General features: G+C 59.7%; 87 protein-coding genes and 2 riboswitches (2 of these 89 cut by a window edge). Of the genes, 64 read left to right on the top strand and 23 right to left on the bottom strand.

Going from position 1 to position 115,343, the window contains the following annotated elements; translation table 11 throughout:
- From ACSEXW_RS09945 to rbsD, 8 genes are all read left to right on the top strand, one after another.
- Positions 1-455, top strand: partial view of a carbohydrate ABC transporter permease gene (locus ACSEXW_RS09945; protein ID WP_438445978.1) — the end only. The gene continues 457 nt to the left of window position 1, outside the view; 455 of the gene's 912 nt are visible here — the last part of the coding sequence; its start codon lies off the left edge, out of view; the stop codon is at positions 453-455.
- A gap of 116 nt (positions 456-571) precedes the next feature.
- A complete protein-coding gene (locus tag ACSEXW_RS09950) occupies positions 572-2,092 on the top strand; it encodes a response regulator (RefSeq protein WP_438445979.1) in 1,521 nt (506 codons plus the stop codon).
- A gap of 20 nt (positions 2,093-2,112) precedes the next feature.
- Entirely contained in the window at positions 2,113-3,930 is a 1,818-nt protein-coding gene (locus ACSEXW_RS09955; RefSeq protein WP_438445980.1) for a sensor histidine kinase, read from the top strand.
- Entirely contained in the window at positions 3,923-5,440 is a 1,518-nt protein-coding gene (locus ACSEXW_RS09960; RefSeq protein WP_438445981.1) for a response regulator, read from the top strand. The genes ACSEXW_RS09955 and ACSEXW_RS09960 overlap by 8 nt, the downstream gene beginning before the upstream one ends.
- A gap of 29 nt (positions 5,441-5,469) precedes the next feature.
- Entirely contained in the window at positions 5,470-7,002 is a 1,533-nt protein-coding gene (locus tag ACSEXW_RS09965; RefSeq protein ID WP_438445982.1) for a carboxylesterase/lipase family protein, read from the top strand.
- On the top strand, positions 6,999-8,414 hold the full coding sequence (locus ACSEXW_RS09970; protein ID WP_438445983.1) for a family 43 glycosylhydrolase: 1,416 nt from the start codon (positions 6,999-7,001) through the stop codon (positions 8,412-8,414). Before ACSEXW_RS09965 ends, ACSEXW_RS09970 begins: the two co-directional genes overlap by 4 nt.
- 134 nt (positions 8,415-8,548) lie before the next feature.
- Positions 8,549-8,758, top strand: a complete 210-nt coding sequence (locus ACSEXW_RS09975; protein WP_438445984.1) for a hypothetical protein — start codon at positions 8,549-8,551, stop codon at positions 8,756-8,758.
- Positions 8,755-9,141 carry a D-ribose pyranase gene (gene rbsD, locus ACSEXW_RS09980; RefSeq protein WP_438445985.1) on the top strand — a complete coding sequence of 129 codons (387 nt, stop codon included), beginning with the start codon at positions 8,755-8,757 and terminating at the stop codon, positions 9,139-9,141. The genes ACSEXW_RS09975 and rbsD overlap by 4 nt, the downstream gene beginning before the upstream one ends.
- A gap of 57 nt (positions 9,142-9,198) precedes the next feature.
- On the opposite strand, the gene ACSEXW_RS09985 is transcribed toward rbsD, so the two are convergent.
- Positions 9,199-10,074 carry a pentapeptide repeat-containing protein gene (locus ACSEXW_RS09985; protein ID WP_438445986.1) on the bottom strand — a complete coding sequence of 292 codons (876 nt, stop codon included), beginning with the start codon at positions 10,072-10,074 and terminating at the stop codon, positions 9,199-9,201.
- Positions 10,075-10,245: 171 nt separating this feature from the next.
- Entirely contained in the window at positions 10,246-12,225 is a 1,980-nt protein-coding gene (locus ACSEXW_RS09990; protein WP_438445987.1) for a beta-galactosidase trimerization domain-containing protein, read from the bottom strand.
- Positions 12,226-12,390: 165 nt separating this feature from the next.
- Here ACSEXW_RS09990 and ACSEXW_RS09995 point away from each other — a divergent pair, with 165 nt between their 5' ends.
- The 4 genes from ACSEXW_RS09995 to ACSEXW_RS10010 all read left to right on the top strand — a co-directional run bounded on the left by ACSEXW_RS09995 (position 12,391) and on the right by ACSEXW_RS10010 (position 15,904).
- On the top strand, positions 12,391-13,266 hold the full coding sequence (locus tag ACSEXW_RS09995) for a helix-turn-helix transcriptional regulator (RefSeq protein WP_438445988.1): 876 nt from the start codon (positions 12,391-12,393) through the stop codon (positions 13,264-13,266).
- Between the two features lie 115 nt (positions 13,267-13,381).
- The gene (locus ACSEXW_RS10000; RefSeq protein ID WP_438446128.1) at positions 13,382-14,425 is read left to right on the top strand and encodes an LLM class flavin-dependent oxidoreductase; all 1,044 of its coding nucleotides are present in this window, start codon (positions 13,382-13,384) and stop codon (positions 14,423-14,425) included.
- 264 nt (positions 14,426-14,689) lie between these two features.
- Positions 14,690-15,640 carry an acetylxylan esterase gene (locus tag ACSEXW_RS10005; RefSeq protein WP_438445989.1) on the top strand — a complete coding sequence of 317 codons (951 nt, stop codon included), beginning with the start codon at positions 14,690-14,692 and terminating at the stop codon, positions 15,638-15,640.
- Positions 15,641-15,763: 123 nt separating this feature from the next.
- On the top strand, positions 15,764-15,904 hold the full coding sequence (locus tag ACSEXW_RS10010) for a hypothetical protein (protein ID WP_438445990.1): 141 nt from the start codon (positions 15,764-15,766) through the stop codon (positions 15,902-15,904).
- Positions 15,905-16,014: 110 nt separating this feature from the next.
- Here the strand turns inward: ACSEXW_RS10010 and ACSEXW_RS10015 are convergent, their stop codons facing one another.
- Positions 16,015-17,373, bottom strand: a complete 1,359-nt coding sequence (locus ACSEXW_RS10015) for a glycoside hydrolase family 30 protein (RefSeq protein ID WP_438445991.1) — start codon at positions 17,371-17,373, stop codon at positions 16,015-16,017.
- Positions 17,374-17,453: 80 nt separating this feature from the next.
- On the opposite strand from ACSEXW_RS10015, the gene ACSEXW_RS10020 reads away from it, so the two are divergent.
- The gene (locus tag ACSEXW_RS10020) at positions 17,454-18,398 is read left to right on the top strand and encodes a helix-turn-helix domain-containing protein (protein WP_438445992.1); all 945 of its coding nucleotides are present in this window, start codon (positions 17,454-17,456) and stop codon (positions 18,396-18,398) included.
- On the opposite strand, the gene ACSEXW_RS10025 is transcribed toward ACSEXW_RS10020, so the two are convergent.
- Positions 18,368-19,096 carry a hypothetical protein gene (locus ACSEXW_RS10025; protein WP_438445993.1) on the bottom strand — a complete coding sequence of 243 codons (729 nt, stop codon included), beginning with the start codon at positions 19,094-19,096 and terminating at the stop codon, positions 18,368-18,370. The genes ACSEXW_RS10020 and ACSEXW_RS10025 overlap by 31 nt on opposite strands.
- Before the next feature lie 135 nt (positions 19,097-19,231).
- On the opposite strand from ACSEXW_RS10025, the gene ACSEXW_RS10030 reads away from it, so the two are divergent.
- The 3 genes from ACSEXW_RS10030 to ACSEXW_RS10040 all read left to right on the top strand — a co-directional run bounded on the left by ACSEXW_RS10030 (position 19,232) and on the right by ACSEXW_RS10040 (position 26,767).
- Entirely contained in the window at positions 19,232-20,266 is a 1,035-nt protein-coding gene (locus tag ACSEXW_RS10030; protein WP_438445994.1) for a LacI family DNA-binding transcriptional regulator, read from the top strand.
- A 145-nt stretch (positions 20,267-20,411) separates the two neighbouring features.
- Complete coding sequence (locus ACSEXW_RS10035) at positions 20,412-23,636, top strand: alpha-mannosidase (protein WP_438445995.1); 3,225 nt, start codon at positions 20,412-20,414, stop codon at positions 23,634-23,636.
- A 98-nt stretch (positions 23,637-23,734) separates the two neighbouring features.
- Positions 23,735-26,767 carry a glycoside hydrolase family 2 TIM barrel-domain containing protein gene (locus tag ACSEXW_RS10040; protein WP_438445996.1) on the top strand — a complete coding sequence of 1,011 codons (3,033 nt, stop codon included), beginning with the start codon at positions 23,735-23,737 and terminating at the stop codon, positions 26,765-26,767.
- 138 nt (positions 26,768-26,905) lie between these two features.
- Here ACSEXW_RS10040 and ACSEXW_RS10045 read toward each other — a convergent pair whose 3' ends face one another.
- The gene (locus ACSEXW_RS10045; protein ID WP_438445997.1) at positions 26,906-27,988 is read right to left on the bottom strand and encodes a DUF1835 domain-containing protein; all 1,083 of its coding nucleotides are present in this window, start codon (positions 27,986-27,988) and stop codon (positions 26,906-26,908) included.
- A gap of 132 nt (positions 27,989-28,120) precedes the next feature.
- On the bottom strand, positions 28,121-29,095 hold the full coding sequence (locus tag ACSEXW_RS10050; protein ID WP_438445998.1) for a YpdA family putative bacillithiol disulfide reductase: 975 nt from the start codon (positions 29,093-29,095) through the stop codon (positions 28,121-28,123).
- 311 nt (positions 29,096-29,406) lie between these two features.
- On the opposite strand from ACSEXW_RS10050, the gene ACSEXW_RS10055 reads away from it, so the two are divergent.
- The 7 genes from ACSEXW_RS10055 to ACSEXW_RS10085 all read left to right on the top strand — a co-directional run bounded on the left by ACSEXW_RS10055 (position 29,407) and on the right by ACSEXW_RS10085 (position 37,352).
- Positions 29,407-30,108: an ABC transporter ATP-binding protein gene (locus ACSEXW_RS10055; RefSeq protein WP_438445999.1), complete on the top strand. Its 702-nt coding sequence runs from the start codon at positions 29,407-29,409 to the stop codon at positions 30,106-30,108.
- Positions 30,098-31,141: an efflux RND transporter periplasmic adaptor subunit gene (locus tag ACSEXW_RS10060; RefSeq protein WP_438446000.1), complete on the top strand. Its 1,044-nt coding sequence runs from the start codon at positions 30,098-30,100 to the stop codon at positions 31,139-31,141. The genes ACSEXW_RS10055 and ACSEXW_RS10060 overlap by 11 nt, the downstream gene beginning before the upstream one ends.
- A gap of 76 nt (positions 31,142-31,217) precedes the next feature.
- A complete protein-coding gene (locus ACSEXW_RS10065) occupies positions 31,218-34,091 on the top strand; it encodes an ABC transporter permease (protein WP_438446001.1) in 2,874 nt (957 codons plus the stop codon).
- Between the two features lies 1 nt (position 34,092).
- Entirely contained in the window at positions 34,093-34,989 is an 897-nt protein-coding gene (locus ACSEXW_RS10070) for an ABC transporter ATP-binding protein (protein WP_438446002.1), read from the top strand.
- A 2-nt stretch (positions 34,990-34,991) separates the two neighbouring features.
- Positions 34,992-35,606: a hypothetical protein gene (locus ACSEXW_RS10075; protein ID WP_438446003.1), complete on the top strand. Its 615-nt coding sequence runs from the start codon at positions 34,992-34,994 to the stop codon at positions 35,604-35,606.
- 191 nt (positions 35,607-35,797) lie between these two features.
- Complete coding sequence (locus ACSEXW_RS10080; RefSeq protein ID WP_438446004.1) at positions 35,798-36,847, top strand: NAD(P)-dependent alcohol dehydrogenase; 1,050 nt, start codon at positions 35,798-35,800, stop codon at positions 36,845-36,847.
- A gap of 109 nt (positions 36,848-36,956) precedes the next feature.
- A complete protein-coding gene (locus ACSEXW_RS10085; RefSeq protein ID WP_438446005.1) occupies positions 36,957-37,352 on the top strand; it encodes a hypothetical protein in 396 nt (131 codons plus the stop codon).
- On the opposite strand, the gene ACSEXW_RS10090 is transcribed toward ACSEXW_RS10085, so the two are convergent.
- On the bottom strand, positions 37,339-38,082 hold the full coding sequence (locus ACSEXW_RS10090; RefSeq protein ID WP_438446129.1) for a spermidine synthase: 744 nt from the start codon (positions 38,080-38,082) through the stop codon (positions 37,339-37,341). The two genes, ACSEXW_RS10085 and ACSEXW_RS10090, sit on opposite strands and share 14 nt — an antisense overlap.
- Before the next feature lie 264 nt (positions 38,083-38,346).
- Here ACSEXW_RS10090 and ACSEXW_RS10095 point away from each other — a divergent pair, with 264 nt between their 5' ends.
- Positions 38,347-38,589: an HPr family phosphocarrier protein gene (locus ACSEXW_RS10095; RefSeq protein ID WP_438446006.1), complete on the top strand. Its 243-nt coding sequence runs from the start codon at positions 38,347-38,349 to the stop codon at positions 38,587-38,589.
- 270 nt (positions 38,590-38,859) lie between these two features.
- On the opposite strand, the gene ACSEXW_RS10100 is transcribed toward ACSEXW_RS10095, so the two are convergent.
- Positions 38,860-39,936, bottom strand: a complete 1,077-nt coding sequence (locus tag ACSEXW_RS10100; protein WP_438446007.1) for a bifunctional 3-deoxy-7-phosphoheptulonate synthase/chorismate mutase — start codon at positions 39,934-39,936, stop codon at positions 38,860-38,862.
- Between the two features lie 504 nt (positions 39,937-40,440).
- Positions 40,441-40,646: riboswitch (cobalamin riboswitch) on the top strand.
- A gap of 166 nt (positions 40,647-40,812) precedes the next feature.
- On the opposite strand from ACSEXW_RS10100, the gene nrdI reads away from it, so the two are divergent.
- The 3 genes from nrdI to nrdF are packed head-to-tail and all read left to right on the top strand — an operon-like array spanning position 40,813 to position 44,248.
- Positions 40,813-41,172 (top strand): class Ib ribonucleoside-diphosphate reductase assembly flavoprotein NrdI, encoded by a 360-nt coding sequence (nrdI, locus tag ACSEXW_RS10105; protein WP_438446008.1) that lies wholly within the window; start codon positions 40,813-40,815, stop codon positions 41,170-41,172.
- Positions 41,159-43,243 (top strand): class 1b ribonucleoside-diphosphate reductase subunit alpha, encoded by a 2,085-nt coding sequence (gene nrdE, locus ACSEXW_RS10110; protein WP_438446009.1) that lies wholly within the window; start codon positions 41,159-41,161, stop codon positions 43,241-43,243. The genes nrdI and nrdE overlap by 14 nt, the downstream gene beginning before the upstream one ends.
- Before the next feature lie 39 nt (positions 43,244-43,282).
- Positions 43,283-44,248, top strand: a complete 966-nt coding sequence (nrdF, locus tag ACSEXW_RS10115) for a class 1b ribonucleoside-diphosphate reductase subunit beta (protein WP_438446010.1) — start codon at positions 43,283-43,285, stop codon at positions 44,246-44,248.
- On the opposite strand, the gene ACSEXW_RS10120 is transcribed toward nrdF, so the two are convergent.
- Positions 44,245-44,655 (bottom strand): winged helix-turn-helix domain-containing protein, encoded by a 411-nt coding sequence (locus tag ACSEXW_RS10120; RefSeq protein WP_438446011.1) that lies wholly within the window; start codon positions 44,653-44,655, stop codon positions 44,245-44,247. The genes nrdF and ACSEXW_RS10120 overlap by 4 nt on opposite strands.
- A gap of 115 nt (positions 44,656-44,770) precedes the next feature.
- A complete protein-coding gene (locus tag ACSEXW_RS10125) occupies positions 44,771-48,127 on the bottom strand; it encodes an Ig-like domain-containing protein (RefSeq protein WP_438446012.1) in 3,357 nt (1,118 codons plus the stop codon).
- Between the two features lie 348 nt (positions 48,128-48,475).
- Between ACSEXW_RS10125 and ACSEXW_RS10130 the strand changes: the two genes are divergently transcribed.
- Positions 48,476-49,024 carry a glutathione peroxidase gene (locus tag ACSEXW_RS10130; RefSeq protein ID WP_438446013.1) on the top strand — a complete coding sequence of 183 codons (549 nt, stop codon included), beginning with the start codon at positions 48,476-48,478 and terminating at the stop codon, positions 49,022-49,024.
- Positions 49,025-49,035: 11 nt separating this feature from the next.
- Here ACSEXW_RS10130 and ACSEXW_RS10135 read toward each other — a convergent pair whose 3' ends face one another.
- Positions 49,036-49,635: an SOS response-associated peptidase gene (locus tag ACSEXW_RS10135; RefSeq protein WP_438446014.1), complete on the bottom strand. Its 600-nt coding sequence runs from the start codon at positions 49,633-49,635 to the stop codon at positions 49,036-49,038.
- 246 nt (positions 49,636-49,881) lie between these two features.
- Here ACSEXW_RS10135 and ACSEXW_RS10140 point away from each other — a divergent pair, with 246 nt between their 5' ends.
- Positions 49,882-50,616, top strand: coding sequence for a TerC family protein (locus tag ACSEXW_RS10140; protein WP_438446015.1), 735 nt, complete (start codon positions 49,882-49,884; stop codon positions 50,614-50,616).
- 230 nt (positions 50,617-50,846) lie between these two features.
- On the opposite strand, the gene ACSEXW_RS10145 is transcribed toward ACSEXW_RS10140, so the two are convergent.
- Positions 50,847-51,092 carry a hypothetical protein gene (locus tag ACSEXW_RS10145; RefSeq protein WP_438446016.1) on the bottom strand — a complete coding sequence of 82 codons (246 nt, stop codon included), beginning with the start codon at positions 51,090-51,092 and terminating at the stop codon, positions 50,847-50,849.
- A gap of 154 nt (positions 51,093-51,246) precedes the next feature.
- Between ACSEXW_RS10145 and recQ the strand changes: the two genes are divergently transcribed.
- The gene (gene recQ, locus ACSEXW_RS10150; protein ID WP_438446017.1) at positions 51,247-53,037 is read left to right on the top strand and encodes a DNA helicase RecQ; all 1,791 of its coding nucleotides are present in this window, start codon (positions 51,247-51,249) and stop codon (positions 53,035-53,037) included.
- Positions 53,038-53,153: 116 nt separating this feature from the next.
- Positions 53,154-54,842, top strand: coding sequence for a methyl-accepting chemotaxis protein (locus ACSEXW_RS10155; protein WP_438446018.1), 1,689 nt, complete (start codon positions 53,154-53,156; stop codon positions 54,840-54,842).
- Positions 54,843-54,912: 70 nt separating this feature from the next.
- On the opposite strand, the gene ACSEXW_RS10160 is transcribed toward ACSEXW_RS10155, so the two are convergent.
- The 7 genes from ACSEXW_RS10160 to ACSEXW_RS10190 all read right to left on the bottom strand — a co-directional run bounded on the left by ACSEXW_RS10160 (position 54,913) and on the right by ACSEXW_RS10190 (position 64,354).
- Positions 54,913-55,080, bottom strand: coding sequence for a hypothetical protein (locus ACSEXW_RS10160; protein WP_438446019.1), 168 nt, complete (start codon positions 55,078-55,080; stop codon positions 54,913-54,915).
- An 88-nt stretch (positions 55,081-55,168) separates the two neighbouring features.
- Positions 55,169-56,200 carry an aromatic acid exporter family protein gene (locus ACSEXW_RS10165; RefSeq protein ID WP_438446020.1) on the bottom strand — a complete coding sequence of 344 codons (1,032 nt, stop codon included), beginning with the start codon at positions 56,198-56,200 and terminating at the stop codon, positions 55,169-55,171.
- 99 nt (positions 56,201-56,299) lie between these two features.
- Positions 56,300-58,144 carry a hypothetical protein gene (locus ACSEXW_RS10170; protein ID WP_438446021.1) on the bottom strand — a complete coding sequence of 615 codons (1,845 nt, stop codon included), beginning with the start codon at positions 58,142-58,144 and terminating at the stop codon, positions 56,300-56,302.
- A gap of 96 nt (positions 58,145-58,240) precedes the next feature.
- Entirely contained in the window at positions 58,241-59,935 is a 1,695-nt protein-coding gene (locus ACSEXW_RS10175) for an extracellular solute-binding protein (protein ID WP_438446022.1), read from the bottom strand.
- 119 nt (positions 59,936-60,054) lie between these two features.
- Positions 60,055-60,936 carry a carbohydrate ABC transporter permease gene (locus ACSEXW_RS10180; RefSeq protein ID WP_438446023.1) on the bottom strand — a complete coding sequence of 294 codons (882 nt, stop codon included), beginning with the start codon at positions 60,934-60,936 and terminating at the stop codon, positions 60,055-60,057.
- Between the two features lie 13 nt (positions 60,937-60,949).
- Positions 60,950-61,912 carry an ABC transporter permease gene (locus ACSEXW_RS10185; protein WP_438446024.1) on the bottom strand — a complete coding sequence of 321 codons (963 nt, stop codon included), beginning with the start codon at positions 61,910-61,912 and terminating at the stop codon, positions 60,950-60,952.
- Between the two features lie 240 nt (positions 61,913-62,152).
- Positions 62,153-64,354, bottom strand: coding sequence for an AraC family transcriptional regulator (locus ACSEXW_RS10190; RefSeq protein ID WP_438446025.1), 2,202 nt, complete (start codon positions 64,352-64,354; stop codon positions 62,153-62,155).
- Positions 64,355-65,312: 958 nt separating this feature from the next.
- Between ACSEXW_RS10190 and ACSEXW_RS10195 the strand changes: the two genes are divergently transcribed.
- Genes ACSEXW_RS10195 through ACSEXW_RS10205 form a run of 3 tightly spaced genes read left to right on the top strand, consistent with a single transcriptional unit; the run spans position 65,313 to position 66,192 of the window.
- Entirely contained in the window at positions 65,313-65,645 is a 333-nt protein-coding gene (locus tag ACSEXW_RS10195) for an iron-sulfur cluster biosynthesis family protein (protein ID WP_438446026.1), read from the top strand.
- A gap of 41 nt (positions 65,646-65,686) precedes the next feature.
- Positions 65,687-65,869, top strand: coding sequence for a hypothetical protein (locus tag ACSEXW_RS10200; protein ID WP_438446027.1), 183 nt, complete (start codon positions 65,687-65,689; stop codon positions 65,867-65,869).
- Entirely contained in the window at positions 65,866-66,192 is a 327-nt protein-coding gene (locus ACSEXW_RS10205) for a hypothetical protein (RefSeq protein WP_438446028.1), read from the top strand. Before ACSEXW_RS10200 ends, ACSEXW_RS10205 begins: the two co-directional genes overlap by 4 nt.
- Positions 66,193-66,299: 107 nt before the next feature.
- Here ACSEXW_RS10205 and ACSEXW_RS10210 read toward each other — a convergent pair whose 3' ends face one another.
- Positions 66,300-68,303: a beta-galactosidase gene (locus ACSEXW_RS10210; protein WP_438446029.1), complete on the bottom strand. Its 2,004-nt coding sequence runs from the start codon at positions 68,301-68,303 to the stop codon at positions 66,300-66,302.
- A gap of 246 nt (positions 68,304-68,549) precedes the next feature.
- Here ACSEXW_RS10210 and ACSEXW_RS10215 point away from each other — a divergent pair, with 246 nt between their 5' ends.
- The 3 genes from ACSEXW_RS10215 to ACSEXW_RS10225 are packed head-to-tail and all read left to right on the top strand — an operon-like array spanning position 68,550 to position 72,067.
- On the top strand, positions 68,550-69,515 hold the full coding sequence (locus ACSEXW_RS10215) for an ABC transporter permease (RefSeq protein ID WP_438446030.1): 966 nt from the start codon (positions 68,550-68,552) through the stop codon (positions 69,513-69,515).
- A gap of 21 nt (positions 69,516-69,536) precedes the next feature.
- A complete protein-coding gene (locus tag ACSEXW_RS10220; RefSeq protein WP_438446031.1) occupies positions 69,537-70,421 on the top strand; it encodes a carbohydrate ABC transporter permease in 885 nt (294 codons plus the stop codon).
- 56 nt (positions 70,422-70,477) lie between these two features.
- Positions 70,478-72,067: an extracellular solute-binding protein gene (locus ACSEXW_RS10225; protein ID WP_438446032.1), complete on the top strand. Its 1,590-nt coding sequence runs from the start codon at positions 70,478-70,480 to the stop codon at positions 72,065-72,067.
- Positions 72,068-72,134: 67 nt separating this feature from the next.
- Here the strand turns inward: ACSEXW_RS10225 and ACSEXW_RS10230 are convergent, their stop codons facing one another.
- Positions 72,135-73,775: a hypothetical protein gene (locus ACSEXW_RS10230; RefSeq protein WP_438446033.1), complete on the bottom strand. Its 1,641-nt coding sequence runs from the start codon at positions 73,773-73,775 to the stop codon at positions 72,135-72,137.
- A 252-nt stretch (positions 73,776-74,027) separates the two neighbouring features.
- On the opposite strand from ACSEXW_RS10230, the gene ACSEXW_RS10235 reads away from it, so the two are divergent.
- From ACSEXW_RS10235 to ACSEXW_RS10305, 15 genes are all read left to right on the top strand, one after another.
- Positions 74,028-75,578, top strand: a complete 1,551-nt coding sequence (locus tag ACSEXW_RS10235) for an extracellular solute-binding protein (RefSeq protein ID WP_438446034.1) — start codon at positions 74,028-74,030, stop codon at positions 75,576-75,578.
- Positions 75,579-75,583: 5 nt separating this feature from the next.
- A complete protein-coding gene (locus tag ACSEXW_RS10240) occupies positions 75,584-77,935 on the top strand; it encodes a helix-turn-helix domain-containing protein (protein ID WP_438446035.1) in 2,352 nt (783 codons plus the stop codon).
- A 152-nt stretch (positions 77,936-78,087) separates the two neighbouring features.
- Complete coding sequence (locus ACSEXW_RS10245; protein WP_438446036.1) at positions 78,088-80,766, top strand: exo-rhamnogalacturonan lyase family protein; 2,679 nt, start codon at positions 78,088-78,090, stop codon at positions 80,764-80,766.
- A gap of 7 nt (positions 80,767-80,773) precedes the next feature.
- Positions 80,774-81,493, top strand: coding sequence for a DUF1961 family protein (locus ACSEXW_RS10250; RefSeq protein ID WP_438446037.1), 720 nt, complete (start codon positions 80,774-80,776; stop codon positions 81,491-81,493).
- A 156-nt stretch (positions 81,494-81,649) separates the two neighbouring features.
- Positions 81,650-82,450: a polysaccharide deacetylase family protein gene (locus ACSEXW_RS10255; RefSeq protein ID WP_438446038.1), complete on the top strand. Its 801-nt coding sequence runs from the start codon at positions 81,650-81,652 to the stop codon at positions 82,448-82,450.
- Positions 82,451-82,634: 184 nt separating this feature from the next.
- Positions 82,635-83,339 carry a response regulator transcription factor gene (locus ACSEXW_RS10260; protein WP_438446039.1) on the top strand — a complete coding sequence of 235 codons (705 nt, stop codon included), beginning with the start codon at positions 82,635-82,637 and terminating at the stop codon, positions 83,337-83,339.
- Between the two features lies 1 nt (position 83,340).
- Entirely contained in the window at positions 83,341-84,300 is a 960-nt protein-coding gene (locus tag ACSEXW_RS10265) for a sensor histidine kinase (protein WP_438446040.1), read from the top strand.
- Positions 84,301-84,380: 80 nt separating this feature from the next.
- Positions 84,381-85,316: an ABC transporter ATP-binding protein gene (locus tag ACSEXW_RS10270; RefSeq protein ID WP_438446041.1), complete on the top strand. Its 936-nt coding sequence runs from the start codon at positions 84,381-84,383 to the stop codon at positions 85,314-85,316.
- On the top strand, positions 85,300-85,989 hold the full coding sequence (locus ACSEXW_RS10275; RefSeq protein ID WP_438446042.1) for an ABC transporter permease: 690 nt from the start codon (positions 85,300-85,302) through the stop codon (positions 85,987-85,989). Before ACSEXW_RS10270 ends, ACSEXW_RS10275 begins: the two co-directional genes overlap by 17 nt.
- Positions 85,990-86,111: 122 nt before the next feature.
- A complete protein-coding gene (locus ACSEXW_RS10280; RefSeq protein ID WP_438446043.1) occupies positions 86,112-87,899 on the top strand; it encodes a sensor histidine kinase in 1,788 nt (595 codons plus the stop codon).
- A gap of 1 nt (position 87,900) precedes the next feature.
- Positions 87,901-89,172, top strand: coding sequence for a response regulator (locus ACSEXW_RS10285; RefSeq protein WP_438446044.1), 1,272 nt, complete (start codon positions 87,901-87,903; stop codon positions 89,170-89,172).
- 141 nt (positions 89,173-89,313) lie between these two features.
- Positions 89,314-90,261, top strand: a complete 948-nt coding sequence (locus tag ACSEXW_RS10290; protein WP_438446045.1) for a carbohydrate ABC transporter permease — start codon at positions 89,314-89,316, stop codon at positions 90,259-90,261.
- Positions 90,254-91,096, top strand: a complete 843-nt coding sequence (locus ACSEXW_RS10295; protein WP_438446046.1) for a carbohydrate ABC transporter permease — start codon at positions 90,254-90,256, stop codon at positions 91,094-91,096. The genes ACSEXW_RS10290 and ACSEXW_RS10295 overlap by 8 nt, the downstream gene beginning before the upstream one ends.
- A gap of 117 nt (positions 91,097-91,213) precedes the next feature.
- On the top strand, positions 91,214-92,566 hold the full coding sequence (locus ACSEXW_RS10300) for an ABC transporter substrate-binding protein (RefSeq protein ID WP_438446047.1): 1,353 nt from the start codon (positions 91,214-91,216) through the stop codon (positions 92,564-92,566).
- Between the two features lie 161 nt (positions 92,567-92,727).
- The gene (locus tag ACSEXW_RS10305; protein WP_438446048.1) at positions 92,728-94,308 is read left to right on the top strand and encodes a glycoside hydrolase family 43 protein; all 1,581 of its coding nucleotides are present in this window, start codon (positions 92,728-92,730) and stop codon (positions 94,306-94,308) included.
- 62 nt (positions 94,309-94,370) lie between these two features.
- On the opposite strand, the gene ACSEXW_RS10310 is transcribed toward ACSEXW_RS10305, so the two are convergent.
- The gene (locus tag ACSEXW_RS10310; protein ID WP_438446049.1) at positions 94,371-95,957 is read right to left on the bottom strand and encodes a methyl-accepting chemotaxis protein; all 1,587 of its coding nucleotides are present in this window, start codon (positions 95,955-95,957) and stop codon (positions 94,371-94,373) included.
- A gap of 126 nt (positions 95,958-96,083) precedes the next feature.
- A riboswitch (cyclic di-GMP riboswitch) is annotated at positions 96,084-96,168 on the bottom strand.
- A 255-nt stretch (positions 96,169-96,423) separates the two neighbouring features.
- Between ACSEXW_RS10310 and ACSEXW_RS10315 the strand changes: the two genes are divergently transcribed.
- From ACSEXW_RS10315 to ACSEXW_RS10330, 4 genes are all read left to right on the top strand, one after another.
- Entirely contained in the window at positions 96,424-97,701 is a 1,278-nt protein-coding gene (locus ACSEXW_RS10315) for a hypothetical protein (RefSeq protein WP_438446050.1), read from the top strand.
- Positions 97,702-97,914: 213 nt separating this feature from the next.
- A complete protein-coding gene (locus ACSEXW_RS10320; RefSeq protein ID WP_438446051.1) occupies positions 97,915-99,726 on the top strand; it encodes a sensor histidine kinase in 1,812 nt (603 codons plus the stop codon).
- Complete coding sequence (locus tag ACSEXW_RS10325) at positions 99,692-100,483, top strand: response regulator transcription factor (RefSeq protein WP_438446052.1); 792 nt, start codon at positions 99,692-99,694, stop codon at positions 100,481-100,483. The genes ACSEXW_RS10320 and ACSEXW_RS10325 overlap by 35 nt, the downstream gene beginning before the upstream one ends.
- A 139-nt stretch (positions 100,484-100,622) precedes the next feature.
- A complete protein-coding gene (locus ACSEXW_RS10330; RefSeq protein ID WP_438446130.1) occupies positions 100,623-101,930 on the top strand; it encodes an extracellular solute-binding protein in 1,308 nt (435 codons plus the stop codon).
- 265 nt (positions 101,931-102,195) lie between these two features.
- Here the strand turns inward: ACSEXW_RS10330 and ACSEXW_RS10335 are convergent, their stop codons facing one another.
- Positions 102,196-103,338: a family 8 glycosyl hydrolase gene (locus tag ACSEXW_RS10335; protein ID WP_438446053.1), complete on the bottom strand. Its 1,143-nt coding sequence runs from the start codon at positions 103,336-103,338 to the stop codon at positions 102,196-102,198.
- Positions 103,339-103,745: 407 nt separating this feature from the next.
- On the opposite strand from ACSEXW_RS10335, the gene ACSEXW_RS10340 reads away from it, so the two are divergent.
- The 8 genes from ACSEXW_RS10340 to ACSEXW_RS10375 form a co-directional block, all read left to right on the top strand.
- Positions 103,746-104,720 carry an ABC transporter permease gene (locus ACSEXW_RS10340; RefSeq protein WP_438446054.1) on the top strand — a complete coding sequence of 325 codons (975 nt, stop codon included), beginning with the start codon at positions 103,746-103,748 and terminating at the stop codon, positions 104,718-104,720.
- Between the two features lie 66 nt (positions 104,721-104,786).
- Positions 104,787-105,605, top strand: coding sequence for a carbohydrate ABC transporter permease (locus ACSEXW_RS10345; protein WP_438446131.1), 819 nt, complete (start codon positions 104,787-104,789; stop codon positions 105,603-105,605).
- An 80-nt stretch (positions 105,606-105,685) separates the two neighbouring features.
- Positions 105,686-107,353 carry an ABC transporter substrate-binding protein gene (locus ACSEXW_RS10350; RefSeq protein WP_438446055.1) on the top strand — a complete coding sequence of 556 codons (1,668 nt, stop codon included), beginning with the start codon at positions 105,686-105,688 and terminating at the stop codon, positions 107,351-107,353.
- 149 nt (positions 107,354-107,502) lie between these two features.
- Positions 107,503-109,074: a response regulator transcription factor gene (locus ACSEXW_RS10355; protein ID WP_438446056.1), complete on the top strand. Its 1,572-nt coding sequence runs from the start codon at positions 107,503-107,505 to the stop codon at positions 109,072-109,074.
- A 40-nt stretch (positions 109,075-109,114) separates the two neighbouring features.
- Entirely contained in the window at positions 109,115-110,857 is a 1,743-nt protein-coding gene (locus ACSEXW_RS10360; protein WP_438446057.1) for a sensor histidine kinase, read from the top strand.
- 178 nt (positions 110,858-111,035) lie between these two features.
- Positions 111,036-112,709 carry an ABC transporter substrate-binding protein gene (locus ACSEXW_RS10365; RefSeq protein WP_438446058.1) on the top strand — a complete coding sequence of 558 codons (1,674 nt, stop codon included), beginning with the start codon at positions 111,036-111,038 and terminating at the stop codon, positions 112,707-112,709.
- Between the two features lie 95 nt (positions 112,710-112,804).
- Positions 112,805-114,880, top strand: coding sequence for an alpha-glucuronidase family glycosyl hydrolase (locus tag ACSEXW_RS10370; protein WP_438446059.1), 2,076 nt, complete (start codon positions 112,805-112,807; stop codon positions 114,878-114,880).
- A gap of 25 nt (positions 114,881-114,905) precedes the next feature.
- Positions 114,906-115,343, top strand: partial view of an aldo/keto reductase gene (locus ACSEXW_RS10375; protein ID WP_438446060.1) — the 5' portion only. The gene runs 546 nt beyond the window's last position; 438 of the gene's 984 nt are visible here — the first part of the coding sequence; it begins with the start codon at positions 114,906-114,908; the stop codon falls past the right edge of the window.

A 115,343-nucleotide genomic window follows, 5' to 3' on the forward strand; every position in this document is an offset into this window, starting at 1 on the left:
TGGTCAGTGCCTTCAACCTGATCGTGATCCGGACCTATATCAAGTCCCTTCCCGGCGGACTGGTTGAATCGGCGAAGATGGACGGAGCGGGAGATTTCAGGATTTTCATGCAGATCATTCTTCCGCTGTGCAAGCCGGTATTGGCCACCATCGCCTTGTTCATCGCCGTCGGCTCTTGGAACGCTTGGTTCGATACGTTCCTGTATGCATCCTCGGATCTGAAGCTCAGCACCCTGCAATATGAGATGATGAAGCTGCTGGGCTCGACCCAGAGCACGAATAGCGATCCGTCGCTAATGGCCGGCGTCAATACCAATCAATCCAAGGCGATGGTCACGCCCGCTTCGGTTCGTGCGGCGATTACCATTGTGACGGCCGTCCCGATTCTGTTCGTCTATCCGTTCCTTCAGAAGTATTTTGTGGTCGGATTGAACCTGGGCAGCGTCAAGGAATAAGCCGGCAGGATGAATGGAAAACCGTTTCAGCTGGGGCTGGGGCGGTTTTTCGATTCGTGTTTTGCTCATGTAAGCGCTATAATTGACATATCAAGCAAAATGGAGGGGTGGCACATTTGCTGAAGGCGCTGATTGCAGACGATGAACCGATCGTGCTCGAGGGTCTCCGATGGATGATCGATTGGAAGAGACTGGGGTTTGAGCTGGTTGGAGAGGCCTGTGACGGGGAAGAGGCCCTGAAGCTGATGGAGGAATGCCGCCCGGATCTGATCATGACGGACATTCGCATGCCGGTCATTGACGGTCTTGCTCTTATTCGGCAGGCTTCGGAACGGTACCCGCGGACCAAGTGCATTATCTTGAGCGGTTATGCCGACTTCGAATATGCCCGGCAAGCCGCCCGATACGGGGCATCGAATTATATCACGAAGCCGCTGGATGAAGAGGAGCTGGAGAAGGCGGTGGAAGCCGCAGCCGAGGCGATCCGCTGCGAATCGGCGGAGCTTCGGAGCCGGAAAGTGGCCGAAGCGCATATCCGGGAGGAGACGGTGACCCGGCTCTTGCTGGGGGATACACGGGAAGAGTGGGTCCGCTCCGCCCGTCTTCACTTGAACCTGGGTGAGCATACGCGGGTCCGGTGTCTGCAGCTGCTCCCCGGGAAGGACGGAGTGCTTCAGACGGCCGGCTGGTGTCCGGACGGAGCCGGAAGTCTGGAGCCGGGTCTTATGGTCCTTCCCTTCCGGATCACCCGGGAGCACCAAGGGGTGATACTGGCTTCAGGCTCTGCAGGTCCGTCTCTGTCCGCGGAGCTGGTGAGCCGGGTGGCCGCAGCGCTTCGGCCCCCTGGTCAAGAGCCGCCGTACTACTCGGTCAGCACCGAGCACCGGGGACCCTACGGCTTGCACCGGTCGTACCAAGAAGCCGTTACGGCGGGGATCTGCAAGCTCCCCACGAAGGAGGAGGGGGTATATCTCTACCAGGATAAGCTCTTGAAGAATGCGGCCCTTCCTCCGGAGGAGCTCAAAGCTTCGATCCTGCAGGCGATTGCGGGCGGCAATCCGGAAGGCGTCCGGCATTTCTCCAAAGCCTGCTTTGCCGCCATATCGGGCAACCAAGGCGCAGAGGGGTGGTCTGGAGCTTACCTGTCAACGGTCAAGCTGGAGGCTCTGAAGGTGCTGTTGGAGCATGGCGCTGATGTAGAGGAGTGGACGAAGCGCTGGTTCGCTGCGGCTCCTTATCAAGATCCCGGAGTAAACCAGTGCCGTTGGATCAAGGAGCTGGTGGCGGCAGCCGAATGGGTGGCGGCGGGCAAAGGGGCTCGAACGGATACGACCGTTCAAGCGGCCTTGGACTATATCAAGCTCCACTATCAGGAAAAGATGCAGCTGCAGCACATAGCGGACCGCCTGCATTTGAACCCGGCCTATCTGGGCCAGCGGTTCAAGAAGCAGCTCGGGGTTCCGTTTCATGAGTACCTGCATTCCGTTCGGATCGAGGAGGCGAAGAAGCTGCTGCGGCGGACGGACCTGAAGATTGCGGATATTGCAGCCCGAGTCGGCTATCCCGATACGGACTCCTTCACAAGCAAATTCAAAGCGATTACCGGGATGCTGCCTTCGGTCTACAAGAAGGATTGATGCCGGCAGGAGTGAAGCCTATGAAGATCAGATGGAAGCCAACCGGTATCGTGAACGACATTCCCTTAAAATATAAGTTCATCCTGATCAACCTGCTGTGCGTCCTACCCCTCATGTTCATCAACGCCCTGTTCTACGTTCAGAACAGCAGGAGCACCGAATCGAGGGAGCGGGAGAATCTGCAAATTTCCCTGGAGCGGGCGGCCTACGAGCTGAGCCAGATGGTGGACGTCTGCGTGACGATCGGCAGCACGGTGTCGGCTGACCGAACGTTCAACGAGCGCATCGAAACGGTCTATCCGGATTACTCCACGTACTATGATATGTATGACGGCTACTTGCGCGACAAACTCCGCCAGTATCCCAATATGTACCCCTACATCTCCTGGATCGGGGTGTATACGACGAATTCCTCCATCGAGAACGGGGGCGATTACTTTATCCTGAAGGATAGCGACAAGGACAGCGAGTGGTACAAGAAGATCCAGAGCAACAAGGAAAAGGTGCTTGTGACCTCCTATCTGGATATCAATCCGATGAATCCGGAGCAGAAGATGGTCTATGTCAGCATCATACGGAAGCTGGATACGTTTCCCGACCTGATGGCCCATACCAAGTACTTGCGGGTGGACCTGAAGCTGAACAAGCTGCAGGAGCTGTTCCATCAGGAGCGGAACTATCTGCGGTTCATCCTCTTGGATGAACAGAAGCGCATTGTCCTGGATTCGAGACAATCCTACTTCAACGAGGATAATCTACTGTCCACCCCCCCTTCGGGTACGGAGGCGGATCACTACGGAATGGGCTCCGCATTCGTCAGCCATCTGAAGGGAGCCAGCTATATGTCGGATTGGCAGCTGATCGGTATCCCCGCAACCAACCGGATCGAGCAGGAGCGCCGTTCCGTCCTTCGCTTCACCATCGCGCTGACGCTCATGAGCACGGTGGTTCCTTCGGTGCTGATCTATATCATTCTGCACTCCTACAACCTACGGGTCCGGCGGCTCTCCAAGCATATGCAGCTGGTCAAGAACGAGCGGTTCGAGCGGGTGGAGATGTATGAGGGAAAGGATGAAATCGGAGGCTTGATCCGAACCTTCAACCTGATGACGGAGAAGATCCGTAACCTGATCCACGATGTATATAAGCTGGACCTGCAGAAGAAGGATCTGGAGCTGGAGCAGGTACGGGCGGAGCTCAATTATCTGCAGAGCCAGGTGGATCCCCATTTCCTGTTCAATACGCTGAACGCCATTCTGATCGTGTGCAAGAAGCATAAGTACGAGCATGTGATGGATATTATCCGGAATCTGTCTCTTATCCTTCGGCGGCTGTTGGGCAGGAAGGATGACTTCATCTCGATCGAGGAGGAGCTGTCCTTCGTGGAGATGTATCTGCAGATAGAGAAGTTCCGGTTCCAGGACCGGTTTCACTACGAGATGGATATCGATCCTCGGGTGCTGTCCTGCCGGATTCCTAAGATGTGCATCCAGTCCCTGGTGGAGAATTCCTGCAAGCACGGCCTGCAGATGGTCAAGGGAGAGCGCAAAATCCGCATTGCCATCGGAATGGACGACCGGAGTCTGGTCATGCAGGTGGAGGATAACGGCATCGGGATGGACAGCGACAAGCTGAAGTGGATTCAGGAGCATCTCCATGCCGATGAAGAGACGGGAAAGAACATCGGCTTACGGAACGTTTACAAGCGGCTCAATTTGTACTACAAGGACCGCTCGTATTTCACGATCGACAGCAAAGAGAAGGAGTGCACCCGGGTCACCATCCGCATACCGTTAACCCTATTGTTCCCCCAAGAGGAGCTGGAAGCAAATGTATAAGGTGCTGTTCGCCGATGACGAGCCGATTGCCCTGGAAGGAATCGCCCTGCTGACGGACTGGGAGAAGCTGGGCTTCGAGATTTGCGGACTTTGCAGCAACGGTGAGGAGGCTTTGGCTGCGGCCGGATCCTCCCAGCCCGACCTGATCATAACGGATATCCGGATGCCGGGTCTCGACGGACTCCAGCTGATCAGCCGGATCAAGCAGGAGCTGGACCCTGCATACGACCCGATGTTCGTCATCATGAGCGGGTACGGTGACTTCGAATATGCCCGGTCCGCCCTGCGCTACGGGGTGAATCACTATCTGCTGAAGCCCGTGCTGGATACGGATTGGGAGCCCGTCATGGAGGAGATCCAAGAGAGGCTCCAGTCCAAGTGGAAGAAGCGGGAATGCCGGCTCTGGATGCAGAGCCGGGTGCTGGAGACGGCTCTGACCCGAACGATCCGCGGGGATGCGGCGGAGCTGGATGAGGAGGTGGCCGGCCGGCTGGAACGGTTGGATCAAGAATCCGAGGGATGGAGATACATCCACATCGAACGGGGAATGAGTGAGGTGGCGGAAGCCGTCAAACGGATGAAGCTTCCTTATCCTCGGGTGATGGTGCTGGACTGGGCTCCCGGCCATACTGGCCTGGTGGCGGAGATCTCCCTGGATGTGATGGGGATCGCCCGGAGCCTCTACCAGGAGCTGGCCGAACCGGAGGCCAGTGTGACGGTCGGACCGCCGGTCCGGTCGCTCCGGGAGCTGTCCGTTTCCTATTCGGGGGCGGTGGAGGCGGCCATTCATCATTTTTTCCATGCCGGGCATGGACCTGTGGAGTATGGCAGCGGCGTCACGACCGGACTGAGCTATGACTTGAAGGCGATGAAGACGGTGGAGCAGCTGCTGAGCGCGGCGGAGAAGCTGGAGGAGGAAGAGACAGGAGCCCTAATCGGGCGCTTAATACGGCTGTTTCGGGAGGAGAACACCGCACCGGAGGTCATTCAGACGCTGGGCGTCCATATGGTGCTGAGCACGATCGAGACCCTGCGGGAGCTGGGTGCCGAGTCAGAGCTGTGGACGAAATACCGGGACCTCCTCCGCACAGTGCCCAAATCCATATCGGAGCTGGAGCAATCGCTCCGGTCTTATATGGCCGAGTACATGAACCGGCTCCGCCGTCACAAGGAATCGGCATGCGGGCAGCCGCTGCAGGCCGTGGAACGGTATATCCGCGACAACTATCGGAAGCCCATGACCATCAAGGAAATCGGGGCGCGCTTTTTTCTGAATCCGGTCTACCTGGGGAGCGCCTTCTCGAATAAGTACGGCATCGGGATCATCGAGTATATCCATGATTTGCGCATTCAGGAGGCGAAGAGGCTGCTTCGGGAAACGGACCAAACCGTAAGCTCCATTGCCGAGGCGGTGGGGTATGTCCAATACAATCACTTCCTGATGGAGTTCGGGAAGCGGGTGGCCGAGAAGCCAAGCGCCTACAGAAAAAAAACAAGAGAACAGGCTTAAAGGGCCTGTTGATGAAGGGAGAGCTACATATGCTTCGAGTCGTAACCGTAGAAAACGGAATCGTGCAGGGACTGCCGGCAGCCGACCCCCGGATTACCAGCTTCAAGGGGGTCCCGTTCGCCGCACCGCCGGTAGGCGAGAACCGCTGGCGTGCGCCGCAGCCTGCGAAGGATTGGGAGGGCGTCTACAAAGCGTACGAATTCGCGCCGGTCTCGATGCAGGTGAGGCAGGAGATCGATGAGAAGAACATCTACACCCGGGAATGGGCGGTCGAGCCGGATATCGCCATGAGCGAGGACTGTCTATATCTGAACGTATGGACGCCGGCCAACCGGTCCGATGAGAAATTGCCGGTCTACGTCTGGTATTTCGGCGGGGGGCTGCAGGTCGGCCATACGGCTGAAATGGAATTTGACGGCGAACGGATCGCCCGTAGAGGCATTGTGGTGGTGACGGTGAATTATCGTCTGAATGTCTTCGGCTTTATGTGCCACCCCGAAATCACGGCGGAGGCACCGGAAGCGCCCGCCAACTTCGGCCACCTCGATCAGCAGGCTGCCACCCGATGGGTCAAGCGCAATATCGCGGCCTTCGGCGGCGACCCGGACCGCATCACCATCGGTGGGCAGTCCGCCGGCGGCTTAAGCGTCATGAGCCAGCTTACCTCCCCACAGAACAAGGGACTGTTCCAGGGGGCGATCATCCAGAGCGGAATGTTTACCGGGCTTTATCCGCGAACGCCGACACTTCGGCATATAGACCTGGAGGAAGCCGAGCAAGCCGGTGTCCGGTTCTTGGAATACCTGGGTGTAACGACGCTTGCGGAAGCCCGTCAGCTGGATGCGGTCTATCTTCGCGACAAGGCGGTGGAATACAGGGCCTTCTGGGGATCCGTCACCGATCGGTGCTTTAACGTAGGCAATCCGTTCGACTTGTTTCTTCAGGGCAAACGGTGGATGGTGCCGGTGATGGCGGGTCATACCTCCTCCGAGTTTATGACTGTCCCGGACGTGGATACGCTTGACGGCTTCAAGCGTATGGCGGCGGATCTATTCGGTGACGATGCCGAGACGTTCCTGACGCTATGCGGTGCAGCGTCGGCCGGCATGGAGGAGATCAGGAGGAACGCTTCGGTCAACGGCATCGAATATTCGATTCGTCTTGCGGCACAAGCCCAAGACCTTGCCGGTACGGACACTCCCATCTACTACTATCAGTTTGACGCGGAGATACCCGGCTGGGACAATCCCGGCACATTCCACTCGGTCGACCTCTGGTTTTTCTTCGAGACCCTTGCCAAATGCTGGAGACCGTTCGTCGGCAAGCACTACGATTTGGCCAGGCAAATGTGCCAGTACTGGGCCAACTTCATCCGCACCGGGGACCCGAACGGATTGGATGTAACCGGAATGGAGCTCCCGCAGTGGGAGCCCTATACCCCTGAAGCCCCGTATGGCATGCGGTTCGCCGACCAGGCCGATTTTTGCAGAGAACAGCCGAGTGAGCTGATGAGCTTCCTGGTCAAGCATAAACACATGAAGATCCGGGAGGGACTCGAATGAACAAACAAGGCTATAATCCGTATCTCCCTTCCTGGGAATACATACCCGATGGGGAACCCCATGTTTACGGGGACCGCGTGTATGTGTACGGCTCCCATGACCGCTTCAACGGGCATGTGTTCTGCCTGAACGATTACGTATGCTGGTCGGCTCCCGTCGATAACTTGGCGGATTGGCGCTATGAAGGCGTGATCTACCGGAAAACGGACGATCCTCTGAATCCGGACGGCCGGATGTGTCTCTATGCGCCGGACGTAACCCAGGGTCCCGATGGCCGGTATTATCTGTATTATGTATTGGATAAGGTCTCCGTCGTGTCCGTTGCGGTCTGTGATACGCCGGCCGGTACCTATGCATTCTACGGTTACGTGCAATACCCGGACGGCGTGCGGCTGGGCGAACGGGAAGGCGACCAGCCCCAGTTCGACCCGGGGGTCCTGACGGAAGGGGAGAGGACCTACCTGTATACCGGCTTCTGTCCCGCGGGTGACAAGACCCGTAAAGGTCCCATGGCGACGGTGCTCGGTCCGGATATGCTTACCATCATGGAAGAACCCGTCTTCATCGCACCGAGCGAGCCGTACAGCCGGGGGAGCGGGTACGAGGGGCATGAATTTTTCGAGGCGTCCTCCATCCGGAAGAAGGGCGATACCTACTACTTTGTCTACTCCTCGATCGTCTATCACGAGCTGTGCTATGCCACCAGCCGGCATCCCACGCAGGGCTTCGTGTACCAGGGCGTCATCGTCAGCAACAACGATCTCCATATCGACACCTACAAACCATCGAACAAGCCGATGTACTACGGCGGGAACAATCATGGCGGCATGGCGGAGATCGGGGGGAGATGGTACATCTTCTATCACCGGCATACAAACGGCACAAGCTACAGCCGGCAGGGCTGCATCGAACCGATTGAGTTCCTGGCGGACGGAACGATTCCGCAGGTGGAGATCACGTCCTGCGGACCTCATGGCGGGCCGCTGGCCGGACAGGGGGAATACCCCGCGTATATCGCCTGCAATCTGATCGGTCCGGAGGAGGCATTGTATACCGGCACATATGGGGCCTGGATGGACGGCCGGTTCCCGAAGATTACCCAGGACGGCAAGGATGGCGACGAGGAGATCGGGTATATCGCCAATATGAGGGACTCTGCAACGGCCGGGTTCAAATATTTCGACTGCCGGGGGATCCGCCGGGTCGGAATCAAGGTTCGAGGCTACTGTCGTGGACATTTCGCTGTGAAGACGGCTTGGGACGGACCGGTTCTTGGCACCATACCGGTAGACTTCACCAACGTGTGGACGGAATATGGGGCAGACATGGTCATCCCCGACGGCAAGCAAGCCTTATACTTCACCTACGAAGGAACGGGGAATGCCAGTCTGGCTTCCTTTAGTCTGGAGTAAGGAATATCGATGCTGAATGGGAGGAAGGCAGCCCACCCCGGTTCTTGACGGACCGGGGTATTCATGTTAGGTTGGGGTTATCGGTAACCCTACCATACTGATACCAGGACGAGGATAGAAGGAGGAGCTGCAACATGTTCAAACGGACCCATTGGGAATACCACGTTTCCGCGGACCGGAATGCTATGGGAGAGCTGGGGCTGCAGGGCTGGGAGCTGGTATCCGTGACGAAGTCGGACGATGGGCGGGAGACGTTCTATTATAAGAGGCCGGTGCCCAGCGTCAGCGAGAGGATTACTCTGGAGCAGCGGGAACGGGTTCTGCGGAAGGGGGAGCAAGCATGAAGAAGGGCGGAATTCTGCATCCGCAGCTGAGCCGTGTTCTGGCGGAGACCGGTCATACGGACCTGATCGCCGTCAGTGATAGAGGCTTCCCGGTGCCCGAGGGAATCGAACGGGTCGATCTGGGGCTTGTATCGGGGATTCCGACGGTGGCGGACGTCCTGCAAGCAATCGATGCGGAATTTATCATCGATACGGTGATTCTGACCCATGAGATGGAGGAAGCAAGTCCGGAACGGTACAGGGAGCTGACCGAGGGCTATCCGCATATACACTTCAAGCGGGTCCCCCATCAGGAGTTCAAACAGATGTGTCTGGAAGCCCGCGCCGTCGTGAAGACGGGGGATGCGGTGCCTTATGCGAACATCATCATCGTATCCGGGTAGGGGAAAAGGAAAGTGCGGCATCGGATGCCGCACTTTTTTGCTGTATGCGTCTTGCTTTTACTTGCTCCAATGCTCCGGGCGGGTGAGAGAGGAGGGGAGCTTGGTAGAGGCGTCGCCCCGGGCGGCGTTCAGCTGGGCCTGGGTCAGGAACAGGCTGTCCGTCAGCCGGGCCCCGCGCAGGTCGGTGTCCCGCAGGTCCGCTCCGATCAGATCGGCCATCCGGAGATCGGCGTCCCGCAGGTCCGCCGCGATCAGATAGGCGCCCCTCAGGTTGGCGAACCGAAGATCCGCCCCCCGCAGCTTGGCTCCGATCAGATCGGCTCCCCGGCCCACATTCTTCCGGGGCTTGGGGGGATTGGCGGCCCGGCGGCGGGCGTCCTGACGGACCAGCTCGCTGGCCTCCAGGAGCAGCTCGCTGACCCGGGCCCGGTGGGCGGGCACGTCCAGCGCCAGCAGCTCGTCGGGGCCGAGGCTCGCGTAACGGTCCGTCTCCTCCAGCGCAGAGCGAAGGCTGCCGTGGAGGGACTGGGCGGGAGTGAAGGTCAGCGCCTCGGCTAAGTAGCGGAGCAGCTCGTGAAGCTGGCGCATGACCGGGAAGACCTCGAACATCTTCTTCGCAGTCTCCGGGGCTTGACGCCAATCCCGGCCGCCGAAGGTAAGCTGCGAGACCCGCTGTCCGGCACCGAAGCAGTCATAAACCGTGCAGCCCCGGAACCCGATATCCCGGAGCTTGGTGTGCACGCCGCAGCGGAAGTCCGGCTGCAGGTTATGGCAGGGGTCCCCGCCACGCTTATCCTTGGCGAAGTCCGACGAGGCTGCGAAGGGCAAAGCCACGCAGCATAAGCCGAAGCAGCGCGTGCAATCCGTGATCAGATCTGCGGGACGAAATCCCTCTTCCGCTTCCCGGTTGTTGGGGTGTTGTTCGTGTGACATGGAATTCTCCTTCATCGTGGACATGAGCCTCGTAAGAAACCCGTTCTATCGCTTCATGGTTCTTAGTATAGCAGAATTCCACTTGTTTGGAGAGATCGTCCAGACTCCTCCGGAGCCATTCCCGCTCCTGTGTTGTTGGTATGATGTTGGCTTACCTGCGCATGTGCCCGGTTAGTCCGTATCGATGATGACCATCTGATGGTTCAGCAGGACCGGCAGGGTATAGGTGATGGCGCCTCCCGCCTGCTTGTAGGGGAGCTCGGTGCCCTGGGGGGCCAGATAGACCCGCTTGGCCTGCGCGGGCAGCCGCAGCGTCACTTCCACATCATGGACCGGCAGCAGATCCTCGATGACCTCCACGCGGCCCTTCTTCACCGGGGATGCGAAGAGAAGATGGTGCACATACCGGTTCTCCGCCTGCTGGAGCTGCAGGGTGGTGATGCCCTGGGCCGGGAGATTCGTCGACACCGTCGGTTCGGGCAGCAGCCGCCGGAGCGCGAACAGTACGGCCTCCTTCAGGATCAAGTGCCCGTGGTCGGCGTACTCCGCGAACAGATTCCAGGCGAGATAGAAGCCGTTGGCGCTTTCGACCATCCCCGGCCCGCCGTCCTTCAGGCTGCTGGGGGTATGCTGGTGGGAGCAGAAGTGGAACACGTCGCGGTTGAAGTAAGGGTCCTCCCGGCGGCCCCATGCCGTTCCTCCGGCTAGAGCGATGCGCTGCCCCTGGGAGTAGATGACCATGGAGGCGGCCTTCAAGGCTCCGGGCTCGAAGCCGGGGTGGAAGTAGTCCGGCTTGAAGGGATTTACCCCTTCATAGCTCACGCCCAGGTCGAGGGCAAAAGCGTCCGCCGCCTCGTTCAAGCCCGAGCGTCCCGTGGCCAATACCTTCCCGCCATGGCGGAGGAAGGCCTCAATCTTACCCTTCAGCTCCGGGTACAGCAGGACGTTGTCCGGCAGCACCAGCACCTTGTACGGGCTGAAGTCCGCCTGCGTATCCAGCACGTCGAACAACACATGGCCCTCCGTCAGGATCCGCACGGCTCCGGCATCCGAGTCCGCGCTGCGGCTGTCGTCTGCGGATACCCGGCCTCCCAGCTGCTCCTGGACGGATTCCATCGACAGAAGCCCCACATCGGCCACGCTCTTGACGTTCCGGCACCAGGCCTCCTTGGCCTCCACCTCGCTGTAGGCTGCGCCGATCAGGCTGTAGGTGGCCGGGTCCATGAGTCCGTTCGGATGGAGCTGGTCGCCTATGGAGCAGCGGGCTCCGTGGGCCAGGGACAGGGCCGCCTCGAACCGGAGAGCGTTCGGATGCTTGAAGCCCCCGAATTCGCCCCAGGAGGTATGGAACTTGCCGGTCATGCCGAGGAATTCCATGCCTAGGGTCTGGGCATAGCGGGCCGAGAGCGGGAAGTGGTCGTAGCCCCATCCGCCGGTCGGGAGAGACTCCAGCTCCAGGTGGCTGTTCATGCGGGCCAGGTCCCGGCGCCCTTTACGGATATGGCCGCTGTTGTGGAAGACGGGCAGGCCCGGCTTCACGCTGTCGATGGTCTCCCGGACGCGGCGGGTATAATTGGCGTAGGTGCGCTCCGCCTGCTCGATGACGGCGGCGGTGTCGCGGGGATCCATGCCGGCCTGGCGCAGCGAGGCCACACAGTACTGGCAATAGCATTTGCGCACGCCGACGATATCGAGGAAGATGCCGTCGGCGTCATACCGCTCGCATACCTCCCGGATTTGGTCCAGCAGGATGTCCAGGTAGGGGGTATTGAAGCAGAATTCGTGGTAGCCCGCGGTCATGAAATCTTTCACCCACCGGGTCGCATCCTGGGGGTCGCGGATAAGCCACTCCGGGTGGCGGCGCGCCAGCTTCTCGTCAAGTCCGGCGGACAGGTAGACCGGCGTCTTGACGCCGATCTCGTGGGCGGCTTCGATCATGGCGCCCAGGAGGTCAAAGGTGAGATTCGGGTGCTGCTCGTTGGCCGTGCTGGGGTGGTACGCCCACCCGTGATGGCACTTGGAGAACACGGTGATGGAGTCGACATGGCCCTCCCGGAGCATGCTCTGGAACTGCTCCTTCGAGTAACGGGCTCCGATATCCGGGATGGCCTCGGAGGTATGAAAGTCCAAATGGACTTGACGGAAACGCATGGCGGAACGCTCCTTTTTTAAGGGGATAATGTTAAAGGGTGGATCCGGTTTCCCTGTTAGGATAATGCTTTATCGCCGGCGGGCATAGTGCTAATATAGACTTGTCATAGCACAAAATCGACTATATGAAGGGTGGCTAATGCCATCAACGAGGAGATGTCCGCCATGATCTGCATCCAGCTACGGATTCCGCCCCTGCCCCAGCTTCTGACGGTGGGGCATAGCGTATGGCAGCCGGGCAACCAGCATTTCAAGCGGACCTTCGGGGTCTACGATCTGATCCTGGTGAAACGGGGTGCCCTGTACATGACGGAGGAGGGGGAGCCTCATGCCGTCGGCCCGGGCGAGCTGCTGCTGCTGGAGCCGGGTCTGGCTCATTGGGGCCATGAGCCCTGCCGGGAGGATACGGAGCTGTATTGGCTGCATTTTGTCCATGGGGAGGCGGGGGAACGGATCGAGGACGACCGGATCCCTTGGTCCGCGCTCATCGAGAAGGGCCGGGACCAGGACCAGACGCCCTCCGCGCTGCAGCATCTGTATCTGCCGAAGCGGGGCAAGGCGGATCTGCAGGCGCTGGGGCCGGTTCTGCACGAGATGAACGAGCTCCATAACCGGTTGAACGCAGGCAGCGCCATCCGGCTCCACCGGCTGTTCGCGGAGCTGCTCACCCTCCTGCAGGAGGGGATCGCGGGCTTGGCGCCGGCATCCCAGTCGGAGCGCATCAGCGCCTTGGCGGCGGACTATCTGGGCAGCCGCTGGAGGGAGCCCTTCGACTCCAAGGGCATGCAGGAAGAGCTGCATTTCCACATCGATTATGTGGCGCGGTGCATGAAGAAGCACCTGGGGATGACGCCTCTGCAATATGTGCTGCATCTGCGGCTGGAGGAGGCGCGGAAGCTGCTGACCCACACGGTGCTCACGATCCCCGAGATCGCGGAGCAGGTGGGCATCCCGGAGACCAACTACTTCGTCCGCCTCTTCAGCAAAAAGCTGGGGATGCCCCCTGGCGCCTACCGGAAGATGCGCCGTCCGGAAGGGTAAGCGGCCGGGCGCGGTGAAAATGTGCACTTACTTAATTTGAGTTGCAGCTAAAATATTAGTACAATAAAGGGACAAAACGAAGGGAGAGATTAGAATGGCCGAAACGGCACCCCAGATGGAAATCGGAATCAGCACGTTTTTGGAGGCGACACCGGACCCGAATACCGGGGCGGCGGTGGACCACGCCGAGCGGCTGCGCCATGCGGTGGAGGAGATGGTTCTGGCGGACCAGGTCGGCTTGGACGTCTACGGGATCGGGGAGCATCACCGGGCCGACTATGCGGGCTCCGCTCCGGCCGTCGTTTTGGCCGCTGCGGCTGCCATGACCAAGCGGATCCGCCTGACCAGCGCCGTCACCGTCTTGTCCTCCGACGATCCGGTGCGCGTATTCCAGGACTTCGCCACCCTTGACGGACTATCAGGCGGGCGTGCCGAGATCATGGCAGGACGAGGCTCGTTCATCGAGTCCTTCCCGTTGTTCGGATACAGTCTGGACGATTATGACGAGCTGTTCGAGGAAAAGCTGGAGCTGCTCTTGGCTCTTCGCGCCGACGAGAAAGTGACCTGGCCCGGCGGTCACCGGCCGGCCATCCGCAATCTGGGCGTCTACCCCCGCCCGGTGCAGAACCCGCTGCCCGTCTGGATCGCCAGCGGCGGCAATCCCGAATCCGTGATCCGGGCGGGAACCATGGGGCTGCCGATCGCTCTGGCCATCATCGGGGGCATGCCGGAGAACTTCGCGCCGCTGGTCAAGCTCTACCGGACGGCAGCCGAGAAAGCCGGACACGACCCGGCCAAGATGCAGATCGCGACTCACTCCCACGGCTTCGTGGGGGAGACGACCGACGCGGCTGCCGATCTGTTCTTCCCGCCGACCCAAGCCCAGATGAACGTCATCGGCAGAGAGCGGGGGTGGGGCCCCTACACAAGGGCCACATATGACACAGCCCGCAGCCTGAGGGGCGCTCTATATGTGGGGGACCCGGAATACGTGGCGGAGAAGATCCTGCTTCTCCGCAAAAACCTGGGTATCACCCGGTTTTTCCTGCATGTCAACGTGGGCACCATGCCCCATCGGGATGTCCTGCGGGCCATCGAACTTCTGGGCACCCGTGTAGCTCCCATCGTTCGCAAGGAGCTGGAGCGGACCGGAGGGTGATGGATGATTGGGGCAGTCTTGTGCGCCTTAGGGGGCATAGGACACTGCCCCACTCCGAGTGCGGATATCGAAAAGTTGTGCAACAGCGCCCCACGCCCGCCATAGCCCTGGAAGCCGGACGTTCGCAATTTGGCTATCGTCATGCAGATGCAGTTGCTATATAATGGTGAGGTTGCCCGGTTGCTTCCAATGGGAACCGGCTGGTTTTCAGACTGTGCTTACTCGTGTAAGTCCGATAACGTTACAGAGCGGAGTGGATGACCCATGAATTTCATCGAACGCAAGTTTGTGGAGCTGCATAACCATGAGCCGGAGCTGACCACGCCTTCCGACATGGACGCCTTCTGGGAGGAGGTGCTGCACGAGACCCGTACGAAGCCCTTGAACGCCGTTCGTACCCCGGAAGAAACCCCCATGCTGGGTACGGAGACGTACCGGGTGGTGTACGAAGGTATCGACGGCACTCCGGTACATGGCTACTATTCGGTACCGACGGTGTTCGGCAAGGAGAACTATCCTTGCATCGTGTTTTTCCATGGGTATACGGGCAGCAAGGGCCTGCCGGAGCACTTCGCGACCTACCTGATGTCCGGCTATGCCGTGTTCTCCATCGACATTCGGGGACAAGCCGGCGATACGGGGGACCTGTCACCGCTGCAGGACGGCACCACCAAAGGGTGGGTGACCAAGGGGATCACCGATCCGCGGACCTGCTACTACAAGTCCATCGTCACCGATGCGCTGCGCGCCGTGGATTGGGCCGCCGGCCAGCCCGAGGTGGACCCGAAGCGGGTCGGAGTATCCGGAGGCAGCCAAGGCGGCGGCCTGTCGCTTGCCGTAAGCGCGCTTGGCGACCGTCATGCCTTCGCCATAGCAGACATTCCCAACATGTGCTACATGGACTGGAGCATCTTCAATACCACCGGCTCCATTACCGAAGCGGCTCAGTATATCACCAAATATTCGGAGCGGCTCGATACGGTGCTGAAGACGCTGAGCTACTTCGACAACATGAATCTGGCCCATCGCATCCGCATTCCGGTGCTGGTCAGCGTGGGCTTCAAGGACAGCGTCTGTCCGCCGGAGGCTGTGTTCGCGGCCTACAACCGGATCACGTCGCCCAAGCAGATCGAGATGTATCCCTTCAATGGACACACTCCGGGTGACAAGCATATCCGCAAGGTGCTGGAGTTCATCCGAAGCCAAGTCCAATAAGTCCAGCGCCATCGTCTTGCATCCTGTCTCCGATCCGGGGACCGGGGGCTTATTTGTTTCCGGGACAATTGGGGAAGACTACCGAAAGCTTGATCAATCCGGGACGAAGGGAGGGACAAGAAAATGGAAGACATCCGGAATAGCGGCGAAGGGGCGGAGGCCGAGAACGAAGCCGGCTTGACGGAGGACCTGACCGGGGAGCCGGACGAGGGGGATGCCGAGGAGGAGGACGTGGTCCACATCGAATGGGCCGGTTTTATTTAAGCCTGACGACGACGCATAGCAGCCGGCAAAAAAAGCCGTTCCTCATCCGCATATCCCATGCGGAGGGAACGGCTTTTTGTCGGCGGCGATCCTTCGGCCGCCGATACCCGTCAGACGGACGGGTACACGTAGGTTTGGATGGCGTGGGCGGGAATAACGCTGTCGGCCAACGCCTCTTGGCTGCGCAGGGCGAAACGGATGGCCTCGTCCGTCCGGTTCAAGACGACGACGGCCACGCTGCCGTCGGTGTTCTTGAAGGCCGTCACCTCCAGGCGGTCGGTGTACTTGGTGCTGGCGACCCGCTTGGCGCCGGGCCGGATGAATTTGCTGAAGTGGCCGATGTAATAGTAGGAGCTCTCGTAGATCACCTGGCCGGTAACCGTATCCGCGATGATCGGGGCGTCGCAGTAATTGCCCACATGGTTCGGGCCGCCCTTCTCGTCGAGCACCAGGTTCCAGTCCGTCCAGCCGGACATGGAATGGTTCAGGTTGCCCATGATGTCGTGGCCGTACCGTTCCCCGGTCTTCCAGCTGCCCAGCTGCACGCCGCCCTCCTGGCAACCTTCGGTGAAGATCAGCTTCTTGTCCGGATACTTGGCCTGGACGGCGGACAGCGCCTCGAAGTGATCCCCGGAGTACCAGTGGAAGCCGATGCCCCAGATGTACTTGGACGCATCCTTGTCGTCGAAGGCCACCTTGGCGCGGTCATAGACCCGCTCCTTGTTGTGGTCCCAGATCATGACCTTCACGTCCGACATTCCAGCCTTCTCCAGAGCCGGTCCCAGGTGCTCCCGGACGAAATCCTTCTCCTCCTCCGCCGTATACACGCACGAATCCCAGCGCTGAACGGCCTTGGCCTCGTTCTGGACGGTCAGTCCCCAGATGCCGACGCCTTCCTGCGCGTAGGCTTGGATGTACTTGACGTAGTACTCCGCCCAGGTCTGGCGGTATTCCGGCTTCAAGCTGCCGCCGTGGTTCATCTCTCCGTTGGTCTTCATCCAGGCCGGAGGGCTCCAAGGGGAGGCAAAAAGCTTCATCCGGCCTCCGGCAATCTCGGAAGCTTGGCGGATCATGGGGATCAAGGCCTTCTTATCCCTCGTGATATCGAACCCGGACAACGTGGGGTCCTCCTCCTCGACGTAGGCATAGTTGCCCAGCGAGAAATCGCAGCTGTTGATGTGGGTCCTGCAGAAGGTATAGCCGATTCCCTCCTCCGGATCGAAGTAAGCCTTCAGAATCTCCTGCTGCCGGTCTCTGCTCATCTTGGCCAGCGTGACCGCCGCGGCCTCCGTGAAGGCTCCGCCAAAGCCTTCGATCTCTTGATATTCCACGTCTTCATATACGTTGATGAGCGAGCTCTCCTGCTCCCAGCTGCTCGGGTCCGACACGAAGGCCACGGGGGCCTTCTCCGTCAGCCGGTCTCCATTATCCCGCGCCGTCTGATACACGCGGATCTTCCGTTGTGTCATCTCGTATCCACTCCCTGCCGTTGATACTTGTATTATAGGAGCGCCCCTGCTAAAGTAGTAGCGACAAAGTGGCTAGCGATATGCACGATCTGGCTGGAACTTGGGAGCGGACAACGGAGGCGGGGATGGGAATGGAGCGCGGCGTGCAGGTGCATTTGTGCAATTATTCCAACCATACGAGCGAATATTACCAATCCTTCGAGGGCGGAACGGAGATGTACATCTTCCGGCTTCAGTCGGAAGGCGTATGCACGATCTCCGTGGAAGATGAGAGCCGGGAGGTGGGGCCGGGGGATCTGACGCTCCTTCCGCCCGGCACGAGCTATACCCTGAAGACGGGAGTCCGCACGGTGGACGGAGTGGAGCTTCAGGGTGCCAGCGGAGACTACTATGTGTTCTGCGAGGGTCCGTGGGTGGATGCCTGGTGGGGACGGCGAGAGCGGCCCATGACCTCCTGGATCATCGGCGATGGAAGGCTTCTGGGCATCTGGAACCAGCTGATCCTGGAGAAGCGGGGACTGAACGGGGACAACCCGGAGCTGGCCGAGGTGCTGCTGCAGGCGCTGTGCCTGATGATAGACCGGGCTCTGGAGGAAATGAAGCCGTCGGCGGAGCGGAAAACCTCCTACCTGGCCGTACGCATGAAGCATTTCATCGAAGAGAGGGCTTTAACACCCCTGAAGCTGGAGGAGGTGGCCCGCCACGCGGACCTGAGCATCTCCCGGACGGTGCATCTGTTCAAGGAGCATTACGGCCTGTCCGTGATGCAATACGTGACGAAGATCCGCCTCGCCATGGCGGAGGAGCTGCTGCGGGTCAGCCCCATGACTCTGGAGCAGGTGGCGGCAGCCTCGGGCTTCGGCACGTATCCGTACTTCCACCGGGTGTTCCGGGCCCGCCATGGCCTCTCTCCAGGCGCCTACCGCCGTAATCCCTACAACTATACCCGTGAGGGTAGCCCTAACCCCCCGGTGTCCGGACAAGACAAGACCGCTCAATCGCTCAGGAGCAGCAGAGCCGAATAGACGGCGGCACCGGCGACGAACGCGGTAATATTGCTCTTCTCCTGATGGGGAAGCTCCTCCTTCATGACGTTCACCAGGATGGCCCCGGACAGGAACGCGAAGAGAAGGGCAAAGGCGGATTCCGGTATGGGCAGCCACTTGCCGATGGCCCACCCGCACACGACCGCGGCGGAGAGAAACCATCGGCCGACCCGGTCGTACTTCCGGCGGTGGTGGTTGTAGAGGGCATGATCCACCACGAGGAAGTGCAGGCCCATGGCGAAGGCGTACAGGAGCAGATTCCAGACCGTATTGGTCTGGATCCGGTTGACGAGCAGATAACCGATGATACCGTTGTACAGGGTGAAAGAGAGCGTATGCAGCCAGAATTCCTTCCCGCTGCTCTCCGTCCGATCGGGGTTTCGCGAAGCGGCGGTTGCGATCCGTTCTACGGCGAAGTAGAGGATGAAGCCGGCCATGGCCGTCACGTAGGCGTAATGCTCCAGGGCTTGAAGCCACGCCACACGGGCCTTCTCCTCCAGCACGGTCTGATGCTCCCCGAGCTCCGGAAGCAGGTGCACGAAGACGTAGGCCACCGCCAGCCCGCCGGAGCCGGAGAGCATCCACCCTTGATGCATCAGCTTGCCAAGCGCCTTGATCTTAGGGCCCAGATGGGTCAGAGCGATGGCCAGCGCAAGGGCCAATGAGATCCACATCATTCCGCGTATCCCTCCCGAACGGAATCCGATCCCCTAACTGTTTCCATCCTTAAAGCCTCTTATACATCAAGGGCAGAGAAGAGGTTTACAGAGGGAATAACACGTGTTACCATACATTCAGAGGTGCATATGACCATGGCCAAAAAACGCGCGACCAGCTTTGACGTCGCCAAGCGTGCAGGAGTATCCCGCAGCCTGGTGTCGGCGGTCATCAACAATACCCCGGGCATCGGGGTCAGCGAGGAGACCCGGGAAGCCGTCCTTGCCGCCATCCGAGAGCTGAATTACCACGTGGACGCCCAGGCCCGGGCCATGAAAACCGGGGTAAGCCGGTGTCTGGCCGCTTACGGGAGCACCCGGCATCCGCTGTTCGCCCAGCTGCTGGAGGGCATGCAGGCGGAATGCGAGGCCGCCGGCTACCAGATTCTGATCAGCGCTCCTACGGCGGGCGAGGAGGGGAGGAGGAAGCTGCTCTCCCTCTACCACGAGCGGAGAATCGACGGCATCATCACCTTCGACGACACCAGCTTCGCGGATGAGGAATGGGCCGCGGAAGCGGGGCGGGCGGACGTGCCGTACGTCTCCGTCGAGGGCTATGCCGAGTCCGAGTCGGTGGATTCGGTTCTGACGGATTACTATGGAAGCGTGCGGATGGCGCTCGATTATATCCGGCGAACCGCCGGCACGGACACGGAAGCCCCGCTCTACGTGGAGATGTACGCCGGGACCAGCCTCGGCAACTGGGCCGAGCGCAAGCGGCGGGAAGCATACGCGGATTGGTGCCGGGAGCAGGGGCTGGAGCCGCGGACGGTGCAGCTGGCCGCACGGGATGATCCGCTTATGGCGGATTTCCTGAAGGAGCTGGGAGAAGGGGGCGCTTACCCGGTGCTGCTCTTCAACTGGTCGGATTGCGTGCCGTCCTTCTACAGAGCCGCTTGGGCCGCTCAGCTGCGGATCGGGCGGGAACTCCGGGTGATGGCTGCCGACAACACGATCCGGGGAAACCGACTGATCGTGCCCTCCTTAAGCTGCGTGGAGATTCCTTACGCACAGATGGGGGCGGAGGCGGTACGCCGGGTGCTGGCCCGCATCGCTGGCGGCGAAGGCTCTGTCCGCGTGCCGGAGAAGGCATGGCTGGATGCGGTGCTGCTGCCGGGCGACAGCCTGTAGCTGCACGATCCCGTTGGGCCCGCGCTGGCGGGCCTAACGAAGAGGCGCTTTCCCCTCCGCTTAAGAAGCGGCATGGGGAGCGTGCTTTTTTCGCGAATATAACACGTGTTATTAATCATGCATACATATTGAGGAGGCTGTTGCGATGTTCTGGACCGAGGAGAAGCTGGAGCAGCGGGTAAGGGAGCTGGGCGATTACCGCTATAGGGAGGTTACGGCGCTTAAGGAGTGGGAGCTCAGGCAGGATGAGAGCGGAGAGAACGGCATGGCGCCGCCGGAAGGGCCGTACGAGGGTATCCTGCAAGCGGGGGAGCGCTGGAAGGGCCGCGACCTGTACGTATGGCTGAAGAAGCGGGTGACCGTTCCCGCGGAATGGAAGGGGGCCCGGATTCTCGGCGTATTCGACTTCGGGATGACCTACGGCGGTACCAACGGGGGCTTCGAATCCTTGCTGTATCTGGATGGTGCGCCTTATCAGGGCGTGGACGCGAACCACAAGGAGGTGTTCCTGCCCGAGGATGCAGCAGGGCGGGAGTTGGAATTCATCTTCCGCATGTGGTCCGGCCTGCATCCGAGCGGACGGGTCCAGGAGATGGAGCATCAGTTCAAGCGGGCGGATCTGGCGGTGCTGGACGAGGCTGCGGACAACTTGTACTATACGGGCCGGGCGGCTCTGGATACGGTCAAGGTGCTGGCGGAGGGTCAGCCCGAGAAGCAGCAGCTCCTGTCGGAGCTGAACCAAGCCTTCAACCTGCTGGACTGGTCCCGGCCGGGCAGCGCGGCTTTTTATTCCTCCGTACGGGAGGCGGACGCTTGGCTGACCGCGCGGATGGCGGACTGGGAGAAGAAGACCCCGGTTACGGTCCGCTGCATCGGACATACCCATATCGACGTAGCCTGGCTCTGGCGGCTGACCCATACCCGGGAGAAGGCGGCCCGCTCGTTCTCCACGGTGCTCCGGCTTATGGAGCAATACCCGGACTATGTGTTCCTGCAGTCTCAACCCCAGCTCTATGAATATATCAAAAACGATTATCCGGAAATCTACAGCCGGATCCGGGAGCGGGTGCGGGAGGGCCGCTGGGAGGCGGGCGGCGCCATGTGGCTGGAGGCCGACTGCAACCTGACCAGCGGAGAATCGCTGGTCCGGCAGATCCTGTATGGCACGGGATTTTTCCGGGAGGAGTTCGGCGCGGAGTGCCGGTACCTGTGGCTGCCGGACGTCTTCGGCTACAGCTGGGCGCTTCCCCAGATCCTGAAGAAGTCCGGCATCGACACCTTCATGACGACCAAGATCAGCTGGAACCAATACAACCGGATGCCTCATGACACCTTCGTCTGGCGGGGCATCGACGGCAGCGAGGTGCTGACCCACTTCATCACCACCCCCGAGCGGACCGACGCCAACGTATGGTGGTATACCTACAACGGGCTGGTGGAGCCCTTCGCCGTGAAGGGAATCTGGGAGCAGTACCGCGACAAGAGCGTGAACCGGGAGCTCCTCCTGTCCTACGGCTACGGAGACGGGGGCGGAGGGGTGAACCGGGACATGCTGGAGCTGCGTCGCAGGCTGGACGCCATGCCGGGGCTGCCGAACGTGAAGACGGGCCGGGTCGACGAGTATTTCGAGCGGCTGCAGACGACGTTCCGCGAGACCGGCGAATACGTCCATACCTGGGACGGGGAGCTGTATCTCGAGTACCATCGGGGCACCTATACGAGCCAGGCCTACAACAAGCGGATGAACCGGAAGCTGGAGCTGCTCTACCGGGAGGCGGAGTGGCTGCAGTCTATGGCGGCCGTACGGAAGGGAACGCTGGATGGGTATCCGGCGGACCGGCTGAAGGAAGGGTGGAAGATCATCCTTCGCAACCAGTTCCACGATATCATCCCGGGCTCCTCGATCCATCAGGTATACGAGGACTCCCGGCTGGAGTATGCGGAGGCGGAGGCGCTGGGACGGTCGGCTCTGGAGGAGGCAGCCGCAGAGCTGGCGCCGGACCGTTCGGAGTCCGGTGCGGAAGGATCCGTGGCGTACACCGTGTTCAACAGCGCAGCCTTCGACCGGACGGAGCCGGTTCATATCCCGGCGGGCGCCCCCGGGGAAGCCGGCTATTGGGCCCGGTCCGACGGAACGCCTCTTCAAGCGGACCGGCTTGCGGACGGCTGGCTGGTTCGGGTGGAGGAGGTGCCGGCCATGGGCAGCGAGGTGATCCGGTTCCGGCCGGGCATTCCGGCAGAGGAAGGAGTCGGAGCTGCCGGTGCGGCTTCTGCTGCGGAGCCCCATTCGGGTACGGGGTATGGTGCCGGCAGCGGCCAGGAGGAACCGTTTGTGTGGACGGCATCGGGCGTCATCACTCCCCATTACGTGCTGGAGTGGAATGAATCCGGGCAGCTGACCCGGATCTACGACCGGGCAGCGGAGAAGGAAGTGCTGGCTCCGGGGCTGCGGGGGAATGTGCTTCAGGTATTCGAGGATAAGCCCAAGATGTACAATGCCTGGGACATCGATTTGTTCTACCTGGAGAAGATGCGGGAGGTGACGGAGCTGGTGTCCGTGGAGCGGGAGCAGGCCGGACGGCTGCAGGCATCCGTGGTGTTCCGGTGGCGGTACATGGATTCCACCATCCGGCAGAGGCTCAAGGTATATTCCGGCAGCCGTCGGATCGACTTCGAGACGGAGGCCGATTGGCACGAGCAGCAGCAGCTTCTGAAGGCCTCCTTCCCTGTGGCGGTCCGCTCAACGGAGGCCACGTACGACATCCAGTTCGGCAACGTGAAGCGTCCGACCCACTGGAACACGAGCTGGGATTACGCCCGGTTCGAGACGGTGGGCCACCAGTGGGCGGATCTGTCCGAACGGGGATACGGCGTAAGCCTGCTGAATGACTGCAAGTACGGCTACGACATCAAGGACAACGTTCTGCGCCTGTCCCTGATCAAGTCGGCCATCGAGCCGGACCCGCAGGCGGACCAGGGACACCATGCCTTTACGTACGCCCTGCTTCCCCACACCGGGGACTGGGTGGAGGGCGGAACCGCCCGGGAGGCCTGGTCGCTTAATGCTCCCTTGTCCGTCTGCCGGGGAGAGGCCGCTGTCGACGGGGGCTCCTTCCTCCGCATGGATGCAGACCATATCGCCATTGATGCGGTCAAACGGGCGGAGGACGGCTCCGGGCTCATCGTCCGGATGCATGAATTCACCGGCCGGAGCGGCCCGGTTACGCTCAGCGCCATGGACGGGATCGTCTCCTGGCAGGAATGCGACCTGATGGAGCGGCCCTTGGGCGTTGCGCAGGAAGGCTCCAAGATCCGGATCACAGTCCTGCCGTATGAGATCCGAACCTTCCTGCTGAGGTTGCGAAACTAATATTCATATTGTGCTATTAGGGTGAAAATAATCTGATGGAATCCCCAATAATGGTGCTGTATAGTGGTCATATAATTATACGAACCATGAAAGGGGCGATGGTTGTGATCCGTGTGAATCCGTATTGGGAGAACCTGCAGATGCTTCATGAGAACCGCGAAGCACCTCGTTCTTCTTATATTCCGTACCGGGAGGAGGCGCAGGCCGAGTCGGGCAAAAGGGGGCGTTCCCCCTACTTCCGCACGCTGAACGGCAGCTGGAAGTTCCAGTATGTTTCCAGTGTGAAGACGGTTCCGGAGGGCTTCTACCTGGAGACCTCCGATGTGAGCGGCTGGGATGATCTGATCGTACCCTCCTGCTGGCAGACCAGCGGCTACGACCAGCTGCATTACACCAACGTCAACTACCCGATTCCCTGCGATCCGCCGTTCGTCCCTGACGCCAATCCCGCCGGACTGTACGTCCGGGATTTTCAGCTGCCGGAGGGCGGGGAGGACAAGGAGCAGTTCCTGGTTTTTGAAGGGGTGAACGCCTGCTTCTATCTATGGGTCAACGGGGAGTATACCGGATACAGCCAGGGCAGCCGCCTTCCGTCCGAGTTCAACGTGACGACGAAGCTCCGGTCCGGCATGAATCGGGTGGCTGTCATGGTGCTGAAATGGTGCGACGGCACGTATATCGAGGATCAGGATCTGTGGCGGCACTCGGGGATCTACCGGGATGTGTATCTGCTGTCGCGGGACCGCATCCGCATCCGGGATGTCTTCAACCGCCAGGAGCTGGCTCCGGATTACAAGAGCGCCCGTCTGCGGTGCGAGATCGACACCACCGGCCCGCTTGCCGTCCGCGCGGAGCTTAGGGATGCCGCTGGAGTGACGGTGGCTGCAACGCAGGGAACCGTCGACGGGAACGGCACGCTGGAGCTTCAAGTGGCCGATCCGGTGCTGTGGAATGCCGAGGCTCCGTATCTGTACCGGCTGTACCTGTGGGCCGGGGAGGAGGTGCTCGCCTTCCGCACGGGGTTCAAGGAGGTCCGTATCGCGGACGGCGTGTTTACGGTGAACGGCCGGGCGGTGAAGCTGAAGGGCGTGAACCGTCACGATTCCCATCCGGTGCTGGGACAGACCATTCCGGTGAACCATATGCGCCGGGATCTAGAGCTCATGAAGCTTCATAACGTGAATACGATCCGGACCTCTCATTACCCCAACGATCCGCGTTTTCTCGATCTATGCGACGAGTACGGCTTCTATGTGGTGGACGAAGCGGACTTGGAATGCCACGGGGTCCGCAGCGCGGAGGAGCCGGCGGAGGAGGCCTTCCATATGCTGACCAACGATCCCGACTGGCAGGCCGCTTTCGTGGACCGTGCGGTGCGGATGGTGGAGCGGGATAAGAACCATGCCTGCGTCGTCATGTGGTCCATGGGCAACGAGTCCGGCTATGGTTCGAATCACATCGCCATGGCGCGTTGGACCAAGGAGCGGGATCCTTCCCGGCCGGTCCACTACGAGGGGGCTGCCGCGCATTACAAGGGCAGCTCGGACACGGACTGTCTGGATGTGGAGAGCCGGATGTACGCCTCCGTCCAATATCTGGAGGAATATGGGCAGGATCCGAGCCGCACCAAGCCTCTTTTCCAATGCGAGTACAGCCATGCGATGGGCAACGGACCGGGGGATCTGAAGGATTACTGGGACGTCATCTACCGGTATCCGCTCTTGATGGGAGGCTGTGTCTGGGAATGGTGCGATCACGGCATCCTGACGTCTACAGCGGATGGCACGCCTTATTTCGCTTATGGCGGGGACTTCGGCGACATGCCCCACGACGGCAACTTCTGCATCGACGGTCTGGTCAGCCCGGACCGGGTGCCTCACACCGGCCTTCTGGAGCTGAAGCAGGTCATCGCGCCGGTTACGGTGGAAGCGGAGGATCTGGCGGCTGGGCGGCTTAGGGTGATGAACCGGTATGATTTCTCGGACTTGTCGGGACTGACGGCGCTGTGGAGAGTGGAACAGGACGGCGTGACGGTGGCCCAAGGCCAGCTGGAAGGCTTGGCGGCCGGGCCGCAGCAGGCGGTGTCGGTAACCGTGCCGTACCGGCTGCCGGAGGGAGCGTCCGGTACGTATGACCTGACGGTCTCGGTGCGTACCAAGCTGGCTACCCGGTGGGCCGACGCCGGCTATGAGATCAGCTTCGCCCAGTTCGAGCTGGCAGCCGCGCCTAAGGCCGATCCTGCTGCACGGACGGCCGTTGGGGAGCTGAAGCCGGCGGAGAACGGGCATCTGCTGCGGATGCAGGGCTTCGACTTCGAATATGCCTTCGATCTGTATGACGGGGTCTTCACCCGGATCTCGAAGCACGGCGTGGAGATGCTGGAAGCGCCCATCACGTTCAACCTCTGGCGGGCGCCGACGGATAACGACCGGAATATCCGCAAGCTGTGGGAGCAAGAGGGGCTCGACCGGGCCGGCATGAAGGTCTACCGCACGGAATGGACGCAGAGCGGGGACGGTGCGGTGGAGGTCACCGTGGAGTTTTCGCTGGCGGGTTATATGAGGAAGCCCTATGTCCGTGGAACGGCGCGATGGACCGTCCGCCCGGACGGGGAGATCCTGGTGGAGACGCAATCCTCCGTCCGTGAGGATCTGCCGTTCCTCCCCCGGTTCGGTCTGCAGCTGGTCATGCCGGCGGGCAACGAGGAGGTGGAGTACTTCGGCTTCGGACCTCATGAGAGCTATGCGGATAAGCGGCAGAGCGTTCGCCGCGGCTTGTATCTGACGACCGTGGACGGCATGTTCGAGAACTACATCATGCCTCAGGAGAACGGCTCCCGCTTCGGTACCGAGTGGGCCATCGTATCCAATGAGCTGGGGATGGGCCTGAAGGTAACGGCGCCGGAGCACTTCTCCTTCAACGCCTCGCATTACACGGCGGCAGACCTGACCGCTGCCCAGCACACCTACGAGCTCGTGAAGCGCAAGATGACCATCGTCCAGCTGGATTACAAGATAAGCGGCGTCGGTTCCAATTCCTGCGGACCGCAGCTGCTGGAGAAGTACCAATTAAATGAGAAAACCATCCGGTTCGGCTTCTCGATCCGGCCGGTATTCAAGGAAGACGAATAGGGCAATTGTCCCGCGATAATATGGTATAGACGAAAGAGGAACGAGTTCACGCAGTTTTATAGGCTAAAAATGAGACAGCGGCAGACCAAGACTTGAAACAGAGTCTTAGACTGCCGTTGTGTTTTTATGATAATGGCATTAGAGTCCGCATTCACGAGCTTCAACCTGCCTGTAACGCTGTTTACGTCTAATACTATAGTATCTCATTGCGGCCGGGACACCCTTAATTTCAAGAACTCCGTCATAGATCAACTCCCTCAGCCGGTATTCAAAATAAGAAGCCCCGATATATTGCTCGCAATAACCAATCGCCTCTCCAATTAAACGGGCTGATTTCAGGAAGCCGTTATCGCCTGCTGATGGCTTAAGGTTGTCCAGCTTCTCCAGCAGATAATGATCATAATATTCTGCAGGCACCTCAAGCACCGTGCTATCCTGCCAAATACGTAATATTCCTGTTTGTTCCGTAAGGATCTGCCATTCCCGTTCCAGCCTCGTGATATCAGATGGGCACAATTTGCCTTTGCCGTCGAGCCGAACGATTGCTTCCTGTAGTTTTTCCGAAGGGATTTCACCCGAGTACCTATAGGTAATGAAGGCATCAGGCCGGTTGTATAGCTTCTCGCAGATTGCGCAAGCGTCGTTTACTGATATAGAGTTACGCTTGTTTCGCAGAAGGTAAAGCGCATGTCTCATCCCTGCCTGCTCGCATGCGTTGCCGCTGGTCCAAACCATGACTTCTGCCTGCTCTGGAATTTGCTCAAGCTGGTCTAATAGCCCGATGTATTCCTCTTCGAATTCATCGTATGCTTCGAATGCTTCCGTGATATGGTTGCGGAACCAATTGCAGCGTGCCATACGTCCTTCCGGCGAGTCTAGGCCGTTGATCGGACCAATGGCATAATTCTCCCGCAACGTTATCAGCTTGTGCGTTTCCGTGCAGCCAAGTCCTCGTAGGGCCTGTTTCATGCCGCCCGCAAAGGAATCGCCGATGACGATATGAACGTGAGTGCAGGTCGGTACAGGCGTCCATTCCGCTCTTTTTTCCTGAAGTCCCATCAGCTCGTCATATAGCTCAATAAGTTTGGAAGCCGCCGCTTCAAGCGGTTCTTCTTGCTCCTTAATCAACTGGATTTCCGCCAAAATAAACCTCAGATAAGGCTTCAATTCCTCTACGCCCAAGCGATCGGTTACCTTTTTTATGGCTAGAAAGTCTTTCATTCCATTTTCCTTCCTTTCCGTGCATGGCACAGGTATAGGACTGGTATCGACACGACATTGGTATCGTACCGGCACTGCTCCGGCTTCGGCACGGGCGTCGACCCGGCGGGGCACTGTTCCCAGCCTTCCGCCTTACTTCTGCTCCTGCAGATGCTTGGCGATCCGCTTGCCGTGGTCCCGTCCGGTCTCGATGAAGATCTCGTTGGCGTCACGCCCCGCGGCGACGACACCAGCCAGATACAGTCCGGGCACGTTGGTCTCCATGGTGTCCGGGTTGAACTCCGGCAGCTCCCACTCGCCGTGGATGCGGACGCCGCTGTCGGACAGGAACTTGCGGCTGGAGCGGAAGCCGGTCAAGGCCAGCACGAAGTCGTTGTCCAGCGTCTGCGCCCCTTCCGGCGAACGGACCGTCACGCTCCGCAAGCTGATGGCCTCCACCCGGGAGCGGAACAGCATGCGGATGCGGCCCTTGCTGACGGCGCTCTCGAACAGCGGACGCACCCAGGGCTTAATGTTCGGCGAGTAATCCTCTCCCCGGTATACGACGGTCACCTCGGCCCCCACCTTGAGCAGGTCCATGGCCGCGTCCACCGCTGAGTTGTTGCCGCCGATGATGCAGACCCTCATGCCGGTGTAGGGATGGGCCTCCCGGTAGAAGTGGGTCACGTTCGGCAGATCCTCTCCGGGGATGCCCAGCAGGTTCGGGTGGTCAAAATACCCCGTTGCCACCACTACACCCCGGCATCGGGTTGTGACGGCTTCGCCGAAGCGGTTGACGTTGTCCACCCGGAACAAGCCGTCGGCTTCCTTAACCGCCGCGGTCACCGTCTCGTAGGGGCGGATGCGGACGCCGGCGCGCTGCGCCACGTTCCGGTAATAGTTCAGCGCCTCCAGACGCGTCGGCTTTTCGTTGGGCGTCGTGAAGGGATAGCCGCCGATCTCCAGCAGCTCGGGCGTGCTGAAGAACGACATGTAGACCGGATACTGGGAGATGCTGTGCACGACGACATTCTTCTCGATGATCAGGGGCCGGAAGCCTGCTCGCTGCAGCTCGATGGCGGCGGACAGACCGCAAGGCCCCGCACCGATGATGACGATATCCTCCATTCCGGTTCACCTCCGTTCGTTTATAAGGTACAGGATATCACAGATTTGTGGTGGAAACATCAAGTCCGCTCCGGGCCGATTCCGCCATTATTGAGGAAGAAGAACCCTGAAAGGGAATGTACAGTATTGGTCTAGTGGATCGGTGTGGAGCAATATGGACGATTTGGCAAAAAATCTCCTGTCAGGCAGGTTACGGGAACTGCATGTGGAATACATTCCATGTTGGGTTGAAAGCGGTATCTGCGGCCGGGTGCCCATTCGGGGCTCATAGGGCCGGGACCGCACATAAGGAACACGGAGGGACAACCAGGATGGCCGATACAGAAGGTAGGGGCGGCATAGATATGCTGCTGCAGGCGGAGGGGGTCACGCGCGTCTTCGGCAGGGGGAGCGGGGCTGTGGCCGTGCTGAAGGGCATTGAGCTTGCCATCCCCCAGGGAAGCTTAACCGCCCTGAAGGGGCGCTCCGGCTCGGGGAAGACGACGCTCTTGAATCTCTTGGGCGCGCTGGATCAGCCGACCGAGGGCCGGATCCGGTTCGCCGGAAGGGAGCTCTCGTCTCTTCCCGAGAAGGCGCGCAGCGAATGCAGGCGCACGGAGATGGGACTGATCTTCCAATCCTTCGCGCTGATCCCCCTGATGTCCGCATATGAGAATGTGGACTTCGGGCTCCGGATCGCCGGGATTCCCGCCCCGCAGCGGAAGGAACGGGCGCTGACGGCGCTGGAATATGTGGGGCTCGTTCCCCGCATGGGTCACCGGCCCTTCGAGATGTCCGGGGGCGAGCAGCAGCGGACGGCCATTGCCCGGGCCATCGCGCACCGGCCCCGGCTGCTGCTGGCCGATGAGCCGACGGCGGAGCTCGACAGCAAGACCGGCCTTCACATCATCAAGGTGCTGCGCGATCTGGTGAAGGACGAAGGCATGACCGTGGTGTTGACCACCCACGATCCCGCCATCATGGAGATTGTCGATCAGGTGTATGAATTGGAGGATGGTCGAATTGTCGGATAATCGGAAGGACCGGAGCAGCCGGCGGACCTGGGCCGCCGCCTTGGCATTGACGGCGGCGGTGGCGCTGTCCGGCTGTACGCTTTTGCCTAAGGAGGAGGAGGCGTTGAAGCCTCCGCTCGTCAAGCCGGTGGAGGAGCAGTACAACACCGTGAAGGTAACGGCCGGCACCGTGGCCAAGGAGCTCCGGGGAAGCGCGACCTATGAGTCGACGAAGACGGAGTATGCCCAGTTTGCGGAGCAGGGCGGACGGCTCCTGGAGCTGAAGGTGAAGCCGGGCGATCAAGTGAAGAAGGGCGATGTGCTGGTGCAGCTGGACGTGGAGGGCCTGGACCTGAAGCTGAAGGAGCAGGAGCTGGCTCTGGAGAAGGCCAAGCTGGCCCTGAAGAAGGCCTGGAGCGACCCGGCCAAGGACCCGGACAATCTGCGGATTGCCGAGCTGGCGGCTGAGCTGGAGCAGCTGAAGCTCGACCACCTGCGCCGGACCTTCACCTCGAAGCAGCTTACGGCTGCGATGGACGGCCAAGTGATCTACGCGTCGGATCTGAAGCCGGGGGATACGGTGGCCGCCTATCAGACGCTGGTGACGCTGGCGGATCCGACCCGGCTCCGGCTGATGATGCGGGTCGATAATACCAATGACATCGGCGAGGCCGTCGTCGGGATGGAAGCGAAGATCAAGTCGGACAAGGCAGAGCTGTCTGCTGCGATCGTCCAGACGCCGTCCACCGCTCCGGTCACCACGGACAAGGCCCTTGCCGAGAAGAACGCGAAGACGCTGTACCTGGAGCTGGCCTCCCTGCCCCCCGAAGCCAAGATCGGCGGAAGCGTCCAGGTGACGATCCCGACCCAGAAGAAGGACAACGTCCTGAAGATCCCCCGCAGCGGGCTGCGGAACTATATGGGCCGGACCTTCGTGCAGGTTCTGGACGGCAAATCGCTCCGGGAGGTTGACGTGGAAGCCGGTCTTCAGTCGCCGACCGAGATCGAGATCGTCAAAGGGCTGAAGGAAGGGCAGGACATTGTGCTGAACTAGCTTCCCGTTAGGGCGCAAATGGGACACGCGCGCGTGTTCCTGCGTTCGGGAGGCCATCGGGGAGGGCCGTGAAGCCATGGCATTAGCTAGGATGTTGATTCGCAAAATGGTGCAGAACAAATGGCTGGAGCTCAGCCTCTTGATGGGTCTTGTTCTGACGGTGGCACTGGCCGCCGGAATGCCCGTCTATACGGAAGCCATGCTTACCCGGATGCTGGTGAAGGATCTGGAGCGGATGGAGGCCGGCGGCCTGGGTCATCCTGGGGTCTACCAGATCAAGGCCCAGATGCCCGGGCAGAGGGACGAACAGCGGCCGGATGCTCTGGCCGAATTCGAGAGCTATCTGAAGCAGGAGGCGGAGCCGGGCTTCACCCTGCCGGTGAAGCTGGCCGTCACCGAGAGAGAGACGTGGTCCTTCGAATTCAAGCCGGTGGAGGGCAACCGGGCGGACGCCGGGGCCAACCGGTTGGCCAGCTTTACGTCCATGCCGGGGCTGGCGGACCATATCCGTCTCTTGGACGGACGTCTGCCCTCGGGCGAGGCGTCGGACGGCGTGTGGGAGGTGCTCGTGACGGAGAAGGGACTCAGCACCTTGGGCGGCGTCATCGGGTCCGTCTTCGAGATCAAGGACAAGGACTTGGACTGGACGGTCCGGTTCAAGGCCGTCGGCGTGTTCACGAAGAAGTCCGACGATGACCTGTTTTTCCGGGACCCCTCTCTGGGCACGTGGGGCAAAACCTTCTTCATCGACGATAAGCTCTTCGAACGGGAATTTCTGCAGAGCCGTCCCATTCCCTTGGGCGCTCAGATCTATTATTACCTTCTGGACTACACGAAGCTGGAGGTCCGGAACCTGGACCGCTTGCTGGACACAGACCGCCAGATCCGGGAGAAGACCGCTGCCGTGTCCAATTCCTACTCCGGGGACGTGAACGCCTCCATCATCAAGACTGTCGAAAAATACCCCGAGCGCGCCTCCAATCTGCGCACGCTGGTCTGGTCCTTGAACACGCCCGTGCTGGTCATGCTGGGCATCTATATGTTCATGGTGTCCCATCTGATCTCCGAGCGCCAGAAGACGGAGATCGCCGTCCTTCGGAGCCGGGGGGCGTCCCGGCTTCAGATTATGGCCTCCTCCGCTGCGGAGGGGTTGATTTTGTGCGGATTGGCCTTTGCGGCGGGGCCCTATCTGGGGCTTCTGCTCACCCGGATGCTGGGCGCCTCCAACGGGTTCCTGGAATTCGTAAGCCGGGCCAGCCTGACGGCCAGGTTGAACGGGGAGGCTTACCGCTATGCCGGTCTTGCGGCGGGGGCGTCGCTCATCATTCTCTTGATCCCCGTATTCCTGGCCACCCGGGTCAGCATCGTCGGACGCAAGACGGCCATGGCGCGGGCCGGCGGAGCACCGGTGTGGCACCGGTTCTATCTGGATGTGGCGGTGACGGGGGTGGCCCTGTACGGCCTGCGGTTATATCACAACCGGCTCAAGACGCTGAAGAGCTTCGGCCTGAACAAGGACATGCTGCAGATCGACCCCCTGCAATTCGTGGTTCCCGCCCTGTTCATCCTGGGAGCGGGGCTGCTGCTGCTGCGGCTGTATCCTTATCTGATCCGGCTCATCTATTGGGCGGGGCGCAGGTGGTGGCCTCCCTCGCTCTATGCAACCCTGATCCAGCTGGGCCGGTCGGGAAGCCAATACCAGTTTCTCATGGTGTTCCTGATCATGACGGTGGCGACGGGGGTGTTCAGCGCCAGTGCGGCGAGAACCATCAACAGCAACGTGGAGGACCGGACCCGGTACATGAACGGGGCGGAGCTTGTCCTGGACGTACCTTGGCAAAATGACGCCCCGCCGGAGGGCGGCGGGGGACCGGAGAGGGGAGGAGCCCCGGCGGAGACGGCGCCGAAGCCGTCCCGCGTTCATTATCTGGAGCCTCCCTTCGGGCCTTATGCCGGACTGCCGGGGGTGGAGAAGGCGGCACGGGTGTTCGTGAAGAAGAATGCGTTCTTCCAGGCCGGCAAAGACCGGGGACAAGTCACTCTCATGGGCATCCAGACCGATGAATTCTCAGAGGCCGCCTGGTTCCGGAACGGGCTTACCGAGTACCCGATGCAGGATTACCTGAATGTGATGGCGGAGGATCCGCGGGCGGTGCTGGTCTCCCGTTCCGTAGCGGAACAGAAGGGGGTCAAGCTGGGGGATCCCATCTGGATCGGCTGGGACGGTGTGGACTCCAGGGCTTTCGTCGTGTACGGGATTCTGGATTACTTCCCGTCCTTCAATCCGCTGCCCGCATCCTTCGACAGCAAGGCGAAGGATAACAAGCCCATGCTCATCGTCGGCCATCTGCGCCACATCCAGACCCACCTGGCGCTGGAGCCCTACAGCATCTGGCTGAAGCTGTCGCCGGGGGCATCCGTGAAGAAAATCTACGAAGCGATGACGGAGCAGAAGCTGGAGGTCGCCAAGGTGGCGAGCACCAGAGACGACCTGATCCGGGCCAGGAACGACCCCTTCCTGATGGCGGTGAACGGGGTGATGACCATGGGCTTCCTGATCTCCGTTCTGGTCAGCTTCGTCGGTTTCCTGCTGTACTGGATCCTGACCTTAAGCGGCAGAGCGCTGCAGACGGGGATTCTTCGGGCTATCGGCATGCGGCTGTCCCAGCTGATCGGCATGCTGGGGGCGGAGCAGCTCCTGACCTCAGGGGCGGCGGTGGCCATCGGCGTGCTGACGGGCCATGCGGCCAGCCGGCTCTATGTGCCCTTGTTCGAATCGGCCTTCGATCCCGGGAAGCTGGTGCCTCCGTTCCAGGTGGTGTTTGACCCGGCGGACACGGTCCGGCTCTATGTGCTGGTCGGCGTGATGATCACCCTGGGCTTGTGCATCCTCGGCTGGATGCTGTCCCGGATCCGGATTCATCAAGCGCTGAAGCTGGGGGAGGATTGACATGATACACTGCGAAGGCTTGGTCAAAATCTACAAGGCCGCCGATCTGGAGGTCTTCGCCCTGCAGGGTCTGGATCTTCAGGTGGAGGCGGGAGAGCTGATGGCCATCATCGGCAACAGCGGCAGCGGCAAGTCCACTCTCCTGAACATGCTGGGAGGCTTGGACCGTCCTACGGCCGGTGTCCTCCAGGTGAATGGGCTGGACCTGCTCCGGGCCGGCGAGCGGGATCTGATCCGCTACAAGCGCGAGACCGTCGGCTTCGTCTGGCAGAATAACGCCAGGAATCTGATTCCTTATCTGACCGCGCTGGAAAACGTGGAGCTTCCGATCCTGCTCACCGGCAGAAGCAAGCGCCAGCGGGCCCTGTATCTGCTGGAAGCCGTCGGGCTGGCCCACCGGGCCGGCAACAAGCTGAACCAGCTGTCCGGCGGGGAGCAGCAGCGGGTGGCTATTGCCATCGCGCTGGCCAACAGCCCCAAGCTGCTGTTGGCTGACGAGCCTACGGGCTCTGTGGATACGCGGATGGCGGAGCAGATCCTGGATCTGTTCCGGGAGTTGAACCGGAACGCAGGCATCACCATCGTGATCGTCACCCACGATCCGCAGCTGGCCAAGAAGGTGGACCGGGTCGTCGCCATCCGGGACGGGAAGACCTCCTCGGAGATGATCCGGAAGAAATCCTATGCGGAGGAGCTGGCGGAGCTGGAGATGGGGCTGGCGGAAGCGGAGACCGAAACCCATGTGGAATATGCGGTGCTGGACAAGGCGGGCCGGCTTCAGGTGCCTGCGGGATACCTGGAGAGCATCGGGGCGAAGAACGCCAACAAGGTGAAGCTGGAGGTTGCGGACGGGAGAATCATCATCATGCCGCCGGAGAGCGCGGAAGGGAAGGGATAGCAATGGGGTGGGCGGAGTTCGAATTTCATAGTGTACCGGAAACGTATAAGGAAGGGCTGGAGCGGCTCGATGAGGAGCTGGTCCGGCTCTGGACGGAGCGCAGGAGGCTGTCGGACGGGAGGGTGTATACGCCGCCGCGGGAAATGCTGGAGACCTGGTCCGAGCGATATGGCGTCGAACTGGCCCAGCTCCAATGGTGGATCCGGGCGGTCCAGCTGGAGGAGCGGCCGGTTATGCACGAGTCGCCGGGGGAGCTCGTGGGCGTGCTGCCCATCATGATGCGGACGGAAGCGCACGGCTTCGAGTACCGGATGACCCACGCGATGCAGCATACGGATTCCAGCGTCGTTCATGTGGAGGTCCGGCAGCTGGAGGGGCCGCCGGCCGGTCTTCTGCGCATCAGCCTGATGCTGGAGGTGGAGGGTAACCGGGAGTACCGGATCTTCCGGAACGGCCATCGGGGAGGCGGAGGCCAGGCTTCCCTGCAATACCGGGTGACGCCGCCGCTTCCGGAATCCTTGGAGGGGATCCGGTTCCGGCTGATCCCCTTCGCCAATCCCATGGAGGATCGGCGGCTGGAGATCCACCTGGACCGGGAGGTTCGGTTCGGCGAATAAGGGAAGAGGCGACGGGGTGCCGAACGAAGTTAATGAACAAGTGAAAGGGATTTGTTGAATAATCAACAAATCCGCTTTTTTTATCCATTGAAAGCATCGGAATTCGATCTATAATGTTAGACAGATGTCGGTTAATCATAAGATGTTGATTTATAGTCATCCATAAATCCATGAGATTCGGGAGGTTCAATATGATTCCAGCTCAAGCGCGTGCTATATTTAATCCGGAAGGTCCGTTCAAACTCACGACGATCGAACGCAGGGATCTTCAACCGCATGATGTCTTCATTGAGATTAAGTATGCGGGAATCTGCCACTCTGACATCCATACCGCCCGCGGGGAGTGGGGACCCGTCCAATATCCTCTGGTTCCGGGGCATGAGATTGCCGGAATTGTCACGCAGGTCGGTTCGGAGGTGACCAAGTTCGCAGTGGGTGACCGGGTCGGAGTAGGCTGTATGGTTGACTCCTGCGGGGAATGCTGCAACTGCCATAATGGAGAAGAGCAGTACTGCCTTAACGGGATGACGGGCACCTATGGAGCCATCGACAGATATGGGCAGTACACCCAGGGCGGCTATTCCACTCACATCGTCGTAACCGAGGACTTTGTGGTTCGGATTCCTGACGGTCTGGAGCTGGACGCGGCAGCTCCGCTATTGTGTGCCGGTATCACCACGTACTCGCCGCTGCGCCATTGGGGGGCCGGACCCGGCAAGAAGATTGCCGTTATCGGTCTGGGCGGATTGGGACACATGGCGGTGAAGCTGGCCCATGCCATGGGGGCGGAGGTTACCGTGTTATCCCAATCCCTGAAGAAGCGGGAGGACGGTTTGCGGCTTGGCGCAGACCGCTACTATGCCACAAGCGATCCGGAGACCTTTGCGAAATTGGCCGGCTCGTTCGATCTCATCGTCAATACGGTCAGTGCGAAGATCGATATCAGTGCCTATCTCTCGCTGCTGGCGCTGGATGGTACCATGGTCAACGTAGGTGCACCGGCGGAGCCGTTGTCGGTTAATGTGTTCTCCCTGATCGGCCATCGCCGGTCATTCGCCGGATCGATGATCGGCGGTATTCGCGAAACGCAGGAGATGCTTGATTTTTGCGCGGAGCACCGCATTGCTCCTGAGATTGAAGTCATAGATGCCAAGCAGATTGATGAAGCGTGGGAGCGTGTGCTGGCCTCCGATGTCCGTTACCGGTTCGTGATCGACATCAGCACGATGGGGAATGAATAGCATTTGGTGAGGAAGGGGAGGGGGCATTCAGGGCCCCCTTCTTTTTGTTGGAACCGTGCAGGGATAAGGCGAGCATTAGTGGAAGCAACTTAATTGAGGGGGGGATACGATGACGAACAGCGAGAAAGCACGGAAGCTCTATGCAGAGTTAAGCACCGACATCAAGGAAAGCCTGTTGATACCTACTGTGATTCTGGAAAACGGCCGCGTGCCCAAATATGTTCCCTACGCAGTAGGCATATTGGTTCGTCAGTATGCGGAGCGGCATTATGAAGACGACTGGATTCCCGTCACACCAGATCTGTTTCGGATCAACAGCAAAGATCGGGAAGGCCGGAAGGATCTCCAGCGGATTCTCGATCTTCTAGAAAGGAACCAGGTGATAGAGACGTTGAAAACGGGAACGGACACATATGTCCGCATTGTAGAAGACGAGGTATTCGAGCCGAGCAGCTACTTGAGAAATGACAATGACGCCAGCTGCAGCTCGCTCACGGATCCGTAATGATGTAACCTGCACCGGGGGCAATTTCCATGAAGCCTGCCATGTGACGAGACTGATAGACTAGGGGACGGTTGGCAGCGGCCAGCAGAATGCTCTGTTTGCCGGCGGCGCCTTTGCCAGGCAAGGCGAAGGCACTGCAGAAGGCGAACTCCTCCTGGAGAGTGGAGGACACTGCGTTTACCACCGGGTCATGTTCACTGCGGCCCATCAGGTTCAGAATGACCGAGCCCTGCGGGTCCAGCTTCGACCGGACGAGTCCGAAAAATTCCAGCGACAGCAGCTGCCGCGGAGTGCCCGAGCTGGTGAACGCATCGAGAAGGATGCAATCGAAGCGCTCCTGCCGGGTCCGCTCCAGAATCCGGCGGCCGTCACCGATGACCACGTTGTTCCCGCTGTAGCCGAAATACTGCCGAGACACCCGGTCCACCTCCGGATCCAGCTCCGCTACCGTGACGGAGCCGGGCTGGCCCTCGTAATGACGGGCCAGGGAGCCGATGCCGTGTCCTACGATGAAGATCTCCCGGAGCGGACCATGGTTGTGCTCGATCAGATGGATCATGGCCCTCGGATATTCAAACAGGATCCGATCCGGACGGGTAAGATCCATCACCCCCTGTACGGCTTCATCCGAAAATTGGAGCACGCGGAAGCGGCCTCTTTCACCTTCATGTTCATCGGTGTCGTACACGGTGAGTTCCTCATGGTACGGTGTTCGGCAGTGGTACAGCATGTTCAAGCGAAGCTCCCCTTACGTGCCGATGCCCGGCAAGATTTGATCGTCAGCCGTCATCGGCCGCTGTAGAACAGTATAAAACGAAACGGCATCTTTTTCACGACAGGCGTATGAAGCTGAGGCATTACCGAAAAGAATCGCAAATAAATCTAAAACCGGCCCCATACTCCTGGTGCAAACGATGATCTATAATGATCGTAACTTCCACTATATAACGGAAGGAACCATAATCCGAACGGAATGAACCAAGGAGGGGCTTCTATGAGAGGAGTATCCACGAACGCCATTGTCGAAATCAACCAGACCGCCAGCCGTTTCCAATCCAGTGTTGTCATGAGGGTCGGGAACAGGTTTATCGACATGAAAAGTATGCTTGGTCTCAGCATGACTTTGCTTTATGAAGACGCTCACTTTCTGGAGGTGCACGGTCCAGACGAAGCGGATGCCAAGAAGGCGATGACAGAGGTTCTGGCGAAACACGGTGTGAAGGTAGAGATTAAGTAAGATTCCTCCCGACAGGTTGAAACAACACTTTCCTGCGCGGAGCAGCCTCGTCTCGTAAAAAGTAAAACAAAAGATACCTTTCCTCGGTAAAATGGAGGTACCACCCAACCATTTCCAAAGGAGAGGTTTCTTTTGTACATTTCTGAAAGTGGCCAACGGCGGCTCGGATTACACCGGATCCCCTGTACATCGACAACATCGTGTATACGCCGTAAACGATACATGCCCCGTCCCCTTCACCAACAGGGGGCGGGGCATTCACATTCCGCGCTACGCCTTGAACAAGCCGGAGGCCCGCACATCGGCGAAGAACTTCTCGAACTGCGGGATGTCGAGCTGCTGCTCGGCATCGGAGAGGGCCGTCGGCGGGTTCGGGTGCACCTCCACCATGATGCCGTCGGCGCCTGCCGCCAGAGCGGCCTTGGCGCAGGGGACGAGGATGTCCTTGCGCCCGGTGGAATGGCTCACGTCCACCAGGACCGGCAGGTGGCTCTCCTGCTTCAGGATCGGCACCGCCGAGATGTCCAGCGTGTTGCGAGTCCACTTCTCATAGGTGCGGATGCCCCGCTCGATCAGCATGACCTGCGAATTGCCGCGGGAGACGATGTACTCCGCCGCCAGCAGGAATTCCTCCATGGTGGCGGCCAGGCCCCGCTTCAGCAGCACCGGCGTATCCACTTCGCCCGCGGCCTTCAACAGCTCGAAGTTCTGCATGTTTCTTGCGCCGATCTGGATGATGTCGATATACTCCGTGGCCGGGCCGATATCGGCGGGATTCACGATCTCGCTGATGGTGATGAGCCCGAACTCGTCCGCCACCTCCTTCATCATCTTGAGCCCTTCCATCCCCAGGCCTTGGAAGTCATAAGGGGAGGAGCGGGGCTTGAAGGCGCCTCCCCGCATGACGCGGACGCCGGACCGGACCAGGGCAGCCGCTACGGTCCGCATCTGCTCCCAATTCTCCACCGAGCAGGGGCCGGCCACCAGCATCGACGAGCCTCCGCCGATGACGGCGTCCCGGACGGTGATGACCGTATCCTCGGCCTGCTTCTTCCGGCTGACCAGCAGATCCTTCTTGTGGTTCATCTTCTGCAGGTCCAGCGAAGCCTTGAAGATCTGCTTGAACAGGTGCCGAACCGCCGCATCGTCGAACGGACCCTTGTTCATCGCCACGAGCCGCTCCAGCATGTCATGCTCCCGGACAGGGTCAAACTTCGGAATGCCCTGCTTCTGCTTCAACGCTCCGATTTCTTGGGCCACCTGCCCGCGCTCCGAGATGAGCTCCAGGAGCTGTCCGTTCAGCGCGTCAAGCTTGCCCCGCAATTCCTCCAACTGACGGTTTTCCATCCTCCATCATTCCTCCTTGGTCCTAATCTTCCCAGATACAGCAAAAAAGGCCTCCCATCCCCAAAAGAAGGGACAGGAAGCCGTGGTACCACCCTCGTTCGAAAGGTGCGGCCGGAATTTCCGGATGTCCGCAGCACTTTCCTCGAATCATGATAACGGTATGAAACCGGCAGCCTCTAATGGGAGCATCAGCTCCGTTCAAGGCCCCACTTCGGAGTGAACTTCATCGGTTCGGTCCCTTAGGTCTGCTCTCAGTCTCCGGCAAACCTTCCCTGTCGGTCCCGCAGGTCCGATTACTCTCTCCTGCATGGTGTTTCGCGATATGGTTCCTATTTTTTGCCGATTATACGCTTCCCCTTCCGCAAAAAGCAAGAAGACGCTGGAACGCGTTCTGGCGTCTATGATGTGTCGAAATAAAGCGCTGAAGTCTATGAAATTGTTGAAAAGTTGTCAATTTCGCATTGACAGTTGCTAGATATCGTTGTAGTATTCAATGGTACCTACTACATATTGATTGGAACAGGTGCCTACCCCGGTATTGGACACAACCAGCCGGCGCAGGCTTAATAGGGAAGCCGGTGCAAAGCCGGTGCGGTCCCGCCACTGTAATGGAAGAATCCGCCACACGTATCCACTGGTCGTTCCGGCCGGGAAGGAGCGGCGGGTGATGACGCCAGAGCCAGGAGACCTGCCTGTTTCCATGGATGACACCTTCCCTACGGGAGATAGGGGCGTGTTCGATAGCGGCTTACCCGTTCCGGCCTGTATGGGCTGGGAATGGACGGACCCTGCTCTTCGTGCGTCTCTAGGACTCCCCATGGGAGCCGGGAGGCGCTTTTTTGGCCCCCAATGACCTGTTGAAAGGATTGAAGAGCCTTGCTCATCGCCTATGATTCCCGAACCGGCCATGTCGGTAAATTCGTAAAGAAGCTGAATCTGCCTGCCGTCCGCATCGATGAAGCCCTGGAGGTCGACGCCCCGTTCGTGCTGGTGACCTATACGACGGGGATGGGACAGGCTCCAGGGAAGGTGCTCCACTTCCTGCAGAAGAACCGGAACTACCTCCGGGGTGTGGCGGCCAGCGGCAACCGTAACTGGGGCGAGCACTTTGCCGGCAGTGCGGACCGGGTGTCCGAGCTCTTCGGCGTACCGGTGCTGTGCAAGTTCGAGCTGTCGGGTACGGAGCGGGATGTGGAGAGATTTCTGACGGAGGTGCGTGCGGTTGCGTCATATTGAACTGAACAACATGCTGATGATGAAGGATGCCGATGGCTTCTTCCGTTTGGATAAGGACCTAGAGGCGGTCGACGCCTTCATGGAGGAGACGGCGGGCCGGACGATGTCCTTCCCCGATACGGATGCGAAGGTCCGGTATATGATCGATCATCACTACTATGAGGACGTGTACGCCCTGTACAGTGCCGAGGAGGTAGCCAGCGTCTATGACCTTGCCCATGGCTACGGCTTCCGGTTCGCCTCCTATATGGCGGCGTCCAAGTTCTATACGGATTACGCCATGAAGAGCGACGACGGGAAGCTCTATCTGGAGCATTACCCTGACCGCGCCGCCATTACCGCCCTCTATCTGGGCCGTGGAGATGCGCAGCTGGCGCGGACCCTGGCTGCCTCCATCATGGAGCAGCGGCTGCAGCCGGCCACGCCCACCTTCCTGAATGCGGGGAAGAAGCGCCGGGGCGAGATGGTATCATGCTTCCTGCTCGAGATGGACGATTCCTTGAATTCCATCAATTACGTGCTGTCCACCTGCATGCAGCTGTCCAAGATCGGCGGCGGCGTGGCCGTCAACCTGTCCAAGCTACGCGGCAGGGGCGAGCCCATCAAGGGCGTCGAGGGGGCGGCCAAGGGCATCATGCCCGTGCTGAAGCTGATGGAGGATGCCTTCTCCTACGCGGACCAGATGGGACAGCGCAAGGGCTCCGGAGCGGCCTATTACAACATCTTCGGCTGGGATGTGCTGGAGTTCCTGGACAGCAAGAAGATCAACGCGGACGAGAAGTCGCGGTTGAAGACTCTGTCCATCGGCCTGATCGTGCCGGAGCAGTTCTACAAGCTGGCGGAGAAGAACGAGCCGCTGCATGTTTTTGCCCCGTACAGTGTGTGGAAGGCCTATGGCCAGCATCTGGACGACATGGATATCGACGAGATGTACGAGACCCTCTTGGCGGATCCCCGCGTCCGCAAGAAGGCGGTGATGGGCGCCCGGGAGATGCTGGTGAAGATCGCCGCCATTCAGCTGGAATCCGGCTATCCGTACATGATGAACCGGACCAATGCCAACCGGGGCCACGCCCTGAAGCGGCTGGGCAGCGTGAAGATGTCGAACCTGTGCACGGAGATCTTCCAGCTGCAGGAGACGTCGGAGATCGGCAACTACGGCGAGCCCGACCATATCCGGCGGGACATCAGCTGCAATCTGGCATCGCTGAACATCGTCCACGTCATGGAGAGCGGCAAGGTGCGGGAGTCCGTGCATGAAGGCATGCTGGCGCTGACGGCGGTCAGCGATATGACCCGGGTTCAGAATGCGCCGGGCGTGGTGAAGGCCAACCGGGAGCTGCACTCCGTCGGCCTGGGAGCCATGAACCTCCACGGCTACCTGACCAAGAACAAGATCGCGTATGAGAGCGAAGAGGCGAAGGATTTTGCCAAGACGTTCTTCATGATGATGAATTACTACTCGCTGGAGAAAAGTATGGAGATCGCCCGGGACCGGGGCGTCGTATTCGAGGGCTTCGAACGGTCCGACTATGCGAACGGCACCTACTTCGACCGGTATCTGGCCACGGATTACCGGCCGGCCTCGGCCAAGGTGCAGGAGCTGTTCCAAGGCATCCAGGTGCCGTCTCCGGAAGACTGGGCCCGTCTCAAGGAGCAGGTGGTCCGCCACGGGTTGTACCATGCGTACCGCCTGGCCATCGCGCCGACGCAGAGCATCTCGTACATCCAGAACTCCACCTCCAGCGTCATGCCCATCGTATCGCCCATCGAGACCCGGACTTACGCCAACTCGACGACCTATTATCCGATGCCGTATCTCAGCCGGGACAACTATTTCTATTACAAGTCGGCCTACCAGATGGATCAGTTCAAGGTGCTGGATCTGATCGCCGCCATCCAGGAGCATATCGACCAGGGCGTGTCCACGGTGCTTCATGTCAACAGCGACGTGACCACCCGGCAGCTGGCCCGATATTATATCTACGCCGCACGCATGGGGCTGAAGTCCCTCTACTATACCAGGACCAACCTGTTGACCTTGGAGGAATGCATCAGCTGCTCGGTGTAATGTAGGCCGAAGCAAGAGCGATTGGAGGAGAAGATCCGCATGGAAGCCATCAAAGCGGTAAATTGGAACCGGCCGGATGACGATTTCACCATCGAATTCTGGCATCAGAATATCATGCAGTTCTGGACGGATGACGAGATTCCCCTGTCCGACGACAAGATGTCGTGGCTGGCTCTGTCCGATGCGGAGCGGGAGCTCTACATGAAGGTGCTGGGCGGATTGACGCTGCTTGACACCGTGCAGGGCGGAGCCGGCATGCCGAAGATTCTGGAGTATACGGAGGGGCTTCAGCGCAAGGCCGTGCTGGGCTTCATGGGGATGATGGAGCAGATTCACGCCAAGTCCTACAGCAGCATCTTCACGACGCTGGCGACGAAGGAAGAGATCGACAAGGTGTTCGCTTGGGTGGAGGGACAGGAGAACCTGCAGTACAAGGCGGAGACCATCTCCCGGTATTACTACGGCATCAAGACCCGCAAGGATCTGTACCTGGCCATGGGAGCGTCGGTGCTTCTGGAGAGCTATCTGTTCTACAGCGGCTTCTTCTATCCGCTCTATCTGGCGGGGCAGGGGAAGATGACGAGCAGCGGGGAGATCATCGACCTGATTCTGCGGGATGAGAGCATCCATGGGCTCTACGTGGGAACGCTGGCCCAGGAGCTCTTCTCGCAGCTGACGGAGGCGGAGCAGACGGAGGCGCAGGAGGAGCTGCACAGCCTGTTCGCCCGGCTCCATGCCAACGAGGAGGCCTATACGGAGCTGCTCTACGCGGGCGTGGGCCTGGCGGACGAGGTGAAGGCCTTCCTCCGCTACAATGCGAACAAGGCCTGGATGAACTTGGGGCTGGACCCCCTGTTCCCGGACGAAGAGATCCACCCCGTAGTGCAGAATGGCCTTCGGACGGACACCAAGCAGCACGACTTCTTCTCCAAAAAAGGCAATGGCTACGTGCGTGCCATCCATGTGGAGCAGCTGACCGACGAGGATTTTGTGTTCGGGGACTAACGGTGAGCGAGCGAAGGCTCGGAGGCGGGGGCGGATACGGACTCCTGGGAGGAGCCGGAGGCGTGTTCGGAGGGAAAGCCGACGAATTCGTAGCCGACGCCCCACACGGTCTTGATGCAGGTCTTCAGGCTGCCCAGCTTGCTGCGGATGTTCTTGATATGGATGGTCAGCGACCCGGGGTCGAACAGCTGCCCGTCCTTCGCCAACAGACCGGCGAAGCGGGAGCGCTCCAGAACCTGGTTCTGATGCTCGGCAAGCTTCATGAAGATGCAGAATTCCTTCACGGTGAGCAGGAGGTCCCGGTCATCTGAGAACACCTGGAAGGACTGCCGGTTGAAGCGTAGCGGTCCAACCGCAAGCACATGGGATTGCTCGGCCGGATTCCATTCCATAGGGTTTGTTTCCATTTCGTTCCATTCCTTTCGTGAGAAAAGGGTCCTGCCGGGTTTGAACCGGCGGGACCTTTTTTTGAGTTCATTTTAGGCCGTTCGGACTGAAGCGGCCAGCGCGTCTTCAGGCACCCTACTGGACGATGACGGTGATGCTGACGGTTTTGCCCGCATACTTGGCCCGTATGGTTGCGGTGCCCTTGTATTCGGCGGTAATGAGGCCGTCCTTGACATCCGCCACGCTGACCTTCGAGCTGGACCATTCGGCGGGGACGTTCACGATCGCCTCCGAGCCGTCCGCATAGGTGGCGGTCAGGGTAACGTTCTTGCTTTCACCGGCCTTCATGACGATCCGGTGGGTGTTCGTTTGCAGATATTTCAGCTTGTTCACCTCTACGGGAAGCGAGGCCGATTTGCCGCCGAATTTGGCGGTGATCGTCGACTTGCCGGTGTCTGCGCCGGTGATGGTGCCCCCGATTACATCGGCGGCCTTCACGCTGGAGGAGCTCCATTCCGCGTCGTCCGTCACGTCGCGGGAGGTTCCATCGGAAAAGTAAGCCGTGACGGTGATCGAAGCGGATTGTCCGGTCTTCAGCAGTACGCTCTTCTGGCTAAGGACAAGCTTCGAGGGACTGTCCGATTCGACGGCGACGGTGACGGTTTTGCCCCCATACTTGGCCGTGATGGTGGCCTTGCCTTGCGCGTAGGTTGTCACCAGGCCGGAGGCCACATCGGCAACGGCCGGCGCAGAGCTGGTCCAGACGGCCTTGGCCGTTACGTCCTGCGTGTTCCCGGCTTGATCCACCATGGTCAAGACAAGCTGGCTGGAGTCATCCTTCTTCAGCACCAGCTTCCGCTTGTCCACCGTCAGCGTCTTGGCCAGCTCCACCTCAACGGAGAGGGTGGCTGTGTAATCGCCGTAGGCGGCGGTTACCGTAGCTTTGCCGGAGGCGACGGCCGTAACCAGACCGTCCTCTGCGAGAGCGACCTCGGCGTTGGAGGAGGTCCATTCGGCATCCTCAGTCACATCCTGGACCGAGCCGTCCTTGAAGGTGGCGGTAGCCTGTACCTGGGAGAACTGTCCGTCCTGGAGGATGACGGTCTTGGTGCTGACGGCCAGCTTGGTAAGCTCGCCGACGCTGACGGGGATGCTGACCGTCCTGCCGCCATAGTTGACCGTAACGGTGGTAGCCCCCCGGGAGACAGCGGTCACTTTGCCTTTCTCCACCTTGGCGACGGCGGCATCCTTGGAGAACCATTCGGCCAGGCTCGTTACATCCACGGACTCGGTGCCGTCCGCATAGACGGCAGAGAGATGCACGTCCGCCGTGTCGCCTGGCTGCAGCACCAGCTTCGATACGTCGGGGGTTAAGGATTTGACGGTGTCCACCTTGACGGAGACGGTTGCGGTACGCTCGCCGTACTTGGCGGTGATGACGGCTTCACCCGCTTGATAGGCCCGGACCAATCCCCCCTTCACATAGACGCTGTCCGAGTCGGAGCTGGTCCATTCCGCAGCGGCGCCCACATCCTCCGTGGAGCCGTCGGCATAGACTGCCGTCAGGGCAATCTGCTGCGAGGCGCCCTTGCGGAGGCTGAGCGACGCCGGATTGACAGTCAGCTTGCGGGCTACGGCCACGTCGACGATCAGGCTGGCGGTCTTGCCGCCATAGGCTGCCGTGATCGTCGTCTGTCCCGTTGCCGCCGCGGTGACGCTGCCATGGTCGGCATAGGCCACGCTCTCATTCCCGGAGCTCCACACCGCCTTCGAGGTGACGTTCTCGCTGGTGCCGTCGGCGTAGTAGGCGGTCAGCTTCACGGAGCCTGTGCCGTTCTTGTGCAGGAACAGGTCGGTTTCACTCAGCTCCAGCCTCTTGACGAGACTGACCCCGACGGACATGGACACGGATTCCGTGCCGTAAACCGCCGTCACGGTGGCTTGGCCGGGAGCCTTGCCAGTGACGGTTCCCTTGTCCAGGCTTACGATTTCCTTATGATCTGTAGACCATTGAGCCAAGGAGGTTACATCCTCCGTAGATCCGTCCGCATACGTGACGGTCAGCTTGAAGGCCTTCGATTCCTCCGTCCGCAGAGTCATCGCTTCCGGAGTAACGGCAAGCTTGCGTACGGTGTCCACGGAGACGTCGAAGCTGATGCTCTTGCCTCCGAAGGAGGCGGTAAGCACGGTGGTTCCCGCCGAAAGACCGTAGATCTTGCCCTTGGCGGCATAAGCTACGGATTCGTCCTCCGAGCTCCACTCCACCTTGTCCGTAATCTTCTCCGTGGTGCCATCCAGATACAGGGCTGTGATCTCCACTGCCTGGGAGGCTCCCTTGCGGAGCTGGTAGGAGACCGTCCCGGATGTAAGCTGGCGGGGAACCCCTACATCCACCGAGACCGAAGCAGTTCTGGAGCCGTACCGGGCGGTCAAGGCAGCTTGCCCCGTGCTGTACCCGTAGATCAGGCCATCCGCCGCGTAGGCGACGGAGTCGCGGTCGGAGGTCCAATTGACGCGGTCCGTCACATCCTCCGAGGTTCCGTCCGCATAGGTGGCTTTCACCGTGACGGCCCGGGTGTCTCCTTCCTTCAGGAAGACGTTGCTGTCACTGACGGTCAGTAGCTTGGCAACCTCCACCTCCACGTTGACGGAGGCGGATTTGGTGCCGTAATGTGCGGTGATGGCGGCGGTGCCGGAGCCGTAGGCCGTGACCTGGCCCTTCAAGGCGTCGGCCACTTGTTCATTGTCCGATTCCCATTCCGCCTTGTCCGCCACATCCACCAAGGTACCGTCCTCGAACAGCGCCATCAGCTTCAGCTTGGCGTTGCCGCCGGTCCGCAGGCTGATTTCGGTGGAGTCCAGATAGAGCCTCCGGACGATGTCGACTTGTACCGGGACGGATACCGTCAGTCCGCCGTATTCCGCCGTTACGTTGGCTTCGCCGGACTCCAGTCCCGTTACCGCACCGTTCAAGACGGATGCGACGGAGTCATTGTCCGTGCTCCACTCAGCCTTCTCATCCACGATTTCGGTGGTGTTGTCCGAATAGGTGGCGGTCAGGTGAATCTGTTCGGCTTCCCCGATGCGCAGGTCCACCTTGCTCTTGTTCTTCGTGAGGCTCCGGACCTTCTTCGTGACGGTCACCTGAACGGCGACCGTCTTGCCGGAGTATGTCGCGGTCACGATGGCGGCGCCTTCCGCCTTGGCCATGACCGTACCATTATACGCTGAAGCGACGGCGGGATCGCCGGAGCTCCAGTCGGTCTTGACGGTGACGTCGGCGGTGGCCCCGCTCTCATAGACGGCGGTGGCCGTCAAGCTCTTGGATGAGCCGACCGCCAGGTTCACGGCATTGGTGGAGAGCACCAGCTTGCTTACGGCATCCTGGGCGTGGACAGTGCGCGCGCCCCATCCGGCTGCTCCGGAGAAGAGCAGAACGAGACACAGCAGCATAAGACCGGTCTGGCGCAATCGTCTTGCTGGTTGGTTCATGGTAATCAGATCCCTCCCATTGATCGGGACAGCCGTGGCCGGCTGCCCGTACCTATGGGAGTTATCGGAGGGGAGGAGTTGGGAAATTATATAAGTTAGCTGAAAGTCTCCTAACCGGAAGCCGCCTAACCTCCAGATTACCACATTTTCCTTAACAGGAGCTTAATGGAAGATAAATAATAGGTGTATAGAAGGGAGCAGGGGAATTTCGTGAAGGAGGTTGACAGAGGGAGCAGAATGAATATAATTAAGTTGTGTACGATTCAATTGTACACGATCTAATTATCAGGAACGAGTAATCCGGTCTGAACCGGACTCGCCAATAGAATTCTTAGAGGAGGAAACGACATGAGCGTACATCAATTTACCGTCCGCAACATCCGTGGACAAGAGGTGGATCTCGGCAGCTACAAAGGAAAGGTGCTTCTGATCATCAATACAGCCAGCAAGTGCGGATTCACCAACCAGTATGCGGACCTACAGAAGCTGTATGAGAAGTATAAGGACCGGGGCCTGGTGCTGTTGGGCTTCCCGTGCAACCAATTCGGCGATCAGGAGCCGGGCACCAACGACGAGGTCCACACCTTCTGCCAGCTGAACTACGGCGTCAGCTTCCCGCTGTTCGAGAAGGTAGAGGTACGCGGAGAAGACAAGCATCCGCTGTTCGCCTACTTGTCCGGGCAGGCCCCGTTCGAGGGATTCGACCTGACGACCTCCGGCGGCAAGATGATGCATACCTACCTGTCGGAGAAGCTGCCTGAGTTCCTAATCGGCAACGACATCAAGTGGAACTTCACCAAGTTCCTGGTGGACGGCGAGGGCCATGTGGTGAAGCGCTTCGAATCGCCGGTGGATCCGCTGGACATCGAACCGGCGATCGAAGCGCTGCTGGGGTAAGAGGAGGAACGTCAGGCTTGAATCCGGAGAGCGGAGGCGGCGTAGGGCTTGAAGAGTCCGTACATGCGGTCTTCGTCCCGCGGCTGGGGGTGCAGCCACAGCTCCATCGTATCCTCCTCCAGGATGACGGGGGTCCGCGGATGATAGGCTGCTAGCGGCTCCGCCGAAGGCGTGGTCATGATGGTGCAGCTGCGGTACTCGGTTCCGGCGGGGCTGACCCAGACATCATAGAGACCGGCCAATCCGAAGAACCGCCGCTCGTTCAAGGTGATCCGGATCTGCTTCTCCTTCCGCCTGCCCAAGGGCACCCGGTAGTAGAAGCCGTCGCAGGGGATGATGCAGCGCTGCTTGGCGAAGATTTGCCGGTAGGCATGGTGGTCGCGGATGCTCTCGCTTCGGGCATGGATGGAATCCTTGGCCCAGAAGGGGAAGATGCCCCAATAATACCGGTCCAGCACCCGGCTTCCCTGCTTGCCCAGAATAATGGGGATGTGCTCCGTCGGCTTCAGCATCCCGCCGTTGGCGCCGGAGAGTCCCTCCAGCACCTGATCGATTCGGAAATGGTCGGACAGCTCTCTGGCGTCCGCTTGTAAGGATATCCATTCGCACATGGTTACACCGCTCCTTTGGCTCCAGTATTTTCATCCCGCGGGAAATTCATGCATGAAGCCGTCGGGAGGCGAATATACTGGAGCTACAGGAATTAAAGGGGAGTAGCTGGTACAGCAAAGTCGTCAATACGGGGAAACCCCGGCTTTGCTGGCAACGGAAGCGTTGTTGGCGAGACCTTTACCGTCACCGGTAAGGGTCTCTTCGCATGTCAGAGGAGCCTTCGCCGTCGGCGGAGGCTCCTATTCATGTTGAAGGAGGAAATCGGCATGGACTTCATCGTATCCTTACTCTCAATCATCGCCATCGATCTGGTGCTGGCGGGCGACAACGCCATCGTGATCGGGATGGCCTCCCGCAACCTGCCCGTCCACCAGCAGAAGCGGGCGATCCTCTTGGGCACGGCAGGTGCTATCGTTATCCGGGCCTTGTCCACACTAGTGGTGGTCTGGCTGCTGGGCCTGGCCGGTTTGAAGCTGCTGGGAGGCTGCTTGCTGGTCTGGATCGCTTACAAGCTTCTGGCGGATAAGGACGGGGGCCATGGCCAGGTGAACGCCGGCATGAGCCTGATGAAGGCCGTCGGCACCATCGTCGTGGCGGACACGGTCATGGGGCTGGATAATGTCCTGGCCGTCGCCGGGGCGGCCCATGGGGATTTTGTGCTGGTGGTGGTCGGACTCTTGATCAGCATTCCCATCATGGTCTTCGGCAGCACCCTGGTGATCCGGATGATGGCCCGTTATCCGTGGCTCATCTATCTGGGGGCGGGGGTTCTGGCTTGGACAGCCGGGAAGATGATCACCGGGGAATCCTTCGTGTACGAGGTTCTGAGCGGCGCGCCTGCTCTGAAGTGGGTCATCGACGCGGCCGTCATCGCTGGGGTTCTCTATGCCGGCTACCGGAGCAGCAGGCGCCGGTCCGGCGTGCATGGGGCACAGCTTGTGCAGGCTGACGAGCAGGAGACCCAGTCCGCGACGGCATGAAGAGGAATATCATACTGGCTGGCCGAGCAGGCCTTGTCCGGGAGGACGAGGCTTGTTTCTTTTGGCATAAGAGGGCTGTTCTCATTGCGGAGTCGGGAGGGGGCTAGTAAACTGAAGAGAGGGCGTCTTCAGATAGAGGGAGAGGGCTGCGCAGCATCGTCAGGCAGACCGCCAAAAAAACGGCACTCCCTCACGCAAGGCGCAAGAGGAGTGCCGTTCGTTCGCATCGCTCAGGTGGATGAAGGGGTTTCCTCTTCCTCGTCGGATTCGTCCATGCGGTTGATCCGCAGGAACCAAGGCATCAGCTGGGTGAAGATCGAGAAGGAGAGGAAGAAGTTCAGGACGCAGACCATCAGGAGACCGTGATAGTTATCGTACGTAATGCCGGTGGAATATCCCATCCACTTGATGACGATCGAGGATTCCACATATAAGAGAATGATGCTGGCAAAAAAGGATAAAGCGATGCGCACCATAGCCGGGCACCTCCGCGTAATTGAGAGCTTTTCAATAATCATAATAAACATTCACAGTTTGGTCAATATTTCGGAAGCCTATCTGATCGATAAAACTTTTTCATCGAACCGCCGTTAAGATTTGATTTCAAGTTCGGGAACGGAGGCATTATTCTTGCAGCAAGCCATTAAGGAATTGAAGAGGCTATTTGGCTACGATTCGTTCAAAAAAGGCCAGGACCGCCTGGTCGCCAGCATCCTGGAAGGCCGCGACGTGTTGGGGGTCATGCCCACCGGCGCAGGCAAGTCCGTCTGCTACCAGCTTCCGGCGGCCATGCTGCCGGGGGTGTCCCTGGTCGTATCCCCGCTGATCTCCCTGATGAAGGACCAGGTGGATGCGCTGAATCAAGCGGGGATTCCCGCAGCACTGATCAACAGCACTCTGTCGTCGAAGGAGCTGAACGACACCTTCCGCCGCATTGCGGCAGGAGAGTTCAAGATCGTCTATGTGGCGCCCGAGCGCCTGGAGTCCGAGCGCTTCTACCGCCTCGTGCAGGAGCTGCACATTCCGCTGGTGGCGGTGGACGAGGCCCACTGCGTCTCCCAATGGGGCCACGACTTCCGGCCCAGCTACCTGGCGGTCGGCCGGCTGCTCGAGTGGATCGAGCCCCGTCCGGTGCTGGCCGCCTTCACGGCCACGGCCACGGACGTGGTGAAGGAGGACATCGTCTCGCAGCTGCGGCTGAACCATCCTGTCCGGGTCACGACCGGCTACGCCCGGGACAACCTAAGCTTCCACGTGGTGAAGGGTGCGGACAAACAGGAGTACATCGCCCGCTACATCCGTTCCCGTCCGAAGGACTCGGGGATTATCTACGCCTCCACCCGCAAGGACGTGGAGGAGCTGGAGCGTTATCTGAACCGGCTCGGCGTCTCCGCCGGTCGGTATCATGCGGGCTTGAGCGACGAGGAGCGGAGCAAGAGCCAGGAGCTTTTCCTCTATGATGTGATCAAGGTGATGGTGGCGACCAATGCCTTCGGCATGGGCATCGACAAGTCCAACGTGCGCTACGTCATCCACTACAGTCTGCCGAAGAACCTGGAGTCCTATTACCAGGAGGCAGGCCGTGCCGGACGGGACGGGGAGCCGGGAGAGTGCGTGCTCTTGTTCGCCGCCCAGGACATCATGACCCAGAAGTTCCTGATTGAACAGGGAGAAGGGGATCCGGCCCGCAAGAAGCAGGACTACAGCAATCTGAACGACATGGTGGATTACTGCCATACGACGGATTGCCTGCAGCGCTACATCGTTCAATATTTCGGCGATCCCTCCAAGGAGCCTTGCGGGCGCTGCGGCAGCTGCACGGACGAGCGGGAGCTCCACGACATTACGCTGGAGGCCCAGAAGATCTTCTCCTGCGTGGTCCGGATGCGCCAGCGCTTCGGCATCACCATGACGGCCAAGGTGCTGAAGGGCTCCGCCGACGCCAAGGTGAAGCAGTTCGGCTTCGACCAGCTGCCGACCTACGGCGTGATGAAGATGGCTAAGGAGAAGGACATCTCCGGGCTCATCAACGTGCTGGTGGCAGACGGCTATCTGATGCTCTCGGACAGCCAGTATCCGGTGCTGTCCGTGACGCAGAAGGCCAAGGCCGTGCTGGAGGGGACGGAGCGGGTGTTCCACCGTGCGGTGGTGATGAAGGATCAAGGGAGCGGGCAGGAGACGGAGGGGGCGGCCGACGAGGCGCTCTTCGAGCGGTTGCGGCAGGTCCGCAGAGACCTGGCGTTGAAGGAGCGGGTGCCGCCGTTCACCATTTTCCACGATGCGACGCTTCGGGATATGTGTGTCCGGCAGCCGAGGAACGAGGAGGAGATGCTGTCGGTCAAGGGCGTGGGCCAGCATAAGTTCGCCCGGTACGGCGAACACTTCCTCCGGGAGATCCGGTCGTTTACGGGACGGGACTGATTCGTTTTTTTATAGAATTCATTAGAATTTTGCATGTATGGGAGCTTCCCCCTGCTGGATAATGGGATTAGGCACATGAGAGGCCATTTCCTAAAGACAGATTGAGGGGGCAGGGTATGAAACGGAAGCTGGTGGGTACTTTTTTGCTGTTGTCCCTGTTGGTCGGACTGACCTGCGGGATTGCTTACGAATTTATTGCGCGGATCGACCGGACCCATTCGGAGCTGATGGACACACGCGTGATTGTGACGCAGGAAGCGGCCATGCTGCTGGCGCTGTCGGAGCGTCAAAGCAGCCTCCTGTTCCATTATTTGGCGGAGCCGAACGCGGAGAAGGAGAAGGCGCTGAAGGAGGCCAATGGGCTTCAGGGGCAGGCGGTGTCCCGGCTTGAGGGACTGCTGGATGAGAGCCGGAAGGACAAGCTCCGGGCCATGGGCGAGGCCAACGTCACTTTCCTCCGCCTGATCGGCAAGGTCCAGGACTATGTCCATGGAGGCAAGCCGGACCTGGCCCGCTCCGAAGCGCTGCTGTGGTCGGCTCCCTTGACGGAGACCATGGTGAAACATGCGCAGGAGCTGCGCAATGAGGAGCTGGCGGCCATGGAAGCGGACCGGGCGTCCAATGACGAGGAGGTCAACGGGGTCAAAAAGCTCTTCGTCGCCGTAGCTGTGGCGGCCGTGCTGATCGCCATCGCCAGCGGCCTGCTGTTATCCCGCGCCATCGTCGGCCCTCTGCGGGAGATGGTCCGTCTGGCGGGCCGGATCGCGGCCTGCGATCTGACGGGAGGGGACATTCCGGCGCGGAGCCGGGATGAGATCGGCCAACTGGCGGAGGCGCTGAACGGCATGAAGCGGAATCTTCGGAGCATCATCCGTCAGCTCGAAGACAGCGCCGGCCTGGTGGCGGCGTCCGCCGAGACGCTGAGCGTCAGCTCCGAGCAGGTGAGCCGCTCCTCGGAGACCATCACCCAGATGTCCCAGACCATCATGCTGGGCACCGAAACCCAAGCGGCCAATGTGGAGACCTCGGCCGGGGCTCTTCAAGAGATGTCCCGGATGATGGAGGCTGTCGTCCGCAATGCCCAATCCGCCCTTGCCCAGACCGGGGAGGCGCTGGCAGCGTCGCAGGAGGGGGACGAAGCGGCGCGGACGGCGGAGGAGCAGATGAACGCCATCTACGCCAAGATGAATGCCATCGCCGAATCGGTCCGGCAGCTGGCCGCACGAGCTGGGGATATCCTTGAGGCCAATGGCCTGATCGGACAGATCGCCCGGCAGACGAACATCCTGTCGATCAACGCCTCCATCGAGGCGTCCCGGGCCGGCTCGGAAGGGCGAGGCTTCTCCGTGGTAGCGGCGGAGATCCGCCAGCTGGCCGGACAGACCGGCGCGGCGGCGGAAGAGGTGGACCGGCTGATGGAGCGCATGCGGGAGGAGATGACCCGAGTGGAGCTCTCCACGGCAGCCGGACAGGCGGAAGCGGCGGAGGGGATCCGCGTGGTCCGCTCGGCCGGGGAGGCCCTGCAGCGCATCCACCGGTCATCGGAGACCTCCGATGCGCTGGTGCAGGAGGCGGCCGGCCGGACCACAGAGGCGGCGGCGCTGTCCGCATCTGCCCTGGACGCGGTGAGCGCCATCCGTGAGCTGGCCTGGTCGGCGGCCGATTCGGCACGCGAGGTGTCCGCCAGCACCCAGGAGCAGTATGCCGGCATGGAGGAGATCACCTCCTCCGCGGTGCTTCTGCTCCAGATGGCCGGCGAGCTCCGGGACACCATCAGCCGGTTCCGGGTGGAGCAGGAGACGTAACGGGCGGGCGCTTCGGAGCGCATCAAAAAACAAGCGGCAGCAGGGGCGTTGATACGCCTCCGCTGCCGCTTTATTTGTCCTTGACGTCGTCTGGGGTCAGACCGTCCAGCATCGCCTCCACAGCTTCGCTTAACGAATTGGTGGCGGCGATATCCTGCTGGTCATCCGGCTTGTTCACCCGGCCCATGGGATTGCTCGCCCGCTTCGAATACTCCTTGTTGCTTTCGGTGGTTTCCATCCGTTCGCCTCCTTGGCCTGCAGATGGGAATAGGATGCCTGATCGGCCCCCTTTCCATACACGCTGCAGACGGGGAAGGCGTAGAATCCTATTTGGCTCCGGGCGCGTTCCGGATGTAGGCCTCCAGCACCTTATCCAGCCGGTTCAGCTGATAGCCGTACTCGAAGATGGCTGAGCCGACAAGGATCAGGCCCATCCGGTTCTCCGGCTCCTTGCGGTACTGGTCCATGACCCGGTTCATGAAGCCGCCGCCGGCTTCCAGCGTGCCGCTGTCCGGGGGGACGGCCTCCTTCAGCTTGCCCTCGTACCGGAGCAGCAGCTGCTCATGGTAGCGGGTCAGCGCCTCCAGCTGCTCGTCGAAGATCCGGCTCTCTTCCCCGTTCCGGGCGCTGCGGAAATAATGGTCCCCGATGATCTCGAGGGTATCGTCCCCCTTGTGCAGCACGTGGAGCATCTGCTTGAAGACGATGAGCTCCCGGACATCGGTGGGGCGGATCCGCCCCAGCTTGCGGCGCTCTTCGTCGAAGGAGCCGAACTGATCGTCCAGCTTGGCGAGCGACTTGCGGAAGTCCTCGTGCTGCTCCCGGAAGGCCTTCTCGGTCAGCTCATTGGAGATGGCGGTCCGGTGGAGCAGGGAGAGCAGCTGGAAGGACCGCCGCACGCCCTCGGCGAAGGTCCGGCCGTGCTTGGGGGGCAGGATGAGCAGATTGACCAGAAAAGCCGAGCCCATCCCGATCAGTATGATGAGGAAGCGGTTCAAGGCGAAGGCCCAGTCGTCCCCCGGCGCCTCCATAATGGCCAGTACCGTCACCAGTGTCAGGCTGATCGTATTCTCCATCTTGAGCCGCAGGCTCGCCATGATGACGAATACCGCCACCAGCCCGATGGAGATGGGGCTGTCGCCGAACAGCGTGTTGGCGGCGAGCGCTACGGCTGCACCCAGGGTGTTGGTCTGGACCTGGTCCAGCACCTGGCGCCAGGTGCGGTACACCGTGGGCTGGACGGTGAAGACCGCCGCCACTGCGGCGAATACCCCCGGCGTAAAGCCGAGCCAATAACAGACATATAAGGACAATGTGATGGACAAGCCTGTCTTCAGAACACGAGCGCCTAACGTCATAGAAGCTTGGAAGACCTCCTTGGCGGGAATAACTCCAATCTGCTTCCATTATGGCGGCTGGTCTTCCGGATAGTCAAATCGCCCGCGGCTTTCCTGTTGTTACGTCTCCTCATCCCGTACGGTCCATTCCCGGTAGTCGTACTCCCGGCGCCACCCGTCCGCTTGGATGGTAAGCCGTCCCGTCTCCACCCCGGAGAATACCCAAGGGTTGCAGATCAGAGGCCACTGGGCTTCGTTCACCGGGCTTCCGTTGACCCGGCGGTCCCCGTCGTACTCCAGCTCCAGGAGGTCGCCATCGGCGGCACGGTAAACCACCCCGGTCGGCTCCTTGCCGCCGTCCTCCATCCCATGGAACACCGCCTCGGTTCCCGCGAGAATCCGCTCTGCGTAAGCGTTCAGCTCCGCCTGTTGCCCCTCCGGATCCGTATCGGGAGCGGAAGCATCCGCCGTTTCCACGATGACGGCATGGTGGAGTCCCATGCTTCGAACCCGGCCGTGGATAGGCAGGGCGGCGGAGCGAGTCGTCTCGCAGATCCATTCATAGGGCTTGGCGAACCGCAGCGCGAAGAGGACGGTTCCGCCGTGGGCGAACAGCCATCCTCCGGTCTCCATTTTCCGCCGGATAGACGTTCGGGAGAGGAAGCCTTCAATGTACGGGTCCTTGTCGGACGGGAAAGGCTGCCTGGGCCCGAACTTGTAGGTGGTCCCGGCCGGGATCCGGAATACGGCCACCAGGGTGCGCCCGACCTGCAGCACCTGCTCATAGGGAGAGGAGCCCTGCCATTGAGCCCGGTACGGATCCTTCTCCGGATGGAAGTCGGGGAAGGGATGGGTCACGAACATGACGCTTCCGGCGCCGGGGGAATCCCAGCGAAGGGACCACCGGCGCAGCTGTCCCGACCAGACGATATCCCCTTCCTTGCCGTCGGTCATGCTGCCCAGGGCGTAGCCCGGCGCCATATAGGTGGTCTTGCGCACGCCGGCCCGGGAGATATAGCCGTAGCCCTTTAGCCCGCCGTTCCCGCCGCCCGCCACCGCCGTGATGTGATTGTCGTGGGTCGGTCCATCGGCCGCAGTCAGGTCATGGGACTCCAGATGAAGGTAGGGAGATTTCCGGATCCGGGCCGTAGCGGCGATGGAGCGGTGTAGCCGGTAGCCCGATAGCGCGTTGATGACGCTGTAATGGGGCTCGCCTACGTACAGGTTGGGCATGCGCCCTCCGAAGTAGAGCCACCCGCTGACCAGGCTTCCGCCGGGCAGCTCGGGACCGTCGGTGGCGCCGTATTCCCGGGAAACGGCGCCGGCCATGTGGCCGTGCATCCATTCGCCGGCCGTATTGATGAGATACCAGTCCAGCATCATGGCGGTCTTCCGCTTCAGCACCGGATCCTGCGTCAGATCGTGCAGCGACGCCAAGGTATTCAGGTAGAGCACCGCATAGGTGGTGGAATCGAATTCGCCCTGTCCATAATGAGTCACGTGATGGTAATACCCATCCAGATAATTCCGGCACCGCTCGGACACCTCCTGCGCATCCGCCCAATCCGGCCAGGTCTCGGCGGCCAGGCACCCGCTGACGGCGTTCATCAGCTTATGGTTCTCGGTGCCGCTCTGTATGTGATACTCCTCGCCGCGGCAGAGAAAGTCCCGGATCTCCTCCCGGAGCTCAGCCGGCAGGTATTCCGCGAACCGGATGACGATATCGGACAAGGGATGCCGCAGGAACATCCGATCATGGTCTCCCGGATCCCGGACCACTCGGGCGATGTGGGAAACCGCCTCCGCCGTACGGACCCCGAGACCGAGACGAGCGATGGAGTGGTGCAGAAGCCGCCGTCTCCAATCCCACTCAGGCGGAAGAGAAGAGTCGGCCATGTGGTGCAGCAGATAGACGGCCCGCTCTTCGAAGGTATCGTTCGGAAGGACTTGATGCGTCGGTTGCATGAAGCTTTCACCTCTATTGGAGTGATGGCGCTGATAAGCGGACATCCCCCAAACCCGCATGCAGGCTTGGGGGATGGTGGTGATGAAATCCCGGCGTTATTTGGTTTCGTACAGCTTCTTGGCGGTTTCGCCAAACTCGTACAGGTCCTTCAGCATGAAGGCCTTGGTCTTGTTGGCGTCATACCACTTGCCGTAGAAGTCGTCGACCTGCTTGCCGCCGGCCTTGTCCCAGATATCCTTCGCTTCCTTGAGCGCTTGATCCGGCGTATAGCTTGCACCGCCGACAATGGCCTTCAGCCACAGATCGCCCTTGGTGCCGATGTTCGGCGGGGAGACCTGTTTCTCGACGTTCTTGATGATCAGGGAGAGATCCTGCGGCAGCACCGGCAGGTATTCCGGCTTCAGCGTCGGGATCGGACGGTCCTTGGAGACGTACAGCTCGTCGGCTTTGACGGCCAGGTCCCGGACCACCTTCAAGGACTCGGTGTCGGTCGGGCGCATGGTGTTGAAGAAGCACTTGCCCATGGTCAGGGTGGAGGCCATCATGCCCAAGTCATTGATCCAGCTGATTTCCTTCTTGTTCTTCTCCGCGTCGATCACTTGCGGACAGCCGTTGGGGCCCTTCTGCCAGTTCTGCCCTTCCAAGCCCTTCTGAGTGACGATGCCGTTCTCCGGCTTCACCATGAAATCAATGTATTCCATAACGGCCTTCGGATCCTTGGCTTTTGCATTGAAAGCGCCGACCATCTGAATGGGGCTTCCGATAACCGGGCTGAACTGGCCGTATTGGGTTTTGGGCAGCGGCATCAGACCAAGCTTGGCTTGGGGCGCATTTTTCTTCAGGGTGTCATAGTCCTTGATGTCGATGAACTGCCAGAGATAGATGCCGAGCTTGCCGGAGAGGAAATCCTGTTTGGCCTTCTCGCCGTTCTTATCGGTCAGGAAGTCCTTATCCACCACGCCGGCGTCGAACAGCTTCTTGTCGAAGTCAACGGCGGATTTCAGGCGATCCCACTCGTGGACGAATTTGTCGTTCGCGTCGATATTCCAATCCACTTCACCATGGCCGAACATGTGGTTGATGACACCCAAGCCGTTGCCGCTCAGGTTGATGCCGAAGGTATCGTTCTTGCCGTTGCCGTCCGGGTCCTGAGTGGTGAAGGCTTTGGCCACCGCCAGCAGCTCCTCCGGCGAAGTGGGCATCTTCAGGTTCAGCTTCTCCAGCCAATCCTCCCGGATGTATACGCGGTGTCCGGCTTCCAACGGGGAAAGGCGGCCGATCTCATACAGCTTGCCGTCATCCTTGGTGCCCAGCTTCTTCAACTGCGGGAACTGCTTCATCATGTCCTTATAGGTGGTGCTGTACTTCTCCACGATGTCGTCGATCGGCATCAGCAGCTTCTGGCTGTACCAGGTGTTGCGGTAGGAGGTGTCATATTCCAGAATAAGATCCGGAGCACTGCTGGTGGCGAACAGGGCATTCAGCTTCTGCAAGGATTCCCAACGGGGAACCGTGACATATTTGACGTTATGCGGACCGTTCTTGTTGACCCACTCGGTCCAGCGGTTCTTCTCCCAAGTTCCTTCCTCCGGGGGAATATTGTTCCGCTCGTAAACGGTGACGGTAATATCGGTGCGCTTGGGCGGCTCTGCGGTTTTGGCGGCGGAAGTAGGTGCGGTGCTGGCCTCAGCGGCAGGCTTCTCGGTTTTGCTTGCGCAGCCGGTCGCGAGCATGGCGGCAGCGGTGATGCTGGCCATGGCGCCGGTCATAACTTTTCTCTTCTTGCTCATGTTAACCCCTCCGAATGGTAGTAGTCCGTTGTGTTGCCCCATTACTTCCCATGAGCCCCGCTCGTTCTATTATAGCAGGTCATCACCCCTTTCAAGGGAACGACTGTCCCCACGGTGAATCAGCCCTTGACCGCACCGATCATCACGCCCTTGACAAAATACTTCTGCAGGAACGGATAGACCACCAGCAGCGGAAGCAGGAGAACCACCAGACCGGAAGCGCGAAGCCCCTCGGACGTCATCTGCATGTCCAGCTCCTCCGGCCGGAGGCTGCTGTTCAATTGTTGAAGCAGGGACTGGTTCTGTACCATGTTCTGGACCAAGACGGACAGATTGTATTTGGTGCTGTCGCTGATGTTGATCAGGACGCTCTGGAACACATTCCAATATCCGACGCCGTAGAATAAGGTCAAGGTAGCCAGCACCGGCATGGACAAGGGAAGCACGATCTGAAGCAGGATCCGAAGGTCACCGCAGCCGTCCATCCAGGCGGCTTCTTCCATCTCTTCGGGAATGTTCTCGAAGAAGGATTTCAACACCATCATGTTGTAGGCGCTGATCAGGCCGGGAAGCCAGAGGGACCAATAGGTGTCGAGAATACCGACTGACCGGTTGACCAGGAACGCCGGGATGGTGGGGATGCCGAACAGCATGGTGAAGACGATGGCCAGGGTGAAGAACCGTCTGGCGAAAAACTGCTTCTTGGACAGCGGATACGCGGCCAGAATGGTGAAGCCCATGCTAAGCGCGACGCCGACCCCCGTAATGATGAGACTGTTCTTGAAGCTGCGGATAATCGGCGTGCCGTCGAACAGGGCGGTGTAGGAGTCGAAGTTGAAGCCCTTCGGCCATATGCCGACCATGCCCGAGGATACGGAGGATTCGTCGCTTAAGGAAACGGCGATGATGTTCAGAAGCGGCAGCAGACAGGTAAGTCCGGCCAGCAGCAGCACCAAGTAATTGATGCGGTAAAACCATTTTTCAGCCCATGTAGCTCTCATGTCCTTCACCTCATTACCATAGGGAGTTGCCGAAGCGCCGGGCGAGCCGGTTGGAGCCGATGACGAAGAGGATGGCCACTAGGGATTCGAAGAGTCCCATGGCGGTGGTCAGGCTGTACATTCCGCCCTGGATCCCGACCCGGTACAGATACGTGCTGATGACGTTCGAGATGTCCGATACCGCGGCATTCTGAAGGTTGTACATCTGGTCGAAGCCGACGTCCATCATGCGGCCCATGGCCAGGATAAGCATCAGGATCGCCGTGGGCAGGATGCCCGGGATGGTGATGTTCCAGATCTGCTTCCACTTGCCGGCGCCGTCGATGGCCGCCGACTCGTAGAGGTGCGGGTCGATGCCGGTGATGGCAGCCAGGTAGATGATGGCGCCGAAGCCCGCTTCCTTCCACACGGCGGAGCCGAAGTAGATGGTCATCCAGGTCGGAACCTCGTACAGGAACCGGTATTCGTGGCCCGTCAAGCTTTGGAGCATATGGTTCACGACCCCCGCCTGGGTGCCGAACAGGTTGACCACGATTCCGCCGATGATGACCCAGGAGAAGAAGTGGGGCAGATACAGGAGAGTCTGGACCGACCGCTTGAACCACATGACCCTCGCTTCGTTCAGCAGGATCGCGACGAGGATAGGGAACGGAAACCCGATCAGAATCCCCATCACGCTGATGATCAGCGTATTGCGGATGATCTGGATCGTCTGCGGGTTGTTGAAGAGAACCCGGAAGTTGTCGAAGCCGACCCAAGGGCTTCCCCATACGCCCTGCACCAGATTGTATTGCTTGAAGGCGATCAGGTTCCCGAGGATGGGGGCATACCGGAAGAGGATGAAGAATACGATGACGGGCAGGAACATCAGGAGCAGGGTCCGGTTCCTGCGCAGTCTTTTTAGGAAGGCGTTTCGTTTGATCCGGGGGGCTGCCGGTGCGGCGATAACCGGTTCCGTCAGGGAGCCAGTTTTCATTTTCTCTCACCACCTGTGCTTGGAAGTTGTGTGCGGCTCATGCTTGCTTGGATCTGGCCCGGCCTCTTGCGCCGTTCACGATGCTACTGTAACCCCTGCTCCGGGAAAGCGGCAACTTACAAGATTCCATGGGTTAACCAAATGGATGTGCGGCGGGCGCTATACCTTTTTCGCGGATAAACCAAAAAGCCACTTCCGAGGGGAAGCGGCTTGTAAAATCAAGAGTTCGGGGTGATCTATTCATTGCTTGCGGTACTCCCCGGGTGTCTGGCCTACGACCTTCTTGAAGGCGCGGATGAAGGAGATGTCATGCAGATAGCCAACGGACTGGGCTACCTCCTGGACGGACAAGCTGGTTCTGGTCAGGAGCTCCTTGCTCTTCTCGATCCGGACATGGACCATGTAGTCGACCAGCTTCTCTCCGAATTCCTCCTTGAACATACGGCTGATATATTTGCCGTTCAGGTCGAACTCGTCGCACAGATGGTTCAAGGACAGATCGGGATTGGAATGGTTCTGCTCGATGTAACGCCGGATGTTCCGAGCCAGCACGGAGTTGCTCCGGTTCTCGCGGAGAGCCTGGATCTCCGCCTCCAGCCCCTCGAACAGCTCCCGCAGGCGGGGCTGAAGCTCCTCCATCAGATCGTACTGCTCGATGGCCTCGGACACCCGGGGAAGGTAGACGGTGCTCCACTTCTCGACGATCTCGGCGGACAGGGCGGACGTCTCCTTGTTCAGCTGATAGACTAGGAAGTTCATCAGATTGACGTGTTCCTCCCGGTTGAGTAGGTCCTGCCGGATCTCCTCGAACATGGAGGTGAACTGCTCCTTCCACTTGGGTTCCTGGAGGCGGAAGGATTGGGTAAAGCTCCGGATGTTCTGCAGATGCTTGTAGGGCTCGCCCTGTCCCCCCCGGTAAGGTGGAAGGAGGACCTTGTTGATACCGACGCTTCCCTTGTAGGACAGGGCGTCGACGGCTTCGTCGCGCAGATCCGGCAGATCGGCGATGGTGCCGGTGTTGGCGCATAATCCGACGGTAACCGTAAAGTCCAGGTTGCCCTCCACCCAGCCTCGGACCTGCTCCGCCAAGCTGTGGAGCTCTGTCTCGCCGCCCGTCTCCTGCAGAAAATAGACGACCGCCAAGCGGTGGTTGGCGATCCATTCGGACCAGACGCCGGCCTGCCGGCCGTCGGCGGTTTCCTTCACTACGCTGGAGAGGACAAACTTGAGCAAATATTGGTCCTTCGGGTTGTAGGCTTGGGTCCAGGCAGCGTAGCGGTCGATCTCGAATATGGCGAAGCCGGTCTGGCCGAAGCCGGGCGGCAGGCGATTCGCGGATGCTTCGGCCGTCCAAGCCTCCCGGTCCATGATGCGGCTGCCCTCCGTCAAGTCGTGGAACAACTGCCGCCGCCGGATATCCATGTCTTCCTCGTGGAGCTTCTGATAGGTCTGGGACCGCTCGATCAGGGCCTCCAGCGCCTGGTCGATGAACTTGAATTCGTCCTTCTCCAGGGTCAGCTTGCTGCTCTTCTGGGAGGAGTAGTGATGGATCCGGTCCAGGATAGTCTCGATGGGCTTATAGTTGCGCCGGGTAACGAACATGATCCATAGGAACCCGACGATGATGAAGCCGCAGATGAGCCAGATGTAGGTTAGCACAGAGGCGAATTGGAACAGATGGCCGTCCAATACTCCGCCGATAAAGATCCAGCCCGTATAGCCGGAGGGGACCCGGGACATCTCCGTGCCCTTGCTGCTGCCGGCGGACCTATTGATGCCCGCCATCTTGTGGCCGTCCTTGTCCTGGATGTAGAAGTAGCTCCGGTCGGAGCCGGCGGTTTCCTCCAGCCAGCGCTGCAGCTTCTGGAGGCTGACGTTGACGACGAGAAGACCCTCCCGCTCTCCCAGCAGCGGGTACTGCCTGACGATGGAGACGACCTCTACCGGATTGGATTGATCGGGGAATTCGGCATAGCGGCGCTGCTCCGACAAGGTGTAATAGCTGCGATTGTCCCGCATGCCGTCCGCAAACTCCCGGTCCCCGAAGCGGTCGGAGGGAATCAGCATATTGGGCGTCATCACCATCCGGTCCGAGAACCGGTAGAGGTAGATGGAATCAATTAGGGGATCCGAGGAGCGAAGCTGATTGATTTTCTCCGAGACCGAGTAGCTCAGGAGAAACGTGGGATCGTTGACATTCTTGAAGAACTTGATGATCACGTCATCGAACTGAAGCTCCTTGATCAGCATGTTGTCAATGGCGCGAAGAGACCGGTCGACGGCCTCCACCTGCTGCTCCACGAACATCCGGTTGGCGTTCTCCGCCTCCTTCTGGGACATCCGGGAGATCATCAGGAAGGTCATCAGGATGATGACCGAGGAGATGAACAGATAGATGGGGAGATAGGACAGCAGCATGCGGTGGTACCAGGTTCTCTTCATCGGTAAGGTCTCCTTCGGCAGGCCCTATGGCTTCGGAAGCCTCGCGGTTTCTTTCATCTTACAGGGAATATAGGGGGTTATCAATCTTTATAATACGTGTTATAGCAGGGCCGGGACAAGGGTGGAATGAGGGCTGCATGGAGCGGTTCCGTGGCCTTCCGGCCGTCTGAAGCCGAAGATGTTAGCCGGAGACAAAATGTTAATCCCATTGGCAGAAGCCAGTCTCTGTAAGGTCTGATCCAAACGGCTAACCGGTGATTCATGTATGTTGTGGGGCCGATAGGGATGTAGTACAGTGGTGTCGTTGGAAACCGAAGAAGCTGCTTGCAACCGCGATGACCGCCGTGCTGGCCTGCTCCTTCCTGCTTACGCGGCCGGGGGTGTCACACAGGACTACTGGAACGGAGTGACCGGAGGCAATGTGAGAGATTCCGCAGAGCCAGACCCTGACCGGGTCCAAAATTCTCGCCTCCTTCGAAGCGCCTAGCAAGGGGGCTATAGAGCCCATGGCCTTGAAGGCGGCGGGCGGAGCTCCGCGCATCCGGCTCGCCCGGATGAAGGCCATGAATGGCCTTCGTTGTGGCAAAGCCTCGCCTGCAGCGGAATAAAGGCCGCCCATGGCCTTGAAGGCGGCGGGCGGAGCTTGGCGCATCCGGCTCGGCCGGATGAAGGCCATGAATGGCCTTCGTTGTGGCGAAGCCCCGTCGGCAGCGGACTAAAGGCCGCCCATGGCCTTGAAGGCGGCGGTCGGAGCTCCGAGCATCCGGCTCGCCCGGATGAAGGCCACGAATGGTCTTCGTTGTGGCGAGTCCCCGCCGCCGCACGGTCCCCCATGTCTGCCCAATCAGCTGCCCTCGGCCCTGCCCCCAACCCCCGATCCGGTTTCGCTTCGGGCCGTTCCGTGCTACAATCAAGGAGTCGCAGATCCCATGACATCGCCGGAAATGAGGGTAGTATAATGCGGATAGAATTCCATTCACAGACGGAAGAGAGGCTGCGCGCCGCTCTGGCCGGCAAGCCCGGCATCTTCAAGCTGTTCTACGATGTAGTCGAATGCGGCTGCAATGGTGTGCTGGTCCTGCTGATTGTAGACGAACCGGAGCCGACGGATATCGAAGTCGAAGGCGGACCTTTCCGCTTCGTGGTCGATAATCGCCAGGAGGCCCAGTTCGACGCGGTCATGCGACTGGAGGCGGACCCGGGGTATCCTTCGTTTAAGGTGACGAGCGACGGCTCCATGTTCTCCAGCAACCTGCGGGTCCGGGACGAACGCCGGGCGCAGAACGAATAGGTTCAAGCCATCATGGATATGGATGGAGAGGAGGGGGCGGGATGTCCAAACTCCGAGGGTTCGGTTATCTGCTGTGGATAGGCGGGATTCTGAAGCCTTTGGGTTGGGCCCCGCCTTCCGTCTATTTTTTTACGGTGCTTCCCGGATCGCTTCTGGTGCTGTTCGGCTACTGGAGGGAAGCCCGAGCACGAGCACCATCAGACCAAAGAGGCCGTCTCGGATGAGGAAACTCATTCCGGGCGGCCTCTTCTTCATTGGATATTGCAACCAACAGAACGGCATATATGCCGGTCATTGCTTCGATACAAGGCTCAGACCGAAACAAAAGGCAAATATGCCGTTCGTTAGGGGTAGGAGGGCGATAAGAAGGATGCTAAACCCAATCAGCGGCAAAATTGCCCTTCATTGCTTTGAAAGAAGGGGAGCTGGCGGAACGAAGGGCAAATATGCCGTTGATTACCGGGAAGGCATCGGAATTGGACAAGCAGGAAGGCAGACGGACTCCATCGACCCATTAAGGGAGGAGTCAGTGGATAGCAGCCCGTGACCCTACGCGGTTCGCAGCCGTTTCAGATCACCTTCTCGGCCCCGCGCCAGCTAGTGATAGGCCCTTATAGGGCGGATGGAAGCCACCAGCTAAGCCCAAGCCGGCGGTTATGACTCCAGCCGTACGGCGCGGTACCCGAACGGCTCCACGCGGAGGACCGTCCCGGCTTCCAGTCCGTCGCCGGAGAGCAGATCCATGCCGCCGGACGGCAGGGTAACCGTGCCGCCGGCGCCGTTCATATTGACGGCCACCCAGACGCTGCGGCCGTCCCGGTCTACCCGGGGCGCCACGATCGTACCCGCCGTGGCGTCCGTGCGCTGCCGGACCCCGGCCTCGCCGGCGTATCGGTCGATCATGCTCCGGAGCAGCCGGTCGCCGGCTTCCCCGCCCGGCAGGGAGCCCAGCAGCACCACCTTGCCGCCCCGGCTGCCGACGGTGCGTTCCGTCAGGAAGGCCAGCCCCGGGGACGGGCCCCCCTCCAGGACGCCAACCGCTGTCGCCTCCACCGGCTGGAACACGGAGCTCCACAGGGTGAGCGGCGCTTCCACGCCGAAGGCCCGGCCAACGGTTCCCGACCCGTCCATCGGGTAGGTGAAGGCCGTCCGGACGCCGGCGAACCGTTCCAGCCGCTCTCCCAGCCCCGCATCCGTGTGGAAGGTGTGCTCCTCGGTCCGCCCGCCGGAGAGCGGGCCGACGATCCAGATTCCACCCTCCGCCACGAACCGCTCCGCCCGGTCCATATACTCCCGAGACAAATAAGGGACATACGGGGTGAACAACAGCCTGCAGCCTGCAAGGTCCGCTCCCTCCGGAAGCACATCCCGGTGCAGGTTCATGGACAGCAGCCGGGCATAGAAATCGGTTACCAATCCCCGGTGATTCAGCTTTCGGTGCGGCTCAGTCCGGAGGAACGCCTTGGCCCGGTCGGAATAGGTCATAGCCGTCTCGGCCCGGGCCGGCCGGGTGGACAGGAGGATCGGCTCCAGGGTCCGCCGGGCCTCCTCCACCTCCAGCACGCTCCGGTACCCGATAGAAGGCGCCCCCCAGCTGCTCAGCACGGAGCCGTGGGTCTGCTCGCAGCCCGCCCGCTGCTGGCGCCACAGCCAATAGCAGAAGGCCTCTCCGCCCAAGGCATAGGCTGCCGCTGCCTCGGCCTTCACGTAGCCGTTGGGGTGCGGGACGCCGCTGCTCTCGATGGAGCCTGCATGAGAGGGGCTGGTCTCCATGATCCAGAAGTCCCGGCCCTGCTTCATATTCCGCCAATAATCGCAGTTGATGAGATACGCATGCTGGTTCTCGAAGGAGGCGTAGGTGTCATAGGAGGCGAAGTCCAGATTCCGGAACAGCTGCTCATTGTCCAAGTGAAAGGCGATGCTGCTGTTATGCGTAATTGGCGCACGAGAATACCGGCGGATGATGGCGGCCTGCTCGCCGGCGAACTCTGCGATCTTCTCCATGGAAAACTTCCGGTACTGGGTCCTAAGAGAGGAGCTGTGCAGGAACGGCGTGATGCCGGGCTGTGGCACCTGATCGAACCGCTGGTAGCTTCCGCTCCAGATCCCGGTGCCCCAAGCGTCGTTCAGCCGCTCCACCGTAACGTATCGCGCCTCCAGCCATTGGTGCCACAGCTTCAGGCACGTCTCGCACATACATTCCGACACATGGGACTTGAACTCGTTGTCCAGCTGCCAGCCCATAAGACCTGGGTGGGCCCCCAGCGCCCGGGCCAGCTCTTCCGTGATCCGCGCTGCCTTCTCCCGGAACACCGGATGGTTGGTGCAGGGATGCTGGCGGGCGCCGTGCCCCATGACCCGGCCTTGATCATCCCGGTACATCCGCTCCGGATGACTGTGGGTGAACCAGATGGGCGGTGTCGGCGTCGGAGTGCACAGGACCGTCCCGATCCCCTCCCGGTGGAGCCGCTCGACGATCTGGACGAAGAAGCCGACGTCGATCTTCCCCTCCTCCGGCTCCATCGCCGACCAGGCGAATTCCCCGATTCTCACCACATTGATGCCCGCTTCCTTCATCAGGGCCAAGTCCTGCTCCAGGACGGCCTCCTCCCACAGCTCCGGATACCAGGCCACCCCGTGGTACAGCTTGTTGGCCATTTGCCATCCTCCCTCTCCAGGCATTTTTGCATGGCTTCTACTATATGGGAGGTTGTCGTGAAGCGGCAATAAGACTTTTTTGTCCAGGCGGCATGCGGATTCGAACTGTTTTGACGAGTTTGCACTTTCTTGATTTCCCGGGAAAAGCCCGCCGATTCAAGAATGTCTCATTGCTGGAAAATCCGTACCGCCACATAATCAAGCTATACCGCTCGCGAGGCGTGTAAGACCTGGAGGTGAACGGATATGAAACAGGCGGTTGTACCAAACGGTACCAAGCTGGCCGGAGGTGCGGCGGCGCTCAGGCGCCCAAGCGTATGGTCCAGGCTGGTGAAGGATAAATGGATGTACCTGCTGATGACACCCGGCTTGTTGTATTTTCTAATCTTTAAGTACGTGCCCATGTGGGGCGTGCTGCTGGCATTTAAGAACTATCAGCCGTTCGTCGGCTTCTGGAAGAGTGATTGGGTGGGCTTCGAGCACTTCCGCATCTTCTTCGACAATCCGGAATTCGGCATGCTGCTCCGCAATACCTTGATTCTTTCGCTGTACAATCTGGTGTTCTACTTCCCGGCCCCCATTATCCTGGCGCTTCTCTTGAACGAGGTGCGGGTGGCCATCTTCAAGCGGACGATCCAGACCATGCTGTACGTGCCCCACTTTATCTCGATGGTTATCGTAGCGAGCTTGACCTACGTGTTCCTGACCACCGAAGGCGGGGTCGTCAACGAATTCCTGAACCAGAACATCGGCCACAAGATCAACTTCCTGGCCAGCCCTGAATGGTTCCGTCCCATGATCATCGCGCAGACCATCTGGAAGGAATGCGGATGGGGCACCATCATCTTCCTGGCAGCCTTGGCCGGCGTGGATGTGGAACAGTATGAGGCAGCCATCGTGGACGGCGCCAACCGGTGGAAGCAGACCTGGCACATTACGCTTCCTTCCATCCGCAGCACCATCGTTATCATGCTGATCCTTCGGATGGGACACGTGCTGGACAACGGCTTCGAGCAGATCTACCTGCTCCTGAACCCGCTGAACCGCAGCGTGGCGGAGGTGTTCGACACTTATGTCTACATGGTGGGCATTACCCAGGGGGCCTTCAGTTACAGTACCGCCGTCGGCCTGTTTAAGTCGATCATCGGTGTGATCCTGGTGCTCGGCACCAACTGGCTGGCCAAGAGGTTCGGCGAGTCCGGACTGTACTAGGAAGGAAGGGAGACGTTACCCATGGCCAAACAATACAAAAGCGCTTCCGGTGTGGCCTTTGACATCGGCAACTACATATTCTTGGCGGCCTTCGGCATTGCGGCCGTGCTGCCGTTCCTCTACGTGATCGCGGGCTCCTTCGCGTCCGACGTGGAGCTGACCAAGCGTGCGGTGTTCCTGATACCCGAGACCTTCACGACGGCGGCGTACAAGTTTATTTTCTCCACGGATACGATCATGAGAAGCATCTGGGTGTCCGTGTATATCACGGTGGTGGGCACGGTTATCAACCTGTTCTTCACCGTAACCATGGCATACCCGCTGGCCCGCAGAACCTTGATGGGGCGCAACACGGTGCTGAACCTGATTATTTTCTCCATGCTGTTCAGCGGCGGCCTCATTCCCACTTACCTGGTGATCCGGGAGCTGCACATGCTGGATACGTTCTGGTCCTTGATGGTGCCCGGCGCCATTAGTGCCTTCAACCTGATCATCGTGAAGAACTTCTTTCAAGAGCTGCCTCCTGAGCTGGAGGAAGCGGCTCGGATCGACGGCTGCACGGAGCTGGGCTTGCTGTGGAAAATCGTCCTGCCCCTGTCGAAGCCGGTGCTGGCAACCTTTACCCTGTTCTATGCTGTAGGACACTGGAACAACTTCTTCTCGGCCTTGCTCTATATCAACGATCCGACCAAATGGCCCTTGCAGGTTATGCTCCGTCAGATCGTGCTTCTGTCCCAGTCCGCGGCCGGAGACCTGAACTCCATGGATCCGAACTTCGTCAAGCCGCCGGATCAATCCATCAAGATGGCTGTCATTGTGGTAGGCACCATTCCGATTCTGCTCGTCTATCCGTTCCTCCAGAAGCACTTCGCCAAGGGGCTCTTGATTGGCTCGGTCAAGGGGTAAACGGGTTTGCGATATAGGGTTACAGGATCTTCATCCAAAAAAGGGAGGCTTCACACATGCAAAGAAAACAGAAGCAGTTGAAAAAATGGGTGGCTCTGGCGTCCGTAGGCACGCTGGCTATGGGGGCGCTGGCCGGCTGTGGCAGCGATGACAAGGCGGCCAGCAGCAGCCCGGCCGCATCTGCAGGGGCAAACGGGGCAACGGCTCAGAAGCAGCTTCCTCCGCTGGAGCTTAACATTATGCTCCCGATCTTCAAGACCAACTACCCGAAGGATGACAGCCCGGTGGCGGCGGAGCTCGAGAAGCGCACCAACACCAACATCCACTTCGAGTGGGTGCCGAATGCATCCTATTCGGATAAATTCAATATCACCTTGGCATCCGGCAAACTGCCGAGCCTTATCTACGTCGGGGATGTGAAAGGGGCGAGCTTCGTGAATGCGGCCAAGTCCGGCGCATTCTGGGAAGTGGGCAAATACCTGAAGGATTACAAGAACCTGTCCCAAGCAAATCCGGTCATTCTGAACAACTCCTCCATCGAGGGCAAGAACTACGGGATTTTCCGCGGACGGGCACTGGGCCGCAACGGCATCAACTACCGGAAGGACTGGCTGGATGCCGTCGGCTTGAAGGAGCCGAAGACCATCGACGACTTCTACAACATGCTGAAAGCGTTTAAAGAGAAGGATCCGGACAAGAACGGCAAGAACGACACCTACGGCATGGTGCTCGTCAAGTGGACCGGTCAGTGGGCCAGCGGCTTCGACACCATCAAGCTCTGGTTCGGCGCGCCGAACAAGTGGGGCGTGGTCAACGGCAAGCTGGTGCCGGAGCACGAGACGCCGGAATATGTGGAAGCGCTCAAGTTTATGAAGAAGCTGTATGACGAGAAGCTGATCAACCAGGACTTCGCCGTCTTCGACAGCGCCAAGTGGAACGATCCGGTCGTCAACAACCAGGCCGGGGTCATCGTCGACGTTACGGATAACGCCGCTCGTCTGGATGACAAGATCCATGCCGCCCTGGTTAAGGAAGGCAAGGACAATCCGAACATCCACTACATCAACAACATTATCGGTGTGGAAGGCAAAGCAGGCTTGAAGGCGCTTCCGACCTCCGGTTTCGCTGGCATGCTGGCTATTCCGAAGTCCACGGTGAAGACCGAGGATGAGCTGAAGCGCATTCTGACCTTCCTGGACCAGCTGAACGAAGCCGATCTGCAGACCCTGACAAGCTACGGCCTGGAGGGCGTGCACTATACCAAGGAAAATGACTATGTGGTTCCGAGCAAGGACACCGTGCTTCTGGAGTCCGAGGTGGAAGGCTTGAACCAGATGGTGCCTTACATTCCGGAAGGACGCGGCCTGACCGTGAAGCAGACCGAGCTTCGCAAGCGGACCACTGCGATCCAGAAGGAAGCCGAGAAGTACATCGTGGCTAACCCGGCGGAGCCGTTCGTCTCCACGGTCTATTCCCAGAAGGGACCGCAGCTGGACAACATCATCAACGATGCCCGTATCAAGTTCATCGTCGGCCAAGGCGACGAAGCAGCTTTGAAGGCAGCCTTCGATCTCTGGAAGAAGAGCGGCGGCGACGATCTGGTGAAGGAAATGAACGATCTGTACGCAGCAGCCGGGAAGAAGTAATTCCCGTACACACAAGAACGGTTGGCGCGGAATTCCCGCACCAACCGTTTCTTGGCGTTTGTATGGATTAGAGGATGGCGGCCTTCAGCTTCACCAATGCGGCTTCCTTCAGGGAAGCGGCGGTATCCGCCGGGATCAGGCCGGAGGATTGGAGACGGTCGATCTGCCGTTCGGTCTGCCCGAGGATACTGGCAAGAATCTCGTCGCCGCTCAAGCCGGTTGCCTGCGAGTAGCTGGCTCCTTCTTCAACGGCCGCTTGGACTTCACTCCCGGTCAGATCGGCCAGGATGGCGGCATTCCAGGCGAGGGAATTCAGCTGATCGTAGATCAGATACGAGTAGTCGGCTTTCTCCCGGTCATTCACATATCCCTTCGCTCCGGCGATATCGGCAAATTGTCGGGCCAGCTCCTGCTTGGCCTTGTCGGCTTCCTGGACAGTCAGCTTCAGATTGGACACTGCCTTATCCGCTTCCTGTGCGGCGATCGCGGTCAAGCGGTCCGCCAGATCCTGGACCGTTAAGCCGGCAGCGTCGGCGAGGCTGGCTCCGTTGACGAGCTCCATGCGCACGTCATATTGCGTTTTGTCGTCCGTGAAGGAAGCGGTGTTGGCAATGACGTCCTTCAGGCTATTGCGAAGCAGTGTCTCATACCCGCTGCCCTCGCCCTCCTTCAGGAGTCCCGGACGTGTAATCATTTCCTGGAGCTGTTTCGATGCAGCAGCGAGAGCTTGGTTCATGGCCTCTTCCGTAATCTCCTTCCGGCTGTAAGCCGTCTGGAGATCACTCTTGACAGCTGCGGTGAGATCGCTCAGAAGCTGAGAGGCTCCCAGACCCGAAGCGTCCGCCAGCGTGGAGCCGCCGAGCAGCGCATCCTTGATCGAACCGGTCTCGACATCGGCGAGGATGGCGGTATCGAAGAGGATGGAATCCAGCTTATCTTGCACGATGTCACCGGCATCCTTCAAGTCCCGGGGCGCTTCATACCCGCCCTTATTCACCGCCTCTGCGATGAAGGCGGCCGCTTGGGTCTTGGCTTGGGCCGCTTCGTCCGCAGACAGCTCCGCCGAAACCAGCGCCTTGTCGATCCGGGAGCCGGCGAGCTGCTGCAGCAGGCTGGACAGGGCAGCTGCACCCAAGCCGGAGGCATCGGCCAGAGATTGGCCGGAGAGCAAGTCGTCTTGAACCGTCGCCAGATCCACGCCCGAGACGTTGGAGGTGTCGGCGACGATAGAGTGAGCCAGCGCCTTCACGATGGAATCCGGCGTCTTGGCTTGGAAGCCTGCCGTCCCGATGGCGGTGTGCAGCTTCCGGGCGGCATCCGCCTTCATCGTCTCGGCCTGGTCGGCACTCAGCTTGCCGGAGGCCTGTGCGTCAGCGATCTCCTTGAAGAGCGGATAGGCCAGACGGGCCATCAGCTCGGTCTCGGACAGTCCGGTCGCTTCCAAGAGCGTACTGCCATCGGCCAGGGATGCCTGCAGCTCCTTACTGTCTTTCCAGGAGGCGTAAGCAGCATCCTCGACGATGCCCTTGATGCGGGCATTGACCAGATCTGCTGCGCCCTCCTGCTGGATGGCGGCTGCCACTACCGCCGCACTCTCCGCTGCAAATGCCGTGTGGATGCCTGCAAAACCGGCTCCGCCCCACAGTATGACGGCCGACAGACCGCCGATGGCCCATTTCCGAATTTCCGTTTGATTCATTTTGTTCATATTGTTCTCTCCTCGTTTTCTTTTTTTGTTAGGCTTCAACCGACGCACTAAGAGTACCCCTGATTGGTGAAATTCGAATGAAAAACACCTTAATGGAAACTTAATCCAACCTTAAGGGAAGCTGAATGAACCCGTGGCGGCATGAAGGGCGCCGGAAAAATGACGAAAATTAACGGTTAATTTGCTTGTTTTTCCCCAAGGTTCCGGGTTAAGCTGGATGGGGACCCTAATCCATTCTAGGCGGTGAAGAGCGTGAAATCTGGCAAACTGCTGCCCGCCCTTGCGGCTGGCACCACCTTGCTGCTCCTGGCTTCTTGCGGAGCCGGAGAAGCTCCGGCAGGAAGACGGAGCCAGCAGGGAGCCGAGCCCTTTGCCATCTCCATAATGAGCTCGGCATTTTCCGGCGCCCCTGCAGGCCCCGACAACCGGATCCTGCGGATGCTGGAGCAATATACGAACACCCGGCTGGATATCACTTGGGTGCCTAACGCATCCTACACAGACAAGCTGAACATCACTCTGGCTTCCGGACGGCTGCCCATGCTCCTGAAGGCGGAGAATACGAGGACGCCTGCCGTGGCCAACGCCATACAGGCCGGGGCCTTCTGGGATCTTGGCCCCTATCTGAAGAATTACCCGAACCTGAGCAAGGCCGACCCGGAGATTCTGCGGCAGCTGGCGGTAGACGGTAAAATATACGGGATCTACAGATCCCGCCCCCAAGGGCGGCACGGCATCTCCTACCGGAAGGATTGGCTGGACCGGTTGGGCCTGAAGGTGCCCGCGACCATCGATGAATTCTACGAGGTACTGAAGGCGTTTACATATAAGGACCCGGACGGGAACGGGAAGCAGGACACCTACGGCTTGACGGTGAGCAAATATTCGCTGCCCTGGGATGTCATGCAGCTGTGGTTCGGCGCCCCCAACCAGTGGGGAACCGGACCGGACGGGGCACTTATCCCGGATTTCACGACGCCGGAATACCGGGAGGCGCTCCGTTTTTTCCATCGGCTGTATGCGGAGAAGCTGGTGAATGCCGACTTCCCCATCCATGATCCGGCCCGTTGGAATGAGCCGTTTATTGGCGGCCAATCCGGGGTTATGGTGGATGTGGCGGACACGGCGGGGCGGCTGGAAAGCGCACTGGTCCAGAGCGATCCGTCGGCGGTGGTGGATGTGGCAGGATACGTGACTGGCCCAGGCGGAGCGCGGGTGCTGCCGACTCCGGGCTACAGCGGGATCTATATGGTCTCCAAATCGGCCGTTTCGACCGAGAAGCAGCTCTTGAAGGTTCTGGAGTTCTTGGACCGGCTGAACGATCCCGAGATGCAGAGGCTTCTGACCTATGGGATGGAGGACATTCACTACACGGTGAAGGACGGGCGTCTGTCGGTATTCGAGCCCGCAAGCATCCCCGCCGATTCGAGGCTGAACGACTTGAGCCAGCTGCTCATCTACATTCCGGAACGGACGGCATCTATGTTCAAGCCGGCCACGCCGCTGCGCGATAAGGTGCAGCGGGTGATGGAGCAGAACCAGCGTTATCTGGTGCCCAACCCTGCGGCGGGACTCGATTCACAGACCCATAAGATGAAGGGGACCATGCTGGACTCCATGATCGAGGAGGCCCGGACGCAGTACATCGTGGGCAAGCTGGATGATGCCGGCTGGGAACGGACGGTCCAAGCCTGGCGCGAGAGCGGGGGAGACCGGATCATCCGTGAGACAAATGCCGCCTATCAGAACCGGACCTCGTCCCTTCCGGCCGGCGGCACAACCAAATCAGGAAACGGCGGGTGAGGCAGATGAGTATACGGATGGGAGACCTGCTTCGGTTCAGGCAGCTGCGGCAGCGGCGGGAAGGCGGCAAAGGCCGGTTCTACCGGAAGAGCCTGATGATGCTGCTCCTGGTATCGGGCATTCCCGGCTTGGTCATCGGCGCCCTGGTCTACTGGTTCGGGGGGGAGAGAGTGGAGAGCGAGCTGCTCCAGCTGCACAACCGTCAGATTGAGCAGCGGGCTTCCAATATGGACCAGCAGCTGTCCACCTTGGAGCTGATGCTGTCCCATTGGGCTTTCGACCCCAAGTTCGATTACACCTTGAACGGTTTGGATTTCGTGAAGGATTATGAGCGGGCGAGGGATATTACGAAGACGCTGCTCGTCATGCAGGGCTCCAACAACATGGTCAAACGGGTGGAGCTGTACCTTGATGGGGAGCAGCCCCTGCTCTTCGATACGGAGTATTCCCTTGCGGACAAGGCGAGGGCGGAGGAGGTCTACGGCAAGCTGCTTGCGACCCCGCAGGTCACGTTCTGGACCCAGTGGGCCTTCGATCCGGCCCGTCCGGACGCCAAAGAGCTGACGCTGGTCCATCATATCCCCGGGGGGAGCCAACCGCCCTTCGGCGAGCTGATCATCCGGCTGGATCCGGAAAAGGTGGCCGGCATGCTCCGGACCATGATGCCGTATGACGGCGGCGAGGCCCTGCTCCTCCGAGACAACGGGGAACTCTTTGCTTCTGCGGGTAGCGGTGATGGCCTCGACGAGACCTTCCTGACTGCGCTCCGGGAGAAGATCGGGTCCCGGAAGACGGCCAAGGACTCCTTCTTCTTCGACTGGAACGGGGCCACCTACACCGTATCCTACGGGCAGTTTACCCGAATTGCCTCTACCTGGACCTATGTGTCAGCGTCTCCGATTACGAGCATCACCTCCCCGGTGGTGTTCCTCTCCAAGATGATCTTCCTCATCAGCGGCGTGTCCCTGCTGCTGGCGGGCGTGCTTGCTTGGCTGGCGTCCCGCAGTATCTATATGCCCGTCGGCCGGCTCATGAAGCTCCTGACGGGAGAGAAGGTAGCCTCGGAGGGACGGGAGGATGAATTTGCCCTGATCGAGCGGCAGTGGCAGCATCTGCACCGGGAGAGCCGGGAGCTGTCTGTCCGGCTGGCCGAGCAGCTGCCCCACGTGAAGGAGAGCTTCCTGCAACAGCTGCTCCAAGGATACCTGTATGCGTATTCGGAGGACGATCTCTTGAAGCGTATGGAGCAGTATCGGTGGGAGGTTCAGGACCGGATCTTCGTCATCCTGCACATTCGGCTGGCCGGCATTACGGGCCTGGATGGCAAGTTCCGCTATGGCGACGAAGGGCTGGCTACTTTTGCGGCGGTCAATATTATCGGAGAGCTGGCGGAACGGCATTTTGATCAGAGCGACACTATCAACTTCCACGACCTGACGGCGGGGCTGCTGGTGACGGTATCCGGGGATTCCCCGTGGAGGGAGGCGCTGCAGCTCTTCTGCGGAGAGCTGACCCAGGCGGTGAACCAGATTCTGAAGATGCGGGTGACCATCGCCGTCAGCCGTCCGGTGGACAGCGTCTCGGATATTCCTCTCGCCTACGAAGGCGCGCAGCATGCCGCCCGGTACCGGAATTGGGGCAGCGACAATCAGATTCTCCTGATGGAGCAGATGGCGGAGGAGGAGGGCCCCGGCGCGGGCCCGCCCTATCCTTTTACCCTGGAGCGGGAGCTGATCCAGGCCATGCGCACCGGCAGGGCCGAAGAGACGGAGGAGCTTCTGTCGGCTTTCCTGGAGGCACTCTCCACCGGAGGCGCCAAGGAGATCGACGTGCAGCAGGGCATGCTTCACTTGCTCGGCAGCATCCAGCATGCCATCATGGTGTCGGGCATCCAGCCCAACCGCCTGTTCAAGGGGGCTAATCTGTACGCCCAGCTCTCCGAGATTCGGGATCCCAAGCTGTACGCGGCCTGGTTCCGGGAGAAGGTGACGGGGCCCTTCCTGAAGGAGCTTCTGGAGCGGTCGGACACCCAGGTGAAGCGGATGATCGAGGAGGCCATGATCTACCTTCAGACCCATTACATGAAGGACATCTCTCTGGACAGCTGCGCGGACCATACGGGTACCAATCCGTTCTTCCTGAGCAAGAGCTTCAAGCAGGTGACCGGCAAAAACTTCATCGATTACCTGACCGAGCTTCGGCTCGAAAAAGCCAAGGAGCTTCTCCGGGAGTCGGAGCTCCGGATCAACGACGTGGCAGAGCAGGTAGGCTACCAGCACAGCTACTTCAACCGGATCTTCAAGAAGCTGGAGGGCATGACGCCCACCCGATACCGGGAGATGAGCCGCAGCGGGTAAGCGGCGTGCAATAATGTGCAAGCCGAATCAAATAGTCCAAACCGCAGTCATCCCCCTGCAAAAAAATCCGATTGCCGGTAAAAGCCTTCCCCGTTACACTTCGCAGATGTAGGATGTTTAGAACGACATCGTGGAGAGAGGGAGTGGCGGCAATGGAGAAGGATACCGTAGTCCGGCTCCGGAGACTGACTCCGGCAGCCGGCCGGACAGCCGGTACGGCATGGGGCATCCCCTGGAGAAAGGGCGAGCTGCGAAGAGAGGAGACCCTGCGGCTGATGCTGCCGGGTGACAAGGCCAGCCTGCCCCTGCAGAGCTGGCCTGCGGCGTTTTGGCCGGATGGCAGCGTGAAATGGTCCGCCCATGCGGCGGTGCTGCCGGGGGATGCGGACGGCGTATGGACGGTGGAGAAGGCAGGGACGGCCGGGGGCGCGCGGTCGGATCAGGCGGAAGCCTGCGCAGGCGCGGTCAAGGATCATGAGGCGTCCGTTACGGCCGGGGAAAGCGGATCCGGACGGGTGTCCGTCACGGAGTCGCAGGACGCGGTGCTTGTAGATACGGGAGCCATCATCTGCGAGATCGGCAGGACCGGGAATGCGGTCATCCGCCGGATCGTGCGGCAGGGTTCCGAGCTCTGTTCCAGCAGCGAGCTGGTCGCGCTGCGCGAAGAGACCTCAGCTGTACAGGGGGGACGCATCGTGCGGGAGGAGCGTTTCGCCGGTGTGGTGAAGTCCGCTGTGGTGGAGCAGAACGGTCCGGTCCGGGCGGTTGTCCGGGTGGACGGCCTGCACCGGGCCGAGACCGGCGCAAGGGAGTGGCTGCCCTATACGCTCCGGCTCTATTTCTTCGCGAGACTCGATACGGTCAGGCTGGTGCATACGTTCCACTTCGACGGCGATCCGGCGGCCGATGCCATCAAGGGTCTGGGCCTTCGCTTCCGGCTGCCGCTGCAAGGACCGCTCTACAACCGGCATGTCCGGATGGCGGGCGATGACGGCTTCTTCAGCGAATCCCCGAAGACGCTGCATACTCGGCGCACCAAGGGCAAGTACCGGGAGCTCTTCGAGCGCCAGTCGGCGGGGGAGGCCATCGGCTTCGATCCGTCCGAGGACGCGTATTTCCTTCACCTCCTGGACGACTCCGCCACCTGGGACGGCTTCAAGCTGGTGCAGGCATCCGCCGACCATTACCGGGTATCCAAGCGGACCGGGAAGGACTGCTGCTGGCTGAAGGTGGCGGACGGACGGCGGGCCGGTGGGCTCTTCTATGCCGGAGGCTCCGCCGGCGGACTGGCGGCAGGCATGCGCAGCTTCTGGCAGAAGCATCCGTCCGGCGGCGAAGTGACCGGCATGGCCGGCGACGAAGCGGAGCTGACCCTGTGGTTCTGGTCCCCCGAAGCGGGGGCCATGGATCTGCGCCATTATGACACCCGCACCCACGTGGAATCCTCCTACGAGGGGGCCGAAGAGCTGCGCTCCACCCCCTACGGGATCGCCAACACCAATGAGGTGATGCTGTGGGCGCTGGCGGGCACGCCTTCTCCGGAGGAGCTGCGCGCTCTGCTGGCGGAGTCGCAGGAGCCTGCGCTCCTGGTCTGCGAGCCGGAGCACTACCGCGGAACCGGGGCCTTCGGCGTCTGGAGCCTGCCCGACCGGAGCACGCCTGCGAAGGCGTACGTGGAGGAGCAGCTGGACGGCGTCATCGCCTTCTACCAGCGGGAGGTGGAGCAGCGGCGGTGGTACGGCTTCTGGGATTACGGCGACTTCATGCACAGCTATGACCCGGTCCGCCATGTCTGGAATTACGATCTGGGCGGCTGCGCCTGGCAGAACACGGAGCTGGCCCCCAACATGTGGCTGTGGCTGTCGTTCCTGCGATCCGGCCGGGCCGATGTCTTCCGGCTGGCGGAGGCCATGACGCGGCACACCGGCGAGGTGGACGTGTACCACTTCGGCGAATATGCGGGGCTCGGCTCCCGGCATAACGTGGTCCATTGGGGCTGCGGCTGCAAGGAGGCCCGGATCGCCATGGCGGGGCTGCACCGGTATTACTATTATCTGACGGCCGACGAGCGGACCGGGGACCTGCTGGATCTGGTGAAGGATGCGGATTACGCCACGGTGAACCTGGATCCGATGCGCGCCTACTTCCCGAAGGATGAGCATCCGGCTCATATCCGGGTGGGCCCGGACTGGGCGGCCTTCTCCTCCAACTGGATGACCCGCTGGGAGCGGTTCGAGGATACGTTCTACCGCGACAAGATCCTGACCGGCATCGATTGCATCAAAAAAGCCCGGTACCGCCTGATCTCCGGCCCCACCTACGGCTACGATCCCTCGACGGGCGTGCTCACGCCGATGGGCGAGGACAACTACGGCCGCCATCTGGCGGTCTGCATGGGAGGGCCCCAGGTCTGGTTCGAGCTGGCGGAGCTCTTGGATGATCCGGAGTGGAACGACATGATGGCGGAGCTGGGCGTGTACTTCAACCTTCCGCAGGAGGAGAAGGACCTGCTCACGAAGGGCGAGATCAGCCACAAGAGCTTCGAGCATCCCGTGCTGAGCGGATCCATCGCCGCTTACGGCGCCTATTACCGCAAGGACCGCCGGACAGCGGAGAACTGCTGGAGGGTGCTGCTGGACAATCCGTTCGGCCGGGTGCGGCTGGCGGAGGAGGAAGCGGACGTGGTCCACCTGGAGGCGCTGAAGGAGATCGACTGGATGAATACGAACGAAGCGGCCCAGTGGTCTCTGAACACCATCATCAGCCTGGAGCTGATTCCCGATGCCCTGCCCGAACGCCAGGAGACATCAGGCGGCGTGAAGGGAGGCTGAAGGAAGGATGGCAACGGGATTGCATCCGGCGGCGGATGAGGGGCAGCTGATGGCCGCCGGCTGGAGCCTTCTGTACGAGAATCCGCTGGCGGCTCCGGAGGATACGGCCGGCTTCCGGATGGAAGGGGACGGAGCGGCCACCTTCCCGCAGAAGCGGATGAGGCTGGAGAGCCTCCGGGACCCGGCCGAAGGGCAGAAGGCCAACCTGGTCTATTGGTGTCCGGAGGAATTCCCGGCGGACGTGGCGGTGGCCTGGGACTTCCGGCCGCTCCGGGAGCCGGGGCTCGCCATCCTGTTCCTGGCGGCCCGGGGGACGGAGGACCGGAGCCTGTTCGACCCTTCACTGGCCCCGCGGACCGGGGAGTATGAGCAGTACCACCACGGGGAGATGAATGCGTTCCACATCTCCTATTTCAGGCGCCGGTGGCCGGAGGAACGGCAGTTCCATACGTGCAACCTCCGCAAAAGCTACGGCTTCCATCTGGTGGCCCAAGGAGCGGATCCGATCCCCGGAGTGGCGGATGCGGAAGGAGCCTACCGGCTGCTGGCCGTGAAGGACGGAGGCCGCGTCCGATTCTCCGTCAACGGGCTGCTGCTGTTCGAGTGGGTAGATGACGGAGAAACGTTTGGTCCGCTGCTCGGCGGCGGCAAGCTCGGCTTCCGCCAGATGGCCCCGCTGATCGCCGAGTATTCGGATTTGAAGGTGTACGGCAGATGCAGTCCCTAAAAGCATATCCGACGGCCGTTCTTCCTGGCGCCGATGTTTTTCGGCACTGGTCAAGACGGAGGGGAAGGTTTATGCTAGGGGTATTGCCCGATTCGAGTCGGGCCACATGACGGGGCCTTGGATCCAAGCGCCCGGCCCCCTAAGGAGGAACCGTAAGTGGCAAGAATATTGCTGTGTTACCCGGAAGGAAAGTTCAAAGCGCTCACCATGAGCTACGACGATGGCCGCAGAGCGGATGAGCGGCTGGTCTCCATCTTCAACAAGAACGGTATTAAGGGAACCTTCCATATCAACGCCGGGTTGCTGGGCACGAACGACCGCCTGACCGCAGAGGAAGCGGTGGAGCTGTACAAGGGCCATGAGGTATCGGCCCATACCCTGACCCATCCGACCATCGCCCGCTGTCCGAAGGAGATGCTGGTCCATGAGATTATGGAGGACCGCAAGCAGCTGGAGCAGCTGGTGGGCTACACCGTGCGGGGCATGTCTTATCCGAACGGCTCCTACAGCCGGGAGATCATCAGCATGCTGCCCCACTTGGGCATCGAGTATGCCCGTGTGGTTCCGACCCATGGCGGCTTCGGCCTGCCCGAGGACTTCCTCGAGTGGAAGGGCACCTGCCATCATAACCGGGACCTGATGAAGAACGCCGAGACCTTCGCCGGTCTCTTCAAGAAGCAGTATCTGTACCTGATGTACGTCTGGGGCCACAGCTACGAGTTCGACAATGACAACAACTGGGAGCTCATCGAGGGCTTCTGCGGCTATATCGGCGGCCGGGACGACATCTGGTACGCCACCAACATCGAGATCGTGGACTACATCAAGGCCTACGGCCAGCTGAAGTTCTCCGCAGGATGCGATCTGGTCTACAACCCCAACGCAGCCAGCGTCTGGCTGAGCGTGGACGAACAGATCGTAGAAGTGAAGGGCGGCAGCCAAGTTCGGCTGGGCTGATCCCGTATTGGAATAAGACCATTGAAGTCCTCCCTTGGAATGGAAGCCCGACGCTTCCATCCGACCAAGGAAGGGCTTCTTTTGCTTTCCATCCAGCCCCTATGTTCCCTGGGGCATTGGGTATTCCCAGAATGTGCCTTATAATGGGATATAGTAGAACCAAGATCCGAACAGGCGGTGCACAATGGCAGATACGGTATTGCTGGTGGAGGACGACCGGCATTTAAGTGAGATCATATCCCGTCATCTGACGACGGAAGGGTATCTCATCCAGACAGCTTACGATGGCGAGGAAGCGGTGCGGCTGTTTCAAGGAGGCACGTTCGATCTGATCATTCTCGATCTGATGCTTCCGCTCTTGAACGGGATGGATTTCCTGCAGCGGGTCAGACAATCGAGCTGGGTTCCGGTCCTGATCGTCTCGGCCAAGGATGGAGACCTGGACAAGGCCCTCGGGCTCGGGTTCGGTGCGGACGATTATCTGGCCAAGCCCTTCTCCCTGATCGAATTGACGGCAAGAGTGAAGGCGGCCATTCGCCGTTACAAGCTGTCGGCACCAGGAATCGCCCCGCCCAGCCCGGCAGACCGGTTGATCCGGCAGTTCGATCTGATCATCGATCCGGACAATTTCTCCGTCATGAAGAACGGGGAACCGATCCGGCTGACGGCGAAGGAATTTCAGATCCTGAAGCTGTTCGCCACCCACCCGAACCGGGTTTACACCAAAGCGCAAATCTACGAGCAGGTATGGAACGAGGGCTACTACGGGGATGAGAATGTAATCAACGTCCAGATGAGAAGGCTTCGGGAGAAGATCGAGGACGATCCCTCCTCGCCGCGGTATATCAAGACCTTATGGGGAATCGGCTACAAGCTGGGGGAGCAATAAGATGGCCTATGTATGGGGCGCGCTATTTCTCGTGTCGGTCGTGATGCATATCGTACGGATCAGGAAAACGAAGGAACGGAACGCGAATCTCCGCTACATCTGCGGGAAGCTTGACGGCATCATCTCCGACCAGACGGCGGAACGGCTGCTGCTTGTCACGGCAGAGCCCGAGCTTAGGGATCTGCTGATCGGGGTCAACCGGCTGTTGGCTTACAACCATGAGGTGGTGTCGGACGGGAACAGGACCAAGCTGTCGATGCGAAGGATGCTGTCCAACGTTTCCCATGATCTGAAGACACCTTTGGCCGTGATCTTGGGCTATATCGAGACCATCCGGCTTAACCGGGAGCTTCCTGCAGAGGAGAGGGAGGCTCTTCTTGTTCATGTGCAGATGAAGGCCGTGGAAGTGTCGGATCTCATCAATCAATTCTTCAACTTGGCCAAGCTGGAATCCGGAGACTGGCAGATTCGCCGGAGAGCCGTCCTGCTGGATGAAGTCTGCCGCAAGAGCATTCTCGGCTACTACGATATTCTGACAAGCAAGGGCTTTGACGTAAACATCGAGATTCCGGAGGAGCCCGTCACGATCTATGCCGACGAGGAGGCCTTAAGCCGGATCCTGGACAACCTGATCTCCAACGCCATCCGGTACGGAGACGAGGGCAGAACCGTCGGCTTGAAGCTGAGCCATGACGACTCCCATGCCTATATGGAGGTGTGGGATCGCGGCAGAGGCATTGCCGAGACGGACAAGGAACGGATCTTCGAGCGCTTGTACACGCTGGAGGACTCCCGGAGCACCTCGACCAAGGGGAGCGGTCTGGGACTGACCATCGTCAAGCGGCTGACGGAACAGATGGAAGGCACCGTCGAAGTAAGCAGCGAGCCGTATGTGCGCACGGTGTTTACCGTGCGGTTTGCCATGCTATCCTATGGGGGACGCCCGTCGCTTGCCCCGTAAGATTTTTGTAAGAAACGGGTAAGAGAATCGACAGGACCCCCGGATATACTGGAGAAAAGGTTCAGGGGAGGACAGCAGGCATGAAATATATACTGCGAACGCATCAATTGACGAAGAGCTACCGCGGGAAGGAAGTCGTCTCGAACGTCAGCATGAACGTGCGGAAGGGCGAGATCTACGGCTTCCTCGGCCCCAATGGGGCGGGGAAAACGACGGTCATGAAGATGATGGCGAATCTGGTGAAGCCGACCGGCGGAGAAATCGAGATCATGGGGGAGAAGCTGACCCACCACTCGTATGAGCTGCTGAAGCGAATGGGCAGCATTATCGAATATCCCATCTTCTTCGAGAAGCTGTCGGCCCGCGATAATTTGGAGCTCCATTGCGAGTATATGGGCTTCTATAACAAGGGCGCCATCGAAGAGGCGCTGAAGCTGGTCGGCTTGAGGAATATCGAGAGCAAGCCGGTACGGGACTATTCCCTCGGTATGAAGCAGCGGCTGGGCATCGCACGGGCCATTACGACCAAGCCGGAGCTCCTGATTCTGGATGAGCCGATCAACGGCCTGGATCCGGTGGGCATCCGCGAGCTGCGGGATCTGTTCGTGATGCTCAGCAGACAGTATGGCATCACCCTTCTCATTTCCAGCCACATCCTGGGGGAGATCGAGCAGATTGCGGACACCGTGGCCGTGATCCGGGAGGGCAGGCTGGTGGAAGAGGTGGCGATGGAGGCGATCCGCGGCAAGAACACCGAATATGTGGAGCTGCAAACTTCGGATGTAACCAAGGCCGGCTACGTGCTGGAGAGCGTTCTGCATCTATCGAATTTCCGGATCATGGAGGGCGGCCGGACCATCCGCATATACGAGCGGAGCGTGGCCCAGGGGGATATAGCCAAAGCGCTGATCATGAACGGCGTTCCCGTAGAATCCTTCAACAAGAAAAGCCATAGCTTGGAGGATTATTTCATGCAATTGGTACAGGGAGGCGAGAAGCATGCTGCATCTCATTAGATTGGAGCTACGACGCTTTAAGATCCGGGGACCGGTCCGAACCTTGGCCATTGCCACACTGGCCATCCTTGGATTTGTCCTTCTTGTCGGATATTCGGAGGTCGCGGAAGGGACGAAGCCGTTCCGGGATTATGCGGAAGCGCTGGATGTCATTGAATTGTTTGCCAAATCCACCTTTGTGATCTACGCATCGGTTCTGCTCTCCAGACTCGTGATAGACGAATACCGGAACCGCACCATGACCATTCTGTTTATGTATCCGGTCAACCGGAAAAAGCTGCTCTTCTCCAAATTACTGATTGTAGGCGTCGTGACCTTCCTTTGTATTCTCGTATCCGATGTGCTGGCTTCGGTCGGCTTCTATTTCTTCAACGAGCGATGGAGCATTGTGCAGGATCCGCTGACAGCCGAAGTCATGGCGAACCAAGCCTTGTCTCTGGTCGTGAATGCGGCCGCTTCGGCGGGCATGGCCCTCATTCCGCTGTTCTTCGGTATGCGCAAAAAGTCGGTGCCGACCACTATTGTCTCTTCGATTCTGATCATCGGCATCCTGAATACGGGCGACAACAATGCGAACCTCGGCACCATTATCGGGATCCCGATCACGTTGGGTTTCATCGGCCTTCTGGTCGCGTACCTGTCGATCCGCAAGGTCGAGCATGTTGATCTCTAAAGGCAGCCCGCGCGGGGAAAGGGTATTGCGGCGGCGGAAGGACAAGTGATATGCTTGGGGCGGATTCGCCCGCAGGCCGGTTTGGCCGCGAGGCGGCTTTCCGGAGGAGGCAGACTGAACCGATGAACCACTACATCGCCCGTACTCCCATCCAAACCAAGCTCCTGATCTACTTCCTGCCGCTCCTGGTCCTGTCCGTGACGATGACCGGCGTATTCTCCTATCTGACGGCGGAGCGGCAGCTCCGGAAGAACGCCTACTACCTGCTCTCGGATACGGTGCAGCAGACGAAGACTTACCTGAACGACAAGTTCTATACCCTGTTCGAGCAGCTGGTGGTCATCGAGGAGAACAACGCCTTCCGCAACATTCTGAGCGGCAGGGGCCAGACGGTGGAGGAGAACCGGTATGACGACATCATCGACCTGCGCAAGCGCTTCGATGAGATCTATCTGGCCCACTACCAGATGGTGGATTCCATCTTCGTAGCCTTCAACAACGGACGGTCCTTCCATCTGCAGAAGGACTACATTCCCCGCAAGGTGGGGGTGGATCTGGCGGACTGGGTCGACCGCTACCAGAGCAACGAACGGGGCTACTATTGGCTGAACGGACACCAGGACCGGGTCATCGACACGGTGGAGAGCCGGGACGTGCTCAGCGTCTTCAAGATCATCGGCACTCCCCGGTCCGAGGTGAACGGGCTGGTGCTTCTCAATATGAGGCAGCAGTATTTTCTCGATATCATGCGCAATGTGAAGGTCAGTCCCAACGGGCATCTGGCCCTCGTCAGCCCGGACGGCGTGCTGCTATCCAAGGAGCCGGATGAGAAGTACCGCGTCGGCGGCGACGTGCTCCAGGGGCTCACGCAGAGGTCCGGGCCGAGCGGAGAGCTGGCGGTCCGCAGCGGCACCGGCGAGAGCATGACCGTCATGTACAATACGATTCCCATCAACGGATGGGTCATCGCGGCCGTGGTGCCCGACAAGGACATCCTGAAGGATGCGGGCCGGATCAAGTCCTTCACGCTGGTGTTCATCGTGGTGATTCTCTTGGTCTTCGCCGTGGTGGCCACCGTGGTGGCACGGAGTCTCAGCAATCCCATCCGGTACTTGTCGAGACAGGTGAAGCAGTTCGAACGGGGCCACTTCGACGTGGACTTCCGGCTGGAGGAGCGCAATGAAATCGGGGTGCTGGCCAACGGTCTGGCGCGGCTCCTGCAATCGGTAAAGGAGCTCCTGCAGAAGGTTCGGGACGAGCAGGAACGGAAGCGGCAGATCGAGCTGCTGGCTCTGCAGTCGCAGATCCAGCCCCACTTCCTGTATAACACGCTGGCCTCGATCAAGCATCTGGTGGATATGGGGGAGAACGAGCGGGCTTCCTCTATGGTCGGAGCGCTGACCCGGTACTTCCGGATCGGCATCAGCCGGGGCAAGGAAGTGATCCCCATCCGCGAGGAGCTTGAGCATGTGAAGAGCTATCTGACCATCCTGAAGCTGCGGTACAGCCGCGATTTCGACTATGAGGTGGAGGTGGACGAATCGGTCCTGGAGCTGCCGATCATGAAGCTGACGCTGCAGCCGATCGTCGAGAACGCCATCTATCATGGCATCAAGAACAAGACGGACCGCGGTCTGGTCCGTATCGAGGGACGGCGCCGGGGGGCGGAGGTCCATCTGACGGTGACGGATGACGGGCCGGGTATTCCGGCGGACAAGCTGGAGCAGCTCCTTGCCTCCATCGCCACTCCGGATGTGGAGGAGGCGCCCATCACCTTCGGTCTCCGGAATGCGCATATGAGGCTCCGGCTGCATTTTGGAGAAGGGTATGGGCTGAAGCTGGAGAGCGAAGAGGGAATCTGCACGCGGGTGACGGTGGTCATTCCTGCCGGCGGGGAGGGGGACGTCTAGGATGCTGAAGCTGTTGATCGTGGATGACGATGATTGGATCCGGGAAGGGCTGAAGCGCAACATCCCGTGGGAGGAAGCGGGAATCCAAGTGGCGGGCACCGCCTCCAACGGGCAGGAGGGGTGGGAGCAGGTGCGTCTTCTTGCGCCGGATCTGCTCCTGACCGACATCCGGATGCCCTTCATGGACGGGCTGCAGCTGGCGGAGAAGGTGGCCGGCGAATACCCGGATATCAAGGTGGTCTTCCTGACGGGGTATGACGATTTCGCCTATGCCAAGAAAGCGCTGCAGCTGAAGGCTTCGGACTTCGTGCTGAAATACGAGGAGAACGACAAGATTCTGGAGTCCGTGGCGGCGGCGGGCCGTAATCTGGAGGAGCAGCGGCGGGTGTCGGAGAAGGTCCGCAAGAGCTCGGGACTCATCGAGAACCAGTTCTGGAGCGATCTGCTGGCCGGCTCGGGCAGCGAGGAGCGGGTGAAGCGGGAGGCGGAGCTGATCGGGCTGCCTCTGCGCGGTCCGTTCTTCGGGGCGGCGGTGATCCAGGCGGAGGGAAGCAAGCGGTTCAACCGCCCGAATGCCCCCGAGAATCCGGAGCTCATGCTCTTCTCGGTGAAGAACATCTGCACGGAGCTGTATCCGGGCGGGGCGGAGGGGCTGCATTTTGCCACGTATAACCAGCGGGTGAACATCATCATCCAGACGTCCGACACCGGGGACAAGGAGCTGTTGAACCGTCGCCTCAACACCCTGCTGGAGCCGATCCGCGAAGCCATCTCCCGGTATCTGAAGATTCCGGTTTATATCGGTGTGGGAGCCTTCTACGAGGGGCCGGGCTGGCTGCCGGTCTCGTACAACGAGGCGCTTTCCGCCGTCGGGCTGAAGGATGTGGCATCGGGCAGCGGCATCATCTGGAGCGATGAGATCCGGTACAGCCGCAGCTCCCATCAGACGGTCATCGACCGGGTGATGGAGTACATCCGAAAGCATTATGCGAATGAGGACCTGAGCCTGTCCCAGATGGCGGAGGAGGTCCACATGACCCCGGCCTATGTGAGCACGCTCTTCAAGAAGTATAAGGACATGACCGTGATGGACTATGTGACCGGCGTGAGGGTGGAGAAGGCCAAGGAGCTTCTGGCCGGAACGGATCTGAAGGGCTATGAGGTGGCCGAGAAGGTGGGCTACGCCAATGCGCAGTATTTCAGCGTGCTGTTCAAAAAAGTGACGGGCCAATCCCCCATCGAGTACCGGCAGCAGATGCAGACGGACCGCTGAGCGCCCGTCTTGGACGTGCAAGCCAACCCGCTTATAAGCGGGTTGTTTGTTTTTTTTGTATAAAATATCAAACAACCTTCGAAAATTATCTTATTCAAGAGAACGCCCCCTCCGGCTACTATTAAGTCAGGAGGTGCTGATATGAGCAAGAACGCACAACTGAGCATCGGGCAGCCGGCATCCGAACGGACCAGGAAGAAGAAGTCCAACGCCGACACCTGGTTTCCCTACCTGCTGATTGCCCCGACGGTGCTCTTGATCGCGGTGGTCATGGTATACCCCATTCTCCGTGTATTCGATCTAAGTATTCAAAGCTACGACTTCACCCGTATCTGGGAAAAAGGCTACATCGGCCTGGACCACTTCGTGAAGATCTTCACCGATGACGATCTGTTCTTCGAATCCCTGGGCATCACGCTGAAATGGGTCTTCATCGAGGTGTTCCTGCAGCTGGTCTTCGGCCTGATGCTGGCCCTGCTCTTGAACCAAACCTTCCGCCTGCGCGGGATGGTTCGCTCCATGGTACTGGTGCCCTGGGCGGTATCGGGTGTCCTGACCACCATGCTGTGGGCCCTGATGTACAACCAGCACATCGGCGTCATCAACGACCTGCTGATGAACCTGGGGATCATCCACAGCAAGATCGCCTGGCTGGCCAATGTGGAGACCGTATTCGGCTCCGTTGTGGTGGCCGAGCTGTGGCGGGGGATTCCCTTCTTCGCCATCACGCTGCTGGCTTCGCTGCAATCGATTCCGAACGACGTCTACGAATCCTGTGAGGTGGACGGCTGCGGCAAGGTCCGCAAGCTCTGGTACATTACCCTGCCGTATCTGAAGGAGAGCATCCTCTTCGCGACGCTGCTCCGCGGCATCTGGGAGTTCAACTCCATCGACATGATCTTCACGATGACCTCGGGAGGCCCCATGAACATGACCACCACGCTTCCGATCTACATGATGAAGACATCGATTCTGGACGGCAACTACGGCTACGGCTCGGCGCTCGGCGTCGTCACCTTCCTGTTCCTCCTGATCTTCGTCATTCTCTACCTGAAGCTGAACGGATACGGGAGGGAGCAGGATGCCTAAGACGCTGAACCGCATTGTGTCCCGGGCGGGACTGTTTTACCTGCCGCTGGCGGCGGCCCTTATCTTCATCATGGTGCCCTTCCTGTGGGCCCTATCCACCTCGCTGAAGCATGAGAAGGACATCGTCAGCGAGACCATCTCGTACCTCCCGAGTCCGGCCACCTTCGAGAACTTCGTCCACGTGTGGAACGACAACAAGTTCTCGGTCTACTTCGGCAACAGCCTGTACGTCTCGTTCCTGTCGGTCATCGCCATCAGCCTCTTGGCTATCGCCAACGGCTATGCGCTGAGCCGCTTCCGCTTCAAGGGCAAGAGCACGTTCATGATCATGCTGCTCGGCACCCAGATGATGCCGGTCATGCTGTTCATCATCCCGCTGTTCCTGATCTTCAAGACCATGGGACTGATCAACACGCCTTATTCGCTGGTGCTGTTCTACATCGTCTCCCAGACTCCGTTCAACACGCTGCTCATGCAGGGCTTCGTCTCCTCCATTCCGAAGGAGATCGATGAGGCGGCCATGGTGGACGGTGCGGGACGGATGAGGATCATCTTCACCATCATCGCGCCGGTCATCCTGCCGGGCATCGTGGCCACCAGCGCCTTCGCCTTCATCGGCTGCTGGAACGAGTTTCTCGTCGCCTTCTCCTTCATTACGACGGAGAATCACTTCACCATCCCGATCGGGCTGAAGTTCATGATCGGCGAATTCAGCGTAGAATACGCCAAGCTGGCCGCAGGCAGCATCATCGGCCTGATCCCGCCCGTCATGCTCTTCATGTACATCCAGCGGTTCCTGATCCAAGGCCTGGGCGGCGGCGCCGTCAAGGGCTGATTGACCGGAGAGGGCATCCCCTCTCGCCGATGTGCCGGGAGCCCGGCTTCGCTGCCGGTGGCTCCTTCACATAGCCATCATCCGCATAAGCTTCTACCAAACAGGAGGTCAACACGTATGAGAAAAATGAAACTCGGCCTGACCCTGGCCCTGTCGACAACCCTGATCGCAGCGGCAGCGGGCTGCGGCTCCAAAGACGAGTCGCCCGCAGCCTCGGCGGCCCCTGCCGGAACGGCTGCCTCCACATCCTCCGCCGCGCCGGCCAAAGAGACCAAGATCAGCTTCTGGGCGGCGGCCGTGACTCCGGAGCGCAATGCCTTCTTCGAGGGTGTCGTCAAGGAATTCATGGAGAAGTACCCGAACATCAAGGTCGAGTATCTGGGCGTACCGGGCGATCTGGCCGCATATGAGCAGAAGTTCAACGTGGCCGTATCCGCCGGCCAGGCGCCTGACATCACGAATAACTTCAAGGCGGACATGATCGCCCGCGGCCTGCTGGAGCCTCTGGACGGCTATCTGGAGAAGTGGAGCGGCAAGGATCAGATCAACGCCGCCAACCTGACCTCCAATCGGGCCATGGACACCAAGGAAGGCAAGCTGTATGCGATGCCTTATTCCACCCAGACCTGGAACATGTGGGTTCGTCCGGACTGGTTCAAGGATGCGGGCATTCCGGTCTCCGATTCGTGGGACCAATTCTTCGAGGACATCAAGAAGCTGACCGACAAGTCCAAGGAGCGGTACGGCTTGAGCATCCGGGGCGGCGCGGGCAGCGCCAATACGCTGGAGATGCTGATGTATTCCTACTCCGGCATCCAGGAGTACTTCACCAAGGAAGGCAAGGCCACCATCAACGATCCGCTGCATGTGCAGTTCGTGGAGAAATACCTGGGCGCGTATAACGTCTTCACCCCGGAGGACGATCTGAATAAGGGCTGGACCGAGCTTGCTGCTACCTTCCAATCCGGCAAGACCGCCGTCGTAGTCCACAACCTGGGCTCCGCCAGCTCCCATGAGAAGGCGTTCAACGGCGACCGCACCAAGTTCCAAGCGGTACCGTTCCCGAAGAGCGTCAAGGGCACCCGCGTACACCCGGGCCTGATGCCGCTGGGACTCACCATGTCCAAGACCGCCAAGGATAAGGACGCCGTTTGGACCTTCATGACCTTCTACCTGTCGAAGGAGACCAACAGCAAGTACGCCAAGCTGTACGGCGAGATCCCGGCCAACAAGGAAGCCGCCAAGGATGCATGGGTGCAGGAGCTGCCGTACATGAAATCCGCCGCGGACCTGCTGGCATCCCCGGACACCAAGTTCGCGCAGAACCCGTATTACCTGGCCGGCTACAACAACGTGCAGAAGAGCATGGAGCCGATGATCCAGAAGGTCATGTCCAAGAAGATGACCGCCAAGGAAATGCTGTATGAGTGGGCCAAGCTCCTGGAGAAGGAGAAGGCCGCGCAAAAATAAAACCGCCGGGCCCTAGAAGCCGGCGTCAGCCAAGTCCCGCAGAAGCGCAAGGGCTCTGCGGGACTTTGTTGTGCATAGGCGTCAAGGCCTGGCGCCGGCGGCTGGGTGCGAACGAGCGGAAATAATCGGCAGGCACACTGCCAAGGGATGGAGAGGATCACATGAACACGGAGCAAGCGGAGAACAAGAAGCACGTCTGGTGCGCCGATCTGGGGAACGGCCGGTATAAGAACCCTGTGCTGTATGCGGATTATTCGGATCCGGATGTCGTGAGCCACGGAGGCTATTTCTACATGACCGCCTCCAGCTTCACCAGCGTGCCCGGACTGCCGATTCTGCGGTCGGGGGACCTGGTGAACTGGGAGCTCATCGGCCATGCGGTCGAGCGGCTTCCGGAGCGTTACGACGGACGGGTGCTGCACGGCTGCGGCGTATGGGCTCCCAGCATCCGGCACCATGCCGGCAGGTTCTGGATCTACTTCGGCGATCCGGACATCGGCATCTTCATGTGCAGCGCAGAGGATCCGGCAGGACCCTGGTCCCCGCTGCACCTGGTGAAGGAAGCCAAGGGCTGGATCGACCCCTGCCCCCTGTGGGATGAGGACGGGCAGGCCTATCTGGTCCACGCCTTCGCCAAGAGCCGGTCGGGCATCAAGCATAAGCTGCAGGTGTGCCGGATGAGCCCGGACGGCCGCAGCCTGCTGGATAACGGTACGCTGGTGTTCGACGGCACGGAGAGCCATCCGACGCTGGAAGGACCTAAGCTCTACAAACGGAACGGCTACTACTACATCTTTGCTCCGGCCGGCGGAGTGCCGACGGGGTGGCAGGCAATCTTCCGCTCCCGCAGCGTCTTCGGGCCTTACGAGGACCGGATCGTGCTGCACCAGGGCGATACGCCGGTCAACGGCCCTCATCAGGGCGGTTATGTGGAGCTGGAATCGGGCGAGAGCTGGTTCCTTCACTTCCAGGACCGGGATGCTTACGGCCGGATCGTCCATCTGCAGCCCATGCGCTGGGAGAACGATTGGCCCGTGATGGGGGAGGACCGGAACGGAGACGGAATCGGAGAGCCGGTGCTGGAGTGGTCGAAGCCCAACGTGGGCCGGGAGTGGCCCGTTGCGGTTCCTGCTACGGGTGACGAGTTCGAGGGAGCCGTGTTAGGGCTTCAATGGCAGTGGCAGTCCAACTGGAAGCGGGACTGGTACTCCCTGGAGGAGCGGCCAGGGCATCTGCGGCTGTATGCCCGCCCGCATCCGGAGGGCGTGGACGGAACCTTGTACCGACTGCCGCAGCTCTTGTGCCAGAAGCTGCCGGCGCCGGTATTCACCGCCGCCGCCAAGCTGGAGCTGTCCGGCGGTCCTGGGGTTCGGGCGGGGCTGTGCATGTTCGGGCACCGGTATGCCTTCGCGGCTTGCGAAGCCGACGGACCGGACGGCGCCAAGCTGGTCTTCGCCTTAGGGGACGGGACCGGTGAAGCCCCTGTGGAGACGGTCCGGGAAGTGGTGCGTCTGGACGGCATCGGCACAGACCGCTGTGTGCACCTGATGGTCCGGGTGGAGGAGGGGGCGCTGTGCACCTTCTTCTACAGTGTGGATGGGACCGCCTTCCAACCGGTCGGCGCCCCCTTCACAGCGGAGGTCGGCGGCTGGACCGGCGCCAAGCTGGGACTGTTCTGTCTGCCGTCGGCGGACGGCGCGCCCGGTGGCTGGGCGGACTTCGATTCCTTCCGGATCTACTAAAATAGAAGGGGGGCCGATAAGTCGTCTGACGACTTATCGGCCCCCCTCTCGTTCCCCAAGCCCTACAGCTTGAACTTGGCAACCTGCGTATGAAGTGCTACGGCCATTTGGGCCAAGGATTGGGAGGTTGAGGCCATTTCCTCGCAGCCCGCGGAGGCCTCTTCCGTTCCAGCGGAGATACTCTCCACGGACCGCATCACATCCGTAGCTTGAGCGGCCTGCTGCTCGCAAGCGGCGGCGATTTCGGAAACCTTCTGAGCCGTTTCGTTCACCACGCCCATGATGCCGTCGAAGGCTTCTCCCGTCTTTTCGGAGGCGGCGGTGCCGCCTTCGACGGCCTTGACGCTGTGACGGGTGTTTTCCTGCATCCCCTTGATGATGGCGGAGATCTGTTTGGTCGCTTCGCTGCTCCGTTCCGCCAGCTTGCGCACTTCATCCGCTACCACGGCGAAGCCTCTGCCCTGCTCCCCGGCGCGGGCGGCCTCGATGGCCGCATTCAGCGCCAGCAGGTTCGTCTGATCGGCGATATCGTCGATGACATCGATGATGTCCCCGATCTTGCGGGAGTCTTCGGCTAAGAGTCCCATTTGACGGTTGATCTGAGCCATGCCCTCAATGGAATGGCGGACCACTTGGCCCCCTTCCTGGGCCAGATTCAACGTTCTCTGAGAGAGGCCGGACGCGTCCTCCGCACTCTCCGCCACGGAGTTGATGGCAATGGAGAGCTCCTTGAACAGCTCGTTGATCGTTTGGGCGTCCTGCGCTTGACTGTTGCTGCCGCTGGAGATTTCCTCCGAGCCGGCGGAGATCTGCTGGGCGGCCGCCGATACGCTTTCGGCCTGCTGGAGGATGCCGGTTATGGTCAGGTGCAGCGTACCCATCGTACGGTTGAGTGCCGCGGCCAATCGCCCGATCTCATCCTTCGAGTCCAGCTCCACCGTCTCCCGCAAATCGCCTTCGGCCACTTTGCCCAGCACGCGGAGCACCTGATTCAAGGGAGCCGATATCGACCGGGCAATCACGAGGCCCAACGCCAGGCTGGCCAGAGCGGCGGCTGCGATGATGCCGATCGTCAGATTGCGGGAATCCGCGAAGTCATCCGCATTGGTCTGATTGATGATATCCGCCGATTTGATATTGTAATCAATCAGCGCCTGCAGCAGCTTATGCCGCTCATCCCGAAGGGGAACGACCTTCTCCAGGTAAAGCTCATAGGCCTCGTCATTCCGGTTCAGCAGGGCAAGGTCCAGGGCCTCCTGCCGGACCTTGCGGTAGTTCGGCGTAAGCGCGGTATATTTGGCGACAGTATCCGCTTCGTAGGAATCCAGTCTGGTCTTCTGGTATTCGCTCAACAGCTTGTCGTTCTGGCCGGACAGATCCTGAAAACGCTGGAGCAGCTCCACATTCTTCTTTTCATCCATGTTGACCATCAGCTCATACAGATAGGACTCCTGCTTGGTGACGTTCGTTTGGATCGTATTCAAGGTCTGATTGGGCAGGAGATTCTCTTCATACATGCTGTTGGAGGCATCATTCATCTTGGACATTCCTATGTATCCGAGGATGCCTGTGGCCAGCAGGCAGACAAGGCCTACGATAATCAGCAGATTGATTTTTACCCTGACATTGAAATTTCGTAACATATTCATGGTTGAACCCCCATCATCTCATTGGTTTTGGTGCTCCCGTTGTTGATGATCATTCAGGCAGCCGGCCCCCTTCCGCATACACCAAAAAAGACCGCCCGAAAACAACGGGCAGTCCGAACGTGCCCACTTGGCAGCCCGGCTGCCATAGCGTCACCGCCGCAGGCCCGAAGCTTTGCGTCATTGCCTTTCGGCAATTTTGCCTCTACAAATGAAGATGTCACAAATGTGACAAAATGCGAGTTTAATCGACATAATACCACGAAATCTCGTCCCTATCATCAGGGAAAATCCCCCATTGAGCCAAGAATGTGCAAGCCGGGCAAGATCCTCCTAACGGATTTCCGGCACCGTCAAGAAAATCCGATTGCCCGTGAAGCCGCTGAGCCCTATCCTGAAGTCAGACGCGGGGGAAGGCGGCTAGCCGCCCCGGCGGACTCATCCGGGATAGACCGGAGGGAGGCACGATATGGGAACCAGAAGAACGGAAGAAGTGGTACATCTTGCAGATCTGGACATTCGGGCGGCAGGGCCCCGGTGCAAAATGCTGCTCGGCGATCTGAACGGCGACGGTCGGATGGAAATCCTGCTGGTCCAGCCGGACAACCGGCAGGACGTCCGCTATATTCCCCACCAGGTTCAATGTCTGACGGCTTATGACCTGCAGGGGCGTCTCTTATGGCAGACCGGCAGGCCGGACCCGGGCGCGGGGAGCCAGGGCTCGGATTATCCGGCCCAGATCTATGATATCGACGGTGACGGCCGGCTGGAGGTCCTGTGCGTGATGGACGGCCGGCTGCATATCCTGAACGGACAGGACGGCTCGGTGAAGAAGGTCTGCGACCTGCCGGATCCGGAGGCCCACGACTGCATCATCATCGCGAATCTGACTGGGGGAGAGCGGGCCTCGGACCTGATTCTGAAGGACCGGTACCGCCGCTTGTGGGCTATGGACCGGGACTTCAACCTGCTGTGGACCCATGAAGGCAACCCGGGACATTTCCCTTGGGTATACGATCTGAACGGAGACGGCTTCGACGAGGTGATGGCGGGGTACGATCTCTTGGACCATCAGGGCCGGCCGCTGTGGAGCTGCAAGGAGCTGGAGGATCATGCCGACTGCATCTGGATCGGTGACGTGAACGGGGACGGAGCACCGGAGCTGGTAATCGGCGGTAGCGTCACCGTCATGTATGACGCCGTCGGGAAGGAGCTGTGGCGGTACGACGGCTCTGTGGAATCGCAGCACATTGCTCTGGGACGGTTCCGGCCGGAGCTGCCGGGCCTGCAGGTGGCCGGCCTCGACCGGCTGGTCCGGGAGGACGACGGCAAGGGTCTGAAGGGAAAGGACGCCCTGTTCCTGCTGGATGCGGAAGGGCGGGAGCTGTGGAAGGAAGACCGCACCACGGACGGTTGGCTGACCATCATCGATACGTTGTCAGGCTGGAGCGAGGGCTCGCCTGACTACATCCTGGCCTTCCGCCGGGGCGGGGGGGTCTATCCGACCTTGTACGACGGCCATCTGAACGCCGTGGCGGAGCTCCGGACGGAAGGGTATGCCGTGCATGCGGACCTGTTCGGGAGCGGCACGGAGCAGGTGATCATCTATACCGATGACCGCGCGGCGATCTATGCGAGCCGATTCTTTGACCTGTCGGCCGCCGCTTCCGGAGCTCCACTGCCACAGCCGAAGCGGCTCTACAGCTCCACGCTCTATCCGGGCGGGGAGGCCGCCCGGCGGGAATAAGACATGAACCTGCCTGGAAGCCTCCGGCACCACTTCAGATGTGGATGCCGGGGGCTTCTTCTGTTCGGCTTGCGAAGGTTCCCATTGGCAGAACGGGATGCAATCGATTACACTGTAGGCAAGCACGCTTCCTCCCACCATGTCCAGTCCCCACGGCGAAGCACAGTCTCAGGCGGCTGAATCGCAGCAACGCTCATGAAGGAGGCCCCGTCCATGCTTTCCCGGCTCAGGCCCTTTAACACGCTCCGCAACCAGATCCTATTCGGGTTCATCCTGGTGATGGCGGCCGTGCTATTCATCTTCGGAATCAATATGTACCATAGCGTGTCAGGTTTGTTGAAAGCGAGCGCTGCCAAGCACATCCAGCAGACAGCGGTTCAAGCGGGTGGCCGGCTGGATGCGGTAATCGGCCAGATGGACACCCTGACCGCCCAGATCATGACGGACAGCTACGTCCAGGAGCTGCTCTTGGACCATCTGAACAGCCGTCCTCCCGGCTTCACGGAGAGGCAGAGCCTTGCCCGGACGGTGAGCCGGTACCAGACCTATTCCAAGGGCATCAACCGGATCGAGCTCTATACGGCCGATTATCGGCGATTGTTCCCGCTGGACGAGCTGAGTCTGGATGGCCGGGTCGAGGTTCAGTGGATTCGCAAGGCGGAGGAGCAGAAGGGACGTCTGCTCTGGCTGGGATTGGATCCACGTGAACCGGACAGCGTTCTGGCCTTGCGCCGGATCAGCTTGGTGGACCGGTGGTTCTCTTCCGGCGGATACCTCCTGATCAGCATGGACCGGAGCACCTTCCATCTCCGGGAAGCCATGGATGCGGACGGCCAGGGGCTGGAGACCATGATCCTGACGGATCCAGAGGGCATCCCCATCACCTCCGACCTGCCCGGTCCCGGCCTGCCGCCGGGACTCCTCCAATCCTCGGGTCCGACGGTGCTGCTGCAGGACGGGGAATATATGGCCGTCCGCCATAAGTCCGTAGAAACCGGCTGGACGCTCTTGATCCTGACGCCTCTACGGGAAGTGACCAAGGGGATCTCCGTGCTCCGCACCGCCATCCTGGTCTCCGGCGCCATCGGGTTCGTACTGTTCCTGTTCCTCTCCTACTGGCTATCGGGACTGATAACCAGGCCGATCCTTCGGCTGATCAAGACCATGCGTGGAGCCCGGGACGGCGTCCTGAAGCCTCATCTCTCGGATTCACGCACGTTGGAGCTCCGGGAGCTGAACAACACCTACAACCAGATGGTGGACAACATTAATGAACTGATCCGGCTGGTCTATGAGAAGGAGCTGGTCCGGAGCCGGACGGAGCTGAAGGCGCTACAGGCCCAGATCAACCCCCATTTTCTGTACAATACGCTGGAGGCCTTCTATTGGTCCTTGTCGGAGAAGGGAGAGGAGGAGCTGGCGGATCTGGTCATCGCCATGTCCCATATCTTCCGGTATGTCATCAGCAGTCCCGAACGGCGGGAGTGGGTGACGCTTCAAGAGGAGCTGGAGCATATCGAGCGGTATCTCCAGATCATGAAGATGCGGCTTGGGCTGCGGCTGGTCTGGTCCATCGAATGCCCGGAGGCCTGTGCCGCCGTGCCCGTGCCCAAGCTGCTCATCCAGCCCCTGGTGGAGAATGCCATCGTCCATGGTATCGAAGGCCGGGTAGAGGGAGGCACCATCCGGGTCCGGATTCTGCCCATGGGTGACGGTGACCGGTTGTCGGTCACCGTCGGCGACGATGGGGCGGGGATGGAGGAGCGGGAGCTTCGGGAGCTGCAGAATGCCTTAGATAAAGAAGAAACGGCCTCTCGGCCAAGGGATGCCGCTTCTCCTTCCAGAGGGACCGGGGTCGGCATCCGGAACGTCAAGCGGAGGCTGGAGCTGACCTACGGGGAGACGGCAGCGGGCCTGGCCATCACCAGCCAACCGGGGCAGGGCACGACCGTCCGATTTGAGATTCCACTAACAGGGGGAGAGACGGAGTATGGCAACGGAACGGACCGTATTGATCGTCGATGACGAGCCCAGGACCCGGGAGGGAGTCCGCAAGACCCTGGAGGCCGAATGGTCCGGGGAGCTGCAAGTTCTGACTGCGGCCAGTGCGGCGGAGGCCATGGCCATCATGGAGCGGCAGCAGGTCCATCTGCTCATCACCGACATCCGGATGCCGGAGATTACGGGTCTGTCTATGGTTGAGGAGCAGCGCAGCCGGGGGTATCGGCCGGTGGTGATCGTCATATCCGGCCACGCGGTTTTCGATTATGCGGAGCATGCCATCCGCCTCGGAGTGGTTCAATATCTGTTGAAGCCGCTGGAGAAACGCAAGCTGGTGGAGGCCGTGAAGCAGGCGCTGGAGCTGGAGCGGAGCCGGGAGAGGCAGAGCACCATGGAGAAGGTGGTGGACCGGCGGCTGTTGGAGCTGGACGGGGAGGATGCCCGGGTCAGCGAGGCGGTTCAGAAGGCCAAGCGCTATGTGGAGGACCATCTTGGGACCAGCTTGGGCATGCGGGAGGTATCGGAGCACGTCCACTTGAACGCCAGCTACTTCAGCTTCCTGTTCAAGGAGCAGACGGGGCTTACCTTCAGCGAATACGTCACACGCCGCAAGCTGCAGAAGGCGAAGGAGCTGCTGCTGGCCACGCCGCTCTCCGTTCAGGACATCTCCGAGCAGGTCGGGTACGGGAACGGCAAATACTTTATCAAGGTCTTCAAGGAATATGCCGGCATGAGTCCGAGCCAATTCCGCAAGATGGGGGCAGATTCCAAAAATAGGTGACCTTTCCCCAATCACCGCTGCCTTTTGGGAGTCCGAAGGGTATGCTATGATGGAAACGAGACCGAGTAAGCGCTTACGCGCCTGCTTCGAATCAGGCTAGGGGGACGTGCATGTGGCGAACAAAGCTCGTACAGGACGGATGGCCTTCACCCTGCTGATTGCCGCTGCATTGGCGGGCTGCAGCCCGACCGGCGGCAAGAAAGACGCGGCCTTATCGGCGGCGACCGCCCCCAAGGCGGAGAAGGTGACGATCAACTTCATGCATCTGTGGCCGGCAGCCAGCTCCAAGCAGCAGAACGCCATCGTCAACCAGATCATCGACGAATATCAGAAGGCCAATCCCAACGTGACGGTGAAGCAGGAAATTCTCGAGAACGAGCAATACAAGAGCAAGCTAAAGGTGCTGTCGGCTTCCAACCAGCTCCCCGACGTGGGCATGACCTGGGCAGCCGGCTTCCTGGAGCCGTATGTGAGGGGCGGGCTGTTCGCTTCCCTGGATGACGTGAAGAACGGCAGCCAGAAGGACAAGTTCGTCTCTGGAACCACAGAAGCCTATGCGATAGACGGGCAAACCTATGCGTTCCCCGTGGAGCTGAACATCACACCCGTCTACTATAATAAAGCGATCTTCGCCAAGTATGGTCTGCAGGCGCCTAAGACCTACGAGGACTTTCTGTATATTGTGAAGACCCTCGCCCAACAAAATGTCGCTCCTATTGCTTTGGGCAATAAGGACCGGTGGACCGGCTCCTTCTGGTATATGTACTTGGCCAACCGCTTCGGCGGCAACGAGCCGCTGAAACGGGCGGTGGACCGCTCCGCGTCCTTCGAGGAGCCCAGCCTGATCCGGGCGGCCAAGGAGATCGTCAATCTGGTGGATCTGAACGCCTTCAACAAGGGCTTCAACGGTCTCTCCAACGACGAGGGCAAGTCCGAGTTCATGAATCAAAGAGCGGCCATGTTCCTGACGGGTACCTGGGAGCTGCCGAACTTTACGACCAATCCGGACGTGCCGAAGGCCTTCAAGGACAACGTCGGATTCTTCAAGTTCCCGACGGTGACCGGCGGCAAGGGCGATGAGAACAGCTGGGTCGGCGGTCCGGGCGTAGGCCTCTTCGTGGCGGAGAACTCCAAAGTGAAGGCTGAGGCCAAGAAATTCGTCGCCTATTTCGTCGAGCAGTGGGGCAAGGTGTCCGTTACGGACGCCGGCGTGATCCCGGCCACCAAGGTGGACACCTCCAGGGTCCAGCTGCCGAAGCTGTATATCGACCTCTTGAATGAGCTGAACAATGCCAGCAGCATCACCCTGTTTGCAGACGTTCAGATGAAGCCGACAGCGGCCGAAACCCATCTGAACATGATACAAGCCATCTTCGGCAAGGCCGTGTCTCCGGAGGAATTCGCCAAGAAGCATGAGGAAGCGCTGAACAAGGCGGCGAAGGAGTAATGAGATTGCCGGCGGATGCCGCCATAGTTCAAACAAAGTCCCCTTCTGACATCAGCTGTTAAGCTGGCAGAAGGGGATTTTGTTTGGGTTGCGGCTTCGGGTGGCAGCGGGGGCGGGGTGCCCCCGGCTTAAGGCTTCAGGCCGCCTTAAATTCTGTGAGGTCACGGCTGTGACCCGTTTAAGGCTTCCTGAAGCCTTATCGCTTACCGCAAGCCGTGCGGCAGCGGGGTGCCCCCGACTTAAGGCGGCCTGAAGCCCCCTGCTCTTACGCCTGCACCGGGTGCCAGATGCGGTACTTGCCGCTCAGGGCAAGCAGGCTGAAGAAGTAAAGGCAGTTGTCGTAGTATCGCCGCGCGCCGGTGCGAAGGGGCGTACGCCACAACAGGTCCACCGACGCCCGCGCGTTGGGACCGTCCGTGGCCAAGGCCGCCATGGCGTTGGTGGCCAGCAAGCCCACCGGGTGGAGGGCCTTCTCCTCGAAGGGCTCTCCGGCGATGGTATACCGGCGGTAATCCGCCGGGTCCTTGCCGGCGAAGAAGGCCTGGATCCGGTCAGCCTCCTCACGCCGCCATTCATCCGCGCCGAACCACGCTGAATCAAGCCCCACGTTGGCGGCGACCCGGTAGGAGTCGCTGAAGAAGTGGCCGAAGCCCCTGTCGTTGTTGGGGGTTCCGTCATAGTGGGCGTATTCGGGAGCAAGGCCGGTTACCGGATGACAGGAGAGCTGGAGGTACCTCCGGCTGGCCGCCGCCGCCTCCTTCCAGAAGCCCCGGTCCTCCTCCTTCGCCCATAAGGCGAAGAGCTCGTAGAAATGTGGCAGATGGTAGGAGGGATCGGAATATTCGCAGTCCGGTATGAACTTGATCAGCTTGTGTTCCGGGTTCCACATGGGAAAGCCTGTTCCCTTTTCCCCGTTATGAATGCAGCGGAAGAGGAGCTCTCTCGCCTGTTCTGAATAGTTGAAGGGCTCCGGTCCGTCGCCCCAGCGGTGGGAGGCGAAGAGGAGGGTCATGGCGAAATATTCCTCCCCGTCGGGTGCCGGTCCGTAGGCGCGCTTGGTTCCGTCCAGGTTGCAGGACCAGGCGAAGTAGCCGGCATGGGTGCCCGAAGTCATATACATATAGGTATGGGTCCACTTCCACAGCCGGTCGAATATATCCTTGTCCCCCATCTGAACGGCCATCATCATGCCGTAGGACATCCCTTCGGTGCGGACATCCATATTGCCCGTATCCACCATATAGCCCATATCCTCCCCGGCCGGATGATAGATCCGGACGGCCTCGCTGCCGAAGAACATCTCCTCCCAGGCGGATTGGACCTTTGCCTCGATCTCCTTTTCCGGATAGCCGTACTCCAGGAATACGTTCCGGTATGTGCCGGTAAAAAAGGCTCCCCCGTGTTCCATGCGACTCGCTCCCCTCCCGAAATGTAAACGCATACTTTTCTAGGATAACAAGCCTTCGCGCCCGTCCGCAATTCAGAAATTATAGATGTTTCCTTAGGAATTATAGGTCCTTTCGTCACGTTCGATGTGCGCTGGAGCCCATGGTAAGCGCTATCAGGAAAACCTATACATTTTCTAGTGTGAACTTTACTTTCTCGGGTACTGTGCGAATGGGAACTATATTATCATAATCCACACAGGCAGATGATGATGTGGGAGGAAAGGAAAAGAACGGAAGCTGGCTGCACCGGGTTGTATTCGCTTTCTGACAGCGCATACATATCATGAGTGGGCAGATTGATGCAAGAGCATCGGGCAGGGGGAACGATTCAGAAGAGAGACTATATTTAGAGGAAAGCGGTGGAGATATGGAAGCGATTGAAACGAAGGCAGCAATAGACACGGCCCGCCACAAGGGGCTCGTCAAAACCTCCCTTCTCAAGCATGTCCGGAAGGAGTGGAAGATGTACTCCTTTTTGGTCATTCCCGTATTGTACTTTCTCGTATTCAAGTATGCGCCCATGATCGGCAACATCATTGCATTCCGCAGATACAGAGGAGGCCCGAACTTCCTTGGGGAGGAATGGGTCGGACTGCAGTACTTCCGGATGTTCATGCAGGACCCCACCTTCTGGCGGGCGTTCACGAACAACTTGACCTTAAGCATCACATACCTGATAATCCGGTTTCCGTTAACGCTGGGCTTCGCGCTGCTGCTGAATGAAATCCGCCGGCTCCGGGTGAAGAAATTCGTTCAGACCGTCTCGTATCTGCCGCACTTTATCTCCATGGTTATCGTAGCGGGGATGGTCAAGGAGCTGCTTTCGCTTAACGGGCCGGTCAACATGCTGCTCGCCCAACTGGGCATGGAGAAGATTTCGTTCATCTCCCTGCCGCAGTGGTTTCCGACCATCTATGTGGCATCCGGCATCTGGCAAGGGCTGGGCTGGGGCACGATCCTCTATCTGGCTGCGATGACCGGCATTAATCCCGAGCTGTACGATGCGGCCAAGACGGACGGGGCGAACCGCTTCCGGCTCATCTGGCACGTCACGATTCCGGGGATTCTGCCTACGGTTATGACGCTCCTGATTCTCGATATCGGCGGCTTGATGGGCTCGAACTTCGAGAAGATCCTGCTTCTGTACAACCCGTTGACCTATGAAACGGCAGACGTCATCTCGACCTATGTATACCGGATGGGTCTTGGCGGCGGCACCGGAGCGGGAGGCAACTTCAGCTATGCAACGGCAGTCGGCTTGTTTGAAGGCGTGATCGCACTCATTCTGGTTACGTCAGCCAACTACATTTCCAAGAAGACGACCAAATCCAGCCTGTGGTAAAAAGGAGGAGCTCCCTTGAATGCATCGCTCGGCAGTCGCACCTTTCATATTATTAACGGCCTGATCATGACGCTTGTCGTCGTTGCGACCCTATACCCCTTCTTGTATCTGGTCGCCCAATCGTTCAGCTCGGAAGCAGCCGTATATGCAGGGAAGGTCAGTATCTTCCCCGTGGATTTTACAGATAAGACGTATCGGGTCATTCTGAGCAAGCCGGATTTCTTCCGTTACTACGGCAATACCATCCTGTATTCCGTCCTGGGCACCATCATCTCCGTCGGCGCTACGGCCGTCATGTCCTATCCGCTGTCGAAGGACCGGCTGCGTCTGAATAAATTCTTCATTCCCTTCGTGCTGTTCACCATGTACTTCGGCGGCGGACTGATCCCCAACTATCTGCTGGTGGCCAAGACGCTGCACATGCGGGACACGATGTGGGCGATCATCATTCCGGGGGCCATCAGCGCCTTCAACGTCATCCTCGTAAAGACCTTCTTCGCCAACCTTCCCAACGAGCTGGAGGAGTCGGCGACCGTAGACGGCCTCGGCATCTACGGGATCTTCGTCCGGATCGTGCTTCCGCTGTCGAAGCCGATCTTGGCCACTATGGTCCTGTTCAGCATGGTCGGCATCTGGAACAACTGGTTCGGACCGTCTCTCTTCCTGGATGCGAAGGAAAAATGGCCTGTCGCCCTGTACCTGCGCCAGATCATCGACAGCACGATCAATACCGATGCCAGCGCCAACACCGAGACGGCGGCCCAGATTGCCGCAACCGTCAAATCCTGCGCCATGGTGCTGACTTCCCTGCCGATCATCTGCATCTATCCCTTCGTGCAGAAGTACTTCGTACAGGGCATGATGATTGGAGCCGTCAAAGGCTAAGGTGTCCGATATAGCCGGAAGGGCCACCCGCCCTTCCGTTATATACCCCAAAAAATATATAGTTGAAAGGGCGGTACTGAATGAAAAGAGCCTCCAAAGCAGTAGGGGTCGTATTGGCAGCAGCCATGGCTTTCGGGACGACGGCATGTACAAGCGACAAGAACGAATCGTCCAGCAGCACGTCTCCCAGCACGTCTCCAGCAGCAAGCGCCGGAGCTAACCTGGGCTACACCTTCGGAGAGGGCAAGAGCTTCCGTTCCAATGAACCGGTAACCTACTCCATGATGTTCAGCGATCAGCCGACCTACCCGTTCAAGAAGGACTGGAGGATCTGGACGGCGTTGGCCGAGAAGACCAACGTATCGTTAGACGTTAACGTCATTGCCTCTTCGGAATACGAGAACAAAAAATCCCTGCTCGTCAACAGCGGCGACGCTCCGTTCATCATTCCCAAGACCTATGATGAATCCGCTTACGTAGCTGGCGGACAGATCGTGGCCATCAGCGATTGGGTGCAGTATATGCCGAACTTCCAGAAGGCCATCAAGGATTGGGGCATGGATAAGGACTTGAAGCAGAAGCTGAAGTCGGACGGCAAATATTATGTACTGCCCGGCATGTGGGAAGGAGCCGGCGCTGGCTATTCCTATATGATCCGCAAGGACGTCTTCGACAAGGCCGGAGTCGACGTCAAAGCGTTGGAGGGCAAGTGGACCTATGAAGAATTCTATCAAGCGCTGAAGAAGGTTAAGGAAGCCACCGGCGCCAAATATGTGATCTCCGATGAATTCATGGGGAAATCCACGCTGAGCATCGCTGCCGTAGCGTATGGCGTAACTGGCGGATGGGGACTGGCCAACGGAACTCGCTTCAATGAGCAGACGAAGCAGTTCGAATTCGCCAACTCCACCAACGACTTCAAGGAGTATGTGACCTTCCTGAACAAGCTGGTGAAGGAGGGGCTGATGGATCCGGAATCGTTCACCCAGGACGACAAGACCGCCCAATCCAAGTTCTATAAGGGCGACTCGCTGGTGATGAACGCCAACTATCAGATTCTGGCCGACTCCAAGACCAAGATGCAGGTTCCGAATGCCGAGCTGTACATGGTGGTGCAGCCGGGCGGTCCGAAGGGCTTGCTGCAGATCGAGACCAGCCGTCTGGAGAACGGGGTCATGATCAGCCAGAACGCGCTGAAGAAGCTGGGCAAGGACAAATTCATCCAAATGCTGCGTTTCGTAGACTGGCTCTGGTATTCCGATGAAGGCCAAACCTTCAGTCTGTGGGGTGTGGAGGGCGAGACCTATACGAAGGACGCCAGCGGCACCATCACCCTGAAGCCGGACATCCAATTTAACGGCATGAACCCGACTGCAACGAAGAAATTGAACGTAGACTATGGCTTCGGCGGCGGCAACTTCGCTTACGGCGGTACGAACAAGCTGAGAATGTCCAAGATGACGGAAGGCGAGAAGGACTATCTGAACCGGATTCTGAATACGCGGAAGCCGAGAACCCTAGCCCCGCCGATTATGGGTAACCCGACCGAAAGCGAGCAGATGACTCTGATCTCCAAGCCGCTGATGGATTATGTGGATACCATGACCCTGAAGTTCGTTACCGGCCAAGCCAGCATCCAGAACGATTGGAATGCTTATGTCGCCCAGACCGAAACCCTCGGCGCTTCCCGCTACATCAAGATGTCGAACGATATCTTCAACAAAACGAAGAGCTTGCTGGGTTATTAAGTGTAAGCCTGCACGATTCGAACCGCTTCCGCAGCCCGGAGGCGGTTCTTCCTGTTTGGAGAGGACACCTCTCTAGCGGAGCGGGAAATCTATTTGCTTCCCGGCGAATCGGAGCTATAATTTAGGTGTTCGCAGGGAGGAGAGTGCCGATGTATAAGGTCATGCTGGTGGATGACGAGATGTTCGTGCGGCAAGGTCTTCGAAGCCTTATGGATTGGGAATCGCTGGGCTACTCGGTAGCCGGAGAAGCAGAGAATGGGGAAGAGGCTCTTCAGCTGATCCGGGACATTGACCCGGACTTGGTGATTACGGATATCCGCATGCCGGTCCTGGACGGTCTGGAGCTGATCAAGCGCGTATCGGAGGAGACGGTTCACGATCCGTCCTTCATTATCGTAAGCGGTTACCATGATTTCAAATATGCTCAGCAAGCCATCCGGTACGGGGTCCACGATTACGTGCTGAAGCCCATCGACGAAGTCGAGCTGGCGTCGACCCTGCGGAAGCTGGCCAAGAGTCTGGGCAGTAAGAGATGGGCCAGGCGGGGGAAGGACAAGTCCATGCCGGACAGCATCCTGGAGGGCTTGATCACGGGTGAGATCGGCGCGGAGGAGGCCGGGGAGTATGCATCGGCGCTTCCCTGCAGAGCGGATTCCCGGTTTGTGTACGTCATTGCGGAGCGTTCGGCCAAGCCTCCGGCATCGGAATCCGGGGAGGCGTTGTACCGGAAGGCCGCCCATGCCCTGTCCGGATATATGGAGTTGGGCGGTGATGCTCCGCTGCAGGAGCTGCAGCATGGCCGCTTCGGCTTCCTCTTGAACCCTGCTCCCGAGATCAAGACGGACGGCCGGGAGGGGGAGCAGTTCTGGAGCTCGGTCCGATCCGCCCTGGTTCGGGCCTTGGAGACCCCGGTCACGCTCTATGCAGGACAGACGGTTTTCCATCTGACGCAGGTGAAGATGAGCCACGATGCGGCGCAGCAGGCGCTTCAGCACCGGTTCGCCGAGGAAGGCTCGGCCGTCATCCGATGGGAGTCAGTCCACAGCAAGCCGCTTCATCCGTACGACGTGGAGCAGGAGCTGGTCGACAAGGTGCTGGAGCGGGTGGAGGAGAATAACAAGCGGGGCTACGAGGAAGCGCTGGAATCCATCTTCCGGCACTTCAAGTCCAGCCGGTTCACGCCCTCCGCCGTCTTCAGCTCCCTGAACCGCTGCGTCATGGCGGTGCTGAAGGTGATTCGGGCCATGGACGGAAGCGAGGAGAATGCTCCCGTCGTCAGGGAGCTTCAGGAAGCGCAGAGCCAGCCCGTTACCCTGAAGGAGCTGAAGGAGATGGCGGGCGGCTTCATTGCCGAAGCGGCGGACCGCATTGCCCAGCTCCGCAAGGAGCAGAGTAAGGGCGGCATCGAGAAGATCAAGAAATATATCGAAACCCACTATACCGAGAACATCAGCCTGAAGAGCATCGCCGCCCAATTTTATATGAACCCGGTATATTTGGGCCAGCTTTTTCGCAAAACCTACGGGGTGTACTTCAACGATTTCCTGCTGCATCTTAGGGTCCAGGAAGCGAAGAAGCTTCTCCGCCAGACGGACATGAGAATGTACGAAATTGCGGAGAAGGTCGGTTTTCAGAATGCGGATTATTTCGTCACCCAGTTCGAGAAGCTGGAGCAGGTCACACCGACGGAATACCGGAACAAGCTGCTGGGTCGGTCCTGATAGACGGTGACAGAAGAAGACAAGAGAAGAAGGTGCGCCCGTGCGAAGACTTCATCTGAATAACATCCGGCTCCGGAACAAGCTGCTCTTGATGTATGCGGTCTCCGTCTTCATTCCCATCGTGCTGACGAACGTGTTCTTCTATTCGGTCACGATGTCCAACATCCGCAACCAGAAGATCCATGATGCCACCATCCAGATGGAAAAGCTGCATAGAGAGCTTCAGTCCATCATAGACGGTGCGGTGGGCATCTCGTACAATTACTACACCGATCTGGAGCTGAACGAGGTGCTGGACCGGGATTTCGGCAGTACCTATGAATATATTGAAGCGTACAACGAATATTTGCGGAACATCTTCGCCCGGTATACACAGGCCAGCCAGACGGTGAAATGGCTGGAGATCTATACGGAGAATCCGACGGTGATGGCTTCGGGCAATGTCCAGCTGATCACCGAGGAGGTCCGGAACACCTATTGGTACAAGGAGTACTCGAAGAACAAGCTTCCCTATCCGATGCTGATCGCCAATCGGGGGGAATTCAGCCTCGTACAGCGGCTGGACAATTCCCCGGGGAATATCACTAGGGGCTCCCGGCTGGTGAAGCTGGATCTGAACATGAACACGCTCCGCCATACCTTCGAGAACTCCAGCTTTGCCGGAGAGCTGTATTTTACGGGACCGGACGGGATCATCCAGTTGAGCAACGACAATGCCTCGGGGTGGCAAGCAGGCAACGTGGCCTATGCGGACCTGAAGCTTCCCAAGAAGTCCATTCCCTTCAAGCTGGACTATGCCAATTCCAACTACCTGAATAATTGGTCCATCCGGGGCGTCATGGATGAGCGGGTCATGCTGGAGGAGGTCATGAAATCGAGGATGTTCGTCATCTATCTGGCCTTGGCCAACTTCGTCGTGCCCACCGTGTTCCTGGCTTCCATGTCCCGATCCATTCATGTCCGGCTGGTCCGGATCCTGAAGCACATGAAGAAGGTGAAGAACCAGAGCTTCGAGCCGATCCCCCATGCGGAATATACGGATGAGATCGGCCAATTGACGGAGGAATTCAACCGCATGACCCTTCAGATCAAAAGCCTGATCCATGACGTCTACATCGCCGACATCCAGAAGAAGGATCTGGAGCTCCGGCAGCAGGAGGCCCAGCTGCATGCGCTCCACAGCCAGATCAACCCCCACTTTCTCTTCAACGCACTGGAGACGATCCGGATGCGGAGTCAGATCAAGGGGGAGTATGAGACAGCGAAAATTATCCAGAATATGGCTAAGATGTTCCGGAAATCCATATCCTGGAGCCGGGATTGGGTGACCGTACAGGAGGAGCTGGAGCTGATCATATGCTTCCTGGAGATTCAGAAGTACCGCTTCGGTGATAAGCTGGAGTACATGCTGGAGGCCGATGATGAGGTGCGCCAATACCGGATTCCCAAGATGACCTTGATTCCCTATGTGGAGAATGCCAGCATTCATGGGGTGGAATCTTCGCCCGGCAAGGGAACGATCCGAATCTCCATTCAGGCGGAGGAAGACAGCCTTCTGTTCCGGTTAAGCGACAACGGAGCCGGCATGACCCCGGAGAAGCTGGAGGAGGTCGTCAGCTACTTGAAGGGTGACGACACCATGGGCGAGCATGTAGGGATGAAGAATGCTTATACCCGTCTCCTGATGTGCTTCGGCGACTCCTTCGAGTTCCGGATCGCAAGCATCTGGGGAGAGGGAACGGAAGTCAGGATCCGGATGCCTTTGGTTGGCAAGAATATATAAGAATAAGGGGGGAGGACGCGCGAAGATGCAGGTTAATTGCATGCCGACGCGTTTTTTCTCTTACCTATGGTTTTCAAAGTAGATCCTAAAGTTTCCGTATCCACTAGGTAAACGTTTTCCTGCTATACTGAAAGTGCTTACAGACAATCCCAACACTCTCGAAAGGGGAAGCAAAGAGATGGTGAAGAAGAGAATCGCTGTCTTCGGCTTGGCGGCGGCACTGTCCGTTGCGGCGGCGGGATGCGGAGGAAGCAATGCCGATAAGGGAGCGGAGTCAGGCTTGTCCCAAGCCGCGGACGACCTGAAGCCCGTTACGTTCACTTATTTCGGCTTCGGGGCGGAGAAGGACGTCATCGCCAGCAACACCGTCATCGGCAAGGAGCTGCAGAAGCAGACCGGTGTGGATTGGAGGATGGAATTTCTGGTCGGCGACAACAACACGAAGGCGGGAGTGATGATCGCCTCCGGCGATTACCCGGACGTCATCGTGCCAGAGAGCCAGATCGACAAGCTGCTGGATGCAGGAGCCTTCATCGCGCTGGACGACCTGATCGAGAAATACGGTCCCAACATCAAGCGGGTATACGGACCTTATATGGATAAGTTCAAAGCCAAGGACGGCAAGCACTACTTCCTGCCCTACAGCGCCAATCAAGGGTATATCAACGACCCGAACATCAGCCAGGGCGCATTCTGGATTCAGCGCTCCGTACTGAAAGAATTCAATTACCCCAAGATCAAGACCGTGGACGAATACTTCGATCTGATCAAGCGCTACAAGGAGAAGTATCCGCAGGTCAACGGCAAGGACACCATCGGCTTCGTCTCCTTCGCTGGCTCCAAGGACACCTTGTACACGCTTCAGAATCCGGCGGCCCATCTGGCCGGCTACCCGAATGACGGGGGCGTCACCGTCGATTTGAAGACCTTAGAGGCCAAGATCGTGGCCGGTACGGACAACCAGAAGAATTGGCTCAAGAAGCTGAATGAGATCAACGCAGAAGGCTTGTTCGACCCGGAGTCCTTCGTCATGAACAAGGATCAATACTTAGCCAAGCTGACCTCCGGCCGGGTGCTGGGCTACTTCAACTATGCCTGGCAGGTCGGGGAAGCCACCAACTTTCTGAAGAAGGCCGGCATCGATGAGAAGCGCTACGCGCCGCTGCCCATCGTTTTCAACCGGGACATCAAGGACCAATACGTCGATCCGCCCGCCTTCGTCAACAACCGTGGAATCGGCATCTCCGTTCGGGCGAAGGACCCCGTCCGCATTATCAAGTACTGGGATAACCTGCTGAAGGAGGAGAACCAGATTCTGGTGCAGTGGGGCATCAAGGGCGAGACCTATTCGGTGAACGAGAAGGGCCGTTACTATCTGACCCCCGAGCAGAAGCGCAAGCAGGACGATACGGACTTCAAGCGCTCCTTCGGCTTCCAGTACTTCAACTACAACTGGCCGCGGTACGGCAACTATTCCCTGCTCAAGGACGGCAACGCCTATGCGGTGGGCAACCAGCCGGAAGTGGCGGCCATGGGCTATACCGAGGGGGATAAGAAAGTGCTGGAGACATACGGGGCAAGTACCTGGACGGAGATGTTCGCCAAGCCTGACGAGCGGAAGTGGTACCCGGCCTGGTCCATCAATCTGGGGCAAGGGACCCCGGAGCAGATCTTCACCCAGAAATCCGATGACCTTCAGATGAAATACTTTCCGAAGCTCGTCCTGTCCAAGCCCTCCGAATTCGAAGCCATCTGGACCCAGTACGCGGCGGAGCTGGGCAAGCTGGATAAAAAAGCGTACGAATCTACGGTGACCAAGGTCGTGAAGGACCGTGTAGCGGGCATATGGTAAGGATCGGAATTAATTTGTGCAAGGGATGACGGTCGGCGGTATGAAGGATTAAGCTGTCCCATCGTTAAAAAGTGGCTAACAGGAGGCAGATGATCATGAAGAACAAAGGCTACCAGGCTTGGCTGGGATATAGGATTCCGGCGGAGCAGCCGGCAACGGCCCGGTACGGGCATTATTTGGGACGGCTCGTCACGTCCCTGGAGGGGCGCCAAGGGCCGGGAGGCACGGCTTGCGCCGAGCTGCTGGAAGGCATCGAAGCATCCCTGGGACGGCGTCCGCAGATCCTTGGGGAGCTGGACGCGAACCCCGCGCTGGTGATTGGCGTGCTGGGGGAAACGGCGGAGCTCGGGCCGGATGCCCTCGGCATGAAGACGCCGGAGGTGCTTCCTCCGGAAGGATACCGGATCCTAACGGTCCGCGGACAGAGCGGCGGTCCCGACTATATCGCTCTGGCGGGAGGATCGGAGAGCGGCCTGCTGTACGGGGCATTCCATTTCCTGCGCCTCCTCCGGACGGGAGCCGGCCTGGAAACGCTGGATATCCGGGAGGCCCCCCGCAATCGGCTGCGGATGATCAATCAATGGGACAATATGGATGGCAGCGTGGAGCGCGGCTATGCCGGGCGGTCTATCTTCTACAAGGACGGGCAGGTGCTTGCCGGCTCGCAGCGGATCCGCGATTATGCCCGGCTGCTGGCTTCCGTCGGGATTAACGGCATCTCCATCAATAATGTGAACGTTCACCGGACCGAGACGCTGCTCCTGACGGAGCTTTACCTGCCGGATGTGGCTCGGGTGGCGGCGGTGTTCCGGGATTACGGCATCCGCCTGTATCTGAGCGTCAACTATGCAGGCCCGCTGGAGCTGGGCGACACGGACACGGCGGATCCGCTGGACCCGTCGGTCCGCTCCTGGTGGCAGGCCAAAGCGGCGGAGGTGTACCGGTACGTGCCGGACTTCGGCGGATTCCTCGTCAAGGCGGATTCGGAGAACCGTCCGGGGCCCTTCACCTACGGCCGGGACCATGCGGACGGCGCCAACATGCTGGCGGGAGCGCTGGAGCCGTACGGGGGAATCGTTCTCTGGCGGTGCTTCGTGTACAATTGCCATCAGGATTGGCGGGACCGGATGACGGACAGAGCGCGGGCCGCGTACGACCACTTCAAGCCGCTGGACGGCCGGTTCAAGGATAATGTGATTCTCCAGATCAAGAACGGTCCTATGGACTTCCAGGTCCGGGAGCCGGTCTCGCCTCTCTTCGGCGCGATGGCACACACCAATCAGGTGATGGAATTCCAGATCACCCAGGAATATACGGGCCAGCAGAAGCACGTATGCTATCTGGTGCCGCAATGGAAGCAGGTGCTGGATTTCGACACCCGGCTTGCCGGGGAAGGCTCCACGGTGAAGAGGATTGCTGCCGGAGAGGTGTATCCCTATGCGTACAGCGGCTTCGCCGCTGTCTCGAATATCGGGGATGACGCCAACTGGACGGGGCATCATCTGGCCCAAGCCAACCTGTACGGGTACGGGCGCTTGATCTGGAATCCGGAGCTGGAGGCGGAGGAGATTGCAGACGAATGGACCCGGCTGACCTTCGGCCCGGAGCCGGCGGTATTGGATACGGTGAAGGGCTTCCTGATGGAATCCTGGCCCATCTATGAGAAGCTTACCTCGCCGCTCGGCGTGGGCTGGATGGTGACCCCCCATTACCACTACGGTCCTGACGTGGATGGGTATGAGTATTCCAAGTGGGGAACCTATCATTTCTCGGACTGCCGGGGAATGGGAGTGGACCGGACCGTTGCGACGGGAACCGGGTATACCGGCCAGTACACGCCGGAGGTCGGAGCGGTGTATGAAGACTTGGAGACCTGCCCCGATGAGCTGCTGCTGTTCTTCCATCACGTGCCGTACACCCATCGGCTGAAGTCGGGCAAAACGGTCATCCAGCACATCTATGACACCCACTTCGAGGGCGTGGAGCTGGTGGAGAAGTGGAGAAGCGCCTGGCTGGCCCTGGAGGGCAAGGTGGATGCGGAGCGCTTCTCCGAGGTGAGGGAGCGCCTCGACGTGCAGCTGGAGAGCGCCTGCCAATGGCGGGATGTGATCAATACCTACTTCTACCGCAAGTCCGGGATTCCGGATGCAGGCAGCCGTACGATCTATTAATCGAATCAATCAAGGAGGATGGAGCATGAGATACCGGGCATTAGGTAACACAGGCATGGAGGTCAGCGAGATCAGCTTCGGCACATGGGCTATTGGAGGCTCGTGGGGAGACAAGGATGATGCGGAATCCCTCCGGTCGCTGGAGGCTGCCATGGAGGCCGGAGTCAATTTCTTCGATACGGCGGACGTTTACGGCGACGGGCACAGCGAGAAGCTTCTGTCCCAGGCCACCAGGGGGAAAGAGGACCGGATCCATATCGCCACCAAGTTTTGCCGCAGAGGCGATATCGGGGATCCCCGAACGTATTCGGAGGAAACGGTCCGGGCCTATTGCGAGGACAGCCTGAAGCGGCTTGGCCGGGAGCGGATCGACCTGTACCAGATTCACTGCCCGCCCATCGAGATTCTGCGGGATGGCCGTGTCTTCGGCGTGCTGGACCGCTTGAAGGAGGAAGGCAAGATT

Origin of the sequence: Oryzibacillus soli (genome assembly GCF_051594765.1) — a bacterium.
Lineage (GTDB): Bacteria > Bacillota > Bacilli > Paenibacillales > NBRC-103111 > Paenibacillus_AR.

Bases quoted from the DNA above. Each gene is read 5' to 3' on its own strand.
- ACSEXW_RS09970 (WP_438445983.1), top strand. From the start codon at position 6,999: ATGAACAAACAAGGCTATAATCCGTATCTCCCTTCCTGGGAATACATA.
- ACSEXW_RS10010 (WP_438445990.1), top strand. From the start codon at position 15,764: ATGGAAGACATCCGGAATAGCGGCGAAGGGGCGGAGGCCGAGAACGAA.
- ACSEXW_RS10330 (WP_438446130.1), top strand. From the start codon at position 100,623: ATGGCCTTCACCCTGCTGATTGCCGCTGCATTGGCGGGCTGCAGCCCG.
- rbsD (WP_438445985.1), top strand. From the start codon at position 8,755: ATGAAGAAGGGCGGAATTCTGCATCCGCAGCTGAGCCGTGTTCTGGCG.
- ACSEXW_RS10300 (WP_438446047.1), top strand. From the start codon at position 91,214: ATGAGAAAAATGAAACTCGGCCTGACCCTGGCCCTGTCGACAACCCTG.
- ACSEXW_RS10045 (WP_438445997.1), bottom strand. From the start codon at position 27,988: ATGAAAGACTTTCTAGCCATAAAAAAGGTAACCGATCGCTTGGGCGTA.
- ACSEXW_RS10015 (WP_438445991.1), bottom strand. From the start codon at position 17,373: ATGACACAACGGAAGATCCGCGTGTATCAGACGGCGCGGGATAATGGA.
- ACSEXW_RS10305 (WP_438446048.1), top strand. From the start codon at position 92,728: ATGAACACGGAGCAAGCGGAGAACAAGAAGCACGTCTGGTGCGCCGAT.
- ACSEXW_RS10370 (WP_438446059.1), top strand. From the start codon at position 112,805: ATGAAGAACAAAGGCTACCAGGCTTGGCTGGGATATAGGATTCCGGCG.
- ACSEXW_RS10050 (WP_438445998.1), bottom strand. From the start codon at position 29,095: ATGGAGGATATCGTCATCATCGGTGCGGGGCCTTGCGGTCTGTCCGCC.
- ACSEXW_RS10095 (WP_438446006.1), top strand. From the start codon at position 38,347: ATGAGAGGAGTATCCACGAACGCCATTGTCGAAATCAACCAGACCGCC.
- ACSEXW_RS10135 (WP_438446014.1), bottom strand. From the start codon at position 49,635: ATGTGCGAATGGATATCCTTACAAGCGGACGCCAGAGAGCTGTCCGAC.
- ACSEXW_RS10225 (WP_438446032.1), top strand. From the start codon at position 70,478: ATGCAAAGAAAACAGAAGCAGTTGAAAAAATGGGTGGCTCTGGCGTCC.
- ACSEXW_RS10215 (WP_438446030.1), top strand. From the start codon at position 68,550: ATGAAACAGGCGGTTGTACCAAACGGTACCAAGCTGGCCGGAGGTGCG.
- ACSEXW_RS10260 (WP_438446039.1), top strand. From the start codon at position 82,635: ATGGCAGATACGGTATTGCTGGTGGAGGACGACCGGCATTTAAGTGAG.
- ACSEXW_RS10030 (WP_438445994.1), top strand. From the start codon at position 19,232: ATGGCCAAAAAACGCGCGACCAGCTTTGACGTCGCCAAGCGTGCAGGA.
- ACSEXW_RS10000 (WP_438446128.1), top strand. From the start codon at position 13,382: ATGGAAATCGGAATCAGCACGTTTTTGGAGGCGACACCGGACCCGAAT.
- ACSEXW_RS10350 (WP_438446055.1), top strand. From the start codon at position 105,686: ATGAAAAGAGCCTCCAAAGCAGTAGGGGTCGTATTGGCAGCAGCCATG.
- ACSEXW_RS09985 (WP_438445986.1), bottom strand. From the start codon at position 10,074: ATGTCACACGAACAACACCCCAACAACCGGGAAGCGGAAGAGGGATTT.
- ACSEXW_RS10285 (WP_438446044.1), top strand. From the start codon at position 87,901: ATGCTGAAGCTGTTGATCGTGGATGACGATGATTGGATCCGGGAAGGG.
- ACSEXW_RS10090 (WP_438446129.1), bottom strand. From the start codon at position 38,082: ATGCTGTACCACTGCCGAACACCGTACCATGAGGAACTCACCGTGTAC.
- ACSEXW_RS10155 (WP_438446018.1), top strand. From the start codon at position 53,154: ATGAAACGGAAGCTGGTGGGTACTTTTTTGCTGTTGTCCCTGTTGGTC.
- ACSEXW_RS10355 (WP_438446056.1), top strand. From the start codon at position 107,503: ATGTATAAGGTCATGCTGGTGGATGACGAGATGTTCGTGCGGCAAGGT.
- ACSEXW_RS10170 (WP_438446021.1), bottom strand. From the start codon at position 58,144: ATGCAACCGACGCATCAAGTCCTTCCGAACGATACCTTCGAAGAGCGG.
- ACSEXW_RS10275 (WP_438446042.1), top strand. From the start codon at position 85,300: ATGCTGCATCTCATTAGATTGGAGCTACGACGCTTTAAGATCCGGGGA.
- ACSEXW_RS10280 (WP_438446043.1), top strand. From the start codon at position 86,112: ATGAACCACTACATCGCCCGTACTCCCATCCAAACCAAGCTCCTGATC.
- ACSEXW_RS10185 (WP_438446024.1), bottom strand. From the start codon at position 61,912: ATGAAAACTGGCTCCCTGACGGAACCGGTTATCGCCGCACCGGCAGCC.
- ACSEXW_RS10270 (WP_438446041.1), top strand. From the start codon at position 84,381: ATGAAATATATACTGCGAACGCATCAATTGACGAAGAGCTACCGCGGG.
- ACSEXW_RS10145 (WP_438446016.1), bottom strand. From the start codon at position 51,092: ATGGTGCGCATCGCTTTATCCTTTTTTGCCAGCATCATTCTCTTATAT.
- ACSEXW_RS10195 (WP_438446026.1), top strand. From the start codon at position 65,313: ATGCGGATAGAATTCCATTCACAGACGGAAGAGAGGCTGCGCGCCGCT.
- ACSEXW_RS10130 (WP_438446013.1), top strand. From the start codon at position 48,476: ATGAGCGTACATCAATTTACCGTCCGCAACATCCGTGGACAAGAGGTG.
- ACSEXW_RS10125 (WP_438446012.1), bottom strand. From the start codon at position 48,127: ATGAACCAACCAGCAAGACGATTGCGCCAGACCGGTCTTATGCTGCTG.
- ACSEXW_RS10140 (WP_438446015.1), top strand. From the start codon at position 49,882: ATGTTGAAGGAGGAAATCGGCATGGACTTCATCGTATCCTTACTCTCA.
- ACSEXW_RS10240 (WP_438446035.1), top strand. From the start codon at position 75,584: ATGAGTATACGGATGGGAGACCTGCTTCGGTTCAGGCAGCTGCGGCAG.
- ACSEXW_RS10365 (WP_438446058.1), top strand. From the start codon at position 111,036: ATGGTGAAGAAGAGAATCGCTGTCTTCGGCTTGGCGGCGGCACTGTCC.
- ACSEXW_RS10290 (WP_438446045.1), top strand. From the start codon at position 89,314: ATGAGCAAGAACGCACAACTGAGCATCGGGCAGCCGGCATCCGAACGG.
- ACSEXW_RS10075 (WP_438446003.1), top strand. From the start codon at position 34,992: ATGGGGTGGGCGGAGTTCGAATTTCATAGTGTACCGGAAACGTATAAG.
- ACSEXW_RS10065 (WP_438446001.1), top strand. From the start codon at position 31,218: ATGGCATTAGCTAGGATGTTGATTCGCAAAATGGTGCAGAACAAATGG.
- ACSEXW_RS10005 (WP_438445989.1), top strand. From the start codon at position 14,690: ATGAATTTCATCGAACGCAAGTTTGTGGAGCTGCATAACCATGAGCCG.
- ACSEXW_RS10295 (WP_438446046.1), top strand. From the start codon at position 90,254: ATGCCTAAGACGCTGAACCGCATTGTGTCCCGGGCGGGACTGTTTTAC.
- ACSEXW_RS10200 (WP_438446027.1), top strand. From the start codon at position 65,687: ATGTCCAAACTCCGAGGGTTCGGTTATCTGCTGTGGATAGGCGGGATT.
- ACSEXW_RS10210 (WP_438446029.1), bottom strand. From the start codon at position 68,303: ATGGCCAACAAGCTGTACCACGGGGTGGCCTGGTATCCGGAGCTGTGG.
- ACSEXW_RS10250 (WP_438446037.1), top strand. From the start codon at position 80,774: ATGGCAACGGGATTGCATCCGGCGGCGGATGAGGGGCAGCTGATGGCC.
- ACSEXW_RS10020 (WP_438445992.1), top strand. From the start codon at position 17,454: ATGCACGATCTGGCTGGAACTTGGGAGCGGACAACGGAGGCGGGGATG.
- ACSEXW_RS10180 (WP_438446023.1), bottom strand. From the start codon at position 60,936: ATGAGAGCTACATGGGCTGAAAAATGGTTTTACCGCATCAATTACTTG.
- ACSEXW_RS10230 (WP_438446033.1), bottom strand. From the start codon at position 73,775: ATGAACAAAATGAATCAAACGGAAATTCGGAAATGGGCCATCGGCGGT.
- ACSEXW_RS10190 (WP_438446025.1), bottom strand. From the start codon at position 64,354: ATGAAGAGAACCTGGTACCACCGCATGCTGCTGTCCTATCTCCCCATC.
- ACSEXW_RS10265 (WP_438446040.1), top strand. From the start codon at position 83,341: ATGGCCTATGTATGGGGCGCGCTATTTCTCGTGTCGGTCGTGATGCAT.
- ACSEXW_RS10220 (WP_438446031.1), top strand. From the start codon at position 69,537: ATGGCCAAACAATACAAAAGCGCTTCCGGTGTGGCCTTTGACATCGGC.
- ACSEXW_RS10040 (WP_438445996.1), top strand. From the start codon at position 23,735: ATGGTTGTGATCCGTGTGAATCCGTATTGGGAGAACCTGCAGATGCTT.
- ACSEXW_RS10320 (WP_438446051.1), top strand. From the start codon at position 97,915: ATGCTTTCCCGGCTCAGGCCCTTTAACACGCTCCGCAACCAGATCCTA.
- ACSEXW_RS10085 (WP_438446005.1), top strand. From the start codon at position 36,957: ATGACGAACAGCGAGAAAGCACGGAAGCTCTATGCAGAGTTAAGCACC.
- nrdF (WP_438446010.1), top strand. From the start codon at position 43,283: ATGGAAGCCATCAAAGCGGTAAATTGGAACCGGCCGGATGACGATTTC.
- ACSEXW_RS10315 (WP_438446050.1), top strand. From the start codon at position 96,424: ATGGGAACCAGAAGAACGGAAGAAGTGGTACATCTTGCAGATCTGGAC.
- ACSEXW_RS10070 (WP_438446002.1), top strand. From the start codon at position 34,093: ATGATACACTGCGAAGGCTTGGTCAAAATCTACAAGGCCGCCGATCTG.
- ACSEXW_RS10055 (WP_438445999.1), top strand. From the start codon at position 29,407: ATGGCCGATACAGAAGGTAGGGGCGGCATAGATATGCTGCTGCAGGCG.
- ACSEXW_RS10035 (WP_438445995.1), top strand. From the start codon at position 20,412: ATGTTCTGGACCGAGGAGAAGCTGGAGCAGCGGGTAAGGGAGCTGGGC.
- ACSEXW_RS10120 (WP_438446011.1), bottom strand. From the start codon at position 44,655: ATGGAAACAAACCCTATGGAATGGAATCCGGCCGAGCAATCCCATGTG.
- ACSEXW_RS10245 (WP_438446036.1), top strand. From the start codon at position 78,088: ATGGAGAAGGATACCGTAGTCCGGCTCCGGAGACTGACTCCGGCAGCC.
- ACSEXW_RS10345 (WP_438446131.1), top strand. From the start codon at position 104,787: ATGACGCTTGTCGTCGTTGCGACCCTATACCCCTTCTTGTATCTGGTC.
- ACSEXW_RS10080 (WP_438446004.1), top strand. From the start codon at position 35,798: ATGATTCCAGCTCAAGCGCGTGCTATATTTAATCCGGAAGGTCCGTTC.
- ACSEXW_RS09960 (WP_438445981.1), top strand. From the start codon at position 3,923: ATGTATAAGGTGCTGTTCGCCGATGACGAGCCGATTGCCCTGGAAGGA.
- ACSEXW_RS09955 (WP_438445980.1), top strand. From the start codon at position 2,113: ATGAAGATCAGATGGAAGCCAACCGGTATCGTGAACGACATTCCCTTA.
- ACSEXW_RS10175 (WP_438446022.1), bottom strand. From the start codon at position 59,935: ATGAGCAAGAAGAGAAAAGTTATGACCGGCGCCATGGCCAGCATCACC.
- ACSEXW_RS10160 (WP_438446019.1), bottom strand. From the start codon at position 55,080: ATGGAAACCACCGAAAGCAACAAGGAGTATTCGAAGCGGGCGAGCAAT.
- ACSEXW_RS10205 (WP_438446028.1), top strand. From the start codon at position 65,866: ATGAGGAAACTCATTCCGGGCGGCCTCTTCTTCATTGGATATTGCAAC.
- ACSEXW_RS09975 (WP_438445984.1), top strand. From the start codon at position 8,549: ATGTTCAAACGGACCCATTGGGAATACCACGTTTCCGCGGACCGGAAT.
- ACSEXW_RS10100 (WP_438446007.1), bottom strand. From the start codon at position 39,936: ATGGAAAACCGTCAGTTGGAGGAATTGCGGGGCAAGCTTGACGCGCTG.
- ACSEXW_RS10310 (WP_438446049.1), bottom strand. From the start codon at position 95,957: ATGAATATGTTACGAAATTTCAATGTCAGGGTAAAAATCAATCTGCTG.
- ACSEXW_RS10165 (WP_438446020.1), bottom strand. From the start codon at position 56,200: ATGACGTTAGGCGCTCGTGTTCTGAAGACAGGCTTGTCCATCACATTG.
- ACSEXW_RS09990 (WP_438445987.1), bottom strand. From the start codon at position 12,225: ATGCGTTTCCGTCAAGTCCATTTGGACTTTCATACCTCCGAGGCCATC.
- ACSEXW_RS10335 (WP_438446053.1), bottom strand. From the start codon at position 103,338: ATGGAACACGGGGGAGCCTTTTTTACCGGCACATACCGGAACGTATTC.
- ACSEXW_RS09965 (WP_438445982.1), top strand. From the start codon at position 5,470: ATGCTTCGAGTCGTAACCGTAGAAAACGGAATCGTGCAGGGACTGCCG.
- ACSEXW_RS10340 (WP_438446054.1), top strand. From the start codon at position 103,746: ATGGAAGCGATTGAAACGAAGGCAGCAATAGACACGGCCCGCCACAAG.
- ACSEXW_RS10025 (WP_438445993.1), bottom strand. From the start codon at position 19,096: ATGATGTGGATCTCATTGGCCCTTGCGCTGGCCATCGCTCTGACCCAT.
- ACSEXW_RS10325 (WP_438446052.1), top strand. From the start codon at position 99,692: ATGGCAACGGAACGGACCGTATTGATCGTCGATGACGAGCCCAGGACC.
- ACSEXW_RS09995 (WP_438445988.1), top strand. From the start codon at position 12,391: ATGATCTGCATCCAGCTACGGATTCCGCCCCTGCCCCAGCTTCTGACG.